Here is a 115,343-nt window from a genome sequence, read left to right as displayed (position 1 = left end):
AGTTACGCAGGCCGTGAGTTTTAATGGACTCGCGCAGGCCTTCCCAGTCGAGGTGCAGCGGCTCGCTGACGATCGCATCCAGGTCTTTTTTGTAGGTGTCGATCGGCAGAATGCCTTTCGCGTAGGTGGTTTCATTGAACCACGGGCACGCGCCTTGCTCTTTCGCCAGCTCGTTGGAGGCTTTCATCAGGTAGTACTGAATGGCTTCGAACGTCTGGTGCGTCAGATTGTTGGCGCTGCCGTCGGAGTAACGCTTGCCGTTTTTCGCCAGCCAGTAGGCGAAGTTGATCACGCCGATACCTAAAGTGCGACGGCCCATTGCGCCGCGTTTTGCCGCCGGGATTGGGTAATCCTGGTAGTCCAGCAGGGCGTCGAGCGCACGAACCGCCAGCACGGCCAGCTCTTCCAGCTCGTCCAGGCTCTTAATCGCACCCAGGTTGAACGCAGAGAGCGTACACAGGGCGATTTCACCATTTTCATCGTTCACATCGTCCAGCGGTTTGGTGGGCAGGGCGATCTCCAGGCACAGGTTGGACTGGCGCACTGGCGCAACCACCGGATCGAACGGGCTGTGGGTGTTGCAGTGGTCAACGTTCTGGATGTAGATACGGCCGGTAGAGGCACGTTCCTGCATCATCAGGGAGAACAGATCGACCGCCTTCACGCGCTGCTTGCGGATGCTGTCGTCTTTTTCGTATTTGGTGTACAGACGCTCGAATTCGTCCTGATCGGCGAAGAACGCGTCGTACAGACCCGGGACGTCGGATGGGCTGAACAGGGTGATATCTTCACCTTTCAGCAGGCGGGTGTACATCAGCTTGTTGATCTGCACGCCGTAGTCCATGTGACGCACGCGGTTGCCTTCCACGCCGCGGTTGTTCTTCAGAACCAGCAGGCTTTCCACTTCCAGGTGCCACATTGGGTAGAACAGGGTCGCAGCGCCACCGCGCACGCCGCCCTGAGAGCAGGATTTTACTGCCGTCTGGAAGTGCTTGTAGAACGGGATACAGCCGGTGTGGAACGCTTCACCGCCGCGGATCGGGCTGCCCAGCGCACGGATACGACCAGCGTTGATGCCGATACCAGCACGCTGGGAGACGTATTTTACGATGGCGCTGGAGGTCGCGTTGATGGAATCCAGGCTGTCACCACACTCGATCAGTACGCAGGAGCTGAACTGACGGGTAGGGGTACGCACGCCAGACATGATTGGCGTAGGCAGAGAAATCTTGAACGTAGAGACCGCATCGTAGAAACGCTTCACGTAGCCCAGACGGGTTTCACGTGGATAATTAGAGAACAGGCAGGCGGCCACCAGAATATAGAGGAACTGAGCGCTCTCGTAGATTTCGCCCGTCACACGGTTCTGAACCAGGTATTTGCCTTCGAGCTGCTTCACCGCCGCGTAGGAGAAGTTCATGTCGCGCCAGTGATCGATAAACCCGTTCATCTGCTCGAACTCTTCTTCCGTATAGTCTTCCAGCAGATGCGTGTCGTATTTGCCCAGCTCAACCATTTTCACTACGTGATCGTAAAGCTTCGGCGGCTCGAACTGGCCGTAGGCTTTCTTACGCAGGTGGAAAATCGCCAGACGCGCAGCGAGGTACTGATAATCCGGTGCGTCGCGGGAGATCAGATCTGCCGCTGCTTTGATAATGGTTTCGTGGATATCAGACGTTTTGATGCCGTCGTAGAACTGAATGTGAGAACGCAGTTCGACCTGGGATATAGATACGTTGTTCAGTCCTTCTGCTGCCCAGTCGAGAACTCGATGGATTTTGTCCAGATTGATACGCTCGGTAGTACCGTCGCGCTTTGTCACCAGCAGACTCTGATTCATGTGGGTTTTTACCTGTCCGTGAAATAAAAAAATATCCCCCGCTTATCCACAGAACCGTCTTGTGACTAACTCTGTGGATAAATACTACATATAGGGGTTTTGCGATAAGAAGAACGCTATATGGTGAGTATTCTAGTATCGAATCTTTTCAGCACAAGGGTTGATTTTGACGTTAAATTGAGGTTGTGAAAGGGTAAAAAAGGCTAAGTCCTCGTACCGTAAGGCCTGGAAGAGATGTCAATATTCCAGAAAAAAAATTCAAAATTTGATCGAGTGCTGATTTCTTCAACGGGAGGTCAGAATTGCGCAACATGATGTCGCGCAATCTTTATAAGAATAACGAATGACGTTAGTCGTTTTTGGCGGTTGTGTGCAACATATAGTTAACATCCACGCCCGGGGCAAGTTTGAATTTATCCGTCAGAGGATTGTAGTGCAGACCCGTCATGTGCTGCTCCTTAAGCCATGTCTGGTCAACCCAGCCCAGCAGTTCGGCAGGCTTGATGAACTTCTTCACGTCGTGCGTCCCTTTCGGCACCATGCGCAGCACATATTCCGCGCCTACCACGGCCATCAGCCAGGCTTTGCCGTTGCGGTTGATGGTCGAGAAGAAGACCTGTCCACCCGGTTTCACCAGTTTTGCACAGGCGCTGACGACCGACTGCGGATCGGGAACGTGCTCCAGCATCTCCATGCAGGTCACCACGTCATACTGGTGCGCATGTTTAGCCGCGTGCTCTTCCACGGTTTCCTGGACATATTCTACCTGTACGCCGGACTCCAGCGCATGAAGACGCGCAACCTGTAGAGGTTCGAAGCCCATGTCCAGACCGGTGACGGTGGCCCCTTCGCGCGCCATGCTTTCCGCCAGGATGCCGCCACCGCAGCCGACGTCGAGCACTTTCTTACCGAACAGACCGCCGGAACGCTCCGCGATATAGCCCAGACGTAGCGGGTTAATACGATGCAGAGGTTTGAACTCACCTTCGAGATCCCACCAGCGGGACGCCACCGCTTCAAATTTGGCAATCTCTTCGTGGTCAACGTTGTGAGCCACCGGGGATTTTTCGGCATTCATGGGCGCTTTTACTCCTTATTTAGCAAGACAAATGAGTATATCAGGCAATCCCTGTGAATAAAGCGTATAGGTTTACCTGTATCACCGCGGCTGTGTTATAATTTGCGACCTTTGAATCCGGGATACAGTAGAGGGATAGCGGTTAGATGAGCGACCTTGCGAGAGAAATTACACCGGTTAACATCGAGGAAGAGCTGAAAAGCTCCTATCTGGACTATGCGATGTCGGTCATTGTTGGCCGTGCGCTGCCGGACGTCCGCGATGGCCTTAAGCCGGTACACCGTCGCGTACTATACGCCATGAACGTATTGGGCAATGACTGGAATAAAGCCTACAAAAAATCTGCCCGTGTCGTTGGTGACGTAATCGGTAAATACCATCCCCATGGTGATTCCGCGGTGTACGACACCATTGTCCGTATGGCGCAGCCTTTCTCGCTGCGTTACATGCTGGTAGATGGTCAGGGTAACTTTGGTTCTATCGACGGCGACTCCGCCGCGGCAATGCGTTATACGGAAATCCGTCTGGCGAAGATTGCCCATGAGCTGATGGCTGACCTGGAAAAAGAGACGGTTGATTTCGTTGATAACTACGACGGCACGGAAAAAATTCCTGACGTTATGCCAACGAAGATCCCAAACCTGCTGGTGAACGGTTCGTCCGGTATCGCAGTGGGTATGGCGACCAATATTCCGCCGCACAACATCACGGAAGTGATTAACGGCTGCCTGGCCTACATCGACGATGAAGACATCAGCATTGAAGGGCTGATGGAACACATCCCGGGCCCGGACTTCCCGACGGCGGCAATCATCAACGGCCGTCGCGGTATTGAAGAAGCGTACCGTACCGGTCGCGGCAAGATTTACATCCGTGCCCGCGCCGAAGTGGAAGCGGACGCCAAAACCGGCCGTGAAACCATTATTGTTCACGAGATCCCGTATCAGGTGAACAAGGCGCGTCTGATTGAAAAAATCGCCGAGCTGGTAAAAGAAAAACGCGTTGAAGGCATCAGCGCGCTGCGCGACGAGTCTGACAAAGACGGTATGCGCATCGTGATTGAAATCAAGCGCGACGCGGTGGGTGAAGTTGTGCTGAACAACCTTTACTCCCAGACTCAGCTTCAGGTCTCCTTCGGTATCAACATGGTTGCGCTGCACCATGGCCAGCCGAAGATCATGAACCTGAAAGAGATCCTGAGCGCGTTTGTGCGTCACCGCCGTGAAGTGGTGACTCGACGTACCATCTTTGAACTGCGCAAAGCGCGCGATCGTGCCCATATCCTTGAAGCACTGGCCGTTGCGCTGGCGAACATCGACCCGATCATCGAACTGATCCGCCGTGCGCCGACGCCAGCAGAAGCGAAGGCGTCGCTGGTTGCGCGTCCATGGGATCTGGGCAACGTGGCGGCGATGCTGGAACGTGCCGGCGATGATGCCGCGCGTCCTGAGTGGCTGGAGCCGGAATTCGGCGTGCGTGACGGTCAGTACTACCTGACTGAACAGCAGGCCCAGGCGATTCTGGATCTGCGTTTGCAGAAACTGACCGGCCTTGAGCATGAAAAACTGCTCGACGAGTACAAAGAGCTGCTGGAGCAGATTGCCGAGCTGCTGCATATCCTGGGTAGCGCAGAGCGCCTGATGGAAGTGATCCGTGAAGAGCTGGAGCTGGTTCGCGATCAGTTCGGCGACGAGCGTCGCACCGAAATCACGGCCAACAGCTCTGATATCAACATTGAAGATCTGATCAACCGCGAAGACGTGGTCGTGACGCTGTCTCACCAGGGTTACGTGAAGTATCAGCCGCTGACCGACTACGAAGCACAGCGTCGTGGTGGTAAAGGCAAATCTGCGGCGCGTATTAAAGAAGAAGACTTCATTGACCGTCTGCTGGTGGCCAATACCCACGACACGATCCTCTGCTTCTCCAGCCGGGGCCGTCTGTACTGGATGAAAGTCTATCAGCTGCCGGAAGCGAGCCGTGGCGCGCGGGGTCGACCTATCGTTAACCTGCTGCCGCTGGAAGCGAACGAACGTATCACCGCCATTCTGCCGGTACGCGAGTACGAAGAGGGCGTGAACGTCTTTATGGCAACCGCGAGCGGTACCGTGAAGAAAACCGCGTTGACCGAATTCAGCCGTCCACGTTCCGCCGGGATCATCGCGGTGAACCTGAACGAAGGCGACGAGCTGATCGGCGTGGATCTGACCTCCGGTTCTGATGAAGTGATGCTGTTCTCTGCGGCCGGTAAAGTGGTGCGCTTTAAAGAGAACGCCGTGCGCGCAATGGGTCGTACGGCGACCGGCGTGCGTGGTATCAAGCTGGCGGGTGAAGACAGCGTGGTTTCCCTGATCGTTCCGCGTGGCGAAGGCGCAATCCTGACCGTCACCCAGAACGGCTACGGTAAACGTACGGCGGAAAGCGAATACCCGACCAAGTCTCGCGGCACGCAGGGCGTTATCTCCATCAAAGTAACCGAGCGCAACGGTTCCGTTGTTGGCGCGGTACAGGTGGACGACGCGGACCAGATCATGATGATCACCGATGCCGGTACGCTGGTGCGTACCCGCGTGTCAGAGATCAGCGTGGTGGGTCGTAACACCCAGGGCGTTATCCTCATCCGTACTGCGGAAGATGAAAACGTCGTCGGTCTGCAACGCGTTGCTGAGCCGGTGGATGACGAAGAGCTCGACTCTATCGACGGCAGCGTCGCGGAAGGGGATGATGAAATCGTCCCGGAAGCGGACACCGATGATGAAGCAGCGGATGACGCTGACGAGTAACGTCTCCTGACGCATAAAGGGCCGGTTTCCGGCCCTTTTGTTTTGCGCAAGCAGACAAGTGAACGTTGCGACAAGCCGCGTTTACCGCTACCTTAACCACATTCTTTTTTCCCCGATGGCGGAGCCTCGCCCCTTTGAAATACCTCGTCTCCTTTCGTACCACGTTAAAAGTCTCTCGCTATCTGTTTCGGGCGCTTGCGCTACTGCTATGGTTGCTGGTGGCACTGCTCTCGGTGTTTTACATCGTTAACGCGTTACACCAGAAAGAAGCGGAGATCCGCCAGGAGTTTAACTTAAGCTCGGATCAGGCCCAGCGCTATATCCAGCGCACGTCTGACGTGATGAAAGAGCTTAAGTATATCGCTGAGAATCGACTGACGGCGGAGAACGGCATTCTTGCCCTCCGCGGTCGGGATGAAAAAACCGAAGTACCTGATTTCGAACCGCTCTTCCCGGACTCCGATTGTTCCGCGATGGGCAAAGCCTGGCGTGGCTCACTGGAGTCCCTGTCATGGTTTATGCGCTACTGGCGCGATAATTTTTCGGCCGCTTACGATCTAAACCGCGTCTACCTGATTGGCAACGAAAATCTTTGCATGGCGGACTTCGGTCTGCGAGATATGCCCGTCGAACGCGAAGACGCGCTGAAAAGCCTGCATGAGCGGATAGTGAAATACCGCAATGCGCCTCAGGAAGAGCGCGGGAACAACATCTTCTGGATAAGCCAGGGGCCGCGCATGGGCGTCGGCTATTTCTATGCCCTGACTCCGGTTTACCTCGGAAACCGCCTGCAAGCGCTGCTGGGGATTGAACAAACCATCCGCATGGAAAACTTCTTCACGCCGGGCAGTCTGCCGATGGGCGTGACCATTCTGGATGAGAACGGCCACCCACTCATCTCCCTTACCGGGCCTGAAAACCGCCTGAAGGTGGAGCCCAGCTGGATGCAGGAGCGGTCATGGTTTGGCTATACCTCCGGGTTCCGCGAGCTGGTGCTGAAGAAAAGTTTACCGCCATCGTCGCTGAGCATTGTCTATTCGCTGCCGGTGGACAAGGTGCTGGAGCGCATTCGCATCCTGATCCTTAACGCCATTTTGTTGAACATCGCGGTAGGCGTCGCGCTGTTTATGCTGGCGAGAATGTATGAGCGGCGGATCTTTATTCCGGCGGAAGCGGATGCTCAGCGTCTGGAGGAGCACGAGCAGTTTAACCGTAAGATTGTCGCCTCGGCGCCGGTGGGGATCTGTATCCTGCGTACTCAGGACGGGACAAATATCCTCAGTAACGAGCTTGCCCATAACTACCTGAACATGCTCACGCATGAAGACCGCCAGCGGTTAACGCAGATCATCTGTGGGCAACAGGTTAACTTTGTGGATGTGCTGACCAGCACGCACACCAATCTGCAAATCAGCTTCGTCCATTCGCGCTACCGCAATGAAAACGTGGCGATTTGCGTGCTGGTGGACGTCTCCGCGCGCGTTAAGATGGAAGAGTCATTGCAGGATATGGCGCAGGCGGCGGAGCAGGCCAGCCAGTCGAAATCGATGTTCCTCGCGACCGTCAGCCATGAGCTGCGTACGCCGCTTTACGGCATTATCGGTAACCTCGATCTTCTCCAGACCAAAGAGCTGCCGAAAGGGGTCGACCGCCTGGTGACGGCGATGAACAACTCGTCCAGCCTGCTGCTGAAAATTATCAGCGATATTCTCGACTTCTCTAAAATTGAATCCGAGCAGTTGAAAATAGAACCGCGTGAGTTCTCCCCGCGCGAGGTGATGAACCATATCAGCGCCAACTATCTGCCGCTGGTGGTGCGCAAACAGCTGGGGCTGTACTGCTTTATCGAGCCGGATGTGCCGCTGACGCTGCATGGCGATCCGATGCGTCTGCAACAGGTCATCTCGAACCTGCTAAGCAATGCCATCAAATTCACCGATATCGGCTGTATTGTGCTGCATGTCTGCCGGGCAGGGGAGTACCTGACTATTCGCGTACGCGACACCGGTGTTGGCATTCCGGCGAAAGAGGTCGTTCGCCTGTTCGATCCGTTCTTCCAGGTGGGGACGGGCGTCCAGCGTAATTTCCAGGGGACCGGGCTGGGTCTGGCGATTTGCGAGAAGCTTATCAGCATGATGGACGGGGATATCTCCGTCGATACCGAGCCGGGTATGGGCAGCCAGTTCACCATCCGTATCCCGCTCTACTCGGCACACTATCCGGTGAAAACCACGGTCGACGGGCTGAGCGAAAAGCACTGCTGGCTGGCGGTGCACAACGCCTCCTTACATGATTTCCTGACCTCGATGCTGACCAGCAGCGGTGTGCGGGTCTCACGCTATGAAGGCCAGACGCCGGACGCAGATGACATGCTGATTACTGACGTTGAGCCAGACAAGGCGTGGGCGGGGCGGGGCGTGGTGATGTTCTGCCGCCGTCATATCGGTATTCCGATTGAGCGTTCGCCCGGGGTATGGGTGCACAGTGTGGCGACACCGCACGAAATGTTGGGCTTGCTGGCGCGTATTTACAGCGTACAGCTTGAGGACAGCGATGGCGCTACCGTGCTGGCTTCCCCTGATGAGCTGGCATCGGTGAATGACGATATGATGATTCTGGTCGTCGACGATCATCCGATTAACCGTCGTCTGCTCGCAGACCAGCTTGGCTCTCTGGGCTATCAGTGTAAAACGGCCAATGATGGCGTGGATGCCCTGAATGTCTTAAGTAAGAATCATATTGATATTGTGCTCAGCGATGTGAACATGCCTAACATGGACGGCTATCGTCTGACGCAGCGTATCCGACAGCTGGGGCTGACGCTGCCGGTGGTGGGGGTGACAGCCAACGCACTGGCGGAGGAGAAGCAGCGCTGTCTGGAGTCGGGAATGGACAGCTGCCTGTCGAAGCCGGTCACGCTGGATGTACTGAAGCAGACGCTATCCGTGTATGCGGAGCGGGTGCGAAAAGCAAGACAATAAAAAAGGCCCGAAAGGGCCTTTTTTATGTGTCCGACGGCACTGCGCTTGCGCGGGCCTACGGGGTCTTTAGACCGGGTAACCGCGAGGGTCACCCGGCGTAGACAGCGACGATCAATCTTTGTCCGTTGCGCTCAGCGTCACGGAAGAGAGATAGTTCAGCAGGGCGATATCGTTATCCACACCCAGCTTCATCATCGCGGATTTTTTCTGGCTACTGATGGTTTTGATACTGCGGTTCAGTTTCTTGGCGATTTCAGTAACCAGGAAACCTTCAGCGAACAGACGCAGAACTTCACTCTCTTTAGGCGAGAGACGCTTGTCGCCATAGCCACCTGCGCTGATTTTTTCAAGCAGGCGTGAGACGCTCTCAGGCGTGAATTTCTTCCCTTTCTGTAGCGCCGCCAGCGCTTTAGGCAGATCGGTAGGTGCGCCTTGTTTCAGCACAATCCCTTCAATATCAAGATCCAGAACGGCGCTCAGGATCGCCGGGTTATTGTTCATGGTCAGAACAATGATCGAAATGTCCGGGAAGTGGCGTTTAATGTATTTGATGAGCGTAATCCCATCACCGTATTTATCCCCAGGCATGGAGAGATCGGTAATGAGCACGTGCGCATCAAGTTTAGGCAGGTTGTTAATAAGGGCTGTGGAATCTTCAAATTCACCGACTACATTCACCCACTCGATCTGTTCAAGTGATTTGCGAATACCGAACAGTACAATCGGATGGTCATCGGCAATAATTACGTTCATATTGTTCATGTATAAGGCTACCTTGCTACAGCAAGCTCTTGACGTAAGCGTCAATGTCGCTGATGTATTTTTCAATGCCAGAGGCATCTTTCTCACGAATTAGATGTTCCAGCGTTTCACATAACTGCTTGCCGGGAACCAGATTAAGCATGGCAAACACCCCTTTAAGCCGGTGTGCTGTCTGTGCCAGCGCTGCAAAATCCTGCGCAGCGGACTCAGTATACAACCGCTTAACATCATCTGGTACTGTATCAACGAAGAGCGAATAATATCCGCTGGCATGGAGTTCGGCATTTTCATCGCCGCCTAACGGTGACTCCAGGATCTCTTCCTGCGCCAGATTCTCTTCAATCAGTTGTAATACAGCTTCCTGCATTGCATTGCTCATATTAAAGTTGACGCGCAGCTGCCCAGGGCCGATTTTCCGCACGCCTGGCTCATCATCGCTTAAAAGCAAGCCGGAGGCAGTAAGATTAGACGGATTATCAGTTAAAAATAGATCAAATTCTTGACTCGCGAGCCTTTCGTCCGGGGTAATGCAGGACGCGCCCCAGTTTTCCAGCTGACGAACGACGATATTACGGATCTCACTTGAGGTCACGTCCACCATCACCACCACATCATCCAGCAGACGCTCTTCATCCTCTTCCTGAGGATTCGCCGCCATTTTAACATGCAAGGAGTAGCGGGTGCCGAGGGATTCGCGCGCCTTAATGTTCAGATGACCGCCCAGCTTACGCGCCAGCTGATCGCAGAGCCAGAAGGTGAGGGCATTCGCCTTACCGTAGTGGTCGCGCTGGGTATCGTTCAGGAACGGGAAGTGCAGGTTATCGATTTCGCTCACGGTGACGCCTTCGCCCGTATCCAGAATACGGAACGTCAGACGATCGTCGGTGGACTCATCGGTGCTGACTTCAAGGGTGATCTTGCCGATCTGTGTCGTGGTGACGGCATACTGAATCAACATCATCAGGATGCGACGCAGCGCATCGCGATCGCCGTGACGCTCGTCGTTGGCCGGTAAATGGTTGTTGATCAGCAGCTGGAGCCCTTTGCGCTTGATCACCGGCAGGACTTCCGGAACCACCTCATCAATCAGATCCTGGATGGAGAAGAGCGTAGGGGTGCCCTTCCAGATGTCATTCTCCAGCATGTTCGCAAGCTGGATTTCGTCCACCAGACGAACCAGCGAGTCGGCCTGACTGCTAAGCTGTCGGCTTTCCGGCGTGCTTAAATCAGCAATCTGCGTGGCGAGTGACTTCAGCGGCTGTTTAAAGGCATCGCCAATGTTTTGCATAAACGCCGCGCGGCCATGCTGGTTTTTCTCATACAGCCTTTGCGCCTGCTTGAGCTTTTTATTCACCAGCACTTCGCGATCCTGATCGCGGATGATGAAGATTTGCGTGCGCGAGGCGACCTGACTGCGGAACTGACGGATCTCATACAGTTCATTATTAATGGTGGCCTGAATGACGCCCTGATGCTGGTCCGCCATGGCCGTAATATTTTGCAGGTTAAGATGCGGCAGAAGGTGATCGGCAATTTTGTTGCTCATCACCGTCCGGTTTGCCTCCTGATCGTGAACAAGCACCCCAAGCGGCAGCACGGAAATAATCTCTTCATTCAGGGCACGAAGAACACGCAACTCGTTGCTGGTCCCGGCTGATACCGACGTCGAGTCGCTCTGGCGGCCCGACTGGAAACGGAAGGTGCTGTAGCCAAACAGCGCCAGCGCCAGCAGGCCGATATTCAACAGCAGCGGCAGCATAATGTTTTGCAGGGTATCAAGCATCAGGGTGCCAAAAGGCACCTGCCACACCAGCCGCATACCGGTTGAGTTGAGCGATGAGGCAATCTCAATCTTCGAGCCATTAAATGAGATCGCTACGCTGTCCGGGCCTTCTTTATCCGACGGCGTGCGCATATTTTGGGTGCTGTTGTCTGGCTCCAGTCGGAAACTGTCCAGCGGCATATCCGGCGGGATAAGATCGTTAATTGGCAGATCGAAGGCAACCACGGTCGCCAGATGGCCCGGCTGGTTAAAGGTGGTTCGCAGCGTAAAGTAGTGGCCATTCTGCCAGGCAAGACGGCGTAATGACGAGAAACTTTCGCGCTCGTCCAGCGCGTTGGCCTGTTGCAGCATTTCTGCCCGACGGGAATCGACAATGCTGCCAACGGTGGTCTCTTTAAAGCCCGACGAGAGATCCTTAAGCGGCAGGGTCGAGATCAGGATCATGCTGTTGTCCTGACCGTTCAGGTAATACATGGACCACGGTACGGTCTCGGCGCCCCACAGGGTGTCCAGATAGGAGGAGATCCGCTGCGTCATCTCAAGCGTTGCGCTGTCGTGCGAGCCGAAAATCAGGGCTTCCGTCTTGCGCTGCGGTTTTTCAAGGTAATACACATCCTGCTTAAGGCGCGTTTCCTGCAACCCTTCGCCTGATGAGGTGGCAGGTGCGGCGGCGATATTGTCGTAGATTTGCCAGGTCGCGTAGCGCCACGTATCAATGCGCTTATGCACCGCATGGGTGATATCGACAATTTGATAGCTTTTATCTTTAAGCCAGGTATTCACGGCGCTCTGAACCATCACTCCCATTGTGACTAACAGCACAACGATCAACAGAAGAAAGAAACGGGTGATGCTGCCCGGTAGAAGGGAGAATTTGCTCGGGGCGGTAGTTTCAGTCTGACTCATCGATGTGTTTAACCCGTAATGGCCGCGCGGTAATGGGATAGGGCAGTATAAAGGGTAATAACTGAATTTCCAGCGTCGTTATCGGTATGACCTTGACTTTTTATCTGTCGCAACCCGCTTCAACGTCATCCGTGTGAAAGATGTACAAAACCCAGTGAAATGTACAAATATGCTGTTACAACGGCAGTAAAATAGCACGAATTAACAAGAAATTAATTTTGAAAGTGAAAAGGAAAATCTGTAATCGCCGGGCGATGGATTTAGTTAATAGTCGTTATCATTACAGACGGGTAGCACATAAAATGTCTGTTGACGTAAAGAAAGGTAAAAAAAAACCGAATGCGGAGCATCCGGTTCAATTAGGGATAAACAGACATTCAGAACTGAATGACGGTAATAAATAAAGTTAATGATGATAGCGAGGGTTATTTTAGTGGTGTTGACGGGAATTTTTTTGTCATTCAGTGCTGTACTCTTTTTTAAGTTAGTCTTTTGAATTTTATAGGATATATTTTTGTTTTGATTATCCGTGCTATATTTTTAAACTTTTGATGCTTTGTGAAAGTTCCTTGAAATTTACATATTGAAACATCTTGATGGTAAAGTGAAACATCTTCAAAGTTTTCGTATCATATTCCTGTTGGATTATTCTGCATTTTTGAGGAGAATGAACTTGCCGACTGGTTAAGAGGGTTGACCAGTAAGCAGTGGTAAATAATAAGGCATATAACAGAGGGTTAATAAAATGAAAGTTAAAGTACTGTCCCTCCTGGTACCAGCTCTGCTGGTGGCAGGCGCAGCAAATGCGGCTGAAATTTATAACAAAGACGGCAACAAATTAGATCTGTACGGTAAAGTGGATGGCCTGCACTATTTCTCTGATGACGACAGTGCAGACGGCGACCAGACCTACATGCGTCTGGGCTTCAAAGGCGAAACTCAGGTTAACGACCAGCTGACCGGTTACGGCCAGTGGGAATACCAGATCCAGGGTAACTCTGGTGAGAACGAAAACAACTCATGGACGCGTGTGGCGTTCGCAGGTCTGAAATTCGCTGATGCGGGTTCATTCGACTACGGTCGTAACTACGGCGTTGTTTACGATGTGACTTCCTGGACCGACGTTCTGCCGGAATTCGGCGGCGATACCTACGGTTCTGACAACTTCATGCAGCAGCGTGGTAACGGCTTCGCGACCTACCGTAACCAGGACTTCTTCGGTCTGGTTGATGGTCTGAACTTCGCGTTGCAGTACCAGGGTAAAAACGGCAGCCCAAGCGGCGAAGGCCAGACCAACAACGGTCGTGACGCGCTGCGTCAGAACGGTGACGGCTACGGCGGCTCTCTGACTTACGATCTGGGCGAAGGCTTCGCACTCGGTACGGCAGTCACCAGTTCTAAACGTACTGCTGACCAGAACGCTGCGGGCTACTACGGTGAAGGCGATCGCGCAGAGACCTACACCGGTGGTCTGAAATACGACGCGAACAACATCTACCTGGCTGCACAGTATACTCAGACTTACAACGCGACCCGCGTTGGCGATCAGGGCTGGGCTAACAAAGCACAGAACTTCGAAGTGGTTGCTCAGTATCAGTTCGACTTCGGCCTGCGTCCATCCGTGGCTTACCTGCAGTCTAAAGGTAAAGACATCGAAAACTATGGCGATCAGGATATCCTGAAGTATGTTGACGTGGGTGCGACTTACTACTTCAACAAAAACATGTCCACCTATGTTGATTACAAAATCAATCTGCTGGATGAAAATGACTTCACCCGTCAGACAGGTATCGGTACTGACGATATCGTCGCGCTGGGTCTGGTTTACCAGTTCTAATTGCTCATACTGCAACAAAGGGGCCATCAGGCCCCTTTTTTCGTGCTTTTTTAGGGTCTTCAAATACGCTGTTTTAGTGTACTCTTGCCGCCCTGGCATGAGGATAATAACCAATGGATATGACTTTTTTACGCGCCAGCGTTCTGGCGACTTTTTTACTCCTGACCGCGTGTGACTCTTCTACACAGCCCGCAAAAATCGACGCACCCGCCGCGACGGTGCTGGAAGGGAAAACCATGGGGACCTTCTGGCGCGTCAGCGTGATGGATATTGATAAGTCCCGCGCTGAAGAACTACGCGGTAAAATTCAGGCGCAGCTGGATGCCGACGATCAGCTACTCTCTACCTATAAAAATGACTCAGCGCTGATGCGTTTCAATCGCTCCAGCAGCACCTCGCTGTGGCCGGTGAGCGAAGCAATGGCCGATATCGTCACGGAAGCCATGCGCGTGGGCTACAAAACCAACGGCGCAATGGATGTGACCGTGGGGCCGCTGGTGAACCTGTGGGGATTTGGCCCCAACAAGCAGCCGGTGACCACACCCGATCAAGCCGCCATCGACGACGCCCGCGCGCGTACAGGGTTACAGCATCTGGCGGTGATCTCCCAGTACGGTCAGCAATACCTGCAAAAAGACATTCCCGACCTGTTTGTGGATCTCTCCACGGTAGGCGAGGGGTATGCTGCGGATCATCTCGCGGCCCTGATGGCGCAGGAAGGTATTCCCCGTTATCTGGTTTCCGTCGGGGGCGCGCTCGTCAGCCGGGGCATGAACGCCAGCGGCAGGCCGTGGCGAGTGGCCATCCAAAAACCAACCGATCAGCAGAACGCGGTGCAGGCGATTGTCGACATCAACGGGCACGGTATCAGCACCTCCGGAAGCTACCGCAACTATTACGAGCTGGATGGCAAACGTATCTCGCATGTGATTGATCCGCAAACCGGACGCCCGATTACCCACAACCTGGTGTCCGTGACGGTGATAGCGCCAACTGCGCTGGAAGCCGACGCCTGGGATACCGGATTGATGGTGCTCGGCACGGAGAAGGCCAAAGAGGTGGTGCGTCAGGAAGGGCTGGCCGTTTATATGATCACCAAAGAGGCTGACGGGTTTAAAACCTGGAGTTCACCGCAGTTCAACAGCTTCCTGGTGAGCGAAAAAAATTAAAAAGCAAGGTTGCGGGTTTTTGTTCGGTGGCGTTCAGGCAAGCTGAGCGTATGCTTGTAAGAGGAGCCGATGATGAAAAACACAACCTATCTTACCGATGAGGATCGCTGGCAGGCTGTTCTGGCCCGCGATCCGCGTGCGGATAACCAGTTTGTCTTTGCCGTGCAGACGACCGGCATTTATTGTCGTCCGTCCTGCCGTGCCCGCCACGCGCTGCGTAAAAATGTCTGCTTTTATCCTGATGCTCACCAGGCCGCGCAGGCGGGTTTCCGCCCCTGTAAGCGCTGTAGGCCGGACCAGGTCGACCCTATGGCGCAGAAAAAGGCCAACGTTGCGCTGGCCTGCCGACTGCTTGAGCAGGATGCCGCGCTGAACCTGGAGGCCCTGGCGCAGCAGGTTGGCATGAGTCCGTTCCATCTCCACCGCTTGTTTAAATCCGTCACCGGCATGACGCCGAAAGCATGGCAGCAGGCTGCGCGTGAACAACGCCTGCGTAGCCTGCTTGCACAGGGCGGTAAAATCACCGACGCCGTACTGGCCGCTGGCTTCCCGGACGGCAGCAGCTACTACCGTAAAGCCAACGGCGCGCTGGGCATGACGGCGAAACAGTACCGTAACGGAGAGGCTGCGGTCCGCTATGCCATCAGCGACTGCTCGCTGGGCCACTGTCTGGTGGCGGAAAGCGAGCGCGGGATCTGCGCAATACTGCTGGGTGATGACGACGCCGGGCTGACGGCTGAGCTGCTGTCACTGTTTCCGCTTGCCGTCCGTGAACCGATGGAAGGCGCATTTGCCGGGCGTGTTCGTCAGGTGATTGCCTCTGTCGACAGCCGCGCGATGCCGTTGACGTTACCGCTGGATATCCGGGGTACCGCTTTCCAGCAGCAGGTCTGGCAGGCGCTGCGGGCTATCCCCTGCGGTGAAACGGCAAGCTATCAGCAGGTGGCGAAGGCCATTGGTAAACCCAATGCCGTACGTGCCGTGGCGGGGGCCTGCGGAGCCAATAAACTGGCGATAGTTATCCCCTGTCACCGCGTGGTGCGTAACGACGGTGCGCTGTCGGGTTATCGCTGGGGTGCAACGCGTAAGGTGCTATTGTTGAAACGTGAGGCGAACAACCCGGAGGGATAATGCTCGATCTTTTTGCTGATGCTGAACCCTGGCAGGAGCCGCTCGCGCCGGGGGCGACGATCCTGAGACGTTTTGCGCTTTCCCGCGCGGCGGCGCTGTTCGACGGTATTGATACCGTCACCGCCCGTTCGCCGTTTCGCCATATGGTCACGCCGGGCGGGTATACCATGTCCGTGGCGATGACCAACTGCGGCGAACTGGGATGGGCGACGAATGAGCGGGGCTATGTATATGCCGCGAACGACCCGCTGACGTATCGGCCGTGGCCACCGATGCCGGAGGCGTTTCAGGCGCTGTGTCACGATGCCGCCGTGGCGGCCGGCTATCCTGATTTTCGTCCCGATGCCTGTCTGATCAACCGCTATGCCGTCGGCGCAAAACTCTCCCTGCATCAGGATAAGGACGAGCCTGACCTGCGCGCGCCGATTGTCTCGGTATCCCTTGGGTTGCCCGCTGTCTTTCAGTTTGGCGGCCTGCGGCGCAACGACCCGCTCAAACGGCTGATGCTGGAGCATGGCGATGTGGTGGTCTGGGGCGGTGAATCACGGCTTTTTTATCACGGTATTCAGCCGCTTAAAAATGGCGATCACCCGGTGGCGGGGGCGTTTCGCTACAACCTCACGTTCCGCCAGGCAGCGTACAGAGAATAAAAATAAGAATTATTCTTGATGTGTGTGAAAGGCAGTTTACACTGCTGGCTGATTTTTCTTGTCCGGATTGCTCTGCATGCAACTACTTCTTCTTGTCTGGCGGCAGTATCGCTGGCCTTTTATCGCGGTGATGGCGCTAAGCCTTGCCAGCGCGGCGCTGGGGATCGGCCTGATTGCCTTCATTAACGTGCGTTTGATCGAAATGGTCGACACGTCACTCTCCGTCCTGCCGGAATTTCTGGGTTTACTGCTGCTGCTGATGGCAGTCACGCTCGGGTCACAGCTGGCGCTGACCGCGCTCGGCCACCACTTCGTTTTCCGTCTGCGCAGCGAGTTCATCAAACGGATCCTTGATACTCAAGTGGAACGCATCGAACAGCTGGGAAGTGCTTCTCTGCTGGCGGGGCTGACCAGCGATGTGCGCGCCATTACCATCGCCTTTGTGCGCCTGCCGGAGCTGGTGCAGGGGATCATCCTGACCTTTGGCTCGGCAGCCTATCTCGCCTGGCTCTCCAGCAAAATGCTGGCGGTAACGGCGCTGTGGATTGTTATTACCATCTGGGGCGGGTTCCTGCTGGTATCACGCGTCTATAAGCACATGGCGGTGCTGCGCGAAACGGAAGACAAGCTCTATAACGATTATCAGACAGTGCTGGAAGGGCGCAAAGAGCTGACGCTGAACCGCGAGCGCGCCGAACATATCTTCAATCATCTCTATATCCCGGATGCGCACGAATATCGTCATCACATTATTCGCGCCGATACGTTCCACCTGAGCGCCGTGAACTGGTCCAACATCATGATGCTGGGTGCCATTGGCCTGGTGTTCTGGATGGCGAACAGCCTGGGGTGGGCGGATACCAACGTGGCGGCAACGTACTCCCTGACGCTGCTGTTTTTACGCACGCCGCTGCTGTCGGCCGTTGGCGCACTGCCGACGCTGCTGAGTGCACAGGTGGCCTTCAACAAGCTGAAGAAGTTCGACCTTGCGCCGTTTAAGGCTGAGTTCCCGCGCCCGCAGGCCTTCCCGAACTGGCAAACGCTTGAGCTGCGTAACGTGACCTTCCGCTATCAGGATAACGCCTTCTCCGTGGGGCCGATAAATCTGACCATTCACCGCGGCGAACTGCTGTTCCTGATCGGCGGTAATGGCAGCGGCAAATCCACGCTGGCGATGCTGCTGACGGGCCTCTACCAGCCGCAGTCAGGCGAAATTTTGCTGGATGGCAAAGCGCTGAGCGCGGAGAAACCGGAGGACTACCGCAAGCTCTTTTCGGCGGTATTTACCGACGTCTGGCTGTTCGACCGGCTGCTGGGCCCGGAAGGGCAGCAGGCGGATCCGGCGCTGGTGGAGAAGTGGCTTGCGCATCTGCAAATGTCACACAAGCTGGAGCTACAGGATGGCAAAATCCTGAATCTCAAGCTGTCGAAAGGGCAGAAGAAGCGCGTGGCGCTGCTGCTGGCGCTGGCCGAAGAGCGCGACATCATCCTGCTGGATGAATGGGCCGCCGATCAGGACCCGCACTTCCGTCGCGAGTTCTATCAGGTCCTGCTGCCGCTGATGCAGGCGATGGGGAAAACCATTTTTGCCATCAGCCATGACGATCACTACTTCATTCACGCCGACCGTCTTTTGGAGATGCGCGACGGCAAACTGAGCGAGCTGACCGGCGATGAGCGCGATGCGGCGTCACGGGACGCGGTGGCGCGCACGGCCTGATTGCAATTGTGCCGGGTGGCCCCCGGCACACTCATTTTTCATATATGCCGTTTTTTTCTCCATCCCGACCCGCCGTTTATTCTTATTTACATATCCCCGCGCTATGCTTAACGCCAACTCATTTAATGGATTTATGATTGATGTCGGTATTAAAGAAAAACAGCGCCAGGCAGCGTGACCAGGAGCGTGCGCGGCTCATCTGGCTCCTGACGACCGATAAAGCGGTCACGTCAACGTTATTGGGTAAGCTAACCCTGGCTGAGCAATATGATGTCGGCACGCTGGCCGACGATATTGCTGAGGTAGGTGCGCTGGTTGCACATTTACCACCTCCGGATCTGGCGGACACCCTGGAGGCATTGCCTTCCGAGGAGCGCCACGCCCTGTGGCGGCTGGTGCAGGATCATGAGCGCGGTCAGGTGCTGCTTGAAGCCTCGGAAAACGTCTGGGATGACCTTATCGATGAGATGAGCGATCGGGACATTCTTGACGCCCTGCAAACGCTGGATATCGATGAGCAGATTTACCTCGTTCAGCATCTTCCGCGCAACCTGACCGGACGCCTGCTGGCTTCCCTGCCTGCCGAGGAGCGGGCGCGCGTGCGTCAGGTGATGCACTACGAGAAAAACAGCGTCGGCGCGATCATGGAGTTTGGCGTCATCACCGTGCGTCCGGACGTCACCCTGGGTACGGTGCAGCGCTATCTTCGTCGCCTGGGCAGTATGCCGGACAACACCGATAAACTGTTCGTCACCTCGCGGGATAAAACCCTGCTCGGGGAGCTGGAGCTGAAAACGATCCTGCTGAACAGCACCCAGCAGCGGGTAAGTGAGGTCATGGAAACCGAGCCGATGGTCTTCTCGCCGGAAGACGATGCCGAAAAAGCCGCGCGTACCTTCGAACGTGATGACCTGGTGAGCGCGGCGGTGGTGGATTCGGTGGGCAAGCTGATGGGGCGTCTGACCATTGATGAGATCGTTGACGTGGTCTATGAAGAGACCGATAACGACCTGCGTGCCCTTGGCGGTATCAGTGCCGAAGACGATGTTCATGCCTCCGTCGGCAAGGCCGTCAAAACCCGCTGGGCGTGGCTCGCCATCAATTTATGCACCGCGTTCGTGGCGTCCCGCGTTATTGACGGCTTCGAACATACCATTTCCCAGCTGGTGGCCCTGGCGTCGTTGATGCCGATTGTGGCGGGGATCGGCGGGAACACCGGCAACCAGACTATCACCATGATCGTTCGCGCCCTGGCGCTGGAAAACATTCAGCCGGGTAATTTTTCGTGGCTGATTTTCAGGGAGATGGGCGTCGCGCTGATTAACGGCCTGGTCTGGGGCGGCATCATGGGCGGCATTACCTGGTGGCTGTACGATGATATGGCGCTGGGCGGGGTCATGATGCTGGCGATGGTGCTGAACCTGCTGGTGGCGGCGATGATGGGCGTGATTATCCCATTGACGATGACCCGGCTGGGGCGCGACCCCGCGGTGGGGTCGAGCGTGATGATCACCGCCATTACCGATACTGGCGGTTTCTTTATTTTTCTTGGACTGGCGACGATTTTTCTTCTGTAGCCAGTGCTTTTTGCTTAAGTCGGGCAGGGAGGATGAACATCATCACAATCCCGCCCAGCACGCCAATCGCCAGGTTGCCGGTGGAAACCGTTGCCACAACCGTCACCAGCATCACGACGGTTTCAGCCACCGGCGCGTTTTTCAGCGTTCCGGGCTGAACGCTATGCCAGCTAAAGGTCTTGACGGCCACAATGGCCATAATACCCGCCAGTACCGCCATCGGGATTTTGGCCATCACCTCGCTGAGCGCCGTAACCAGCACAAGCAGTACGATACCCGCCGCAAGGGTGGAGATACGGCTTCTGCCTTTCCCCATCTCCACGTTAACGATGGTCTGCCCAATCATCGCGCAGCCCGCAATGCCGCCGTAGAACCCGGCCATAATATTCCCCACGCCCAGACCGATGCTCTCGCGGCGCTTGCTTGAAGGGGTAACGGTCAGTTCATCCACCAGCTTAGCCGTCAGTAGCGATTCCAGCAGGCCAACAAAAGCGATACTTAGCGCGCACGGCCAGATAATGCTCAGGGTTTCCAGATTGAGCGGCACCAGCAGTTGCGTAAAGCCCGGCAAACCGCCGCTCATGGAGCCTTCATCCCCTACCGTCGGCAGGATTTGCCCGCTGGTGACGGTGAACAAAGTCAGCAGCACAATGGCAATCAGTGGGGAGGGTACGCTTTTAATATAGCGTGGCACCCACAGCACAATCAGCAGCGTCAGCACGAACAGGCCTACTATCAGCGGGCTTCGGCTCCAGAAATGGGGCACCTGGGCAAAGAAAATCAAAATGCCAAGGGCGTTAACAAACCCGGTCATCACCGACTGGGGAATAAAGCGCATCAGCCGCGCCATTCCCAGCGCGCCGAACAGGATCTGAATCACGCCAGCCATCACCACCGCGGGCAGAATGTACTGTACGCCGTGTTGATGGACCATCGGGCCAATCACCAGCGCGACGGAACCGGCCGCCGCCGTCACCATGGCCGGACGCCCGCCGAGCAGGGAAAGGGCGAAACAGAGCACCACGGAGGCGATAAGGCTCACTTTCGGATCCACGCCCGCGACCACGGAAAACGAAATCACTTCCGGGATCAGCGCCAGCGCGGTAATCACGCCGGCCAGGGTTTCGCGCATCAGACGTTGAGGCGAACGTAAAACGGTGGCGACATGGCCTTCTTGGGGTACAGACGAGTGAGGTAATGACATAACAATTCGCTGGTAGGGGCAGGCTTCCGTGCGCGCGATCACAAAGTGCAGCATCATAGCCAGGAAAATCGTCGGGTGCCAGCCTGTATGCCAAAACCCTACAAACAATCCATCATTAAATTTCACAATTACAATAATTTCGTAACCTTTAAACAATATTTAAAAGTTGCTACCGTGCCACCGCAGCGTGTTTCACCTGTAATTTCTACGCATCAAGCACTATTCAACTAAGGCATAAATGATGAAAAAAATGACTGCCGTGCTCTTTTCTCTGGCCGTGGGGCTGAACGCCGTCTCGCTGGCGGCGAAGGCTGACGCACCAAAAGAGCAGGAAACGGATGTCCTTTTAATTGGTGGCGGCATCATGAGCGCCACGCTGGGCACATATCTTCAGGAATTAGAGCCGAACTGGTCCATGACCATGGTCGAGCGCCTTGATGGCGTGGCGCAGGAAAGCTCTAACGGCTGGAATAACGCCGGGACGGGGCACTCGGCACTTATGGAACTGAACTATACGCCGCAGAAAAAGGACGGTTCCATTAGTATCGAGAAGGCGGTAGAGATCAACGAAGCGTTCCAGATCTCACGTCAGTTCTGGTCTCACCAGGTGAACAGCGGTGTGTTGCACAATCCGCACTCCTTCATCAACACCGTTCCGCACATGAGCTTTGTCTGGGGCGATCAAAACGTCAACTTCCTGCGCGCGCGCTACGCAGCCCTGCAACAGAGCACGCTGTTCCGCGGGATGAAATACTCTGAAGATCACGCTCAAATCAAAGAGTGGGCGCCGCTGGTTATGGAAGGCCGCGATCCGAACCAGAAAGTGGCGGCGACCCGCACTGAAATTGGTACTGACGTTAACTACGGTGAAATCACCCGTCAGCTGGTGGCCTCTCTGAAGAAAAAAGAGAACTTTAACCTGCAACTCAGCTCCGAAGTGCGTGGTTTCAAGCGCAACGCGGATAACAGCTGGAGCGTGACCGTTGCCGATCTGAAAAACAACGAAGCCGAGCATGTGATTAAGGCGAAGTTCGTGTTTATCGGTGCTGGCGGCGCGGCGCTGAAACTGTTGCAGGAGTCCGGTATTCCGGAAGCGGACGACTACGCCGGCTTCCCGGTTGGCGGCCAGTTCCTGGTGTCGGAAAACCCTGAAGTGGTTAACCGTCATCTGGCTAAAGTGTACGGTCAGGCTTCTGTTGGTGCGCCACCGATGTCCGTTCCCCATATCGACACCCGTATGCTGGACGGTAAGCGCGTAGTGCTGTTCGGGCCGTTCGCTACATTCTCTACCAAGTTCCTGAAAAACGGTTCCCTGTGGGATCTGCTGAGCGCGACCACGACGTCAAACGTCAAGCCAATGATGGACGTGGGACTGGATAACTTCGATCTGGTGAAATACCTTATTAGCCAGGTGATGCTCTCTGATGAAGAACGCTTCGAGGCGCTGAAAGAGTACTATCCGCAGGCGAAGAAAGAAGACTGGCGCCTGTGGCAGGCGGGTCAGCGCGTGCAGATCATCAAACGCGATCCGAAAGAGGGCGGCGTGCTGCGTCTGGGTACCGAAGTAGTAAGCGATAAGGATGGCACTATTGCCGCGCTGCTGGGAGCATCCCCGGGGGCGTCTACCGCTGCGCCAATCATGCTACACCTGATGGAAAAAGTGTTTAAGGACAAAGTATCCAGCCCGGAATGGCAGGCGAAGCTGAAAACCATTATTCCATCCTACGGTACGAAGCTGAACGGTAACGTTGACGCCACGGAACAAGAGCTGGAATACACCAGCCGCGTTCTGCAACTGCAATACGTCAAACCGCAGGCTGCGGATGCTGCGCCGAAGGCAGAGCTGAAGCCGCAGGCGGAAAGCAAGCCGGTTGCGGATATCGCGCTGTAAGCTAAACGCAAAACGGTAACATCCGTTACCGTTTTTAGTGTTTTCTCCCTCTCCCGGTGGGAGAGGGTTGGGGTGAGGGCACCAGAACGCACCCTTTCCAGGTCGGGTAAGCGTGAGCGCCACCCGACTTATTTTTAACGAACTACTGCTTGTCCTACCGTCTCATCCGCCTTCCATACGCGATATTTCACATCCACGTTTTCCGGCGTATAAACGACAATCGGCAGCTTGCTGTTATAGCGCAGCAGACTGTTATCACCCAGATAGGCGGTGATAAATTTCTTCTCTTTCTTGCCGTCCGGGCACGCCATCATGGTGGAGACTGGCGAGGTTACTTTGTCGAAGACATAGTAGTCATAACCCCAGCCTTCCAGTGTTTTGCTTTCCAGTTGGCCGCCCAGACGATGCTGGTTGCAGTCCACTTCCAGCGTCTGGCCGATTAACAGCTCGACTTTGAAATTCCCTTCATTCTGCTGAGCCGGGAGCTGAATAACCTGGCGCTTCATCCCTTTGTCCGCTTGCGGATACGGGGCAACTTTTTCCAGCGGCTGCTCTTTTGGGGTTTCGCTGGCAAAAGCGCTGGTGCTGGCGCACGCAGCGGCGATAAGGGCGATGGCAAATTTAGGTGCGTTTTTCACTGTCATTCCTTTTTGTTAAAACGATCCCGGAAAGACTAACATAATGCATGTGAATGGTTGGCGTAATTTACTCACATTTTCATTTTAAACGGAGTAAAGCACTGCTTTTATGCTCTTTTATTGGTGTTTAATGCTGTGGTGGAGTCGGTGCAGAGATCGTGTTATTTTACGCGTTAATTATTGTTATTCATCTGTAAAGGGAGAAGAGATGGTACGGGAAAAACTGAAGACACCTGAAGGCCGCAAGTTCCTGCTGGCGTTACTGGTTGTGTTTATGATTGCTGCTGCATGCGTGGGGCGAGCAACCATTGTCGGCGTGATCGAGCAGTACAACATCCCGCTCTCTGCGTGGACAACCAGCATGTTTGTCCTGCAATCAGCGATGATCTTTGTTTACAGTCTGGTGTTCACCGTTCTGCTGGCGATTCCGCTGGGGATTTTCTTTCTCGGTGGGCGTGAGAAGCACTAAGCATTGTGCATGCGAAGACAGGCAATAAAAAACCAGCCATAAGCGGCTGGTTTTTTTGTGTAGTTTTGGTCGGCACGAGAGGATTTGAACCTCCGACCCCCGACACCCCATGACGGTGCGCTACCAGGCTGCGCTACGTGCCGACGCATAAAAGGAATACTACTCGATTCCTTTTTGATTGCAAGGGGGAAGCAACGCTAACTGATTCATAAATAATCAGTTAGCGATAAAGCGCTTCTCGTCTGTCAGCACCTGCAACAGCAAGCTGAGCTGCGGTTTCTGGTCTTTCAGCTTCTCACCTTCGAGGCTGTACGTCTGGTAATTGCCGTTGCTGTTCAGCACAAGGGACAGCGTCGGCGTGGTCACCACCAGCGTGTTTTCGCCAGCAGCCGTGACCCAATTATGACGCCGCGTGGCGCTAAAGAGGTCTTGTCCCTGCGAGTATTCAATTGCCGGCGTGCTAACGTGCAGCAGCCGCTGCATTAACGTGGTCATGACGTCTTTATGGTCGGTCAGCATATTGATGCGTTGCGCGGGAGTGCCCGGCCAGTGGATCACCAGCGGGACATGCAGGTTCGGACGCGACCAGTCCATGCCCTTCGCTTCGTCGCCGAGCGGCACGCCATGCCCCGCCGTGATAATGACGACCGTATTATCCAGCTTGCCCGCGTCGCGAAGGGCGGTCAGCACGCGAGCGATCTGCGCATCGACATCACCCGCCGCACGGCTATAGCGGCGCGCGAAGCCTTTCTGATTGCTGTCATCAAAATTTGTGCCGTTAAACGCAACCCAGGAGAACCAGCGGTTATCTTCCTGTGCATAGCGCTTCAGCCAGTCTATCCACTGGTCAGCAGTCCGATCGTCAGACTGTCTCTGCGCGGCTGGCAGTGAGAAATCAGACAGCAGCGCCTGGCGGTACAGCGAGCTGTTGAAACCATCAGAGGCGAACAGCCCCAGCTGGTAGCCCTGCTGATTAAGCCCGGTAATCAATGCAGCCGGAATACGGGCCGACAGCACGCCGTCCATATAACTCGGTGAAATGCCGTAGAACAGACCGAAAATACCCGCGTCGGTCGAATTACCGGAACTCATGTGCTGAGTGAATACGATGTTGTTCTCAGCGAATTCAGCCAGGGCAGGCATCTGCTTCTCATAGCGAGAATAGTTCAGGCCATCGACGGTAATCAGCAGCACGTTCTGACCGCGCCCCATGTCGCGATATTTCAGATCGCTCAGGGGATACTGCACGCTGACCGCTTCCGGATTACCCTGTTCGACCAGACGACGCTGATATTCCTGCGCGTCCAGCAGACCGTGTTTTTCAAGGAAACGACGCGCCGTCATCGGATAGGAGAGCGGCAGATTCGCACGCTGCATGGTAATAGGGCGGTAGAAGTTCGCATCTGCCCAGATATACATCAGGTGCGAACCGATAAATGAGGCGAAAAAGAGCGCCGCGACGGGCTTCGCATAATGTCGGCGTCGGGTCAGGCTGCGGAGCTTTTGCCAGCTCCACGTCGCGAACAACATTTCGATCAGCAGGATAATCGGCACGCTGATAAACATCAGCTGCCAGTCGCGGGCGGTCTCGTTCTGATCCGGGTTAATCACCAGCTCCCAGACGACAGGATTCAGGTGCAGGTGGAACCGGGTAAAAACTTCGCTGTCGATAAGCAACAGCGTCATGCCCGCCGTCGCAAGAATGGCGGACAGGAAGCGCATCAGCCGCTGCGACATGACGATAAACGTCAGTGGGAACAGGATCAGCAGATAGGTGGCGAAGACCAGAAAGCTAAAGTGACCAACAAGGCTCATCCACGAGTAGATACGCCCGGTTAACGTGGTTGGCCAGTCCGCCACAAACAGATAACGGCAGCCGAGCACCATCGCCAACAGAATGTTGAACAGTGCAAACCAGTGCCCCCAGCTGACCATCTGGGAGACTTTTTCACGGTAGCGCTGACGATTCGTCACCATAAACTGTTGTTCGTTTCCCTTAGTGTGCCTGGTCGTCGCTAACGGATGACTGCAAAGCCTGGGCGAAAGATTTGGCGATCGCCTGACGCTGAGCCGGAGCAACGCTGGTATTGATCAGGTTGGTAACCATATTTCCCAAAACCATCAGGGAGAGATCGGTTGGCGTTTTATGTTTTTCCAGTACGTTGACCAGCTCACTGAGCAGTTGTTCAACGTGTTCGTCACTGTAGCGGGAATGTTGTGGCATAAATCAAAATCAGTTTGTTGAGAGAAGGGCGACATATTACCGTAGCAACAGCTTTTTTTCCCCTTTTTTATCTTCTGTTGCACACATGCGTTGGTGGTGGTTGAATACCGCCCGGTCTAAAAGGAGAGTTTATCATGAGTCTGGAAATCAACCAGATTGCCTTGCACCAGCTTATCAAGCGTGATGAGCAAACCCTTGAAGTGGTGCTACGCGATTCGTTACTGGAACCAACGCCTACCGTTGTCGAGATGATGGCGGAGTTGCATCGCGTCTACAGCGCGAAAAATAAAGCCTATGGCTTGTTCAGCGAAGAGAGCGAACTGGCGGATAGCCTGCGCCTGCAACGTCAGGGCGAAGAGGATTTCCTGGCATTCAGCCGCGCTGCAACCGGCCGTCTTCGTGACGAACTGGCGAAATATCCCTTCGCCGATGGCGGTATCGTCCTGTTCTGCCACTACCGCTATCTGGCGGTAGAGTATCTGCTGGTCACCGTGCTGAATAATTTAAGCAGCATGCGTGTGAACGAGCAGTTGGATATCAGCTCAACGCACTATCTGGATATCAACCATGCGGATATTGTGGCGCGTATTGATTTAACCGAATGGGAAACCAATCCGGAATCGACGCGCTACCTGACCTTCCTTAAAGGCCGCGTGGGCCGCAAAGTGGCCGATTTCTTTATGGACTTCCTCGGTGCCAGTGAAGGGCTGAACGCCAAAGCGCAGAACAAAGGTCTGCTCCAGGCGGTGGATGACTTTACCGCTGAGGCGCAGCTGGATAAATCTGAGCGTCAGACCGTGCGTCAGCAGGTTTACAGCTACTGTAACGAGCAGTTACAGGCCGGGGAAGAGATTGAGCTGGAGTCGCTGTCCAAAGAGCTGGCGGGCGTCAGCGAAGTCAGCTTCCAGGAATTTACCGCGGAAAAAGGCTATGAGCTGGAAGAGAGCTTCCCGGCGGATCGCAGTACGCTCCGTCAGCTGACGAAATTTGCCGGTAGCGGCGGTGGGTTAACCATTAACTTTGATGCCATGCTGCTCGGGGAACGTATCTTCTGGGATCCGGCGACCGACACGCTGACCATTAAAGGCACGCCGCCGAATCTGCGCGATCAGCTCCAGCGTCGCACCTCAGGCGGTAAGTAGCGGCCATAAAAAAACCCCGCAGAAGCGGGGTTTTTCTCGACAGGTTTGCGATTACGCGCGAACGAAGTCGATGTGAGACAGTTTTGGCTTGAACGGGTGACGCTGAACAGCCTGAACTTTCACTTTTTCTTCTTTACCGCCAACAACGATGGTCAGAACTTCGCTGTAGAATTCAGCTTTGTTCTGCATGTTCCACACTTTGTCGTGATCCAGTTCGATTGCAACTGGAGCAGCTTCGCCACCGTAAACGATAGCCGGGAACTTGTTAGCGTTACGCAGGCGGCGGCTCGCACCCTTACCCTGCACGTTACGTACTTCTGCTTCGATAGTGAACATTGATTTCTCTCTGTATTTAAAACCCTGCTACAGGCGACCCAGCAGCAGGTGAGTGTTCTGCCTCACGGATGTGAAGCGGGCGGCATTTTATACTCAAATGGCTCGCGCATCAACGAAAAGTCCCGTTAACCGCGCAATTCGTTTGCCCGGCGAAAGCGTCCTTCATAGTCAAAGACCTTCTCACGCACCTGCCAGAACTGCCCTTTTTTACGGGCGACAACAAAATCAGGATGGCGCAGCAGCGCCTGCTGGCGCACGATATCGGCAACGGTTATCCAGCGCAGCGGCACGCCGGGCGTGCGGGTATGCGGGCGGATAAAGAGCTGTTCGAACGCGGTGCGCTGGGCGGGCGTCTGGACCCTGAACCGCTCGCTGACGTCTGCGCCGTCCTCGTCGTAATAGGTAATCTTTAGCCACTCGCCTTTTTCATCCGCACCGGGCTGTAAGACCATGCCGGAACAGCGCAGCACCAGCGCATCTTTCAGTTTCAGCGCCGCTTTCAGCATGTCATCCGGGTCGACCAACACCGTGTCACACTCCCGACAGCGGCGGGCAGCGATATCGTTCTCGGCGTTGCACTGCGGGCAGTTTTTGAAGCGGAAGCGGAAATCACACTGTTCGCGATGGCCTTCATCGTCTTCAAACCAGCCCTGACAGCGGCGGCCAAAATGTTCGATCAGCGTGCCGTCGGCGGTAGTTTTGCCCCAGAAAGTGTTGGCAAACCCGCAGGCCGGACAAAACACCTGTACCGGCACGTTGTCGCTCTTGCCTTTTGGCGTGCCCACTTCCGGGGAGTAGAGATCGTGCGGATTACCGGCATAATCGAGGATCAGACAGTCGGTTTTGCCCGGTGCCAGGCGCAGGCCACGGCCGACAATCTGCTGGTACAGGCTGACGGATTCGGTTGGGCGAAGAATCGCAATCAGGTCAACGTGCGGTGCGTCAAACCCGGTGGTTAATACGGAGACATTCACCAGGTAGCGGAACTGCTGGGCTTTGAAAGCCTCAATCAGGCTGTCGCGCTCCGGCCCGGGGGTTTCACCGGTAATTAACGCCGCGTCGTTGGTGGGCAGAAGCCCCGTGATTTCACGCGCGTGTTCGACGGTAGCAGCAAAAATCATCACCCCTTTGCGCGTTTGCGCAAATTCTTCAATCTGGCTGATGATATGCGGCGTGATCCGCTTCTGTTTTTTCAGCTCATGGTTAAGATCCGCCTCGCTGAACAGCCCGTTGCTCTGCGCCTGTAAGCGGCTGAAATCGTACTGCACGACCGGCATATCCAGCCGCTCCGGTGGCGTCAGATAGCCATGCTTGATCATGTAGCGCAGCGGAAGCTCATAGATACAGTCGCGGAACAGGGCCTTTTCATCGCCACGCACCATGCCGTGATAATGAAACTGATAAATCCAGCCCTTGCCCAGACGAAATGGCGTGGCGGTCAGGCCAAGCAGGCGTAAGTGAGGGTTCACCTCTCTCAGATGAGTGAGGATTTGCTGATACTGGCTGTCGTCGTCATCGCTGATGCGGTGACACTCATCGACAATCAGCAGGGAAAACTCGCTGCGAAACAGGTCCAGGTTGCGCGCAACGGACTGTACGCTGCCAAACACCACTTTCCCGTGGCTCTCTTTGCGCTTCAGCCCGGCGGCAAAAATATCGGCCTCCAGGCCGAGCGCGCAATATTTGGCGTGGTTTTGCGCCACCAGCTCTTTTACGTGCGCCAGCACCAGCACGCGCCCGCGAGCCAGGCGCGCCAGTTCGGCAATCACCAGGCTTTTACCGGCTCCGGTCGGGAGCACGATGGCGGCGGGTTCCCGGTGCTTGCGAAACCAGGCGAGGGTGGCATCAACGGCTTCTTGCTGATAGGGGCGTAGTGTGAACGTCATGGCTTCTCTATTCAGTTAACTCGCATATAGTATGCCACGAAACTTTTTCCCTTGAGTGGCGCAACCAGACCATTATACTGAACTGTTTCTGACTGCTTCTTTTTCGGACGCGTAGTCCGACTTCCAGCACCATTAAGGCTAAAAAGATTTCATGCGACTTGATAAGTTTATCGCTCAGCAACTCGGCGTAAGCCGCGCTATTGCCGGGCGTGAAATTCGCGCCAGCCGCGTAACCGTGGACGGCGACATTGTGAAAGACAGCGCTTTTAAACTCCAGCCTGACCACCAGGTGGAGTATGACGGCAACCCGCTGACCCAGCAGAATGGCCCGCGCTACTTCATGCTCAACAAACCGGAAGGTTACGTCTGTTCAACGGACGATCCGGATCACCCGACGGTGCTCTACTTCCTCGACGAACCTGTGGCGCACAAGCTGCATGCGGCAGGGCGTCTGGATATTGATACCACCGGCCTGGTGCTGATGACCGATGACGGTCAGTGGTCGCACCGCATCACCTCCCCGCGCCATCACTGTGAGAAAACCTATCGGGTGACACTTGAGTCGCCGGTCTCGGATGACACGGCAGAGCAATTCGCGAAAGGCGTTCAGCTACATAATGAAAAAGATCTGACCAAACCGGCGGTGCTGGAAGTCATTACCCCAACGGACGTCCGTCTGACCATCAGTGAAGGCCGTTACCACCAGGTGAAACGGATGTTTGCCGCCGTGGGCAACCACGTTGTGGGGCTGCATCGTGAACGTATCGGCGCGATTGAACTCGATCCAGACCTGGCGCCAGGGGAATATCGCCCGCTGACGGAAGAAGAGATTGCCAGCGTCGGGCTGCTTTCACGCTAAATTCAGGAGAACCCTGTGACCACCAGGCCACACTCGTCGTTTAAAATCGTATTTATCCTTGGCCTGTTGGCCATGCTGATGCCGCTGTCTATCGATATGTATCTGCCCGCGCTGCCGGTGATTTCCGCGCAGTTTGGCGTACCGGCAGGCAGCGCACAGATGACGCTCAGCACCTACATTCTTGGTTTTGCGCTCGGCCAGCTCTTTTATGGCCCAATGGCAGACAGCCTGGGGCGCAAACCCGTTATTCTGGGCGGGACGTTGATATTTGCCGCGGCGGCGGTGGCCTGCGCGCTGGCGCAGAGTATCGATCAGCTGATCGTGATGCGTTTCTTCCATGGCCTGGCTGCGGCTGCGGCAAGCGTGGTGATTAACGCGCTGATGCGCGACATCTACCCGAAGGAAGAGTTCTCACGCATGATGTCGTTCGTCATGCTGGTCACAACCATTGCGCCGCTGGTCGCCCCCATGGTGGGCGGGGCGGTGCTGGTGTGGTTCAGCTGGCATGCGATTTTCTGGATCCTGGCGATTGCCGCGCTGCTGGCCTCGGTGATGATCTTCGTCTTTATCGATGAAACGCTGCCGGTCGAGCGCCGTCAGAAGTTTCACGTCCGCACCACGCTTGGCAACTTTGCCTCGCTGTTTCGCCATAAGCGCGTGCTGAGCTATATGCTGGCCAGCGGCTTTAGCTTTGCCGGGATGTTTTCGTTCCTGAGCGCGGGGCCGTTTGTGTACATCGAACTGAACCATGTGTCACCCCAGCACTTTGGTTACTACTTCGCGCTGAATATCGTGTTCCTGTTTGTGATGACCATTATCAACAGCCGCTTTGTCCGGCGGGTCGGGGCGCTGAATATGTTCCGCGCCGGGCTGTGGATCCAGTTCGTGATGGCTATCTGGCTGGTATTGAGCGCATTGTTGGGCGTCGGTTTCTGGGCGCTGGTGGTGGGCGTGGCGGCGTTTGTTGGCTGCGTCTCGATGGTCTCATCCAACGCGATGGCGGTGATCCTTGACGAATTCCCGCATATGGCGGGCACCGCCTCGTCGCTGGCAGGGACGTTCCGTTTCGGGATTGGCGCGATTGTCGGGGCGCTGCTCTCAATGGCGACGTTTAATACTGCCTGGCCGATGCTGTGGGCGATTGCCCTCTGCGCGACTTGCTCCATCCTCTTCTATCTTTACGCCAGCCGGCCCCGTAGGACGGCGCATAAATGAGCACTTAAGGCCCGAAACGGGCCTTTTTGTTGACCCATATCAACCAACCCTCGGTTCGTTTACCCGGTGTTTGTTTCTTTTATGTAAAATCTATTTATGTAAAAAGTCACATCATTGTATTTAAAAAGGTTGAGTTAGATCGCAGAAACGGGTACATATAGCGCCGACGCGAGCCTGCAACGCCTATAAAATCCGCTAAACAGTGCAGGTTGGCGATGATGTGTTACTATAAATGTAAATAAATTGTGAAGTAAATTTGCTTCCGGGGATCTGAACGTGAATACATTACAACTCTCCATTGTCCATCGCTTGCCCCAGAGCTATCGCTGGTCGACGGGTTTTGCAGGTTCGAAAGTTGAACCGATTCCGCAAAGCGTTGCCGGGGAGGATAATTGTCTGGTGGCGCTCAAGCTGCTTAGCCCGAGCGATGAAAATGCGTGGCCGGTTATGGAACGTCTCAGCCAGGCGCTGACGGACATCGAAGTAGACAGCTCCGTGCTGGAATGCGAAGGTGAGCCGTGCCTGTTTGTTAACAGCCAGGATGAATTTGCTGCGACCTGCCGTCTGAAAAACTTCGGCGTGGCGATTGCCGAACCGTTCTCCGGTCAATATCCTTTCTGAGTGCTAGTCAGCGGACAATAGCTGGCGCGTGTAATCCTGCGCAGGCGCAGTGAATACGCGCTGGCACTCTCCCTGCTCAACGACTTCTCCCTGCCGCAATACCACCACCTGATGGCAAAGCGCACGCACCACCTGTAAATCGTGGCTGATAAAAATATAGGCCAGCCGATGCTTTTCCTGTAGCCCCTTCAGCAGCGCCAGAATTTGCGCCTGCACGGTGCGGTCCAGTGAAGAGGTAGGCTCGTCCAGCACGATCAGCTCCGGTTTCAGGATCAACGCGCGGGCAATCGCTATACGCTGGCGCTGTCCGCCGGAAAACTCAGCCGGATACCGGTGCCGGGTCTCGGGATCTAAACCCACTTCCGCCATCACCCGCTTCACGTCGATTTCACGCTGTTGTGCCGTCAGCGCGGGCTGATGAACGCGCAGGCCCTCTTCAATAATCTGCAATACGCTCAGCCGCGGGTTCAGCGAAGAGTTCGGATCCTGAAAGACCACCTGCATCCGCGGGCGGACGGGCAGCATTTGGCGGCGGCTCAGGTTTTGCAGCGGCATGCCGTCAAAGAGAATGCTTCCCTGCGAGGCGATCAGGCGCAGCAGCGCCAGGCCGGTGGTGCTTTTGCCCGAACCGGATTCGCCCACAAGCCCGAGCGACTCGCCCGGACGCAGAGAGAAGCTCATGTTTTTCAGAACATGATTGTGATCGACCACGCGACGCAAAATGCCTTTGCGGATCGGGAATGACACCGACAGGTCCTCAACCTTCAGCAACGGTGCGCTGTCAGCGTTAAGCGGAACCGGGTCGCCAGAGGGTTCGCTATCGAGCAGGCGCTGTGTATACGGGTGCTGAGGCGCGCTCAGCAGGGCAGTTGCCCTGTTCTGTTCGACGCAGCGGCCATTTTGCATCACGGCCACCGCGTCAGCGAGCTTTTTCACGATGCCCAGGTTATGCGTAATAAACAGCAGGCTCATGTTCAGCTCGTCCCGCAGTTCACTCAGCAGTTGCAGAATTTGCGCCTGCACCGTGACGTCCAGCGCGGTGGTGGGTTCATCCGCAATCAACAGTTCGGGGCGCGTCAGCAGCGCCATCGCGATCATCACGCGCTGGCGCTCGCCGCCGGAAAGCTGATGCGGAAAATCGTTCAGCCGTTTCGCCGCATTACGAATGCCGGTGCGTTCAAGGCAGTCCAGAATTTCCCCCCGCGCTGCCTCTTTACGCATTCCCCGATGAAGTGACAGCACTTCATAGAGCTGTTTTTCCAGCGTATGCAATGGATTGAGCGACACCATCGGCTCCTGAAAAATCATGGCAATCTTATTGCCACGAATGCCGCGCAGGGTTTGCTCATCAGCGTTCAGCAGGGATTGTCCATGGAACAGAATATCCCCCTGCGGATAGCTAACCGGCGGGGAAGGGAGCAGGCGCAGCACCGACAGTGCCGAAACGCTCTTACCAGAGCCGGATTCCCCGACCAGCGCCAGCGTCTCTCCGCGCTGGATCTGCAACGATAAATCCGTCACCACCGGGCGAGATTCGCCCTGCTTTGAAAACGCAATCGACAGATTTTCTATGCTCAGAAGAGGCCGGGTCATGTCATACCGCCTTGTTGGGATCGAAGGCATCGCGCACGGCTTCGCCAATAAAAATCAGCAGGGAAAGCAGCACAGCCACGGAGAGGAATGCGGCGATGCCCAGCCAGGGGGCCTGGAGGTTGTTTTTGCCCTGCAACAGCAGTTCGCCAAGAGACGGTGAGCCCAGCGGCAAACCGAAACCAAGAAAATCGAGCGACGTCAGGGTGGTAATGGAGCTACACAAAATAAACGGCAGGAAGGTGAGGGTCGCCACCACCGCATTGGGAAGCATGTGACGGAAGATAATTGCGCGATCGCTCACGCCTAATGCCTGCGCGGCGCGAATATAATCGTAATTTCGCGTGCGCAGAAACTCCGCGCGCACCACGCCGACCAGTGCCATCCAGCCGAACAGGACGGTGATGCCTAACAGCCACCAGAAGCCAGGCTGTACTACGCTGGACAGCAGGATAATCAGAAACAGCGTCGGCATACCGGACCAGACTTCAATTACGCGCTGCCCCCACAAATCGATTTTTCCACCGTAATAGCCCTGCATGGCGCCCGCCACGACGCCCATCACGCTGCTAAAGAGCGTCAGAAGCAGCCCAAACAGGAGCGAGATGCGGGTGCCATAGAGGATGCGCGCCAGCACATCGCCGCCGTTGGCGTCCGTTCCCAGCCAGTTTTGCGAGGAAGGCGGGGAAGGGAAGGGGGTGGACGTGGCGTAGTTAATACTGTTCGCGCCAAAGCGAATCGGTGCCCAAAGCGCCCAGCCGTGCTGCGCGATCTGTTCACGTAACCAGGGATCCTGATACTCGGCTGGCGTCGCAAACGGACCGCCAAAATCGCTTTCGCTATAGGTAGTAAGCACCGGCACGTACCAGCGATCTTTGAAATGCACCAGCAGGGGTTTATCGTTGGCAATCAGTTCGGAACACAGACTTAAGGCGAACAGGACGGCGAAGATCCACAGCGACCAGTAGCCGCGACGGTTGTGGCGAAATCGCGCCCAGCGGGCCTGATTGACGGGGCTTAAACGCGACATTAGCGGCCCTCAAAATCGATACGGGGATCGACCAGCGTATAGCTGATATCGCTGATGATATTCAGCAGCAGGCCGATCAGGGTGAAAATGTACAGTGTGCCAAACATCACCGGGTAATCACGGGAGACGGTGGCCTCATAGCCAAGCAGCCCTAAACCGTTGAGAGAGAACATCACTTCTATCAGCAGAGAGCCGGTAAAAAACATACTGATGAACGTGGCGGGAAAACCGGCAATCACCAGCAGCATGGCGTTACGAAAAACGTGCTTCCACATAATCTGCTTTTCACCGACGCCTTTGGCGCGCGCGGTGACGACGTACTGTTTGCGGATCTCATCAAGAAAGGCATTTTTGGTCAGCATCGTAAGCGCCGCAAAACCGCCGATAACCGTCGCCAGCACCGGAAGCGTGATGTGCCAGAAGTAATCGGTGATTTTCTGATACCACGGCAACGTGCTGAAATCCGCAGAGACCAGCCCGCGCAGCGGGAAGAGGTCGAAATAACTGCCGCCAGCGAAAAAGACAATCAGCAGCACGGCAAACAGAAATGCCGGGATAGCGTAGCCGATGATAATGAACGTGCTGCTCCAGATATCAAAACGGCTACCGTTGTAGACCGCTTTGCGGATCCCCAGCGGAATGGAGACCAGATAAATAATCAGCGTCCCCCACAGTCCGAGCGTGATGGAAACCGGAAGGCTTTGCTTGATCAGGGTTAGCACCGAGGCGCTGCGAAACAGGCTGTCGCCAAAATCGAAACGGACATAATCCCAGAGCATCCTGAAATAACGCTCGTGCAGCGGCTTGTCAAAACCATAGCGATGGGTGATCTCGGCGATCACCTCCGGATCCAGTCCCCGTCCGCCCCGGTAGTGGCTTTCGCTGATATTGCCCACGCCCGTCCGGGCATGGCTGGCCCCCATTCCTTCACCGCCGCCGCCCGGCATGCCGCCAGCGTGACCAAATTCTATGGCCGCAATCGCCTGGTCCACCGGGCCGCCGGGGGCAATCTGCACGATAAAAAAGTTAATGGTAATGATGGCCCATAGCGTCGGGATAACCAGCAGCAGCCTGCGGATAAGATAAGCGCCCATCGTCACTCCTCAACGCCGCGCTGCGGGCAGTTTTGCGGCTTTATTCACGTCATACCACCACGTATCAAAACCAAGCGTATAAACCGGGCGAACGGCGGGCAGGGAGAATTTGTCCCAGCGGGCCACGCGATCTTCACCTATGTACCACATCGGCAGCATGTAATAGTTCCAGGTTAACACCCGGTCAAGCGCACGCCCGAGCGGCAGAAGTTTCTCTTTATCGCCCTGAGCGGCAACGATTTTCGCGATCAGCGCATCAATCACCGGACTCTTTACCCCCGGAGCGTTGTAGGAGGAGTCGATATAGCCCGATGCCCAGGAGATTTGCAGGTCTGAACTCGGCCACGGCTGGGCAGCCCACAGGGTTTGCATCATGTCGTAATCGCGACTGCGCTTGCGGTTGGTCAGCTGGGCAATATCGACCTGGCGGATATTCATGGTCACCCCAAGACGGGCAAGGTTCTTCTTAAACGGCAGCACCCACTGATCGTTTGCGCCGGAGGCAATCAGCAGTTCGAAGCTGAGCGGCTTACCAGTTTTAACATTTACTCGTAGCCGATTTTTCAACACCCAGCCAGCGTCATCCAGCAGTTTGCTGGCTTTCAGCAGGTTGTCCCGGTCGAACCCGTTTCCGTCGGATTTTGGCGGTTCAAATAGGCGGGTGAACACTTCCGGCGGGAGCTCCGCTTTCATTGGCGCCAGCAAAACCAGCTCGTCCGCGTGGGGATAATCACGGGCGGCATATTCAGTATTCTGGAAATAGCTGTTCGCCCGGCTGTAGGCTCCGTAAAACAGCGCTTTGTTCATCCATTCGAAATCAAACGCCAGGGTAATAGCTTCACGCACCCGACGATCGGAAAAAACCGGGCGCTGAATATTAAACGCCAGCCAGCGCGTGTCCTGCGCGGATTCGTTTTTATGTTCGTCTTTAACGATATAGCCTTTCGCGAAATTTTTTCCGATATACCGGGTCGCCCAGTTTTTGGCGCTGTTCTCGACACGTAAATCAAATGCGCCTGCCTTAAACGCCTCGAAGGCCACGTTATCATCCAGGTAGTAGTCGTAGCGGATTGTATCGAAGTTCCAGCGGCCCCGGTTTACCGGCAGCGTGGCTGCCCAGTAATCTTTCACGCGGGAATAGATCACGTACTGGCCCATTCGCCAGTCGGTAATGCGATACGGTCCTCCGGCCAGCGGCGGGGAAGAGAGGGGATCGCTCAGCTTATGGTTTTTCCAGAATGATTCGGGCATGACGGGCAGGGAGAACAGGCTCAGCATATTCTCTTTGTTTGGCTCAGGGAGTTCGATTCGCACGGTCAGCGGGGCGATGGCTTTCACCGTGGTGCCCTTGTACACCAGACGAAACTGCGGCACGCCTTCGGTCATAAATTTATGAAAGGTGAACGCCACATCGCGGGCGCTAACCGGCGTACCGTCGTGAAAACGCGCCCGCGGATTAATCGCGATTTCTGCCCAGCTAAAATCATCGGCGTAACGCACGTTCTCAGCGACCAGGGGATAATAGCTGCCGGGCTCGTCGTCGGAGGTGACGAACAGCGTGTCATAAAGGGATTCGGTACGCGCTGCCGCCACGCCGCGCAGGGCGAAGCGGTTAAAGTTGTCAAACGTTCCGGTCGCGGAAAGCGTCACGTTCCCGCCTTTCGGGGCGGCGGGGTTCACATAATCGTAGTGAGTAAAGTTGACCGCATACTTCGGCTCGCCAATGACGGCAAAGGCCGTGCTCTCTTTGATGGTCTGCGCCTGGCTCGACAGGCTCACCAGCGCCAACAGCATCAATACAACGCGCATAATCATAGTGCGGCGGATCCCTTTGTTCACAGGCAGGCTCGGTTGAGGAGAATAATAAGGGACAGCGCCGTGATTGTGAAATTATTCCCCGAGCGTGATGTCGGGTTGCCACGTCCTGAACTGCTCCAGCGGCATTGGTCGGCCGATCCAGTAGCCCTGAAGATAGTTCACGCCATGCTCGCGCAGCCACGCCGCCTGCTCGGGCGTTTCAACACCCTCGGCGACGGTTAACATATTCAGGCGTTCTGCCAGCGTCAGCACCGCGTCCAGCACTGGCGAGGTAACGGTTTCAGTCCCGATGGCATTCACGAAGCCACGGTCAATTTTCAGGTAATCCATCGTGAAGCGTTCCAGATAGATCAGCGCGCTGTGGCCGGTGCCAAAATCATCGATGGCGATTTCAAAACCTTCATTGTGCAGCCATTCAAACAGCTGATTTGCCTCGCGGTGGTTGATCATGTCGCGCTCGGTTATTTCCAGCACAATCTGGAAGTGATCGGGCGGAAGGGCAGCGGCAAACGCGCGCATATCCTCCTTAAAGCTTTCCGCATGCAGATGACCGGGTGCGATGTTGATCCCAAACTTGGCCCCAGGCGGGAGCACCGTTTGCAGGACAGGGGCATCGCGGATAATCAGGTCAAAAAGATGCAGCGTCAGCGGGACAATCAGCTTCTGCGCTTCAGCAAAATTAATAAAGGCATCCGGTGGAATTTCGCCCATCACCGGGTGCTTCCAGCGCATCAGGACTTCCAGCCCGGTCATTCTGAGCGACTGCGCATCCACGACGGGCTGATAGACCACGTAGAACTGGTCGTGCTTGATGGCCGTAAGGATCTCTTTCCCGGGATTAAGACGGATAGTGAGAATATAGAAATTCAGCAGACCTGCCGCAATACCGCAGACCAGGCCGAAGAACACGGCGTAGAGCAGTTCATCGGTCTTCCAGGCTTGCGCATAGACGTTAACGGTCAGAGGAATATTTTTCAGCGTGGCGGTGCGAGCGGGGACCTCAGGCAAATCCCGCGCCTGAACCAGCATTCCGGACTGGGTGGATAACGCGGAGTCGCCAATGACGATCGATATTCCGGAAAATTCATCCTGACGTGACGTATAAAGAAGGTAAGGCGTCAGGTTGATGTTCACGGAGGTAAATACGCCGCCGTCTTTTACCAGCGGATTGCGATACCAGATAGCGATCGCGGGTTTATCCGGCAGCATGGGCGTGCCCGGCAGGAGCGCGATATCAACAGGTTTGCTGATGTGTAGCTGAGGGATAAGCGTTTCCATTGGGGTATTCATCGGACCTGTTGCCGAAGAGCAGAAGGCCTGTTTATCCCGGACCAGCAAAAAGGCGCGCACGTTAATACTGAAGGCCGCGCGTGAGGTGAGCGCCGCACTGACCTCTTCACAGCTGTTCAGCGTGAGCGGCTGGAGCGTATCAATAGAGGTTTTAAGCTCGTCGAAAAAGTTCTCCATGTAGACGCTTAAATCCGTAATGAGGGTATCGTACCTGACTTCTCGCTTGTGATAACTCCAGTAAAACTGTAATGCACTCAGAAGCAGGGCGGTAAACAACCCCGTCAGAATACTGAGAAACAGTATCTTGCGGTTGCTGGAGAAGTAGCGGGTAAACATTGATGTCGTGATTCCTGAAATGACGCTGGATGTCTATCAGTGTAACGGGCAAAAAAAAACACTGCCGGAGCAGTGCTTTTTTAATCGTATCGCCAGCCAAGGGATAACCAACGATACGACAGCAATATTAACTACGGCTCAGAACGCGGCGAGCTTCGTTGTAGCGCTTCTTCCAGTAAGGTTCGTTCATGCTGGAAATCGTCACACCACTGCTGGTGGAAGCATGGACAAACTGATCGTTACCGATATAGATGCCAACGTGTCGACCGGTTGAACCTGCTCTGAACAGGACTAAATCGCCCGTACGCAGTTTAGTGCGCGAAATGGACTTGCCCATTTCCTGCTGTTCATAAGTAGAACGCGGAAGGTCTAACCCAAACTGCTCACGGAAAGTACGCTGTACGAATGCGGAGCAATCGATGCCTTTCTTGGTGCTGCCGCCCAGGCGGTAACGCACGCCTTTCCAGTCAGCATACTGATCCATAATACGCGACTTAACGTCGAGATTACGTACCATATTTTCAAATTCATCCTGAGAGGCTTGCAGTGAAGAGGAATCTTCCATTCCCACAACACGCGTCTCAGGATGCATATTCTTCGCGGTGTTCGTCGTACTACATGCCGAAAGCAGAACCGCCACTGCAATCGCCGGGATCCCCCGCAAGATATATCTCAAAATTGGTTGAGATTTGACCATTTTGTTTGTTTTCCCTTGAAGTCCTTAACGAAAATATCGTTATAAAAATGCCAACCGTGACGAGACTAATTATCTGTTCACAATGAGACAATTCTTTATGGTGAAATCTGTGGCACAACGCACAAAATTATTCACCACGATAATAATTATCTCAATGGGGCAAAACGAGTTCGAGGTTAACCGATTGCAAAGGGCATTGCGAGCAAAAAAGACCGTTTTTTTATAAGAAAATGTGATACACAACGTTACAGCGCGGAATTGCTCAAAATGCCGCCATTCATACCGGTAATCCCTGCAATTGCTTCATTTTTATCACGAATTGTATGACGGAATGATGACAGCGCTGAATGATGCCGGAAAGAAGTGACTCAGGGATCGAAAACGATCCCTGATGAATGGTGTTAATTAGCGTTATTTATTTGTTTCAGACTTGTTTAAATTTGCCGGGAAGATAGCGATCAAAAATACCTATTACGCGATCGCTCAGGGGAGTCATCAGCACCCAGGGTAAACCAATTAACACCGCCGTGAGGGAGCCTACGGCGATATCTGTCAGCCAGTGAGCGCCAATCATCACCCGCGGGAATGCAAATACCACCACAATAACCAGGGCGATGGCGAAGGCTTTTTTACCGAAATAGCGCAGCATGAAGCCAGCAAAAATCAGCAGCATCATACCGTGGTCGCCCGGGAAGCTGTCCTTCGACGCGTCTTTGGTTGGAATATGAAGCAGCTCGCTGACGCGGTTAATATTCGGGAAAGAGAGCGACGGACTGGCGCGTTTAACCGGCATCAGATGCTGCGCCAGCTGGTTGATAATCACGGCTGCCAGCAGCATGACCAGGCCGATAATCAGAATACGGCGACGACCCGTTTTGTCTTCCTTCAGCCAGAAGGAGAGCATCAGACAGCCCATTGCCAGCAGCGAACAGCCGTCAAACGCGCGGTTGTTGGTGATCGCCACCAGCCACAGGAAGGCTTCACTCTTCGCCAGCGCCTGGTTAAAGAAGTGGAACAGCCCGGAATCCAGCGGGAACCAGAAACCGTGATCCGCCGGGATATACCAGGAGAAAAAGATCGCCAGACCGGCAGCGTTGAGCAATAAAATAGCAGGAAGTCGAGTCGTCATAGTCTTCAGCAATGTGTGAAATCAGGGGCAACGTTAGCCGCCCAAACTTAAACGAAGCTTCAACAGGCTTGACTGGAGGGCATTCCAGTCGGTATTAACCGCACTAATTAACTCTATCCGGCTGTCGGGTGGCGCGACGTTCTGGGTTTCTATAAAGAAATCCTCGCCCTGACGATTAATGCGCACCAGACCATCCGGGGTGCGCATGATCCCTTTTACCCGCTCAACCGGCGCCAGTCTCGCCCATTCCAGTATACCAATGGTGTCGAAAACCGTATCGGCATCGAAGATCCAGCCGCAGGCCTGGTGTCCCTGGCCGCTGTTCAGATTTCGACGCCAGCGCTGATGTTCCGGCAGGCTCAGCGCAGCCAGACCTTGCTTCGCGCCGTGGCTATGCGAATGCTCTGCGCTGGCAGGCAGTTGCGTCTGGTTGAGGCGGGGAAGATCGAGCAGGGCGCCATCAATGTTGCCCTGGGTGGTCTGCACATACTGACGTCCACCGCCAGCCTGCTGCCACCAGGCATTGAACGCGGCCTGACTTTCAGGCGTCGCGCGATCGGATTTATTCGCCACGATGATATCTGCCGAGGCGAGCTGGTCGCGGAAATTGTCGTTATTGATCGCTTTTTCATCCAGCAGCTGGCGGGGGTCGAGCAGGCAAAGCGTCGCACGCAGCTCAAGCCACGGCTCGTAGACCGGGGCGGTCAGTAAATCAAGAATTTGCTTCGGATGACCCAGCCCAGTGGGTTCAATCAGCAGACGGTCAGGCTTGCCCTGACGCAGCAGCGTATTCAGCCCGACCTGCATCGGCAGACCATTCACGCAGCACATACACCCGCCCGGGATCTCTTTCACCATCGCGCCGCTGTCGGCGAGCAACGCGCCGTCGATCCCCACTTCGCCAAATTCGTTGACCAGCACGGCCCACTTTTCCGCCGGATCTTTATTGGCCAGCAAATGCAGAATGGACGTAGTTTTACCGCTGCCGAGAAAACCGGTGATCAGGTTGGTTTTGGTCACGTGCGCTCCGATAAATAATTGTGATGTAGTAACAACTATCTATCATCCTGACGAAAAAATCGGGCATTGAGAAGAGGGAGGGCGAACGGAGCGTAAAACCGTTCGCCTTAAACGCAATAATCGCTAAATTTTTAACGTTTCGATAACGGCCTGACGCGCGCCGAGCCGGACGAGGCGTTGGTACGCGCCGGTGATTGCCTCGACAAAAACAGGGTTTTGCGGCAGGTTGTCGCCAAAGATTTCTTTTAGCGTCAGCAGGGCGCTAACGCGTTCTGCGTCACTGCTGGAAGCGACAATGGCCTGAAACTTGTCGTTCAGCGGATCGCGCACGTCAATGGCGTTGCCCTGGTCGTCCGTCCCGCTGACGTAGCGCATCCAGCCTGCGACGCCCAGCGCCAGTAATGGCCAGGCGGTGTTACGCTCAAGATGCATGCGGATCCCATCCAGCATGCGCTGAGGCAGCTTCTGACTGCCGTCCATAGCGATTTGCCAGGTGCGGTGCTGTAGCGCCGGGTTGGCGAAGCGGTCAAGCAGGCTGTCAGCATAGGCTGTCAGATCGACGTTGGTGATGCGCAGCGTAGGGGCCTGCTCATTCAGCATCAGCCTGCGGGCAGCCTCGCGGAAGCTGTCGTCCTGCATACATTCATTTATGTGCGCGTAGCCGGCAAGGTAGCCCAGATACGCCAGGAAGGAGTGGCTGCCGTTCAGCATCCGCAGCTTCATCTGCTCCCAGGGCAGGACATCCTCAACCATCTGTACGCCTGCAACCTCCCATTCCGGACGCCCGGCGACAAAGTTATCTTCCACTACCCACTGAATGAACGGTTCACAGCTGATGGCGCAGGGATCTTCAACGCCAAGTTCCTGGGTGATTTCCGCGAGTGAGGCGTCAGTGGCGGCGGGCACGATTCGGTCGACCATGGTGCCAGGGAAGCTCACGTGCGCCTCGATCCATCCGGCCAGCTCTGCGGATCGCTTTCCGGCCATGCCGAGAACGGCATTTTTCACCACGTGGCCGTTGTCGGGAATATTGTCGCAGGAGAGCACGGTAAACGCCGGCAGGCTGCGCTCGCGGCGGCGATGAAGCGCTTCGACCAGAATACCCGGCGCGGAATGCGGCTCAGACGGATGCTCAAGATCGTGCAGAATGCGGCTGTTGTGCATATCCAGTTTCCCCGTCGCCGGATCGATGCAGTAGCCTTTTTCGGTAATGGTGAGGGAGACAATGGCCACCTGCGGTTCGCAGAACTTCTCAATAATGGCTGCCAGCGAGTCGAGTTTTGCGTTCAGGCACTCTTTTACCGCACCGATAATAATGGGCTGATTGCCTTCGGCACCTTTCTCCAGCACGGTAAACAGATGATCCTGCGCGCGGAGCTGGCGCATGAGAACATCGCCGCTAAAGAGGCTAATCTCACAAATACCCCAGTCGCCTCCTTTGGCGTTCAGCACCCGGTTTGTTAACAACGCCTGATGCGCCCGGTGGAACGCGCCAAAGCCGAAATGGACGATGCGGGAGCGTAACTGCTCGCGATCGTAGCGGGGCTGCTGGACATGAGCAGGAAGCGCGGTGGAGGCAATAGTCTTCATGTAGTACACACCTGATTAACCATTAATTAACAATGCCAGTGTAAAGTTATATGACAACAAATTAAATTGGTAAGCCGTAAATATCCCGGTTATGTGAGTTTGATCAATCAATGTCGCGCGCTGTGTTGACCACTTCGATTAAACATGTATGGTAGTCGTCATTGAGGTAATCCATATTGGTATAACAACTTGAGAGGGTGGGGCAATGGAACAAACCTGGCGTTGGTACGGGCCGAACGATCCGGTTTCTCTTGATGATGTGCGTCAGGCTGGCGCAACGGGTGTGGTCACGGCGCTGCATCATATTCCGAACGGTCAGGTGTGGCCGGTGGAGGAAATCCAAAAGCGTCAGGCACAGCTGGCAGAGAAGGGTCTAACCTGGTCTGTCGTGGAAAGTATTCCGGTTCACGAAGATATCAAAACCCACTCCGGTGAGTGTGAAACCTGGATTGCGAATTATCAGCAGAGCATTCGTAACCTGGCGGCCTGCGGTATTGATACCGTCTGCTATAACTTTATGCCAATTCTGGACTGGACGCGTACCGACCTGGAATATGAAATGGCCGATGGTTCGAAGGCGCTGCGTTTCGATCAAATCGCTTTTGCGGCTTTCGAGCTGCACATTCTGAAGCGTCCGGGGGCGGAAGCAGACTACACCGCCGAAAAGCAGCAGCAGGCGCTGGCGTGGTTCAATGCCGCCAGTGAAGCGGACATTGAGAAGCTGGTTCGCAATATAATCGCGGGCCTGCCGGGGGCGGAAGAGGGCTATACCCTCGATCAGTTCCGCGCGCGCCTGGCGGAATATGGCGATATCGATAAAAACCAGCTGCGTGAAAACATGGCGCACTTCCTGCGCGCTATCGTGCCGGTGGCAGAAGAAGCGGGCGTGCGGCTGGCGGTTCATCCGGACGATCCTCCGCGCCCAATCCTTGGCCTGCCGCGTATCGTGTCGACCATTGAGGATATGCAGTGGCTAAAAGAGACGGTGGACAGCATCTACAACGGCTTTACCATGTGTACGGGCTCTTACGGCGTGCGTGCGGATAACGATCTGGTGCGGATGATCGAAACCTTTGGGGATCGCATTCATTTCACTCACCTGCGTGCAACCTGCCGTGAAGAGAATCCAAAAACCTTCCATGAAGCAGCCCACCTTGGCGGCGACGTGAACATGGTTGCGGTGGTGGATGCCATTCTCTCTGAAGAAGTACGTCGTAAGCAGGCGGGGGATGTACGTCCTATCCCGTTCCGTCCGGATCACGGGCATCAGATGCTGGACGATCTGCGCAAGAAAACGAATCCAGGGTATTCGGCGATTGGCCGTCTGAAAGGGATGGCGGAAGTGCGCGGTATCGAGCTGGCGCTGAAAATGACGAAGTATCCAGAGCTTCTGTAAGCCTGATTGCCCGGTGGCGCTACGCTTACCGGGCCTACGAAAAACCGGCTCTGAGGCCGGTTTTTGTGTTTTTGTAGGCCGGGTAAGGCGCAGCCGCCACCCGGCAAACGCCACAATCAGTCAGCGCGACCCATATAGCGTTTTTCTTCGATATGGATACGGATTTTCTCGCCCGCTGACAGGTATTCTGGCACCTGTACGACCAGACCGGTAGTCAGGGTAGCCGGTTTGTTACGCGCGCTTGCAGACGCGCCTTTGATGCCCGGTGCCGTTTCAACGATTTCCAGATCAACGGTCTGCGGCAGCTCCAGCGCCAGCAGCACGCCATCCCAGGTCAGCACCTGCATGTCCGGCATTCCACCTTCAGGAATAAACAGCAGCTCTTCTTCGATCTGATCTTTGGTGAAGATATACGGGGTGTAATCTTCTTTATCCATGAACACGTATTCGTTGCCGTCGATATAAGAAAAATCAACGTAGCGACGGGTCAGGGTCACGGTATCCACGATATCGTCGCCTTTAAAACGTTCTTCCACTTTCAGGCCGGTACGGACATCGGAGAAACGCATTTTATACAGCGTTGCTGCGCCACGGGCGCTGGGTGCCTGAATGTCGATATCTTTCACAATCAGCAGTTTGCCGTTGTAATTCAGTACCATACCTTTCTTGATTTCGTTCGCTCTTGGCATTGCAGTAATCCTGTTTACGGGAGGTAAAAAATATCGCGCCAAATTACTCGCGCGCGGCCTTTCAGGCAAGCGGAATTCGTGGGTTTTGCTATCAATACATAAAAGGTGTTACTGTGCGCGCAATGCCCGACTGCGCGGGCATCTGCCACCAACAGAGAGCATGTATGGATTGTCGTTCCGACTGTGGCGCGTGCTGTACCGCACCGTCCATCTCAAGCCCCATTCCAGGCATGCCACAAGGCAAGCCTGCCAATACCCGCTGCGTTCAGCTCTCTGAATCTAACCTGTGCATGATCTTTGGCTCGCCTTTACGCCCGAAGGTGTGCTCCGGGCTCCAGCCTGACGCCGAAATGTGCGGCAGTACGCGCCAGCAGGCCATCACTTACCTGCTTGAGCTGGAAGCGCTCACCGCGCCTTAAACGTCCTTAATCCGCGTCAGGCAGCTCAGCGTCAGGACGCACATCACCAGCGCAATCCAGAACACCGTATGATAGTTCCAGATTTCAGCCACAACGCCCGCCAGTGAGCCTGCAATAATCCAGCCCACGCGGGTGGTATTAGTATAAAGGGTGGTGGCAGCGCCTGCCTGACCCGGCATCAGATCCTGGAAGTAGAGCATGCCGATACCGGCCAGAATGCCGATGTAAATGGCGTTCAGCAGCTGTAAAGCAAGAAGCAGGGCTGGCGTATGAACCGTCAGCATACCGACATAAAACAGCAGCCCGGCAACGGCGGCGATGCGCATCAAAAAGCGCTTGCCGAAGCGCTTCGCGTAATAGCCCGCAATCAGCATGGTGGGGATCTCAAGCCCCGCGGCGGTTCCCATCATGATCCCGGCCAGCTTCTCCGGCAGATGCAGCTCATCAATAATAAACAACGGCATATTAATGATATAGAGGCTGTTCGTTCCCCACATCAGCGTACAGATAATGAATAACAGTAGTGCGTCGCGCCGGTTACGCCGCGGTGCTTCCAGCGTACCGGTCGCCACTTTCGGCTCTTTACGCATGGAAGGCAGGAAGAACCATACCATTGCGCCACACACCACGAAGGCTACCGCCGCGCTGAGGTACATTACCGTAAAGCCAAAACCCATTGCCAGTGCGTAGGCGAGCGGGGGGCCAATCACCCACGCAAGCGACACCTGCGCGCGCAGTATTGAGCTGAACATCACCGCTTCCCGCCCGGTGCGGTCGGCATGCTCGCGGGCAAGGGCGAACATCTGCGGGTTGGCGGTCGAGCCGAAGCTGCTCAGGAACACCCCAACAAACAGCAGAATGAAATAGTTGCGGTTCCAGGCAAACAACACGCAGGCGAAAACGCCCAGCAGACAGCAAAAGACGATCAGGCTTTTACGATCGCCTTTTCTGTCGGAACGCCCGGCCAGAAACTGGCTGACCAGGATGCCAATGATGGCGCTCCCGGTGAAGAAGAAGCCAACCATCGCCGGGCGGGCGTGGACTTCGTTGGTCAGAAACAGGCTCAGCGTAGGCGTTTGTAACGCACCGGCAATACCGGTGAGGAAAGCAACAATCAAAAACGCCGTTGACGTCAAATCAAAGGGCTTTGGTGAGGCGGCAGCGGGGGTGTTATGCATGTTCAGTCTTTGCGAGTAACAGAGAGAGGCGGAGTTTACGCCGCCTGTCATTAAATAAACAGAGGGCAAAATCAAGATTGCCACAATAAATCAAAATAGCATTTCAGTTTAACGCTGTTTCGCTGAAGCGTGCTGAACCTGTTTGCTGAACATCAGCAAAAACCTCCCTATTGAAGAAGAAATGTGCTGCACTTCTAAATTCTGCAACAAGAAATGTAACTTTTCTTGCAACCTTTTGTAGAAAAGACAAGACTTCTTGAAACGTTTCAGCGCTATCTTGCATGTCCTGTAGAAGCAGGTTAGCGCATATTTTCTCAGTTAAGCTGAAACGATTCAATTTCAGCAGGAGAGGAGAATCATGTTCCAGTTATCTGTTCAGGATATCCACCCGGGCGAACAGGCCGGGAATAAAGAAGAGGCTATTCGCCAGGTCGCCGCTGCGCTCGTGCAGGCTGGCAACGTGGCGGACGGCTACGTCAACGGCATGCTGGCGCGTGAACAGCAGACCTCCACCTTCCTCGGTAACGGTATTGCAATTCCGCACGGCACCACGGACACCCGCGATCAGGTGCTGAAAACCGGCGTGCAGGTTTACCAGTTCCCGCAGGGCGTGCTCTGGGGCGAGGGGCAGGTGGCTTACGTGGCGATCGGTATCGCGGCCAGCGGTGACGAACACCTGGGCCTGCTGCGTCAGCTGACGCACGTGCTGAGCGATGATGCCGTCGCGGAACAGCTTAAATCCGCCACCACTGCTGAAGAGCTGCGTGCCCTGCTGATGGGCGAAAAACAGAGCGAAGCGCTGAAGCTGGATAATGAAACCCTGATGCTGGACGTCGTCGCGTCCGATCTGGTGACGCTCCAGGCGCTGAACGCGGCTCGCCTGAAAGAGGTGGGGGCGGCTGATACCGCCTTTGTGACCCGCACCATCAATGATAAGCCTTTAAACCTGGGTCAGGGCATCTGGCTGAACGACAGTGCTGAAGGCAACCTGCGCAGTGCTATCGCGGTCAGCCGTGCTGCGGTTGCCTTTGAGACAGACGGCGAACGCGCCGCGATGCTGGTAACGGTTGCCATGGCTGACGATCAGCCGGTTTCCGTGCTGAAGCGCCTTGGCGATCTGCTGCTGAACAATAAAGCTGAAAAACTGCTGAACGCAGACGCGGCGACGGTGCTGGCCCTGCTGACCAGCGACGATGCGCTGACGGACGACCTGCTGAGCGCGGAGTACGTGGTGCGTAACGAACATGGCCTGCATGCCCGTCCGGGCACCATGCTGGTGAATACCATTAAACAATTTGAAAGTGAGATCACCGTGACCAATCTGGACGGTTCGGGTAAACCAGCCAACGGGCGCAGCCTGATGAAAGTTGTCGCGCTGGGTGTGAAGAAAGGCCATCGTCTGCGTTTTACCGCGCAGGGTGCTGATGCTGAACAGGCGCTGAAAGCGATTGGCGACGCCATCGCGGCCGGTCTGGGGGAGGGCGCATAATGAGCAGACGTGTTGCGACCATTACGCTGAACCCGGCTTACGATCTGGTGGGCTTCTGCCCGGAAATTGAGCGTGGCGAAGTTAACCTGGTGCGAACCACCGGCCTGCATGCTGCAGGGAAAGGGATTAACGTGGCGAAGGTGCTGAAAGATCTCGGCATCGATGTCACCGTTGGCGGCTTCCTTGGCAAAGACAACCAGGACGGTTTTCAGCAGTTGTTCAGTGAACTGGGCATCGCCAACCGTTTTCAGGTTGTGCAGGGCCGTACCCGTATTAACGTTAAGCTGACCGAGAAAGACGGTGAAGTGACCGATCTGAACTTCTCCGGCTTCGAAGTGACCCCGGCTGACTGGGAGCGCTTCGTTGCCGATTCCCTGAGCTGGCTGGGCCAGTTTGACATGGTGTGCGTCAGCGGCAGCTTGCCGTCCGGCGTCAGCCCGGAAGCGTTCACCGACTGGATGACGCGCCTGCGCAGCCAGTGCCCGTGCATTATTTTTGACAGCAGCCGCGACGCGCTGGTCGCCGGTCTGAAAGCCTCGCCATGGCTGGTTAAGCCTAACCGCCGTGAACTGGAAATCTGGGCGGGCCGTAAGCTGCCAGAATTAAAGGATGTGATTGACGCTGCCCATGCGCTGCGCGAGCAGGGTATCGCTCATGTGGTGATTTCGCTGGGTGCAGAAGGTGCCCTGTGGGTTAACGCCTCCGGGGAATGGATTGCCAAACCGCCTTCTATGGAAGTGGTCAGCACCGTGGGTGCCGGGGATTCGATGGTTGGCGGCCTGATCTACGGTCTGCTGATGCGCGAATCCAGTGAACATACCCTACGCCTTGCTACCGCCGTTGCGGCCCTGGCCGTGAGCCAGAGCAATGTCGGTATTACCGATCGTACCCAGTTAGCCGCGATGATGGCGCGCGTTGACTTAAAACCTTTTAACTAACAGCAGGAGAGGAATAATGAAAACGCTGCTGATCATTGACTCCGGTCTCGGACAGGCTCGTGCCTATATGGCGAAGACCCTGCTGGGCGCGGCGGCACAAAAAGCGCACCTGGATATCATTGATAACCCGGGTGATGCTGAAATGGCGATTGTTCTGGGCGACAAAATCCCCGCGGACAGCGCCCTGAACGGCAAAAAAGTATGGCTGGGCGATATTAACCGCGCGGTGGCACACCCTGAACTGTTTCTGAGCGAAGCAAAAGGTCATGCGACGGTTTACAGCGCACCCGTTGAGGCCGCGCCGGCCGCAACCGCTGGGCCGAAACGCATTGTTGCGGTAACGGCCTGCCCGACAGGTGTGGCTCACACCTTTATGGCGGCTGAAGCCATTGAAACCGAAGCGAAAAAACGCGGCTGGTGGGTGAAGGTTGAAACTCGCGGCTCTGTTGGCGCGGGTAATGCCATCACGCCGGAAGAGGTGGCCGAAGCCGATCTGGTGATCGTGGCGGCCGATATCGAAGTGGATCTGGCGAAGTTTGCCGGTAAGCCGATGTACCGCACCTCAACCGGCCTGGCGCTGAAGAAAACTGCGCAGGAGTTTGATAAAGCGCTGGCGGAAGCCAAACCTTATCAGGCGACCGGTGCGGCTAAGACGCCTGGCGAAGGTAAGAAAGAGTCTGCGGGTGCCTATCGTCACCTGTTAACCGGGGTTTCCTACATGCTGCCGATGGTGGTGGCGGGCGGCCTGTGTATTGCGCTCTCCTTTGCCTTTGGTATCGAAGCCTTTAAAGAGCAGGGCACGCTGGCGGCAGCGTTGATGCAGATTGGTGGCGGCTCCGCGTTTGCGCTGATGGTGCCGGTGCTGGCGGGCTTTATCGCCTTCTCCATCGCTGACCGTCCGGGTCTGACGCCGGGTCTTATCGGCGGTATGCTGGCCGTGAGCACTGGTTCTGGCTTTATCGGCGGTATTATTGCCGGTTTCCTTGCCGGTTACGTGGCGAAGCTCATCAGCTCTAAGCTGAAGCTGCCGCAGAGTATGGAGGCGCTGAAACCTATCCTGATCATCCCGCTGATTTCCAGCCTGGTGGTCGGTCTGGCGATGATTTACCTGATTGGTAAGCCGGTCGCGGGCATTCTGGAAGGTCTGACCCACTGGCTGCAAACCATGGGGACGGCGAACGCGGTGCTGTTGGGCGCAATCCTCGGCGGTATGATGTGTACCGACATGGGCGGTCCGGTAAACAAAGCGGCATACGCGTTCGGCGTTGGCCTGCTGAGTACCCAGACCTATGCGCCTATGGCGGCGATCATGGCGGCAGGTATGGTGCCTCCGCTGGCACTTGGCCTGGCGACAATCATTGCCCGTCGTAAGTTCGATAAAGCGCAGCAGGAAGGCGGCAAAGCGGCACTGGTGCTGGGTCTGTGCTTCATTACCGAAGGCGCAATCCCGTTTGCGGCGCGCGATCCAATGCGTGTTCTGCCATGCTGTATCGTCGGCGGTGCGGTAACGGGAGCTATCTCCATGGCGGTAGGTGCGAAACTGATGGCACCGCACGGCGGTCTGTTCGTCCTGCTGATCCCTGGCGCCATCACGCCGGTGCTGGGCTACCTGCTGGCGATTGTTGCCGGTACGCTGGTGGCGGGTCTGTCTTACGCGGTGCTGAAGCGTCCGGAAGCGGAAGTGGTCGCAAAAGCAGCCTAAAAGAGGTGTCGGGTGGCGGCTTCGCCTTACCCGACCTACAAAAAAGCCGGGTCGCGTTAAGCGCCCGGCTTTTTTTATGCCGCCTGTTCAGCGGTCTGCTGTGCCTTCAGCCAGGCAATCTCTTCTGCCCAGATATCCGGATTGATGGTTTCCAGCACCATTGGAATGCCGTCGAAGCGGGCATCCTGCATGATAAAGCGGAACGCATCGTGGCCGATATTACCTTCGCCCAGGCTGTGGTGACGGTCTACGCGGCTGCCGAACGCGCTTTTCGCATCGTTTAAGTGCATACCGCGAAGATACTTAAAGCCAACAATACGTTCGAACTCCTCGAAGGTATTTTTTGTGGCCTCGGTTGTGCGCAGGTCATACCCGGCGGCAAACGCGTGGCAGGTATCAATGCACACGCCCACGCGGGATTTGTCTTCCACGCCGTCGATGATCGCCGCCAGATGCTCAAACTTAAAGCCGAGGTTGCTGCCCTGACCGGCGGTATTCTCAATCACCGCCGTCACGCCCTGGGTTTTATCCAGCGTCATGTTGATGGACTCGGCGATGCGCGCCAGACAGGCGTCTTCGTCGATTTGCATCAGATGGCTACCGGGATGGAAGTTCAGCAGCGTCAGCCCCAGCTGTTCGCAGCGCTGAACCTCATCCAGGAATGCTTCGCGGGATTTTTCCAGCGCCTCAGCAACCGGGTGGCCGAGGTTAATCAGGTAGCTGTCGTGCGGGAGGATCTGCCCAGGCCCATAGCGGTATTTCTCGCAGGCGGCTTTGAAGTCATCAATCACTTCCGCGGTGAGGGGAGCTGCGCGCCACTGGCGCTGGTTTTTGGTGAACAGGGCGAAAGCGGTCGCCTCGATTTCGGCGGCGCGAATGGCGGCATTCGCAAGGCCACCGGCAGCGCTGACGTGCGCTCCAACATATTTCATAAAAAGACTCCTGTTAACCCGAAATGCCTATGATAGCGGGTTAACAGGAGAAGGACGAGATGGTTTATGCCAACAGGCTGTGTACTGCAAGGTTAATCGCACCGCCGCCAACAATCAGCCAGATGAACAGCACCAGCGCCATCAGCAGCGGTTTCGCCCCGGCTTTTTTCAGCGCGCTGACGTGCGTGGTGACGCCCAGCGCCGCCATCGCCATCGCCAGCAGGACCGTATCCAGCGTGACCAGCATATCCACCATCGCTTTTGGCAGCAGGTGGAAAGAGTTGAAGATAGCGACCACGATGAACAGGATCGCAAACCACGGAATGGTGATTTTGCTTTTCTCGCTGCCGCCTGCAGGAGCCAGCTGTTTAACCCGCGCCGCAAGGAAAATCAGGAACGGGGCCAGCATCATCACGCGCAGCATTTTGGCAATGACCGCCGCGTTTTCCGCTTCCGGGTTAATGGCGTGACCTGCCGCCACCACCTGCGCCACTTCGTGCATGGTTGAGCCGATATAAATGCCGTAGGTTTCCGGGCTAAACCAGTGCGCCACCAGCGGATACATGGCTGGATACAGGAAGATCGCCAGCGTACCGAAGATAACTACCGTCGCGACGGCAACCGTGACTTTACTGGCTTCGGCTTTGACTACCGGCTCTGTTGCCAGTACAGCCGCTGCGCCGCAGATGCTGCTACCCGCACCGATCAGCCAGCTGGTCTGTTTGTCCAGTCCAAAGATCTTCTGGCCGATAAAGCACGCCAGTAAAAAGGTGCTCGAAAGGGTCAGGACGTCGATGGCAATCCCGCTGACACCCACATCCGCAATCTGCGAAAAGGTGAGACGGAAGCCATAAAGGATGATCCCGAGACGTAATAAATGCTGCTTGGCGAAAATCACGCCGCCGTCGCAGGATTTCCAGATGTGCGGGTAAACGGTGTTCCCGACCACCATGCCGAGCAGAATGGCCAGCGTCAGGGCGCTGAACCCTGCACTGGCAACAGCCGGTATACTGCCACCCCATAAGGCCACGCCGGTAACCACGGCGCTGAGCGCGAGACCCGGCACGAAGTGCCACACTGTACGATGATGTTGTAAGGTGATTTCTGACATAACCTTCTCCTTTGTCTGGCTAAAGGTTACGGCGCTCTGGCTTAAAAATAAAATTGATTATATATTTATAATCAATCTTTATAAGTGGTAAGCAACCATGCACATTACATTGCGTCAGCTGGAAGTTTTTGCCGAGGTGCTGAAAAGCGGCTCGACAACCCAGGCGTCACAAATGCTGGCGCTCTCGCAGTCCGCCGTTAGCGCGGCCTTGACCGATCTTGAAGGGCAACTGGGCGTCCAGCTTTTCGACAGGGTAGGAAAGCGACTGGTGGTGAACGAACATGGCCGCCTGCTGTATCCGCGTGCCCTGGCCTTGCTTGAGCAGGCAACGGAGATCGAACAGCTGTTCCGCGAGGACAACGGCGCTATTCGCGTCTACGCCAGCAGCACGATCGGTAACTACATCCTGCCGGAAGTGATCGCCCGCTACCGCCGGGATTTTCCGACCCTGCCGCTGGAGATGAGCGTCGGCAACAGCCAGGACGTGATTAACGCGGTGATTGATTTCCGCGTGGACATCGGTCTTATCGAAGGGCCGTGCCACAACGTCGATATCATTGCGGAGCCCTGGCTTGAGGATGAGCTGGTGGTGTTTGCTTCCCCGGCCTCTTCTTTACTCAAGGGCGAGGTTACGCTGGAGCGTCTGGCGCAGGCGCAGTGGATCCTGCGAGAGCAGGGCTCCGGCACGCGTGAGATTGTCGATTATCTACTGCTGTCCCATCTGCCGCAGTTCCAGCTAGGGATGGAGTTAGGTAACTCCGAGGCCATTAAGCATGCCGTACGTCATGGCCTGGGCATTAGCTGTCTTTCCCGACGGGTGATCGCCGAACAGCTGGAAACCGGCTCTCTGGTTGAGATCCCCGTTCCGCTGCCGAAGCTGGTGCGCACGCTGTGGTGCATCCACCATCGTCAGAAACACCTTTCCAGCTCGCTCCAGCGTTTTCTGCGCTATTGCGAGATGTAAAAGCGCCCCTCACCCTGGCCCTCTCCCCAAAGGGGAGAGGGAAAAATTATGCTTTACTTATAATCCTGGCCGAGTCATGAAGCTCTCTTATAACTGAGCATTTCTGCCGGAAGCAACGCAGATCGTCTGCTACAATCGCGCCTCATTTATTGAATGGACAGCATTTTCACATGGTTTCAGAAACTAAAACCACAGAAGCGCCCGCGCTACGTCGCGCACTTAAGGCGCGTCACCTGACGATGATCGCCATTGGCGGCTCCATCGGTACGGGTCTTTTCGTTGCCTCTGGCGCAACAATTTCGGCAGCCGGCCCGGGTGGGGCATTATTCTCTTATATCCTGATTGGCCTGATGGTCTACTTCCTGATGACCAGCCTGGGCGAACTGGCGGCATACATGCCGGTGTCTGGTTCGTTTTCGACCTACGGACAAAAATACGTTGAGGAAGGCTTCGGCTTCGCGCTGGGCTGGAACTACTGGTACAACTGGGCGGTGACCATCGCCGTTGACCTGGTCGCGGCACAGCTGGTGATGACCTGGTGGTTCCCGGACACGCCAGGCTGGATCTGGAGCGCCCTGTTCCTGGCGGTCATCTTCCTGCTGAACTACATCTCCGTGCGCGGTTTCGGCGAAGCGGAATACTGGTTCTCTTTGATTAAAGTGGCAACCGTCATCATCTTTATCGTCGTCGGTGTGGCGATGATCGTTGGTATTTTCAAAGGGGCCGAACCGGCGGGCTGGAGTAACTGGACAATAGGCGATGCGCCGTTTGCCGGGGGCTTCTCGGCGATGATTGGCGTGGCGATGATTGTCGGCTTCTCCTTCCAGGGCACCGAACTGATTGGCATTGCGGCCGGTGAATCCGAAAACCCGGAGAAGACCATCCCGCGCGCGGTGCGTCAGGTGTTCTGGCGTATCCTGCTGTTCTATGTGTTCGCGATCCTGATTATCAGCCTGATCATTCCGTATACCGACCCAAGCCTGCTGCGTAACGATGTGAAAGACATCAGCGTCAGCCCGTTCACCCTGGTCTTCCAGCACGCGGGTCTGCTCTCTGCGGCGGCGGTGATGAACGCGGTTATCCTGACGGCGGTACTGTCTGCGGGTAACTCCGGGATGTACGCCTCTACCCGCATGCTCTACACCCTGGCCTGCGACGGTAAAGCGCCGCGTATTTTCTCGAAACTGTCTCGCGGTGGCGTGCCACGCAATGCGCTGTATGCGACCACGGTGATTGCGGGTCTCTGTTTCCTGACCTCCATGTTCGGCAACCAGACGGTCTACCTGTGGCTGCTTAACACCTCTGGTATGACGGGCTTCATTGCCTGGCTGGGCATTGCCATCAGCCACTACCGTTTCCGTCGCGGATACGTCAAGCAGGGTCATGATCTGAATAACCTGCCGTACCGGTCAGGGTTCTTCCCGCTGGGGCCGATCTTCGCCTTTGTTCTGTGCCTGATCATTACCCTGGGCCAGAACTATGAGGCCTTCCTTGCGGACACCATTGACTGGGGCGCCGTCACGGCCACCTATATTGGCATTCCGCTGTTCCTGATCATCTGGTTTGGCTACAAACTGACGAAAGGAACGCGCTTCGTTCGCTACAGTGAAATGGATTTCCCGGAACGATTCAAACAATAACCGCACTTCCTCTCTTTTAGCCCGCTCAATCGAGCGGGCTTTTTTATGGGCAGATCAGAAGCTGTAGGTCATGCCAACGGTATAGCGACGGCCATCCAGCACGGTGTCATACGTATCGTAGTCAATCTGCTTATCGAGCACGTTATACACACCGGCAGTAACCAGCAGGTTTTTGTTGGCGTTGTAGCGCATACCGACATCAACCTGAGTGTAGGACGGTGTACCCTGGGACATTGACGTGCGGCTCAGGTACTCAGACGTTTTACCGCGCAGGTTCAGACGGCTCCAGAAGCCGACGTCGGGCGTCGCCTGCCAGTCCAGGGTGGTGTTGAACATGTGTTTTGGCATTTTGTTCAGTGGCTTGCCGGAGAACTGGCCGCTCTTCTGCTCGGATTCCGTATAGGTGTAGTTTGCAGTCCAGCTCACATCGCGCGTGATTTTCCAGCCGAAGGAGGACTCCACACCGCGCATATTGGCTTTGTCCACGTTGACGCGATCGCTGACGAAATCATAGCTATGATCGCCAATCGTACAGGCGGGATCGGCGCTGCTGTTACAGCGGCGAACTTCCGTAATTTTATCCTTGAAGTCGGTATTAAACAGCGTCACACCGGCATTAAGGTTATCGTTGTTATCCCAGAGCAGGGCGAGCTCTTCGCTCAGGCTCTTCTCGGGTTTCAGATCCGGGTTGCCGACGATGATACCGTCAAGACGGCCGCCACCTGTCACCTGGCCCCAGCTGGCAGACGACTGACGCAGATCCGGCGCACGATAGCCAGCAGAAACCCCGCCTTTCAACGTCCACTGATCGGCCAGGTGCCATACGCCGTAACCGCGCGGCGTCCAGTTCGTCCCGTAGTTTTGGTCTTTATCCATACGCAGGCCGCCGGTCAACGTAAAGCTTTCCGTCATTGACCATTCATCTTCGGCAAACAGGGCCCAGCTCCAGCGCGTCAGTTTGTTCAGGCCGTCAGCAGCTTCCAGCTGATTGCCGTTGTCGCGCAATTTCTCATAACGGTACTGTCCGCCGAGGGTCAACGTATGATCGCCGAGGAAGATCTGGTTCTGGTTGTTAAAGGTGGTGTTGTAGGAACGCATTTTGCGACCTGGATTATTGGTCTCTTCCTGCTGGATATAGCTGGTGGTATTGAAGTCGTCGTAATAACCACTGTGGGTTAACGAGTAGGTCGTGTGCTCATAGCGCGAGTCGCTTTTGGTATTTGGCGTACAGGTTGTTCCCCGGCAGGTTTCAGCCGCTTTCGACATCCCCGGGGTGCTGTTTCTGTCCTGAAGCTCGCGAGCAAAGTCGAGATCGAAATCGTTCTTCTCGTCCGGCGTGAAGTTCAGCGTAATGCCACCGTTACGCATTTTCTGCTCGTTATAGCCGTTCACGATTTTATCTTCTGCGCGGCGTGACAACAGCCCCGTCACTTTTGCACCCAGCAGCCCGTCAATCAGGGGACCAGAGGCGTAGGCGTTGGTCTGGAAGATATCGCCGGAGTCATGATTTTCCTGGAAGGTTGCATCGCCATGCAACGAACCGGTCCAGGCTTTGGTGTTCGAGACTTTTTTGGTAATGACGTTAATGACGCCCCCCATAGCATCGGAGCCGTAAAGCGAGGACATCGGGCCGCGGATGACCTCGATGCGCTCAATGGACTCCAGCGGCGGCAGCCAGCCTTGTTCAATACCCGAGTTGTCGCTGTTTGGGCGGGTGCTTCGCGTACTGACGCGTTTGCCGTTCACCAGGAACAGGGTGTACTGAGAGGCCATGCCGCGAATACTGATATCACTGCTACTTCCACCGCCGGTGACGACGACGCCCGGGACATCTCTCAGGGCATCGGTAACATCACGGTAGGCTTTATCTTCAATCTGCTGTTTTGAAATCACAGAGATGGAGGCGGGGGCATTCTGGATCTTTTGTTCAAAACCCGTCGCGGTAACGACAACGGTATCCTGATCGGCTGCGTGAACGAAGGGGGAACATGTGGCAGCGCCAATGGCGACGGCCAGGAGCTTAATGCGTGGTATTGTCATTTGTACATTCCGTATAAAAATGAAAAAAACTCCATCGGGATAACCCTGAGAACTGTATGTTTTTGTCTTGTAAGAACTCTTTGAGATGGAGAAGAGCCTGGAATTGTACAAAAGAATGTAGAATTGTAAACACAAATGATAATTGAAATCATTTGTGTTTGAGTGAGGGCGACGGAAAACAGGCTGGATTCAAGCGGATAGGATTATGTAAATGAGGGGAAAGGCCCGACAGGCGAGAGGCTATCGGGCAAACAGCTGTATTTACGCGAACAAATGTGTCGCATGGAAGCGAAGATGATCTTCAATAAAGGACGCCATAAAGTAATAGCTGTGATCGTATCCCGGCTGTATGCGCAGAGTCAGCGGCCAGTCCTTCTGGCGCGCGGCTTCCGCCAGCACCGCAGGCTGTAACTGCCCGGCGAGGAACTGATCGGCATCACCCTGATCCACCAGCATCGGGATAGCGTCTTCTGGCTGGCTTGCCAGCAACAGCGCACAGCTGTCCCATTCCTGCCATTTCTCTGCATCCTCACCCAGATAGTGCGTGAAGGCTTTTTGCCCCCACGGCACCTGCGTTGGGTTCACAATCGGCGCAAATGCGGACACGCTGGTGTATTTCCCCGGATTTTTCAGCGCCATTATCAGCGCCCCGTGGCCACCCATCGAATGTCCGCTTATCGCGCAGCGCTCGCTGACCGCGAACTGAGAGTGCACCAGGGCAGGGAGTTCATCGCGAATGTAGTCATACATGCGGTAATGGCTCGCCCAGGGTTGTTCCGTGGCGTTGAGATAGAACCCGGCGCCTTTACCCAAATCGTATCCGGCATCGTCGGCCACGTCATCGCCACGCGGGCTGGTATCTGGCATCACCAGCGCAATGCCCAGTTCGGCGGCAATACGCTGGGCGCCCGCTTTGGTGGTGAAATTTTCGTCGTTGCAGGTCAGGCCTGAAAGCCAGTACAGCACCGGTGGATTGTCCGCAGGGGGCAGGAAAATGCTGAACGTCATAGCACAGTTCAGCGTGGTGGAGTCGTGCCGCCAGCGCTGCTGTCGACCTTCAAAACAACGATGCTCTTCGAGCAGTTCCATGCAGGGCTCCTTATCCGAAAGACTATTCATAAAATGCATAATACAGAGTTTTCATTGACCTGTGAGCAACTTTCACTTTCGCAGGACGGCGAGATGTTGCATCATAAATTTACTTTTCTTTAACAATTGGAGCGATCATGGCGCTGCGTATCGCGCTCAGCGGATTTGTGGTTCTGGTCGTGGCGATGGGGATAGGGCGCTTCGCCTTCACGCCTCAGGTGCCGATGATGATTGCCGCCGGGCAACTCACGCTCACCAGCGCGGGGCTGGTGGCGGCAATGAACTACCTGGGCTATCTGGTGGGGGCATGGGATGCTATGCGCGCTCATCGCTTCGTTGAAACGCGTCTCTGGCTTGGCATCACTGGCGCGGTGGCGCTGACGCTGCTCTCTGCGGCGGCAGATAATGCTGTCGTTCACGGTCTGCTGCGCTTTGTGATCGGCTGCATGAGCGGCTGGTCGATGGTGCTGATTGCCGCCTGGACCAACGAGCGGCTGGGGCAGCTGGGCAAGCCGGGGCTTAGTGCAGCCGTCTTTGCCGGACCCGGGGCCGGCATCGCCCTGAGTGGCCTGCTGGCGGTCTATATTCAGGCGAGATCCCTGTCTGCCGGCGCGGCATGGCAAATCTACGGCGTACTGGCGTTGGTGCTGATTGCGCTGGTGGCGCGCTACCTGCCGCGCGCGGGCCAGCTTCATCGCCCCGGTACCGCGCCTGAGCCGTTGCTGCTGACTGCAGATCTCAGGCGTCTGGTCTGGAGCTACAGCCTGGCAGGGTTCGGCTATATCCTCCCTGCGACCTTCCTGTCGCAAATGGCGGCGGTGCGTTTCCCCGGCAGCCTGTTTGCCCAGTTTGTCTGGCCAATATTTGGCGCCGCCTCGGTGGTGGGGATTGCGATCAGTATTGCCCTGCGGCATACATCAAGCGCTAACCGCAGGCTGGCGATTGTTCTCTGGTTACAGGGGATAGGCGTGCTGGCGGCCTGGCTGCTGCCGGGCATTGGCGGCTTGCTAACGGGTGGGCTGCTGGTGGGCGGCGGGTTCCTCTGCGCCGTGCAGCTCTCTCTTCTGTACGGTCGCGAGCTGGCGCCAGATCATACGCGTTATATGGCGGGACTGCTCACCACCGGGTATGCCATTGGTCAGCTGATTGGTCCGGTCACGTCGGCACTCTCGACCTGGCTCACGCACCGGCTGGAACCTGCGCTGGGGCTGGCGGGGATCGCGCTGTTCGCTGGCGGAGCGTTAGTCTGGAACCGTCAGGCTGAAAGGCAACAGCAATTGCAATAATTATCGACGTGAATACTGGATTATGTGCGTCGCCTCACGCACAATGAGCGCACACTTTTGCCACAACGAGGGCAAAAGACGCCACACCTGCAGGAGAAAAGAATGTCATCACTCAGTAAAGAAGCAGCCCTTGTCCATGAAGCGCTGGTTGCGCGCGGTCTTGAAACGCCACTGCGCCCGCCCGTGCAGGAGCTGGACAATGTTACCCGCAAGAGTCTGATCGCCGGCCATATGACGGAGATCATGCAACTGCTGAATCTCGATCTGAGCGACGACAGCCTGATGGAGACGCCGCACCGCATCGCGAAAATGTACGTCGACGAAATTTTCTCCGGCCTGGATTACGCGAACTTCCCGAAAATCACCGTCATTGAAAACAAGATGAAGGTCGATGAGATGGTGACGGTACGCGATATCACGCTGACCAGCACCTGCGAGCATCACTTTGTGACCATCGATGGTAAAGCGACGGTGGCCTATATTCCAAAAGATACGGTCATTGGCCTGTCCAAGATCAACCGCATCGTACAGTTCTTTGCCCAGCGTCCTCAGGTGCAGGAGCGTCTGACGCAGCAGATCCTGACCGCACTGCAAACCCTGTTGGGGACTAACAACGTGGCGGTGTCTATCGACGCGGTTCACTACTGCGTGAAAGCGCGTGGCGTGCGTGATGCAACCAGCGCGACTACCACCACCTCGCTGGGCGGCCTGTTCAAATCGAGCCAGAACACCCGCCAGGAGTTTCTGCGCGCCGTGCGCCACCACAACTAATCAGACAGGGCAGGGACCATGGAGCGAAACGTCACGCTCGATTTTGTTCGCGGCGTCGCCATTCTCGGTATCCTGCTGCTGAATATCAGCGCCTTCGGTCTGCCGAAGGCCGCCTATCTGAACCCTGCATGGTATGGCGACATCACGCGCAGCGACGCCTGGACGTGGGCAATCCTTGATCTCTTCGCACAGGTTAAATTTCTGACCCTCTTTGCGCTTCTGTTTGGCGCGGGACTTCAGCTTCTCCTCAAACGCGGTACGCGCTGGATCCAGTCGCGTTTAACGCTGCTGGTTATCCTCGGTTTTATTCACGGGCTGCTTTTCTGGGACGGCGATATTCTGCTCGCGTATGGTCTGGTGGGCCTGATTTGCTGGCGGCTGATCCGCGACGCGCCCGGTGTAAAAAGCCTCTTTAACACTGGCGTGATGCTCTATGTCATGGGACTGACCGTGTTATTGCTGCTTGGCATGATTGCCGATGCTTCCACCAGTCGTTCGTGGATCCCGGATGCGGCCAATCTGCAATATGAGCAGTTCTGGAAGCTGAAAGGCGGCATGGAAGCGATCGGCAACCGGGCCGATATGCTCGGCGATAACCTGCTGGCGCTGGGGGCGCAATACGGCTGGCAGCTGGCGGGGATGATGCTGATGGGCGCAGCCCTGATGCGCACCGGCTGGCTGAAAGGAGAATTTAGCCTGCGACACTATCGTCTCACAGGCGCTGGCCTGGTACTGCTCGGCGTGATGATTAACCTTCCGGCGGTGATCGTACAGTGGCATCTTCAGTGGGATTATCGCTGGTGCGCCTTCCTGTTGCAGGTGCCGCGCGAACTGAGCGCGCCGTTCCAGACCATTGGCTATGCGGCGCTGATCTATGGCTTCTGGCCCCGGCTTTCTCGCCTGTGGATCGTCAGTGCGGTGGCCTGCGTTGGACGGATGGCGTTAAGCAATTACATCCTGCAAACGCTGATGTGCACCACGCTTTTCTACCGATTCGGCCTGTTTATGAAATTCGACCGCCTGACGCTGCTGGCGTTTGTTATTCCGGTCTGGATTGTTAACGTGGTGTTTTCAGTTATCTGGCTGCGTTTTTTCCGCCAGGGCCCGCTGGAGTGGGTATGGCGACGGTTAACCGCCCTTGCGTCGGGCGTGTCATTGCGTAATACATCCAGATAACGATCTGGATCACAATCATTAACAAAACGGATGTAAGCGTTTTCATCTGTGTGAGCTTCTTCACGTAGTCTCTTCTCTCTCGCTGCCAGAATAGCCACCTTGCTAAACACAGGGGGTGTCTGTGAGTTGCTGCAATCCTTTTAAGGGTGGTGAATATGATCACCATTCGTGACGTCGCCCGCCAGGCGGGTGTTTCTGTTGCTACTGTCTCCCGCGTGCTGAACAACAGTGCGCTGGTCAGCCCTGAAACGCGTGAAACCGTAATGAAAGCCGTGACCCAGCTGGGGTACCGGCCAAACGCCAATGCTCAGGCGCTGGCGACGCAGGTCAGCGATACCATTGGCGTCGTGGTGATGGACGTGTCGGACGCCTTCTTCGGCGCGCTGGTCAAAGCGGTGGACGTCGTTGCTCAGCAGCACCAGAAATATGTGCTGATTGGCAACAGCTATCACGAGGCTGAAAAAGAGCGTTATGCCATTGAGGTACTGATCCGCCAGCGCTGTAACGCCCTGATTGTGCACTCAAAAGCCCTGAGCGATGAAGAGCTGGCCGGGTTTATGGAGCAGATCCCCGGTATGGTGCTGATCAACCGTATCGTCCCCGGTTATGCGCACCGCTGTGTCGGTCTGGATAACATCAGCGGCGCGATGATGGCGACGCGGATGCTCATCAGCAACGGCCATCAACGCATTGGTTATCTGGCTTCCAGCCACGGTATTGAAGACGACATGATGCGCCGCGAGGGCTGGCAAAACGCCCTGAAAGAGCAGGGCATTGCGCCGCTGGAGAGCTGGGTAGGTACCGGTTCGCCGGACATGCAGGGCGGTGAAGCGGCAATGGTTGAACTGCTGGGGCGTAACCTTCAGCTGACCGCCGTGTTTGCCTATAACGACAGCATGGCGGCAGGTGCGCTTACCGCGCTGAAAGATAATGGCATTGCGGTGCCGCAGCATTTATCGCTGATCGGTTTTGATGATATCCCAATTGCCCGTTACACCGATCCGCAGCTGACAACGGTGCGTTACCCCATTGCGTCGATGGCGAAACTGGCAACAGAGCTGGCGTTACAGGGGGCGGCAGGGCTGTTAGATCCTGACGCAACGCATTGTTTTATGCCGACTTTAGTACGCCGCCATTCGGTCGCTATTCGACAAACTGTGGCTCCGATCACTAACTGATAACATCACGTGATGTAACCGTTTTCAATCTGTGAGTAAATTCACAGTATCTTAACAAGCCGCTGTCTATGATGTCAGCGTTTTAGGGGCTGAAACACAATGTAACGGTGATTATTCACTTTTACCGTTACCAGAATGCCTCAAACAACGAATAAAACGCATTTCTGGAGCGTTACCGAACACGGAAGCTGGACATTTTATAAGTGAACTTCGGCGATCAGTAACGTTTTATTAACATCTGCCCGCCGACCGTTTTTCACAAGAACTACCCTGCATAAAAAAAACCGGAGATACCATGAATAAGAAGGTGTTGACTCTGTCTGCTGTCATGGCAAGCATGCTTTTTGGCGCAGCAGCACACGCAGCGGATACCCGTATTGGCGTGACTATCTATAAATACGACGACAACTTCATGTCCGTTGTGCGTAAAGCAATTGAAAAAGATGCTAAATCAGCGCCAGACGTGCAGCTGCTGATGAATGACTCCCAGAATGACCAGTCTAAACAGAACGATCAGATTGACGTTCTTCTGGCAAAAGGCGTGAAAGCGCTGGCTATTAACCTGGTTGACCCGGCTGCGGCAGGTACGGTGATCGAGAAAGCACGCGGCCAGAACGTGCCGATTGTCTTCTTCAACAAAGAGCCTTCCCGTAAAGCGCTGGACAGCTACGATAAAGCGTATTACGTGGGTACTGACTCCAAAGAGTCCGGGATTATCCAGGGCGATCTTATTGCGAAACACTGGGCGGCGAACCCAAACTGGGATATGAACAAAGATGGTCAGATTCAGTTCGTTCTGCTGAAAGGCGAACCGGGCCATCCGGATGCTGAAGCACGTACCACCTACGTTATTAAAGAGCTGAACGACAAGGGCCTGAAAACCCAGCAGCTGGCGTTAGACACCGCAATGTGGGACACCGCTCAGGCGAAAGATAAGATGGATGCGTGGCTCTCTGGCCCGAACGCCAACAAAATTGAAGTGGTCATCGCCAACAACGATGCAATGGCAATGGGTGCAGTTGAAGCGCTGAAAGCACACAACAAATCCGCCATTCCTGTATTCGGTGTGGATGCCCTGCCAGAAGCGCTGGCGCTGGTGAAATCTGGCGCAATGGCCGGTACCGTGCTGAACGATGCTAACAACCAGGCGAAAGCCACCTTCGATCTGGCGAAAAACCTCGCTGATGGTAAAGGCGCTGCTGACGGCACCAGCTGGAAAATTGAAAACAAAATCGTTCGCGTTCCTTACGTGGGCGTAGACCAGTCCAACCTGGCTGAGTTTATCGGTAAATAAGTTATCTGAATTGTCTTCACTGGGCGCAATTCGTTGCGCCCTTTTATAACGCGATATGCGAGGCCAACAAGGTATAATTATGGTCAGCACAACTACTCAGTCGTCCGGTGAATACTTGTTGGAAATGACCGGTGTTAACAAGTCATTCCCCGGTGTTAAGGCGCTCGATAATGTTAATTTAAAAGTTCGTCCTCACTCTATTCATGCGTTAATGGGTGAAAACGGTGCGGGTAAATCAACATTATTAAAATGCCTTTTTGGGATCTATCAAAAAGATTCTGGCAGCATTCTTTTTCAGGGAAAAGAGATCGACTTCCATTCAGCGAAAGAAGCGCTGGAGAACGGTATCTCGATGGTACACCAGGAATTAAACCTGGTTCTGCAACGTTCAGTTATGGATAATATGTGGTTGGGCCGCTATCCAACCAAAGGTGTCTTTGTCGATCAGGATAAAATGTATCGCGACACCAAAGCCATTTTCGATGAGCTGGATATTGATATTGACCCGCGCGCACGCGTCGGGACATTATCCGTTTCCCAGATGCAGATGATCGAAATTGCCAAAGCGTTCTCCTATGATGCGAAAATCGTGATCATGGATGAACCGACATCGTCATTAACGGAAAAAGAGGTTAACCACCTTTTTACCATCATCCGTAAGCTGAAAGATCGCGGCTGCGGCATTGTCTATATCTCACATAAAATGGAAGAGATCTTCCAGCTGTGCGATGAAATTACCATCCTGCGCGATGGCCAGTGGATTGCCACCCAGCCGCTGGAAGGGCTGGACATGGACAAGATCATCGCCATGATGGTTGGCCGTTCATTGAACCAGCGCTTCCCGGATAAAGAAAACAAGCCGGGCGAAGTGATTCTGGAGGTGCGTAACCTGACCTCACTGCGTCAGCCGTCCATCCGCGATGTCTCTTTCGATTTGCACAAGGGCGAGATCCTTGGTATCGCAGGGCTGGTGGGCGCTAAGCGCACCGATATCGTGGAAACCCTGTTTGGTATCCGTGAGAAAGCAGAAGGCACCATTACCCTGCACGGTAAGAAAATCAACAACCATAATGCCAACGAAGCCATTAATAATGGTTTTGCGCTGGTGACGGAAGAGCGGCGTTCCACCGGTATTTACGCTTATCTTGATATTAACTTTAACTCGTTAATTTCTAATATTCGCAATTACAAAAACAAGGTCGGGTTGCTGGATAATTCCCGCATGAAGAGCGATACCCAGTGGGTGATTGACTCCATGCGCGTGAAAACGCCGGGCCACCGCACGCAAATTGGCTCACTCTCGGGAGGGAACCAGCAGAAAGTCATTATTGGTCGCTGGCTGTTAACCCAGCCTGAAATACTGATGCTGGATGAACCTACGCGTGGTATCGACGTGGGTGCAAAATTCGAGATTTACCAGCTGATCGCAGAGCTGGCGAAAAAAGATAAAGGGATCATTATTATTTCTTCCGAAATGCCGGAATTGTTAGGGATCACAGACCGTATTCTGGTTATGAGCAATGGTCTCGTTGCCGGTATTGTTGAAACCAAAACGACAACGCAAAACGAAATTTTGCGTCTTGCGTCTTTGCACCTTTAAGATCAGGGGCTCCTCATGAGTGCGTTAAATAAAAAAAGTTTTCTCACTTATCTGAAAGAAGGCGGTATTTACGTTGTTCTTTTAGTCTTGCTGGCGATAATTATTTTCCAGGACCCAACGTTCTTAAGTCTGCTGAACTTAAGTAATATTCTGACCCAGTCTTCCGTACGTATTATCATCGCACTGGGCGTGGCAGGGCTCATCGTTACCCAGGGGACAGACCTTTCGGCAGGGCGCCAGGTGGGTCTGGCGGCGGTTATTGCGGCAACCCTGTTGCAGTCGATGGAAAACGCCAACAAGGTGTTCCCGGAGATGGCGACCATGCCGATTTTCGTGGTGATCCTGATCGTATGCGCCATCGGCGCGGTAATTGGCCTGATTAACGGCATCATCATTGCTTACCTGAACGTGACGCCATTCATCACCACGCTTGGCACGATGATCATCGTTTATGGTATCAACTCCCTGTACTACGATTTCGTCGGCGCGTCTCCAATCTCTGGCTTCGAAAGCGGCTTCTCGACCTTCACGCAGGGGTTTGTTGCGCTGGGCAGCTTCCGTCTCTCCTATATCACCTTCTATGCGCTGATTGCGGTGGCGTTCGTCTGGATCCTGTGGAACAAAACCCGCTTCGGTAAAAACATCTTTGCTATCGGCGGCAACCCGGAAGCGGCGAAAGTCTCCGGCGTCAACGTGGCTCTGAACCTGCTGATGATTTATGCCCTGTCCGGTGTGTTCTACGCCTTCGGCGGGATGCTGGAAGCAGGCCGTATCGGCTCTGCCACCAACAACCTCGGTTTTATGTACGAGCTGGATGCGATTGCGGCCTGCGTGGTCGGCGGCGTCTCCTTCAGCGGCGGCGTGGGTACCGTGCTGGGCGTGGTGACCGGTGTGATCATCTTCACCGTGATCAACTACGGCCTGACCTACATCGGCGTGAACCCGTACTGGCAGTACATCATCAAGGGCGCGATCATTATCTTCGCGGTTGCCCTGGATTCACTGAAGTACGCGCGTAAGAAATAAGTTCTTCAGAATGGAAAGGCCCGCTCACGTCGCGGGCCTTTTTTTGCCCGGTGGCGCGACTGTATGACCGGATACATAGGTAACAGATCAGACCGGGAACATAGGTAACACTTTTCAGTCTATCCGGAGCACACTCTGGGTTTTTCGGTCGTAGTACGCAAGCGTTATTCCATTAAAGATGATGGCCTCCAGGCCATCATCTTGTTCTTCCAGCATGATGTACTCATCAGTCAGCGCTTCACTCAGGAACACCGTCCCCTTTTTCCCCATATAGAGTGTCCCCCTTGATTTCACCCTGTAGACCGTACCTCCTTCCGGATAAGCATATTCAGGAACCCTGCCATCCCAGTGCCGGCCTGAGGGTTGCCATACCGTTCCGGGCGTTGCACCCGCCAGGGCTTCATGCGGCCTTTCGTAGTTAAACTCTTCCCGGTAGCCACTGAACCACCGCTGTTGTTCTTCCATCGTCATAAATATGTTGCCCTGTTTTACTGCACTTTTCAGCGAACGATGCATTCGCTCATGACGGCCGTTTTCTTCCGGATGCCCCTTTCTGATGCGTTCCGGTCTGATGCCCAGCTTTATCAGCCAGACTGCAAGGCGACTTAACCCGGCGATACCTGTTCCTGCGAAAGGCTGACCATTATCCGTTCTCAGGACTTCCGGCAGACCGTACTCCAGGAACGCATCCGTCAGGCACTGCCTGACGAAGGGCTCGCTCTCCCGGTCTGCTCCCCGGCAGCTCAGAAGATACCGGCTGTGATTGTCGGTGAGGGTGAAGGGATGACAGTATTTCCGGCTCAGCAGCCTGAACTTGCCTTTAAAATCAGCGCTCCAGACCTGATTGTTCTCACTGATGATGGTCAGGGGCTGGCGATTGCCCGGGGTTCTGCGTTTTCGCTTTTTATCCGGAACCAGGCCTTCACGCTTGAGGATATCGCCGATAGTACTGGCAGCGGGGACGGTAAAATCGACGTGATGATTGAGCAGCCACATCCGCAGTTTTTTGGGGCCCCAGTCAGGGTGTTTTTGCCTCAGGGCCGTAAGCTGCCCGGCGATATCATCAGGAACTGTCCGGGAGTGGGAGTGCGGAGCACGCGACCGGTCAGAGAGAGATGACAGGTCAGAGGGGTCAAAACGCTGAAGCCATTTGTAACCGGTTTTTCGACTGATGCCGAAGAGACGGCAGAGGGCAGAAAAAGAATCCGTACCTGCATGGCAGGCACGGATAAAATCAAGGCGTTGCATAGGTCGGGTCTCAGTCCAGGGCATAGCGAGTCTCCTCTTCTATGCCAGTTATAACTGTTACCCATGTATCCGGTCTAAAGTGTTACCCATGTTTCCGGTTCATACCCGACGCTTACCGGGCCTACAAAATCGCGATCGTAGGTCGGGTAAGGCGAAGCCGCCACCCGACATCAGTTATTACTTCTTCTGCATTTCCAGCAGCTGCTCCGGCGTCACCGCCGGATAACCTTGCGCATTTTCAGGCACTTCGTGCATCGTTGGGATCGGCACCAGCGGGCCTAAAAAGCGCGGTTCACGTTTGAACAGATACAGGTCAGCCAGCGCGCCAAAACGGGCGCCAAACTCGCGTACGCGCACGCTCAACATATCCTTTGGCGACGGCACGGCGTAGCACTGGGCCTGGATCCCCATATGAAGGGCGATAAACAGCGCCCGCTCGCAGTGGAAACGCTGGGTGATGATGATGAAATCGTTGGTGTCGAACACCTTGCGGGTACGCACGATGGAATCAAGCGTGCGGAACCCGGCGTAGTCGAGCACGATATCGGCCGGGTCGACGCCTGCGGCAATCAAATCTTTGCGCATCGTCACCGGCTCGTTATAGCTTTGCAGGGCGTTATCGCCGCTTAACAGCAGATAGTTCACCTTGCCGCTGTTATAGGCGTTCAGTGCGCCCTGAATACGATACCGGTAATACTGATTGATGACGCCGGTGCGGTAATACTTGGCGGTGCCAAGCACTACGCCAACCTGGCGGTAGGGGAGGTCCTGTAGGTCATCAAAAATGTAGGGAGCTGTTTTCCAGCTCATCCAGCGGTCGAGACCCAGCACGATCAACAGCAGTATGCCGACCAGGACAGACAGGCTGTAAAACACGCGCTTTAACATGCAGATGGCTCGTACCGATGATGAAATTTCCCTCAGGCTACTGTACCCGCCTGGTTAGCGCAAGAAACAGCGATTCAACTGAGGGGTTTTTCGTCAGACTGGCGGGCAAATCTGCCCGCCGAACAGATTATGCCAGCAGCACGCGGTCGATGGTTGAACAGCCCAGCGCTTTCAGCGTGGCTGCGGTCGCGTCCCACTGGATCAGCGGTGCATCGGCCTTTTCAGCGAGGATCGCGCGCTGAATATCCGGGTAGTCAAACCCGTTCAGGCTGAGCAGGTTCAGGGCGCCCTGGAGCGGAGGCAGCGTCGGGTTAAACGCGGCGTTCTCTGCATAGCTGCCGGTGAAGATGCGGCCGTCGCGGCACTGAAGGGCGACGCCGCTTGGTGATTTGCTGTATGGCGTGTGGCTTTTATTGGCGGCGGCAATGGCCGCTTCGCTGAGCGCATCCCCTGAGAGCGCGTAACCGTGGTCCTGCTCGTCCATCAGCAGGGTTTTGATCTCAAGATCTTTAGGGCCAAAAGCATCCGGCAGGTAATCACCCAGCGTATGCGGCGCGCGTCCCGGCAGGTTGATACGCAGTTCAAGACCGCTGTTCAGCTCATTCATAAACTGGCGGCAGTGGCCGCAAGGGGTATAGTTGACGGTGATGGCGCGCAGGGCCTTTTCGCCGCGCAGCCAGGCGTGACTGATGGCACTCTGCTCCGCATGAACGGTTTGCTGCATGGTCGCACCGAGAAACTCCATGTTCCCGCCGAAGTACCAGGTCCCGCTCACGCCGCGCGCAATTGCGCCTACGTTAAAATGGGAAAGGTCAGCGCGGGCGCAAGCAGCCGCCAGCGGCAGCAGGGCGAAAGCCAGCGCGTCTTCGTCCAGCCCCGTTGCCTGTTTAAGCGTCGTGACCTGATCTGCCGTCAGCAGGGCGGGGAAATGCGCATCCGCCAGAACCGGAGCCAGGGCTGATTGCAAATTCTCTGCAAGCTGAGAGAAAGCAGCTTGAAAACGTGGATGCATGACGTTGCCTCATCAAGGTTAATGGATCGGTAGTGTACGGAGCCGTACGGCCTTTATATGTGATCCAAATCTCATTATGTATGCAACTTATGAAATGAAAATGAAATTTGCGCGACGCATCGCAAATTTTAGCCCATTACTGCCAGAATAATCGGGAAGATAAACGGCGCGAGCAGGGAGGTTATAATCCCGCAGATCACCAGTGCCAGCGAGCTGAATGCCCCTTCCTGATAATCCAGCTCCGCGCAGCGTGCGGTGCCCAGCGCGTGCGAGGCGGTACCCATCGCCAGACCGCGCGCCGCTTTGGTCCGGATTTTCATGATATTCAGCAGCGTATGACCAAACACCGCGCCCAGGATACCGACGAAGATCACGCACACGGCGCTGATGGCCGGAATGCCGCCGATGCTGCCGCCCACGGCCATGGCAATCGGCGTAGTAACGGATTTAGGCAGGATAGAGGCGGCGATCTGCGGCGATGCGCCCATCAGTAAGGCCACCGAGGTACCGGTGATCATCGCAACAAGGCTACCCACAAAGCAGATGGTTATGATGGATTTCCAGCGCGCGCGGATCTGATGCAGTTGCTCATATAAAGGAAACGCCAGCGCCACCACGGCAGGCTGCAACAAATCGTTGAGGATCTTGCTCCCGGCGAAGTAACGTTCATAAGAAATGCCGGTGAGCAGCAGAAAAGGAATAATCACCACCATGGCGACCAGCAGCGGGTTGAGCAACGGCATTTTGAAACGAACCGCAAGCTTACGCGCAGCAAAGAACACCACCAGGGTTAACGGCAGGGACCACCAGATATTCGCCATCATTTTTTTGTTTTCTCCCCAATGACCTTACGTTCGCCATGCACAATGTGTGAGCTCCAGCTGACGACCAGGAAAACCACCAGCGTACTGATGGCGCAGGAGACCACTATCGGGCCAAACTGCGCCTTAAGCACATCGTAATACTGCATAACCCCAACGCCGATAGGCACAAAAAGCAGGGCCATATAGCGAATGAGAACGAAGCACCCCGGGTTGACCCATTTCGCGGGCAGCACCTGTAATGCCAGCAGCACAAACAGGATCAACATGCCGATAATGCTACCGGGGATGGTAATAGGCAGCAGCGACGCGATAAAAATGCCGGCGTACAGGCAGGCATAAATCAGGACGAAGGCGCGAAGGTATTGCCAGATAGTATTCAGTGATTTGCTCATGGTGAAAGTCCTTGCTGAGACGTATTCATCATACAATTAAACCTGAAAATGTGCCACGGATCACATCATGAATTTTGGGCATACCAGACATTCCAGAATGGAACGCCGGGCTTTCAACATACATAGAGAGCAGCTACTATAGCGCGTCTTTTTTCACAGGTACTCAGAATGCGTGTTTTACTGGCCCCGATGGAAGGCGTGCTCGACTCTCTTGTGCGCGAGCTGCTTACCGAGGTGAACGATTACGATCTCTGCGTGACGGAGTTTTTGCGCGTGGTCGATATGTTGCTGCCAGAAAAATCATTTTATCGTCTCTGTCCGGAACTGCATCGTCAGAGCCGCACCCCCTCCGGTACGCTGGTGCGCGTCCAGCTGCTCGGCCAGTATCCTGAGTGGCTGGCGGAAAACGCCGCCCGCGCGGTAGCGCTTGGCTCGTACGGTGTCGATCTTAACTGCGGCTGTCCGTCAAAGCTGGTCAACGGCAGCGGCGGCGGGGCGACGTTACTCAAAGATCCGGAATTGATTTATCGCGGCGCAAAGGCCATGCGTGAGGCGGTGCCATCGCATCTACCGGTGACGGTCAAAGTGCGTCTGGGATGGGACAGCGGCGACAGGCAGTTTGAAATTGCCGACGCGGTGCAGCAGGCGGGCGCCACCGAGCTGGTGGTGCACGGGCGAACCAAAGAGGATGGTTATAAAGCCGAGCGCATTAACTGGCAGGCGATTGGCGAGATCCGCAAACGGCTTACTATTCCGGTGATTGCTAACGGCGAAATCTGGGATTATGAGAGCGCGCAGGCCTGCCTCAAAGAGACCGGCTGTAATGCCGTGATGATTGGCCGCGGTGCGCTGAACGTGCCGAACCTCAGCCGGGTGGTGAAATACAATGAGCCGCGGATGCCGTGGGCGGACGTGGTGAAACTCCTGCAAAAATATACGCGGCTGGAAAAGCAGGGCGATACCGGGTTGTATCACGTCGCGCGCATTAAGCAGTGGCTGAGTTATTTACGGAAAGAGTACGACGACGCGCTGGGATTATTTCAGGAGATCCGTACGCTACAGACGTCGGCGGATATTGCCCGTGTGATCCAGTCGAAGCACTGAGTGAAGTGTGAATACGTTTGCCCGGCGCGGAGCCGGGCAAACGTATCAGAAAATCATTTTGAATACGCCGGTTACCACCAGCAGCCCTATCAGAAATATAATCAAAATAGCCCACAATAATATTTTCATTCGCCTCTCCTGCGTATGTCTGTCGTCAGTAAGTGTAGCAGTCAATTCATAATTGGTATGAATAGGTGAAATTAAATCATTCGCTTGGGGAATAAATTTCCGGATATGAAAATGTATAACAATATGCGGATTGCCACGCGTTACTAAAAAACGGAACGTCAGTAAGCGTAAGTTGCGCCTTTATTTTTTTTGAGTTTATGGCGTAATGAAACGTTCTCTTACTTTATCTCTGAGTGCTCCCCTTATTTTTATGCTGTCCGCCTGCGCGCCGGAACATGCCACGGTGTCTCCAGTGAAAACGCAAGCCGCCGCCGCTGCTGTAAATACCCAACTAAGTCATACCGACTGGCCTAAAAACGAATGGTGGAAAGATTTTAATGACCCTCAGCTTAACGCGCTGATTGCTAAAGCGCTGGCGGATGCACCGGATATGCAAATTGCCCGGCAGCGCATCACCCTGGCAGAAGCACAGGCGAAAGCCGCTGTCGCTGCTGATGGTCCACAAATGGATTTTTCCGCAGATGTGGAACGGCAAAAGATGTCGGCAGAGGGGCTGATGGGGCCATTCGCCCTGACTGACCCGGCGGCGGGGACAACCGGACCCTGGTACACCAACGGCACCTTTGGTCTGACGGCCGGATGGGATCTGGATTTATGGGGTAAAAACCGCGCCCAAATTGAGGCCCGCATCGGTAAAGTGAATGCGCAAAAAGCGGAGCTGGAGCAGACCCGCCAGCTGCTCGCCAGCAGCGTCGCGCGGCTGTACTGGGACTGGCAGACCGAGGCCGCGGTGGGTGACGTGCTCGCGCAGATCAAACGGGAGCAGGAAAATATCATCGGTGCCGATCGTGAGCTTTATCAGCACGGCATTACCTCCTCGGTGGAAGGCGTTGAAACAGATATCAATGCCAGCAAAACCGATGAACAGCTCGCTGACGTGCACGGCAAAATGAAGGCCATTGAGGCGCGTCTGAATGCATTGACCAATACCCCTTCAGTCACGCTCGCCCGGCAGGCCTTACCTGACGCAGAGGCGTCGCTGCCGTCAACGCTCGGTTATGAGCTGCTGGCTCGCCGCCCGGATTTGCAGGAGGCGCACTGGTATATCGAAGCGTCCATGAGCGAAGTGGATGCCGCCAGAGCCGCGTTCTACCCTGACATCAATTTGATGGCGTTCTTACAGCAGGATGCGTTGCACCTTAGCGACCTGTTCCGCTCATCTGCTCAGCAAATGGGCGTAACCGCGGGGCTGACGCTGCCAATTTTTGACAGTGGTCGGTTGAATGCGAACCTGGATATCGCCCAGGCGCAAAACAACCTCTCCGTGGCGAACTACAACAAGGCCGTAGTGGACGCCGTAAACCAGGTTGCCCGGACGGCCAGCGAAGTGGAAACCCTGACCGCCAAAAATCAGCACCAGCAGCAGATCGAAAAAGATGCGGCGCGCGTCGTTGCGCTGGCACAGGCGCGCTTCAGCGCGGGGATCATTGCCGGCTCGCGGGTGAGTGAAGCAAAAATTCCGGCGCTCAAAGAGCGTATTGCCGGGTTGATGCTGAAAGGTCAGTACGTGGATGCTACGCTCCAGCTCACCTCCGCGCTGGGTGGCGGATATCATCACAGCTAAAATCGCGCATTATCTATACTTACCTCTTTGCAGATTTTCAGGAGGTGAGTATGACGCGAGTCGCAATTGTTACCGCATCGGATTCAGGAATTGGCAAAACGACGGCCCTGATGCTGGCCGAACGCGGGTTTGATATCGGGGTGACCTGGCATTCAGATGAGGAAGGGGCGCTGGCAACCTGCCGTGAAATTGAAGCGCGCGGGCAGCGTGCCGAGGCCATCCAGCTCGACTTAAGCAATTTGCCGGAAGGCGCAAAGGCCATTGAAACCCTGATTACGCGTTTCGGGCGGCTGGATGTGCTGGTTAACAATGCCGGGGCGATGAACAAAGCGCCATTTCTGGACCTGTCGTTTGACGACTGGCGGCACATATTCACCGTTGACGTGGACGGCGCGTTTCTCTGCTCGCAAATCGCGGCGCGTCAGATGGTGAAGCAGGGAGAAGGGGGGCGGATCGTGAACATCACCTCGGTGCATGAACATACACCATTGCCGGACGCCAGCGCCTATACGGCGGCCAAACATGCCCTGGGCGGGTTAACAAAATCGATGGCGCTGGAGCTGGTTAAACATAAGATTCTGGTGAACGCCGTTGCGCCTGGTGCGATCGCCACGCCGATGAATGATATGGACGACAGCGAAGTGAAAGAAGGTTCAATGCCGGAAATCCCGCTGGCACGGCCAGGGCATACCAAAGAAATAGCCAGCCTGGTGGCGTGGCTGTGTGACAGCGACGCCAGCTACACCACCGGGCAGTCGTTTATCGTCGACGGCGGTTTTATGCTGGCGAATCCGCAGTTTAAGCCAGCAGAATAAACATTCCCCTCACCCCAGCCCTCTCCCCAAAGGGGAGAGGGTGTATAGAGTTCCCTCTCCCCTTTGGGGAGAGGGGTAGGGTGAGGGGCAGCAGGCCGCACTCACTCTTCATCCCGCCGCTTTTCACGATGCTTGAGCCACAGCCGTACCCCAATCATCACCGCAACAACCAGGATCAACCAGGCCCAGTGTTTAAGATGCTGATCGAGATTATGCAGCCACGGGCCTATCACTTCGCCACCCACGTAGCCAAGCGTGGTAAAAATCAGCGCCCAGGCAATCGCCCCGATAATGTTCAGCGGCAGGAAAATTTTCGGCGGTAAGCGGCTCGCGCCAATCAGTATTGGCCCAATGATGCGAAAGCCATACATAAAGCGGGTGCCAATCACAAACATATAGGGATGCCGCTGGATAAGCCGCTGAGCACGACGAATTTTCTTTTGATGCTTAGCAAAACGTTGTAAAAGCGTCGGACCAAAGCGCAGACCCAGAAAGTAGAGCAGCTGGTCGCCAATCATACCACCCAGTGCGACGGCGGCGACCACCAGCGGGAATTTCAGCAATCCCTGATGTGCGGCCACTCCGCCCAGCAGCGTGATGGTTTCACCCTCTGCCACGCTGCCGATGACCAGCGCGGCGTATCCATATTGTTCAATAAGACCGTTGATATCCATTAAGTAAATGTTGTCTCCCTTACTGTGCCTGCGTTAATCATATACCCCATCCATCAACCACGCGGTAATCAACGGAAATTTCCCACTGTACATAAAATAATCTAAAGCCTGCATTATACTTTAGCTATCGCTGACGGGCCGACAACAAGGGGGCGTTATGAACCATGTCTGGGGACTTTTCTCCCATCCCGATCGTGAAATGCAGGTCATCCGTAACGAGAACGAAACGGTCGCGCATCACTACACCCACCACGTCCTGCTGATGGCAGCGGTGCCGGTGGTCTGCGCGTTTATTGGTACTACGCAAATAGGCTGGAACTTTGGTGACGGCACCGTGGTTCAGCTTTCCTGGTTTACCGGACTGTACCTGGCCATTCTGTTTTATGGCCTGATGCTGGCCGGGGTGGCGGTAATGGGGCGGGTCATCCACTGGATGGCGCGCAACTATCCGCAACGCCCGTCGCTGGCACACTGTATGGTCTTCGCCGGATACGTCGCGACCCCGCTGTTCTTAAGCGGTATTGTTGCGCTCTATCCACTGGTCTGGCTGTGCGCGCTGATCGGTACGGTTGCCCTCTTTTACACCGGTTATCTGCTGTATGTAGGAGTGCCAACCTTCCTCAACATCAATAAAGAAGAGGGCCTGAGCTTCTCCAGCTCTACGCTTGCCATCGGCGTGCTGGTCCTTGAGGCGCTACTGGCCCTGACAGTTATTCTTTGGGGTTATGGATACCGTCTCTTTTAAGTCCCCTGCATTGCTGGCGTAAATGCCAGCAATGCAGCATCTGGTTATGATTCTCCGCTGGCGACAACGCACGGTGACCGCTATGATGCCGAAGCCAGCCTGTGTTTATCCGTCGACACAGGCGGTGTACGTCATAACGTGCGTGAATCATTATCAGAAGTCTCATCATGCTGAAATTTCGAGTGTCACTCCTTAGTCTTGCGCTACTGTTGGGCGTCTCCGCTACCGCGCCAGCCATCGCCAAAACGCCCGCAGTTGCCACCGCTGCTGCGCAACCCCAGATTGCGTCCGGCAGCGCGATGATCGTTGACCTGAATACCAACAAGGTGATCTACGCCAGTCACCCGGATCTGGTGCGCCCGATCGCTTCCATAACCAAAGTCATGACCGCGATGGTGGTGCTTGATGCACGACTGCCGCTGGACGAAAAGCTAAAAGTGGATATCAGCCACACGCCAGAGATGAAAGGGATCTACTCTCGCGTGCGTCTGAACAGTGAAATCAGCCGTAAAAATATGCTGCTGTTGGCGCTGATGTCCTCAGAGAACCGCGCGGCGGCGAGCCTTGCCCACCATTATCCTGGCGGTTACGACGCGTTTATCCGCGCGATGAATGCCAAAGCCAAAGCGCTGGGGATGAAAAATACCCATTTCGTGGAGCCAACCGGTCTGTCGATCCATAACGTTTCGACGGCGCGTGATTTAACCAAGCTGCTGATCGCCAGTAAGCAATACCCGCTGATTGGTCAGCTCAGCACCACGCGTGAGGAGATGGCGACATTCTCGAACCCGGCGTATACGCTGCCGTTCCGCAACACTAACCATCTGGTGTATCGCGATAACTGGAATATTCAGTTAACCAAGACCGGATTCACCAATGCGGCAGGGCACTGCCTGGTGATGCGCACCGTGTTTAACGGTAAACCAGTGGCGCTGGTGGTGATGGATGCCTTCGGCAAATATACCCACTTTGCGGATGCCAGCCGCCTGCGCACCTGGATTGAAACCGGGAAAGTGCAGCCGGTGCCGGCTTCAGCGCTGGCGTATAAAAAGCAGAAAGCGGAACAGATGGCGACGGCGCAGAACGACTGAGTCGCCTGTCTGTGCCGGGTGGCGGCTTCGCCTTACCCGGCCTACGGCCCTAAAGCGGCCCCGATACGTAGGCCCGGTAAGCGGAGCGCCACCGGGCGAAAGCGCCTACTCCGGCAGCGTCCAGTCACCATCGTTGAGTGGACGCTGCATGATCAACGTATCCCGCCAGTCGCCCTTCTTATACCCTACGCTGCGCAGTTGACCGACAACCTCGAAGCCATGTTTTTTATGCAGCCGTAGCGATCCCGCATTATTGTTTCCGTCACCGACCACAGCAATCATCTGCCGCCAGGGACCTTGCTCACACCGTGCAATCAGGGCATCCATCAGCGCCGAGCCAAACCCGCGCCCGGTGGTGCTGGCATCCACATAGATGGATTCCTCAAGGGTGTACCGGTAGGCCTGACGTGGACGATAAAACGTGGCGTAGCAGTAGCCGACGACAATGCCGCGATACAGCGCAACCAGCCACGGTAAACCGCTGTCGGTCACACTCTTCATCCGCTGACGCATCTCATCGACGGTGGGGGGAACTTCCTCGAAGGACGCACGGCCATGAAGCACATGCCAGGCGTATATCGCCGAGATGGCATGTGCATCGTCAGGAAGGGCGTCGCGCACCTCGATTTCAGTTTCGGGTAAAATCTCTACAGCCGACATGTTCTGCCCGCTCCTCTGTTTCGGCACTCTCTTTCCAGTATTTCTTCCGCGTTGTCTTACCAATGCCGGGGTTCATACTGTTTGTAGGGTCATTTTTGCGATAAAACTGTTTAAGCGTCTCCGGCGCTTTGTACAAATGCCCCACGTTATGCTCGGCAGGATATTGCGCGCCACGCTCGTGCAGCAACGCCAGCATTTGCTCTTTCAACGCATGCGCATCCACCCCTTTTTTGACGATGTAATCCTGGTGGAAGACATAGCACATGAAGTGGCCGTAATAGAGCTTGTGCACCAGCTTGCTGTCAATCTCCGGCGGCAGATGTTCAAACCACTCGGTATCGTTGCGACGCAGGGCAATATCCAGCGCCAGAATATCCTCTACCTCTTCGGAATGCACAGCCTGATAACGGATAGCCGCACCCGCCGCGGCGAAGCGGTGCAGGAAGGCTTTGCTGCCTTCTTCCGGCGTGCAGGCGAAGAAATCCCCGTCGGCAGTTTTGAAGAACTCGGTGAGCCAGCTCTGCGCTTCGGCAATTCCGTCCCTGGCCATTTTCAGCAGCAGGTGGTGCTCATACTTATCGCGCCAGGTCTTCATCCGCTCCGGTAAATGCGCCGGGAAGGCGTTGCCCAGTTTCTGCATAAAGCGGTCGGTGAAGTGCGGTTTGAACAGCGACACTTTCTCCAGCATCGCGTCGGTGCGGCCCTTCATGGTGAAGAAGAACGGCATTTTGTCGGTGCCGAGCTTGTCGATCATCAGGAAGGTATCTTTGCCGTAGCGCTCAGCGATGTCATAAATGTCCCGGTGCATATACTCGCCCGCCACCGGCAGGTGAGTGAACTCGGCCAGAATATGACGGCGGATCTCCGTCAGCACCTCCGGCTGATTGGTGCCAATGTAAAACACCTGCTGCTTTTTCTCTGCCGGGAAGGTATCGAGGCGCACCGCAAAAACGGCCAGCTTGCCCGCGCAGCCGGAGGATTCAAACAGGCGATCCGGATCGGCGTTATAGCGCGCTGGCGTATCGGCATTGATATCGCGCACGCGGGTGATGTAATCGTGGTCATGCGCGTGACGGCCATCGTGCTGAACGTCTTCGTCCTTCACGCGGTCATCGTCAAGTTTGCTGAGGATCTGCTCTGGCGTTACACCCAGATCGATCCCCAAATGGTTAACCAGCGTCAGCTTGCCGTTTTCATCGATACGGGCAAACAGCGACATCTCCGTGTAAGCCGGGCCGCGCTGCACCAGCGAGCCGCCGGAGTTATTGCAGATCCCGCCGATCACCGAGGCACCAATGCACGAAGAGCCGATCACCGAGTGCGGTTCGCGACCCAGCGGCTTAAGCGCCTTTTCCAGCGAGTAGAGCGTGGTGCCGGGGAAGGCGAGTACCTGTTCACCCTTGTCCAGCAGGTGCAGTTTGTCGAGGCGCAGGGTGCTGATAATCACGATGTCACGATCGTAATCGTTGCCGTTCGGCGTGGAGCCTTCAGTCAGGCCGGTGTTAGCAGCCTGCATTAAAATAATCTTGTCTGCCGCAACGCAGGCGCTGAGCACGCGCCACAGTTCGAGCAACGTACCGGGGAAGACCACCGCCAGCGCGTCGCCCTGGCCGGAGCGAAAGCCCTTACGGTAGCGGGCGGTTTTGGCCGGGTCGGTAAGCAGGTGAGAGTGACCAACCAGGCGCGACAGTTCGTTAATAAAAGTAGTGTTATCGTTAGTTCGAACAGAAGACATCTTCCACTCCTTGTGGTGGGGCAAATTTCTCGCTGTAAAGCATAGCGCGATTAGCCGTTGAGCGGTCGGGTATTCATGAGAAAAATCAGAGAATAACCCTGCAAGGTTTTCAGGCTTTGTGGCACACTGCGCTTTTCGCACGGTCTGGCCGGGTGCTTCCCGCGGTTATTGATGAGAGAGAATAACAACATGAAATGGCTATGTTATGTAGGTGTCGCCGTCAGCCTGGCGCTGCAACCTGCGCTGGCAGAGGATTTGTTTGGTAATCACCCGCTCACGCCTGAAGCCCGCGACGCCTTTGTCACGGATTTACTCAAAAAGATGACGGTCGATGAGAAAATCGGCCAGCTGCGCCTGATCAGCGTCGGCCCGGATAACCCGAAAGAAGCCATTCGCGAGATGATCAAAGACGGGCAGGTAGGAGCCATTTTTAACACCGTTACCCGCCAGGATATCCGCAAAATGCAGGATCAGGTGATGGAACTGAGCCGCCTGAAAATTCCCCTGTTCTTCGCCTACGACGTGGTGCACGGCCAGCGTACCGTCTTCCCGATTAGCCTCGGCTTAGCCTCCTCCTTTAACCTCGATGCGGTGAAAACTGTCGGGCGCGTATCGGCATATGAAGCCGCAGACGACGGCCTGAACATGACCTGGGCGCCGATGGTAGACGTCTCCCGCGATCCGCGCTGGGGCCGTGCTTCGGAGGGCTTTGGGGAAGATACTTATTTAACCGCCACGATGGGCAAAACCATGGTGGAAGCGATGCAGGGCAAAAGTCCGGCAGATCGTTACTCGGTGATGACCAGCGTCAAGCACTTCGCCGCCTATGGCGCGGTGGAAGGCGGCAAAGAGTACAACACCGTGGACATGAGCCCGCAGCGCCTGTTTAACGACTATATGCCGCCGTACAAAGCGGGGCTGGACGCGGGCAGCGGCGCGGTGATGGTGGCGTTGAACTCTCTCAACGGCACGCCTGCCACCTCCGATTCGTGGCTGCTGAAAGATGTGCTGCGCGACCAGTGGGGCTTCAAGGGCATCACCGTTTCGGATCACGGGGCGATTAAAGAGCTGATCAAGCACGGCACAGCGTCTGACCCGGAAGATGCGGTACGCGTGGCACTCAAGTCCGGCATCAACATGAGCATGAGCGACGAATACTACAGCAAATACCTGCCGGGGCTGGTGAAGAGCGGCAAGGTGACGATGGCGGAGCTGGACGATGCCGCTCGCCACGTGCTGAACGTGAAATATGACATGGGGCTGTTTAACGATCCTTACAGCCATCTGGGGCCGAAGGAGTCTGATCCGGCGGACACCAATGTTGAAAGCCGCCTGCACCGCAAAGAAGCCCGCGAAGTGGCGCGCGAAAGCCTGGTGCTGCTGAAAAACCGTCTCGACACGCTGCCGCTGAAAAAATCCGGCACCATTGCCGTGGTCGGTCCGCTGGCCGACAGCAAGCGTGACGTCATGGGCAGCTGGTCCGCCGCAGGCGTGGCGGATCAGTCCGTTACCGTGCTGACAGGCATTAAGAGCGCTGTGGGTGATAATGCAAAAGTGGTTTACGCCAAAGGCGCAAACGTCACCGACGATAAAGACATCGTGACCTTCCTCAACCAGTATGAGGAAGCGGTGAAGGTGGATCCACGCACGCCGAAAGAGATGATCGACGAAGCGGTTAACGGCGCGAAGCAGTCCGACGTGGTGGTCGCCGTGGTAGGTGAAGCGCAGGGGATGGCGCACGAAGCCTCCAGCCGGACCGACATCACTATCCCGCAAAGCCAGCGTGACCTGATCGCGGCCCTGAAAGCCACCGGCAAGCCGCTGGTGCTGGTGCTGATGAACGGGCGTCCGCTGGCGCTGGTGAAAGAAGACCAGCAGGCTGACGCCATTCTGGAAACCTGGTTCGCCGGTACCGAAGGCGGTAACGCCATTGCCGACGTGCTGTTTGGCGATTACAACCCGTCCGGCAAGCTGCCGATGTCCTTCCCGCGCTCCGTCGGGCAGATCCCGGTTTACTACAGCCACCTGAATACCGGTCGTCCGTACAACGCCGACAAGCCGAACAAGTACACGTCCCGTTACTTCGACGAGGCTAACGGCCCGCTCTATCCGTTTGGCTATGGCCTGAGCTACACCACGTTTAAGGTCTCTGACGTGAAAATGTCGGCGCCGACCCTGAAGCGTGACGGCACAGTGACCGCCAGCGTGGAAGTGACCAACAGCGGCAAACGCGAAGGCGCGACGGTGATCCAGATGTACGTTCAGGATGTCACGGCCTCCATGAGCCGTCCGGTGAAACAGCTGCGCGGATTCGAGAAGGTCAACCTGAAACCGGGCGAAACCAAAACGGTCAGCTTCCCGATTGACGTAAATGCGCTGAAGTTCTGGAATCAGCAGATGAAATACGATGCCGAGCCTGGCAAATTCAACGTCTTCATCGGCGTGGATTCCGCCCGCGTGAACAAAGCCGAGTTCGAACTGCAATAATCTTACCTTCCTCCCCATCCCCCGCCTGGCGGGGGATGCCTCTCATCTGGTACGAAAAACGGTTAAATTCACTGTTTTAAGCTACGCTTTTCTCTCAAGCCTATGAAAAAGGCCACAAAATAATGAGGAAAGCAGAATGACGATTATTAAGGGGATTACAGGGCCGGCGGTGCTTCTGGCGGCGCTGAGCCTGCCGTTACAGGCCGCAGAGCCGGTTAAGGTGGGTTCCAAAATTGATACCGAGGGCGCGTTGCTCGGCAATATCATTTTGCAGGTGCTCGAAAGCCACGGCGTGAAAACGGTCAATAAAGTGCAGCTTGGCACCACGCCTGTCGTGCGCGGTGCTATCACTTCCGGCGAGCTGGATATCTACCCGGAATACACCGGCAACGGGGCATTCTTCTTCAAGGATGAAAACGATCCGGCCTGGAAAAATGCCAAAGCCGGGTACGAAAAAGTCAAAAAGCTGGACGCGGAAAAAAATAAGCTGGTCTGGCTTACACCGGCACCGGCCAACAACACCTGGACCATCGCGGTGCGCAAAGATATCGCCGAGAAAGGCAAGCTCACCTCGCTTGACGATCTCAGCCGCTACCTGAAAGAGAAGGGCGAGTTTAAGCTCGCGGCCTCGGCAGAGTTTATCGAGCGCGCTGATGCCCTGCCAGCGTTTGAAAAAGCTTATGATTTCAAGCTCGATCAGGCACAGCTACTCTCTCTGGCGGGCGGCGACACGGCGGTGACCATTAAGGCGGCGGCGCAGAAAACCTCCGGCGTCAACGCGGCGATGGCTTACGGCACCGACGGCCCGGTCGCGGCGCTTGGTCTGCAAACCCTGACCGACCCGAAAGGCGTTCAGCCAATTTACGCCCCAACCCCGGTCGTGCGCGAGGCGGTGCTGAAAGCCTACCCGGATATCGACGATTGGCTCAAACCGGTGTTTGAAAAACTGGATGCGAAAACGCTGCAACAGCTGAATGCCAGCATTGCCGTAGAGGGGCTGGATGCCAAAAAAGTGGCTGCCGACTTCCTGAAACAACAAGGGCTTGTGAAGTAACGGGATAAGGCTGTGCCAATAAAATGTCATAACCGCATCCTGCTGCTGTTGGTCTGTATGGCCATCGTGGCGGTCGCGTTACCTTTTGTGAATGTCGCGCCAAACCGTCTGGTGTCGGGCGAACCGCGCGCGCTGTGGCAGATCTGGGCATTTACGCCGCTGCTGCTGGGCGCGGCGCTGGCGAGTACCGTAGTCTTAGCCTTCTGGCCGGGGCGAACCGCGCTGTGGCTGACGCTTCTGCTCAGCGAAGCGCTGTTTATCGTACTGTTCTGGAGCGCGGGACAGGCGGCGACGCAGATGGCCTCGGTTGAAAGCCCGCTGGCGCGCACGTCGATTGGCAGCGGCCTGTGGCTGTGGCTGGCACTCTGCCTGCTGGCCTGTAGCGATGCCATTCGCCGCCTGACGCCGATACCTGTGTGGCGCTGGCTGCTGAACGCGCAATTCTGGGTTATCCCCCTGCTGATCCTCTTCAGCGGCGATCTGAATCAACTCTCGCTGTTAAAAGAGTACGTCAACCGCCAGGAGGTGTTTGACAACGCGCTGGCGCAACATCTGACGATCCTGTTCGGGACGCTGGTCCCGGCGCTGCTGCTGGGCGTGCCGCTGGGCATGTGGTGCTACCGACATCCCAGCCGCCAGGGTGCCGTCTTTACCGTGCTCAACGTTATTCAGACCATCCCCTCCGTTGCCCTGTTTGGCCTGCTGATTGCCCCCCTCGCCGGTCTGGTTAAATCCTTCCCTGCGTTGGCCGCGGCAGGCATTGCCGGAACCGGGCTGACCCCGGCGCTGATTGCCCTTGTGTTGTATGCGCTGCTGCCACTGGTGCGCGGCGTGGTGGCGGGGTTAAGCCAGGTTCCGCCCGACGTGCTGGAAAGCGCCCATGCGATGGGGATGAGTGCGCGCCAGTGTTTCTGGAAAATACAGCTGCCGCTTGCGCTTCCGCTGCTGGTTCGCAGCCTGCGGGTGGTGACGGTGCAAACCGTGGGGATGGCGGTGATTGCCGCGCTGATCGGGGCGGGCGGCTTTGGGGCGCTGGTGTTCCAGGGGCTGCTCAGCAGCGCGCTGGATCTGGTGTTGCTGGGCGTTGTGCCCACGATTGCGCTGGCGGTCGTTCTGGATGCCCTGTTTGCCCTGTGGCTCGCGCTGCTCAGGAGAAGAGCCAATGATTGAATTTCATGATGTGAGTAAAACCTTTGCGGGCCGTCCGGCGGCAAGCCATCTCAATCTGCATTTTGCCGAGGGGGCGTTCTCGGTATTGATCGGGACGTCGGGGTCGGGAAAATCGACGACGCTGAAGATGATCAATCGGCTGGTGGAGCACGACAGCGGGACGATTCGCTTTGCCGGAGAGGAGATCCGCAGCCTGCCGGTGCTGGAGCTGCGGCGGCGTATGGGCTACGCCATTCAGTCCATCGGCCTGTTTCCCCACTGGACGGTGGCGCAGAACATTGCCACCGTGCCACAGCTGGAAAAATGGTCCCGGGGGAAGATCAATGAGCGTGTCGACGAGTTGATGGCGCTGCTGGGCCTGGACGCGTCGCTTCGCGACCGCTACCCGCACCAGCTTTCCGGCGGACAACAGCAGCGGGTCGGGGTGGCGCGCGCGCTGGCCGCTAACCCGCAGGTACTGCTGATGGATGAGCCCTTCGGCGCGCTGGATCCGGTCACCCGCGGCGCACTTCAGGCCGAGATGAGCCGCATCCACCGTATTCTCGGGCGCACTATCGTGCTGGTGACGCATGATATCGACGAAGCACTGCGGCTGGCCGATCGTCTGGTACTGATGGATCACGGCGAAGTCGTCCAGCAGGGTACGCCGCTTGAGCTGTTAACGTCGCCGGCAAACGATTTTGTGCGTGAGTTCTTTGGCCGCAGCGAGCTGGGTGTCAGGCTGCTCTCGCTGCGCACCGTCAGGGACTATCTGCGTCCGCAGGATGCGCAAATCGGTGGTGAACCGCTGCATGACGGGATGAGCCTGCGCGATGCCCTTTCGGCGTTTGTCGCCCGGCAGTGTGAGGTGTTACCCGTTGCGGACGGGCAGGGGACACCATGCGGGACGATCCATTTTCGCGATCTGCTGGCGGGGGAGGTGACGCGTGAAGTGGGTCCGTGATCCGTTACTCTGGCTGACAGGGCTGTTTATCGCCTTACTCTACCTGATGCCGCACAGCGCGGCGCTGTTTAATGCGCTTATTCCCGGGCTGCCGCGCCCGGTGTACCAGCAGGAGAGCTTTGTTAATCTCACCCTGGCGCACTTCTGGCTGGTAGCGGCGTCAAGCGTGATTGCCATCGTGCTGGGCACAGGTGCCGGTATTGCGGTGACGCGGCCTGCGGGCAGGGAGTTCCGTCCGCTGGTGGAGACCATCGCCGCAACGGGGCAGACCTTCCCGCCGGTGGCCGTGCTGGCGATTGCCGTGCCGGCGATCGGTTTTGGGCAGGAGCCTGCCATCATTGCGCTGATCTTGTACGGCGTGTTGCCCATTCTGCAAGGGACGCTGGCGGGCATTGCGGCGGTGCCTGCATCGGTGCTGAGCGTAGCGGAAGGGATGGGAATGAGCGCCTGGCAGCGGCTACTGAAGGTTGAACTGCCGCTGGCCGCACCGGTGATTATTGCCGGTGTGCGGACGTCCGTGATCATCAACATTGGTACGGCAACCATCGCATCGACGGTCGGGGTCAATACGCTGGGGACGCCGATCATTATCGGGTTAAGCGGGTTTAACACGGCCTATATTATTCAGGGGGCGGTTCTGGTTGCGCTGGCGGCGATTGTGGTGGATCGCCTGTTTGAACGCCTGGCCGGATACCTCAGCCAACACCGCCGCGAACAATAAACGAGTAACCTGCAAGCATAACGCCACCGATACCGCTGACGGCCATCAGTGCAAAAAGGGTAATTACGGCCAGTTTCGTTGCCTTCATCATGTGCTCCTGTTGTTAACGGAACAATTATACGGTGAAGCGCAGCTGTTAATGAACCATTAAATGCCGTTACAACGCATTTGGCCCCAGCGAGTAAACGGGATAACCATGTTCGCGCCATTCCGTCAGGAGCTGCTGCTGGGAAGCGGAGGGGACTTCGCCGCACCAGACCAGCAGCGTCTGCCCCTCAAACAGTTCCGGCCTGAGCTGTGCCAGGGAGTGTGCAAGCACGTCAACGCGCCAGCCCTGCTGGGTGGCAATCCAGGCTTCGAGCCACAGCCGGGTGGTATCGTGGACGTTCCAGCCGATCACCAGCGCATCTTTGCTGTTTTTATTCCGCGCTGAGGCAAGACAGACGGAAATATAGTTAATCAGCACGCCATCAAGCATACTGAGCAGTGCCTGTAAGGTGGTTTGCTGACACTGAAGCCGACGCCGTAGGGGAATAAAAAGATGGGTGATCAGGGTTTGCGCGGGGTAGTCTCGACCCTGTTCTTTGATCCAGCCGCGCAGACGCTGCAAATTGCCGGTCTGCAACAGCCTCAGCAGCGTTTCCTGCTGCTCGCGCCAGAGATGCTGCGTATCAGGATCGTCCTGGCTCAGAAGCGACTTCACCTTGCCTACCTGTACGCCATTGTCGATCCAGCTTTTGATCTCGCGTATCCGGTCAATATCCGCATCGTTAAACAGGCGGTGCCCGCCGTCCGTTCTTTGCGGCTTAAGCAATCCATACCGTCGCTGCCACGCCCGTAGCGTAACGGGATTGATATCACACAGGAGTGCCACTTCACCTATCGTGTAAAGCGCCATTTTCGCCCCCAGGCTTGCGCGTCCCCAGCTTAACTGTAGACCCACTTTGCGGAACCAGGAAGATTTGATTCTTTTTTGTACAAATTATACGAAAGACAGGTTATCTCCGGCAAAAGGTGTGATGACGGACACGATTTATCGCTTTTTTGGCACGTTTCAAAGAAAGTTAACCGCCATCAGTGTATGTTACGCGTTTTTAGAATGTGCGGTTTGTGAGTATGTACGAGTTTAATCTGGTGCTGCTGTTGCTTCAGCAGATGTGCGTGTTTCTTGTCATCGCCTGGTTGATGAGCAAAACGCGCCTGTTCATTCCGCTGATGCAGGTCACCGTCCGTCTGCCGCACAAATTCCTCTGCTACGTCGTATTTTCCATATTCTGCATTATGGGGACCTGGTTTGGTCTCCATATTGAAGATTCCATCGCCAATACGCGCGCCATTGGCGCGGTAATGGGCGGGCTGCTCGGAGGCCCGGTCGTGGGCGGTCTGGTGGGGTTAACCGGCGGCCTGCACCGCTATTCGATGGGCGGTATGACGGCACTAAGCTGCATGATCTCCACCATTGTCGAAGGGCTGCTCGGTGGTCTCGTCCACAGCTATATGATTAAGCGCGGACGGCCGGATAAAGTGTTCAGTCCCCTTACCGCCGGGGCGATCACCTTCGTGGCGGAAATGGCGCAGATGGCGATCATCCTGCTGATCGCGCGCCCGTTTGACGATGCGTTACATCTGGTCAGCAGCATTGCCGCACCGATGATGGTCACCAATACCGTTGGTGCGGCGCTGTTTATGCGCATTCTGCTCGACAAACGCGCCATGTTCGAAAAATACACCTCGGCATTTTCTGCCACCGCATTAAAAGTTGCGGCGTCGACGGAAGGGATCCTGCGGCAGGGATTCAACGAGGAGAACAGCATGAAGGTGGCGCAGGTGCTGTATAAAGAACTGGATATCGGGGCCGTGGCGATTACCGATCGCGAAAAGTTGCTGGCGTTTACCGGTACCGGGGACGACCACCATCTTCCAGGTAAGCCGATCTCCTCGGCCTACACTTTGCGCGCTATTGAAACGGGTGAAGTGGTGTATGCCGACGGGAATGAAGTGCCGTACCGCTGTTCCCTGCATCCGCAGTGCAAACTTGGCTCTACGCTGGTTATTCCCCTGCGGGGCGAAAACCAGCGCGTCATGGGCACCATTAAGCTTTACGAAGCCAAAAATCGCCTGTTCAGCTCCATCAACCGCACGCTGGGGGAGGGTATCGCCCAGCTGCTTTCGGCGCAAATCCTGGCGGGGCAGTATGAACGGCAAAAAGCGCTGCTGACGCAGTCAGAAATTAAGCTCCTGCACGCTCAGGTGAATCCGCATTTCCTGTTTAACGCGCTCAACACGCTGAAGGCGGTGATCCGCCGCGACAGCGATCAGGCCGCGCAGCTGGTGCAATTTCTGTCGACATTTTTTCGCAAAAACCTGAAGCGTCCCTCGGAGATCGTCACCCTCGCGGACGAGATTGAGCATGTAAACGCCTATCTGCAAATTGAAAAAGCGCGCTTCCAGTCACGTTTACAGGTGTCGTTATCCGTCCCGGATGAGCTGGCGTATCAGCATCTTCCGGCCTTTACCCTGCAACCGATTGTGGAGAACGCCATTAAGCATGGGACGTCGCAGCTGCTGGGAACCGGAGAAATCATGATTTCCGCTTCCCGTTTTAACCACCATCTTGTACTGGATATTGAAGATAACGCGGGGCTGTATGAAGCCTCCGCGTCAGGCGGTCTGGGCATGAGCCTGGTGGATAAGCGCCTGCGCGCACATTTTGGTGATGACTGCGGTATCACCGTCGCCTGTGAGCCAGACCGCTATACCCGAATTACCTTACGATTGCCGCTGGAGGAGACCGCATGTTAAGAGTGCTGATTGTTGATGATGAGCCGTTAGCACGGGAAAACCTGCGTGTCCTGTTGCAGGAGCAGAGTGATATTGAGGTCGTGGGGGAATGCGCCAATGCCATTGAAGGCATCGGTGCGGTGCATAAACTGCGCCCGGACGTGCTGTTCCTCGATATTCAGATGCCGCGCATCAGCGGTCTGGAGATGGTCGGCATGCTCGACCCGGAGCACCGTCCCTATATCGTCTTTCTGACGGCCTTTGATGAGTACGCGGTAAAGGCGTTTGAAGAGCACGCGTTTGATTATCTGCTGAAACCGATTGAAGAGAAACGCCTTGAAAAGACCCTGACCCGTCTGCGCCAGGAGCGTACCGCGCAGGACGTGACGCTGCTGCCGGAGCATCAGCAGCCCCTGAAGTTTATCCCCTGTACCGGGCACAGCCGGATTTACCTCCTGCAAATGGACGACGTTGCCTTTGTCAGCAGTCGTCTGAGCGGGGTATACGTCACCAGCGCTGAAGGCAACGAAGGCTTTACCGAGCTTACGTTACGCACGCTGGAGAGCCGCACGCCGCTGATCCGCTGTCATCGACAGTATCTGGTGAACATGGCGCACCTGAAGGAGATCCGCCTGGAAGATAACGGCCAGGCCGAACTGGTGCTACGTGCAGGGCAAACCGTGCCCGTCAGTCGTCGCTATCTGAAAAGTTTGAAAGAGGCGATAGGGCTGTAAAACTGGTACACTGCGCGCCATTGCATCATCGACATTCGAAGGCTCTATGCTAAGTAACGATATTCTTCGTAGCCTGCGCTACACCCTGAAAGCGAACAATAATGACATGGTGCGCATTCTTGCGCTCTCCGACATGGAATCCACGTCCGCCGGGTTCGACACCTGGATGACTAAAGAAGATGAAGAGGGTTTTGTGCGCTGCCCGGACATCATTCTGTCGGGCTTCCTGAACGGCCTGATCTACGACAAGCGCGGCAAAGATGAATCTGCGCCTGAGCTGGCGCTGGAGCGTCGGGTTAATAACAACACGGTGCTGAAAAAGCTGCGTATTGCGTTCTCCCTGAAAACTGACGACATTCTGGCGATCATGACCGAGCAGAAATTTCGCGTGTCGATGCCGGAAATCACCGCCATGATGCGCGCGCCGGATCATAAAAATTACCGCGAGTGTGGGGATCAGTTTCTGCGTTATTTCCTGCGTGGGTTGACGCAGCGGGTGCATAACCAGAAGGGGTGATTTTTAGCCGGGTGGCGGCTTCGCCTGACCCGTCCTACAAAACTCGTAGGCCCGTGCAAGCGTAGCGCCGCCGGGCAAAAAAAAGCCGGATTCTCATCCGGCTTTTTTATTACTTCACCTGCTGACCCGGCTTCGCGCCTTCGTCAGGGCTTAACAGGAAGATGTCTTTTCCGCCCGGGCCTGCGGCCATCACCATCCCTTCAGAGATGCCGAAGCGCATTTTACGCGGCGCCAGGTTTGCCACCATCACGGTCTGACGACCGATCAGCACCTGCGGATCAGGGTACGCGGAACGAATGCCGGAGAAGACGTTACGTTTCTCGCCGCCCAGATCCAGCGTCAGACGCAGCAGTTTGTCAGAACCTTCCACGAACTCCGCGTTTTCGATCAGCGCCACGCGCAGGTCGACTTTGGCGAAATCATCAAAGGTGATGGTCTCCTGAATCGGATCGTCCGCCAGCGGGCCGGTCACCGGCGCGGCAGCCGCTTTCACCTCTTCTTTTGATGCTTCCACCAGCGCGTCAACCTGTTTCATCTCGATGCGGTTATACAGTGCCTTGAAGGTGTTCACCTTGTGGCCGAGCAGCGGCTGCTGGATGGCATCCCAGGTCAGTTCGGTGTTCAGGAATGCTTCCGCGCGGGCTGCCAGCTGCGGCAGAACCGGCTTCAGCCAGGTCATCAGCACGCGGAACATGTTCAGACCCATGGTGCAGATCGCCTGCAAGTCGGCGTCGCGGCCTTCCTGTTTCGCCACCACCCATGGTGCCTGCTCGTCGACATAGCGGTTGGCCACGTCTGCCAGCGCCATGATTTCGCGAATGGCTTTACCAAATTCACGGCTTTCCCAGGCTTCGCCAACCGCAGCGGCGGCGTCGGTGAAGGTTTTATACAGCTCAGGATCGGCCAGTTCGGCAGAGAGCACGCCGTCAAAGCGTTTAGCGATAAAACCTGCGTTACGGGACGCCAGGTTCACCACCTTGTTGACGATGTCCGCGTTCACGCGCTGCACGAAATCTTCCAGATTCAGGTCGATATCGTCGATGCGGGAAGAGAGCTTCGCGGTGTAGTAGTAGCGCAGGCTATCCGCATCGAAGTGGTTCAGCCAGGTGCTGGCCTTAATAAACGTCCCGCGAGATTTGGACATCTTCGCACCGTTGACCGTTACGTAGCCGTGTACGAACAGGTTAGTCGGCTTGCGGAAATTGCTGCCTTCAAGCATCGCTGGCCAGAACAGGCTGTGGAAGTAAACGATGTCTTTGCCGATGAAGTGGTACAGCTCGGCGGTGGAATCTTTCTTCCAGTACTCGTCGAAGCTTAGGGTATCGCCGCGCTTGTCACACAGGTTCTTGAAGGAGCCCATGTAGCCGATTGGCGCATCCAGCCAGACGTAGAAATATTTGCCCGGCGCGTTCGGGATTTCGAAGCCGAAGTATGGCGCATCGCGGGAGATATCCCACTGCTGCAGACCGGATTCAAACCACTCCTGCATCTTGTTCGCCACCTGCTCCTGCAGCGCGCCACTGCGGGTCCATGCCTGCAGCATTTCGCTGAATGACGGCAGGTCGAAGAAGAAGTGCTCGGAGTCACGCATCACCGGCGTGGCGCCGGAAACCACGGATTTCGGCTCGATAAGCTCGGTCGGGCTGTAGGTCGCGCCACACACTTCGCAGTTATCGCCGTACTGGTCCGGGGATTTACATTTCGGACAGGTGCCTTTGACGAAACGGTCCGGCAGGAACATGCCTTTTTCCGGATCGTACAGCTGAGAGATGGTGCGGTTTTTAATGAAACCGTTCTCTTTCAGACGGGTGTAGATCAGCTCTGACAGCTCGCGGTTCTCGTCGCTGTGCGTGGAGTGATAGTTGTCATAGCTGATGTCAAAGCCAGCAAAATCGGTCTGATGCTCCTGACTCATTTCGGCGATCATCTGTTCCGGGGAAATTCCCAGCTGCTGCGCTTTCAGCATGATTGGGGTGCCGTGGGCATCGTCCGCACAGATGAAGTTCACCTCGTGGCCGCGCATTCGCTGGTAACGGACCCAGACATCAGCCTGGATATGCTCCAGCATGTGGCCGAGGTGGATTGAGCCGTTGGCGTACGGCAGGGCGCACGTTACCAGAATTTTTTTCGCGACTTGAGTCATAGTAGGCATTACTTCTTTTAACTGTGAAAAGGGTTTTCGATATTACCAAAAGGGGCATTATTAAGTAAGCACAAACCACGGCCTTTCAGGTAAACTTGTTCATCTAAGGTCTTATTCACAAGAACAAAGGAGTCGGGATGAGTTCTCAATCCCAGGCCAAATCACCGGAAGCCTTACGAGCAATGGTCGCCGGGACGCTGGCTAATTTTCAGCATCCAACCCTGAAGCACAATCTCACGACGCTGAAAGCGCTTCATCATGTCGCATGGCTGGACGATACGCTGCACATTGAGCTGCAGATGCCGTTCGTCTGGACCAGCGCCTTTGATGCCCTGAAAGAGCAAACCAGCTCTGAGCTGCTGCGCATTACTGGCGCAAAAGCAATTGACTGGAAGCTAAGCCACAGCATCGCCACGCTCAAGCGCGTGAAAAATCAGCCGGGCGTTAACGGCGTGAAGAACATCATCGCCGTCAGTTCTGGCAAGGGTGGGGTGGGTAAATCGTCGACCGCCGTGAACCTGGCGCTTGCGCTGGCGGCAGAAGGGGCGAAAGTCGGCATTCTGGATGCTGATATTTATGGCCCGTCCATTCCGAACATGCTGGGTGCTGAAAACCAGCGTCCAACTTCGCCGGACGGTACCCACATGGCGCCGATCGTGGCGCACGGTCTGGCGACCAACTCCATTGGTTACCTGGTCACGGACGATAACGCAATGGTCTGGCGCGGCCCGATGGCCAGCAAAGCTTTGCTGCAAATGTTGCAGGAGACAATGTGGCCTGACCTCGATTATCTGGTGCTGGACATGCCGCCGGGCACCGGTGATATCCAGCTGACGCTGGCGCAGAACATTCCGGTCACCGGCGCCGTCGTGGTCACCACGCCGCAGGATATCGCGCTGATCGACGCCAAAAAAGGCATCGTGATGTTCGAGAAGGTGGAGGTGCCGGTACTCGGCATCGTCGAAAACATGAGCATGCACATTTGCAGCAATTGTGGACACCATGAGCCGATCTTCGGTACCGGCGGTGCGGAGAAGCTGGCGGCGCAATATCACACCCAACTGCTGGGGCAACTGCCGCTGCATATCACACTGCGTGAAGATCTGGATAGCGGTAAGCCGACGGTGGTCAGCCGTCCTGATAGCGAATTCACGGAAATCTATCGTCAGCTGGCGGGGCGCGTTGCGGCGCAACTGTACTGGCAGGGGGAAGTGATCCCGAGCGAGATCGCCTTCCGCGCGGTGTAACGCCTCTGCGCGTCAGTGCCGGGTGGCGGCTTCGCCTTACCCGGCCTACCTCGATTTTGTAGGTCAGGTAAGCGTAGCGCCACCTGACTTTACCCAAGCCGATAGTGCATCAAATAATACTCTCCTTCCGGAGAATCCCCCGTCGCCTCAATGTGCCAGCCGTGGCGCTGGTAAAACGCAACCGCCCGCTCATTCTTCACCAGACACTTCAGCGCGCCTGTACTGGTAAACGTCCTCTGTACTTGTTCCAGTAACAAACGGCCAACTCCCAGACGCTGATACAGCGGGTCGACAAACAGATTGTGCAAAAAGTTATCATTTTCCCTGACGGAGGCAAACCCTACCCGGTGACCGTCGTGAATCGCAACCCAGATCTGCTCGTCACGCGTTGCGGCGTCAAAATCCTCAAGCTGCCATTCAGAATTGTCCAGCCATGGCCAGGCCACGCGTCGTGCATGCAGGTACAGCGTGCGCAGAAATGGCCGGTCGTCCTCCTGCCAGGGCCGGATCATCGTATCAGCGGTGATAGAAAATATCTCCGTTATAGGCTTTGTAGATTTTGCCATCAGCATCGCCAATCAGAACGTAATTTTCACCCATGTAGGTCCAGTGCGTACCGGCATCGGGCGCGGGAAGGTTACGTAACTGGTACTGTTTGATGGTGTACTCTGGCGTCTGATACTGCGCGGGCGCGGTATCGCCAATCTTAAATTTGGTGAAGTCGGCGATGAACTCCTGTTCTTCATAAGCCTTAATGCCGGAAGGCGCGGCGGCCGTTTGCGGGGCTGCGAATGCGGAGCCCGCCAGAGACAGTAATACACCCAGAAGCACCAATTTACGCTTAGCCATTTTTTCTCCAGTGATATCGTTACGGATACGCTTGTCTGCGGGGGACAGTGCGGCAGACAGCCCATTTTAAGTATCAAAACAGGGTGTGTTTGAAAAAAAATGTAACAAAAGTGAACGGTTTTGTGTAGTGCCAGCGGTTGTGAGTATTTTTGATATGAATGCGTGCTGACGGGAATAATTCATTGTAACTATCGTTTTGCTGAATTAATTCTGAAAATACATTGTTGCCGTAATTTTATAAACTGTAGATCGTGCTTTTTTTTGCCACAGGCTTTAAGATTTTCAGGAAGATTATATTTTAATTAATTGCCCGTCACAGATCGGGCAATTCGTGTCTTCACTTTTAGATTACGTTTTAGTATTCCCTTGAAAAGAAACTTATTTCAAGCGTGGGTTAGCGCAGGGCTGCGCCCCGTCGGGCGTTCGCTACGAGCAGGGATGATAAGTATATATAAATGAAAAACACAACAGCATTATCTGTAATATTCTTAGCAATAAGTCAGTTGGCGGGGTGCGTAATTTCTCCTGGCCAAACGTTAAGTACCGCAGGCAAAAAAATAATTGCGCCGGCTGATCTCAATAATAGCTTAGATAAACAAATCGAAATTTATCCACTTACGCCCGGATTAATTGAGAAACTACGTCCCGCAGCAGCTAAATCTCAGGCAAATCCTAATCTTGATGAGCAGGTCAAAAAGTGGGAATACCGTATTGGAATCGGTGACATCCTGACGGTCACCGTCTGGGATCACCCGGAGCTGACTACGCCCGCGGGACAGTATCGCAGCGCAAGCGATACGGGAAACTGGGTCAATGCCGATGGCACGCTCTTTTATCCTTACGTAGGTAAACTGCACGTGGCGGGAAAAACGGTTTCCAGAGTTCGCGAGGAGATCACCGCGCGGCTGGATAACGTCATTGAAAGCCCTCAGGTCGACGTCAGCGTTGCCGCTTTCCGTTCGCAAAAAGCCTACGTTACGGGAGAAGTGGCGAAATCTGGCCAGCAGGCCATCACCAACATTCCGTTGACGGTTATGGATGCCGTTAATGCCGCAGGTGGGCTTACTGCTGATGCGGACTGGCGGAACGTAGTGCTGACTCACAACGGTCAGGATTCCCGAATTTCCCTTTATGCCCTGATGCAGCATGGCGATTTAACCCAGAATAAGCTGCTCAACCCTGGCGACATCTTGTTTATTCCCCGCAACGATGCGCTGAAAGTATTCGTGATGGGCGAAGTTGTTAAACAGAGCACGCTGAAGATGGATCGCAGCGGCATGACGTTGGCCGAAGCGCTCGGCAATGCCGGTGGCCTGGACCAGAATATGGCTGATGCGACGGGTATTTTTGTTATCCGCTCGGTACGCGAGTCCGGGAAAATTGCGAATATCTATCAACTGAATGCAAAAGACGCTTCGGCCATGGTGCTGGGCACCGAGTTTCAGCTTGAGCCTTACGACATTGTCTATGTCACCACTGCTCCACTCTCCCGCTGGAATCGCGTAATAACACAGCTTGTTCCGACAATCAGCGGGGTGCATGACCTCACCGAAACGGTTCGTTATATCAGATCGTGGCCGCAATAATGTTCGAATCAATACTCGTGGTATGTACCGGAAATGTCTGCCGTTCTCCGATTGGAGAACGGCTTTTGCGCCAGCACTTGCCCGACAGACACATCACCTCGGCGGGAATACTTGGCCTTGAGGGGTATCCGGCGGATGAGTGCGCCCAGGACGTGGCCTGGCGGCATGGGATCTCCCTCGACGGTCATGTGGCGCGCAGGCTGACACGCAGCCTGATGCAGGGATCCGATCTCATCCTGGTTATGGAGCCGGAACATCTTCGCTTCATTGCAGCCATGGCGCCGGAAAACAGGGGGAAGTCGCTGCTTTTTGGGCAGTGGCTGGAGCCGCAGGATATCCCAGACCCCTATCGTAAAAGCCGTGAAGCGTTTGAATATGTGTTCGGGCTATTGGGTAAAGCCAGCCAGGAATGGGCACGTCGTTTAGGACAGAAAGGAATAAAGCATTAATGTCGTCTTACACAACAGACAATTATGGTGCAGGGGCACCCGAACAAAATGAAATCGATCTCGTTCGTTTGCTCGGCGAAATGATCGACCACCGCACGATGATATTGTGCGTGACTTTCCTTTTCACTTTATGCGCGGGCCTCTATGCCTGGGTTACGCCACCTGTTTATCAGGCGGATGCTATGGTGCAAATAGAAAGCAAACAGGATAACGGCCTGCTCAAAGGCTTGAGCCAGCTGGGCACCGATATTTCGCCGGATGTTGCCCCTGAAATTTTACTGTTGAAATCTCGCATGATCCTCGGCGAGACCGTCGACAAATTAGATCTGACGTATCAGGCAAAGCAGCGCGTTTTGCCTGTGGTGGGGCGTCTCTGGCAGCGTCTGCAAGGGCGTGGCCAGGGCAACATAACGTTAGGCGAACTCCAGATCCCGCAGGTGGAGGGCAAAGCGCAAGAACTCACGCTGACCGTACAGGAAGCGGGAAGGTATCACCTGACGGGCGAAAACATTGAGGCAGACGGCCAGGTTGGTAAAACGCTGGTTACGCAAGGGATCGTGCTGCGGGTGACCTCGATTGAGGCGACGCCAGGCACACAGTTTTCGCTTAAGTCGTTGACGCGCCTGGAGACGATCAATGCACTGAAGAAGCGTCTGACGGTCGTGGAATCGGAGAAACAGAGCGGTATTGTGACCTTAACCCTGACGGGTGAAGATCCTGACAAAATCGCCCGGGTGCTGAATGCGATTGCTGAAAATTATCTTCAGCAAAATATCGCGCGCCAGGAGGCTCAGGATTCGCGTAGTCTGGATTTTTTACAGGAGCAGTTACCGAAAATCAGAGCGGACCTGGATCAGGCTGAAGCGCGGCTGAATGCCTACCGGGCGCAGCGCGACTCTGTGGATCTGTCTTTAGAGGCAAAATCCGTCCTGGATCAGGTTGTGAACGTTGAGAATCAGCTAAATGAGCTGACGTTCCGGGAGGCAGAAATTTCCCAGCTCTTTAAAAAGAGTCACCCTACCTACCGTGCATTGCATGAAAAAAGACAAACCCTTGTGCGGGAACGGGATCGTCTTAATAACCGTGTGTCCTCGATGCCCTCCACGCAGCAGGAGATTTTACGCCTGAGCCGCGATGTTGAGTCGGGCCGCACGATTTATTTACAGCTTTTGACGCGTCAGCAGGAGCTGAATATTTCCCGCTCCAGCGCTGTCGGGAACGTGAGGATCATTGATGAGGCGGTTACACTCCCGGATCCGATAAAACCGCGAAAAGCGCTAATCATTGCGCTTGGCGCGCTGTTCGGGCTCATCCTTTCAATGGGGACCGTACTGGTACGTCAAGCGTTCAAACGTGGGATCACGCTTTCCGAACAGCTGGAAGCGCAGGGGATGCCGGTTCTGGCGACGTTACCACGTTCACAGTGGCTGTGGAGTAAAACGCATTTGCGCAGAAAAAATCCGTTTTCTCGTCGCTGGACACACAAAACCTCGGATGTACCTTTCCTGCCAGTCGATCGACCTGCTGATATGTTTGTTGAAGCGGTACGCGGGCTGCGAACCAGTCTGCATTTCACCATGATGGAGGCTGAGAATCGCATTGTGATGATTTCTGGCCCCACGCAGGACTGCGGAAAAACGCTGGTGGCGACGAACCTGGCGGCCATTGCCGGGCAGAGCGGTCAGCGTGCGCTGTTTATTGATGCGGATATGCGCCAGGGTTATGTGCATAATATTTTTGGCCTGGAGAACCGCCACGGATTATCCTGCCTGCTGGAAGGGAAGCGCGACTTTGGGGAGGTCATTCAGCATGCTGAAAAAGGGGGAATTGACGTCATCACCTGCGGCCCGGAACCCCTGCGTCCGTTAGAAATGCTGTTAAGCGAACGGTTCATTGACATCATGTCCTGGGTTAACGAGCACTATGACATTGTCATCATCGATACACCCCCAGTTCTTGCCGTCAATGATGCTGCGCTGGTTGCCAGAGCAGCCGGAACAACGCTAATGGTTGCCCGTTACGATAAAACCAGCGTGAAAGAGATGGAGAATACCGTTAAACGTCTACAGCACGTTGGCGTGAAGGTCAGCGGCACAATCCTCAACGATATTGTTAAATCCGCAGCGCTGTTTTACAGCTCGGGGTACAGCCAGTATGACTACGGTTATGCTTCGAGGAAAAAAGGATAGGGGCGTCAGGACGGGGATAATAAACCCTCTCCCGGATGGGAGAGGGAAAAGCATTACTTCGCCATCACTTCCTGCGCGGTACGCTCAACCAGAGACAGCAGGACTTTAACGTCCTCCAGCGTCACGGTTGGGTTCAGCAGGGTCAGCTTCAGGCAGGTGACGCCGTTATGCTCGGTCACCCCGACGTTTGCGCGGCCGGATTCCAGCAGCGCATCGCCAATTTTCTGGTTCAGCAGGGCGATACCGGCGTCAGCCATCTGGGTCTGCGGACGGAAGCGGAACAGCACGCTTGCCAGCTGGGGTTGCATAACCAGTTCCAGAGCAGACTGCTCTTTTACGTAAGCCGCAACCTGCTGTGCCAGCGTCACGCCGTGATCGATAATTGCCGCATATTGCTCCTGACCCAGCGCTTCCAGGCTCATCCACAGTTTCAGCGCGTCGAAACGACGGGTGGTTTGCAGAGATTTGGAAACCAGGTTAGGCACGCCCGCTTCTTCATCGAACTCAGAGTTCAGGTAAGCCGCCTGATAGCGCATCAGCTCATAATGACGTGCTTCTTTCAGCAAGAAGGCACCGCAGCTGATGGTCTGGAAGAACTGCTTGTGGAAGTCCAGCGTCACGGAATCCACCAGCTCGATGCCGTCCAGGTAGTGACGATACTGCTCGGACATCAGCAGCGCGCCGCCCCAGGCCGCATCAACATGTACCCAGATATTCTGTTTCGCAGCCAGCTCGGCAATGGCACGCAGCGGATCGATAGCACCCGCATCCGTCGTGCCGGCCGTGGCCACAATCGCCAGAATCTGTTCGCCGTTCGCGTTGCACTGTTCGATTTTCGCCGCCAGATCGGTGAGATCCATGCGGGAGAATTCATCAGTTTTCACCTGCACCACGGACTGGTAGCCCAGGCCCATCAGCGCCATGTTTTTCTGCACGGAGAAGTGGGCGTTTTCAGAGCACAGCACGCGAATTTTGCGCAGATCGCCCACCAGACCGTCCTGCTGTACCGAGTGGCCTTGACGCGCGAAGAACGCATCACGCGCCAGCATCAGGCCCATCAGGTTACTCTGGGTGCCGCCGCTGGTGAAGACGCCTGCGTCGCCAGCCTGATAACCCACGCGGGTACGCAGCCATTCGATCAGCTTGATCTCAATAATGGTTGCGGACGGGCTTTGATCCCAGGAGTCCATACTCTGGTTGGTGGCGTTAATTAGCACTTCCGCCGCCTGGCTTACGACCAGGCTTGGGCAGTGCAGGTGCGCCACGCACTGCGGGTGATGAACGGACAAACTGTCTTTCAGGAAGAACTCCACGGCGCGTTCAATCGCCGCTTCGTTGCCCAGCCCTTTCGGGTTGAAATCCAGCTTAATACGGTCGCGCAGCTCCGCGACCGTTTTGCCCTGGTACATCTCAGGCTGTTTCAGCCACTGCATCACAGCCTGAGTGCTTTGTTCAATCGCCTGCTGGTAAGCTTCAATGCTCTGGGCAGAGGAGAACAAAATTGGGTTTGAATCAGACATCGTAATCAACAACTCCGGTTACGCCGGGCGAACGCCCGCAGCAAGCAGTGCCTGCTCGAATTTATCCAGGAAGACTTTCAGCTCGTCATCGCTGATCAGCAGTGACGGCAGCAGACGCAGAACGATACCGTTACGGCCGCCACGCTCCAGAATCAGGCCTGCTTCGAAGCACTTCTTCTGGATCAGTGCAGACAGCTCGCCATCGCCCGGGAAGCAACCCATGTGGTCGGCGGCTTCATGTGGCTTAACGATTTCAATACCGATCATCATGCCCAGACCGCGAACGTGGCCGATAACCGGATAGCGTTTCGCCATCTCTTTCAGCTGGCCTTTCAGCCATTCGCCCTGTGCGGCAACTTTGCCCGCGATATTCTGGTCTTTCAGGATCTTCAGCGTCGTCAGACCGGTTGCCATCGCCAGCTGGTTGCCGCGGAAGGTACCGGTGTGGTGACCAGGCGCCCACGCATCGAACTGCTTCTTGATACCGAGCACAGCCAGTGGCAGACCGCCGCCAACTGCTTTGGACATCACGATGATGTCAGGCTCAATGCCTGCGTGTTCGAAGGCAAAGAATTTACCGGTACGGGCAAAGCCAGCCTGAACTTCGTCGAGGATCAGCAGAATGCCGTGTTCCTGAGTCACTTTACGGATGCGCTGCAACCACTCAGCCGGAGCCGGGTTCACGCCGCCTTCGCCCTGAACAGCTTCCAGGATCACCGCGGCAGGTTTACGCACGCCGCTTTCAACGTCGTTGATCAGGTTATCGAAGTAGTAGGTCAGCGCCTTCACGCCCGCTTCACCACCGATACCCAGTGGGCAGCGGTACTCGTGTGGGTAAGGCATGAACTGGACTTCTGGCATCATACCGTCAACCGCTTCTTTCGGAGACAGGTTACCGGTGACGGACAGTGCACCGTGGGTCATACCGTGGTAACCACCAGAGAAACTGATGATACCGCTGCGACCGGTTACTTTTTTCGCCAGCTTCAGCGCCGCTTCAACGGCGTCAGCCCCGGACGGGCCAGTGAATTGCAGGCAGTACTCTTTGCCCTGACCAGGCAACAGAGAGAGGAGGTATTCTGAAAACGCGTCCTTCAACGGCGTAGTCAGATCCAGGGTATGTAACGGCAAGCCGCTGGTAATGACATTTTGGATGCTTTGCAGCACATCAGGATGATTGTGGCCAAGCGCGAGGGTGCCTGCGCCTGCTAAACAGTCAAGGTATTCTTTATTATCTGCATCGGTGATCCACACGCCTTCTGCTTTCGTGATCGCTAAAGGCAGTTTGCGCGGATAACTCCTGACGTTAGATTCAAACTCGGCCTGACGGGCCAGATAGGTTTCGTTGCTTTTGTGGGCATCTACGGTGTCAATACGGACTTTATCCGTCATCATATCACTCCTACAACCGCCGCTTCGTTATGAGCAACGATTGAATAAAAAGTTAAAAAACAGATGGGGCCTGAAAAAAACGCCGCCAATATAGAGCCTTTTGTCACCGGGCTCAATGGTTAATTTGTTTACTGTTTTGTGACACAGGGCACAGGGGAGGGGATAACCTCATTTTCCGGCAAAAATATGCAGTTTATTCTCAATAAAAACAGTCGTTTATATATGGATTGTCAGCATTGTAAAATCAGATGAAAGAGTGTGGCAAATTGTGCGCCTGGCAGGCTAAAAGGAGGCGGAGAGCCTCCTTAGACTGTTTATTTTTGGGTAACGCGTAAAACGCCGTGTTCACGTCCCTTTGTTTTATTCCATGACGCGTCCGTAATACCGTTTTCATCCAGGCTTATCGATATCACAAAACCGTTACCATGGATCTCATAGAAATTCGCATTCAGACGTTTAACGCTGGCTTTTTTGCCGTTCACGGTAGCGCTAAAAAAGCCGTTAGAAAGGGTAGCGTTAACCGTATCCGACGAGAACGAGGCTTCGCGAAGGGGATCGTGAACGGATGCCGTTGGTTCGTGTTGTGCCGCGTTTTCCGCTTTGGTTTTGCTGATATCGCAAGATCCATCGCCAGCGCTAATTTGCGTGCATCCCGAGCGCTCTAACTGAGCACGATAGTGTGCGCTAATGGCGTGTGCAGGCGAAATACACCCAGCAAGTACGGCAGCGCTTAACACTAGCATCATTGATTTTTTCATTTTATCACCTTAAAAACGACACAAATAATAAGAAACGTACATAATGCCGATCCAGACCCCGACCGAAATAAGCAATAGATACAGGGCAGCTGAAATAAAAATGTGTTTGAGCATGTTATTGGCCATCATCATACTTTCCATCAGCGAAGTACTGTCGCCCTGAAAAGCTTCCTCTATTATGAATGTAGTCGAGTTACGTGTTTTTCTTAAAAGCCAATCCCGATGCCTGCGCCCATAGCAAGATCATTATTTGTAGAATCGCTTACGCCAGCTTTAACGATGGTGTTGCTACCAACGTGGAAGGATGCACCCACACTAACAGCTTGCTCGTCTTTAAAGCTACCTACACCAGCAGAGAACATGACAGCCTGTTCTTTCTCTACTTGAGGCATAGAGGCGATAGCTACAGCGCTAGCAGCACCTGAACGGGCTTCTTTCTTATTGCTATCAACTTCATCTTTCAGGCTCTTGAATTGAGAGTTAGTGTTAGCTTGCGCTTGTGCGAACACTTGTTGAGCAGCTTTCAGATCTTTAGCTTGTGCTGTAGTTTGGGTATTGAGTGACTTAACCAGATTGATAGTTTTAGTATCAACTTCTTTCTTAGTGATGGTAGTTGTGATTCCGTTAGAGCCAGCTTTACCTGCATCCCCTTTATCCCCTTTATCCCCTTTATCACCTTTAGCGCCAGTGTCGCCCTTATCACCTTTGATGGAATCTCCTTTATCTCCTTTCTCACCCTTAACACCTGGAGCACCATCTTTCCCAGCTATACCTTGTGCGCCTGTATCACCTTTTAAACCTTGCGCACCTGTAGCACCTGCAGCGCCTGTAGCACCCGTTGCCCCGTCTTTACCGTCAACACCATCTTTACCATTAACACCGTCTTTAGGTGGTGTTTGGTTCTCTAAAGCGGTGATCCGTTGATCATGGTTAATCAATACAGAACCTTGTAACGCGCTTTCATCTTGCAATGATTTAATATCGGAACCATTGTTAACAACACCTTGTAAAGCAGTGTCTGCTTTGTTTTTAATGTCATTAATCAAAATATTTTGTTTGTTGTCGGTGGAGGTCTGATCAGCTTTGTTGTCATCTACTTTCTGATTCAAAGTAGAGTTAAATTGTGCATTAGCATTAACACCAGCTTGAGCAGCATCAGCTTTATTTACAGCAGTGTTAGCAGTATCTTGCGCATTATTGATAGCAATGTTTGCCTTCTCAACATCCCCTTGCAGATTATAGATTTGTCCGTCTTGTTGAGTGTTGCTAGCCTTGATGTTATCAAGGTTATATGCGGTGTTGTTAGTCCCTTGAACCTGAATAAAAGTACCTGAATTGGTAACATTATCGTTAAGAGTTACATTTACATCAGCAGCTTTAGCTACGTTCATTGTACCAGCAAAAAGAGCACCGATAATAGCGACAGCGATGACGGTTTGTCTAACAGGTTTCATTTGAAATGACTCACAGTGTTTGGCAGATAAAATATACGCTAGCGATATTGCTAACGTTTGTTTAAGCAGAGCTGAATGGGTAAGTTTAAGTGTGTCGAATTTTATAGTTGTATTTAATATTTATGTTGGTAACGGAGCGAAACTATAGATATTTCGCGGCGAGAAATATTGATTTTGATCATGTTTCTTATTAATGATAAGAATGATGAGAAATAATGCTCTTGCATTGTTTCTTCTTTAAAATCAATTTGTTGTGATGCGCTTGCGAACTGTCTTAATTTAACCTTATGATTTTTATGAGATTTTATTTTAACACTTATGCGGTTTTTATTTAAGTGATGGAAATTAAGGTTTACACGGGGGTTTTCAAATGAAAATCACAACCTTTAAAGCTGAAAGTAAACATTATCGAGTGGGTGTATTTAAATAAAGGGCAAGATATTCTTCCGTAAGATTTCCAATGTAGACATTAAATAAAGATATTTGTAATGTGAATTCAATGTTAGTTATTTATTCAGTACAAATAATACCGGAAAACGAACAATAGAATTTCTCATTTTTATGTAACCTGAACCCGTCTGTACCTTCTGAGGCAGTGAGATAAAGGGAAAATGGTTGTCAGCAGGCTCAACCACGGGTACACTAAATAAAAAAGTATTGTTTAAGCTTTTGTTTTATAGATGATTTGACTCGGGGTGCCCTTCCTTGTGAAGGCTGAGAAATACCCGTATTACCTGATCTGGATAATGCCAGCGTAGGGAAGTCAGATGCCTACCCGGTCATCGCTTCTTTCCGCACGGCAGGAGCGAAACCATGCAGCCTGACCTGCTCGACTCACACGTTTTACATCAATTCCGAACCCGTTCCCCGCTCACGCACTGTATGACCAACGATGTCGTGCAGACCTTCACCGCCAACGTTCTGCTCGCGCTCGGTGCTTCCCCGGCAATGGTGATCGAAGCCGAGGAAGCGGAACAGTTTGCCGCGCTTGCCGATGCCCTGCTCGTCAACGTTGGCACGCTCACCGCGCCGCGCGCCCAGTCGATGCGTCGGGCTATTGAGAGCGCGGTAGCCGCGGGCACACCCTGGGTTCTGGACCCCGTCGCGGTTGGCGCGCTGGCGTTCCGCACCCGTTTTTGCCAGCAAATATTATCCCTTAAACCTGCGGCCATTCGTGGCAACGCCTCCGAAATCCTCGCCCTTGCCGGAATGAGTGCGGGCGGACGTGGGGTCGATTCCACCGATACGGCAGCGAGCGCGTTGACCGCTGCGCAGGCGCTTGCCCGCCAGGCCCACGCCGTTGTAGTCGTCACAGGGGAAGTGGATCACATCACCGACGGCCAGCGAACCCGTACGGTCGCGGGGGGCGACCCGCTGATGACCCGCGTGGTAGGAACTGGCTGTGCGCTCTCGGCGGTCGTCGCCGCCTGCTGCTCGCTGCCTGGCGACAGGCTTGATAACGCGGCGGCAGCCTGCGGCTTTATGAAGCGCGCAGGGTCAGTTGCCCTGACTCAAAGCCGGGGGCCCGGCAGCTTTGTCTCCGCGTTTCTGGACGCGCTTTACGCGCTGAAGGAACAGGTATGACACGCATTAATGCCCTGACTATTGCGGGAACCGATCCAAGCGGCGGAGCGGGGATCCAGGCAGACCTGAAAACCTTCTCTGCGCTCGGCGCATACGGGTGCTCGGTTATCACCGCGCTGGTTGCGCAAAACACGCGCGGCGTACAGTCGGTGTATCGCATTGACCCGGATTTTGTCGCCGCGCAGCTGGATTCGGTATTCAGCGACGTACGTATCGACACCACCAAGATCGGCATGCTGGCAGAGGCGGACATTGTTGAAGCGGTCGCTGAACGTCTCAAACACTACCAGATAAAAAACGTGGTGCTTGATACCGTGATGCTGGCCAAAAGCGGCGATCCGCTGCTCTCCGCCTCGGCTGTCGATACCCTGCGTAAAAAGCTGCTGCCGCAGGTTGCGCTGATCACGCCAAACCTGCCTGAAGCCGCCGCGCTGCTGGATGCGCCACACGCGCAAAACGAACGTGAGATGAAAGAGCAGGGGAATGCGCTGCTGGCGATGGGGTGTCGCGCGGTGCTGATGAAAGGCGGCCATCTTGATGATGCAGAAAGCCCGGACTGGCTTTTCACCCACGATGGCACGCAACGTTTCACCGCGCCACGCGTCCAGACCAAAAACACCCACGGCACGGGCTGTACGCTCTCGGCGGCGCTGGCGGCGCTGCGTCCTCGTCACGCCACATGGGCGGATACGGTGCAGGAGGCAAAGGTCTGGCTCTCGGGCGCGCTGGCAAAAGCCGATTCTCTGGAAGTGGGTCACGGTATTGGTCCGGTTCACCATTTTCATGCATGGTGGTAAGCCGTATACTGGCATGAAACTCATGCCAGAGAAAAACAGAGATGGAACAAGCGCATACCCGGTTAATTGCTCAACTCAAGGAACGAATTGCCGCACCGGACAACACGCCGCTGTATCTGAAATTTGCCGAAACGGTCAAGAACGCGGTGCGCAGCGGTGTGCTCGCGCACGGTAATATTTTGCCCGGCGAGCGCGATCTGAGCCAGCTGGCCGGAGTGTCGCGTATTACGGTGCGTAAAGCCATGCAGGCGCTGGAAGAGGCTGGCGTCGTTACCCGCGCGCGTGGATACGGGACGCAAATCAACAATATCTTTGAATATTCGCTGAAAGAGGCGCGCGGCTTTTCTCAGCAGGTGGTGCTGCGTGGCAAAACGCCCAACACCCTGTGGGTCAATAAACGCATCGTGAAGTGCCCGGAAGAGATCGCCCGCCATCTTTCCCTTGCGCCGGAAAGCGATGTGTTTTTGCTTAAGCGCATCCGTTACGTGGATGACGATGCGGTATCAATAGAGGAGTCCTGGGTACCGGTAGGATTAATTCCCAACCCGGACGACATTGGCGTCTCGCTTTATGATTACTTCCGCAGCCAGAATATCTTTCCGCAGCGCACCCGTTCCCGCGTCAGCGCCCGGATGCCGGACAACGAGTTTCAGGCGCATATCAAGATGGACGATAAGATACCGGTGCTGGTGATCAAGCAAGTCGCGCTCGATCAACAGCAGCGGCCAATTGAGTACAGCATCAGCTACTGCCGCAGCGACCTATACGTCTTTGTGTGCGAGGAGTAGGGCCTCGCGCGTGGGGGCGCAGTCTCCACCGCGATGGCTGACTACCCAGGCGGCCACGGCATTGCCAAGCTGCACCGACTCTGGCAGTGACCATCCCGCAGCCAGCCCGGCAAGGGTACCTCCCGCATGGCTGTCACCGGCGCCGATGGTATCGACCACGGTAGCAGGAAACGCCGGAACGTGTCCGGAAGCGTCACCGTCGTACCAGACCGCCCCGTCTTTATCATGGCGTACGATTAGCGCAGCGCCAAACCGTTGCTGCCACTGAGTGCCGAGCTGTTCCACGTTCACGCCAAGCCATTCGGCGGCAAGTTCCGCCTCCTGCCGATTGAGCGAGACAACCGGTTTACGGGCCATAATCCGCGCCATCAGCGGGTCGGGAATATCCGCGATGCGCGGACCGAAATCGATAAAGAGCGTCACATCCTGAAGACGTTCCACCCAGGCCGTCAGCAGCTCGCCGCTGGGCGACGCCAGCTGGTAGCCGGACAAATAGATCAGGCTTTTCTCTGGCACGCTTAACCCGTCCAGCCAGCGCTGCTGCCACTGGTTCTCCACGCCGCTAAACGACATAAAGGTCCGTTCACCGTCAGGCTCCACCAGCGCCAGGCACCAGCCGTTATCGCCCGTTTCCGCTTCCACGGCGCTGTGCAGATCCTGCTTCGCCATGGCATTACGGATAATATCGGCCCACACGCCGTGGCCAACGGGAAGCGCGTTTTGCGCTGCAATGCCGAGCCGCTTGAGGGCGATGGCGATATTCAGCGCGCAGCCGCCAATATTCACTCCCTGTTGTTTCAGCTCGATATCACACCCGCGCCAGGGCAGGGCGTAGGCGTCGGCAATCACGTCGATGACCGCCGCGCCGAGCACCGTTACGGGGCGCGTAGCGTGAAGGGTTTCGAGACGGCGGGCAAAAGCACTCATACACCCTCCCTTTGCTCCCGGAAGTGCAGCAGTTTTTCGCAGTAGCGTCCGAAATCAAGCTGGTTTACGGCATCAAGTTCGCTTTTAAGCGCCGGATCAATGGCCTGTACACCGTGCAGCGCGCCACAGATGGCCGTTGCCATCGCGCCGATAGTGTCAGTATCACCGCCCAGGTTGGCGCATAACACCGCGCAGCGGTTCGGATCGGTGCCCGCAAGTTCGACCATCGCAATCGCCGCCGGTACGGACTCCAGTGTGCTCGTGCCCGCGCCAATAAGCTGATAGATCTGCTCGCTGGCGGTCTCCGTACCGTTGGCTTCGCGCACGGTTTTCAGGGCCAGCTCAATACGAGCGGAAAGCGATGCGCTGAAGTTGGTGGTGTTCGCCTCCTGCGCCGCACGGGCAATACCCGGCAGGGCATCGGCGATGTTCTGCCAGCGCTCGCCGTCGATAGCGCGTGAAACCGCCCACGCGATCACCACCGCACCGGCGATGGCGAGATCCGATTTATGGGTCGGGCTGGAGGCTAACGCAACCTGTTCAACAAAATGTGCCAGACGCGTGGCCGGTAGCAGGCATCCCAGCGGGGAGGCGCGCATCGCCGCCCCGTTGGTGACGCCGTTATTTTCCAGCTCGCTCACCGGCTTGCCGTCACGGATGGCGTTCAGGGCAATTTTGGAGGTCGGGCCGAGCACATTCTTATTGAACGCGTCAAAATCCAGCGCCCAGTCCAGAATATGCTTACCGATAACGTCAGGATTAATTTCCCCGTCGCATTCGATAATCGCGTCGGCCAGGCACAGCGCCATCGACGTATCATCCGTAAATTCGGCCTGATTAAAGTAGCAGGCGGCATTATTCTCAGCCGGGCCGGGTAAGAAACGGTCGATCCAGCCGAAGTGCGCTTTCACCCGCTTGCGCGGCCACAGTTCAGACGGCATCCCCATCGCATCCCCTAACGCCTGCCCGTAAAGAGCACCGAGAATACGGTCTTGTTTCATTTAACTTCCCCTCGTGTCAGCGCGGTATCGCCATCAACCACCTCAATTGCGGTGATCTCTTTATCCGATTCGCGGAAAAACAGCATAAACAGCACGGCAATCACTACAATCATGATTGCACCAAACGTCCACATTCCGGCCCAGTTGAAGGTCAGCCCATTCACCGGCTCTTTATAGGCGAACATTTTTTCCATCATCACGCCGCCGAGACGGTAACCCAGCAGGCTACCAAAGCCCTGACAGCACAGCGTGATCAAGCCCTGCGCCGCGTTGCGCATATGCACGGGCGCTTTTTTATCCACGTAGATGTACGCGGTGACGTAATAGAAGTCATAGCTTACGCCGTGCAGCAGAATGCCGAGGAACAGCAGGGCGTAGGTGAAGTATTGTTCGGCGCCGCCGTAAACAAAGAAGCCGTAGCGAATGGCGGCGGTGATCAGGCCCAGCAGCAAGACCTTCTTAATACCAAAGCGTTTGGTAAAGAACGGCAGAGCGAGCATGAAGAAGATTTCAGAGAACTGGCCGAGGGTCATCCAGCCGGTGGCGTTTTTCATCCCCACTTCGGTGAGATAGCCGTTGGCAAAGATGTAGTAGAAAGCCAGCGGCATGGCGAACAGGAATGAGCAGAAGAAGAACACCAGGAAGTTTTTATCGCGCAGCAGGATCAGCGCATCCAGCCCCAGCATCACTTTGATATCCAGCTTGCCGGTGCTCTTCGGCGGGGTATTCGGCAGGAAAAGTGCGAAGACGCCGAGCAGAAGGGAGCTGGCAGCGGTCATCAGCAGCGGGATATTGGTGTCAGAGATGTCGCTATAGCCCATCATCTGCGGCAGGAAGCCGCACGCCAGGCCGGATGCAATCCAGCCGATGGTGCCCATCACGCGGATGCGCGGGAAATCAGCCTCCACGTCATCGACGTTCGCAAAAGCGATGCTGTTCGTCAGCGCGATGGTCGGCATATAGGTCAGGGAGTAGGCCAGTAACAGCGGGAAGAAGGTGCTGAACTGGGTTTGCTGTGCTGCGAAATACATCAGAATCGCGCCAGCGAACATCAGCACGGCCAGCACTTTCTGGGCGGCGAAGAAACGGTCGGTCAGCGAGCCGACCAGGATAGGAGAGAGGATCGCGGCAATAGCGGTACAGGCATAGGACCAGCCAATTTCCCCGGCGGTAAACCCGCTCTTGCTCAGCCACAGCCACAGCGGCACAAACCACGCGCCCCAGATAAACCATTCAACAAACATCATGAATGACAGTTGGACTTTCGTTTTCATTTTTTAATCCTGCATGTCAGAGGTACGCATGTAACATACCATGTGATAATACCTTTTAAATACCTTTAAGGCGATTGTTTGATCAGTGTAACAAAAATGTTGTACATGAAACGAGCCAGCAGATTGTGCTTAAAAAAGTTGCAAATGGTGGAAAATAGGTTAAGTCAGTACCAGGCTTAGTCTGCCTGCAAAAACGTGGGCTTGGATCACACGCTCCGACATCATGTCGGACATACGGGAGCATCACTATGACTGATATTGCGCAGCTGCTTGGCAAAGACGCCGACAGCCTTTTACAGCATCGTTGTATGACCATTCCAGCCGACCAGCTTTATCTGCCTGGCCATGATTACGTAGACCGCGTCATGGTCGACAACAACCGTCCTCCTGCCGTACTGCGAAACATGCAGACGCTTTATAATACCGGCCGCCTGGGCGGAACCGGGTACCTCTCTATTCTGCCCGTTGACCAGGGCGTTGAACACTCTGCGGGGGCATCGTTTGCCGCGAACCCGCTCTATTTTGATCCGAAAAATATCGTCGAGCTGGCAATTGAGGCAGGCTGTAACTGCGTGGCCTCCACCTACGGCGTGCTGGCCTCCGTGTCGCGTCGCTATGCCCACCGCATTCCGTTCCTCGTTAAGCTGAACCACAACGAAACCCTGAGCTACCCAACCGAATACGACCAGACGCTCTACGCCAGCGTCGAGCAGGCGTTCAATATGGGTGCGGTGGCGGTCGGGGCAACCATCTATTTCGGTTCTGAACAGTCGCGTCGTCAGATAGAAGAGATCTCCGCGGCGTTCGAGCGCGCCCACGAGCTGGGCATGGTAACCGTGCTGTGGGCCTATCTGCGTAACGGCTCGTTCAAAAAAGACGGTGTGGATTACCACGTGTCTGCGGATCTGACCGGTCAGGCAAACCACCTTGCGGCGACCATCGGCGCGGACATCGTGAAGCAGAAAATGGCCGAGAATAACGGCGGCTATAAAGCGGTGAACTTTGGCTATACCGACGACCGCGTCTACAGCAAGCTGACCAGCGACAACCCGATCGATCTGGTGCGCTACCAGCTGGCGAACTGCTATATGGGCCGCGCCGGGCTGATTAACTCCGGCGGTGCGGCAGGCGGTGAAACCGATCTGACCGACGCGGTGCGCACGGCGGTGATTAACAAACGCGCGGGCGGCATGGGGCTGATCCTCGGCCGTAAGGCGTTCAAAAAATCTATGGCCGACGGCGTGAAGCTGATCAACGCGGTTCAGGACGTCTATCTGGACAGTAAGGTCACGATCGCTTAAGTCTTTTCCCCTCACCCTAGCCCTCTCCCCAACGGGGAGAGGGGACTGTTCAGTGCATACGGGAAGAGGGCCGCCACCCGGCAACACATCAGCGCAAAAGCTGACAGTCCGGCGGCAACCGGCACTGCAACGCCCCGGGCAACACCTCAATGCGGAATCGCTCGCCGCTGAGTGGCTCTCCATCGAGGTTAAAGGTCATGCCGTGTGGGGCGATCACTTCAAACCACGCGGATTTCCCGTCGATGATATTGGGGCTCTCCTCTGGCTGCGTCAGCGTCGTAAACAGCGCAGGCAGCAGCCCGTCGCCGGTAAAAATACGCAGCTGTAATTGACCGTCGTTGATCAATGCTTCCGGGCAAAGCTGCTGACCGCCCCCCGCCTGCCGCCCGTTGCCGATACCAATCACCAGCGCGTCGCCCTGCCAGTGGAAGTTTTCACCTTGGATCTCACAGCTGTCGGGCCTGAGCGTGTCCATACGCATCAGACCATGGATGAGATACGAAACGCCGCCCAGCGCGGCCTTCAGTTTTTCCGGCGTTTCGCTGGTAATGCGCGTGCCGAAACCGCCCGTCGCCATATTGATAAAGCAGGTTTTTTCATTCACCTGAGCAATATCGACGGCGGTAGCCTTACCGAGAATGGCCAGCTGTAGCGCTTTGCCTACATCCTCCGGAATACCGGCGCTGGTGGCAAAATCGTTGGCGGTACCGAGCGGTAAAATCCCCATCGCCGGGCGAGCTGCGTCGTTGAGGTCAATGAGCGCACCGGCGATCTCGTTGATCGTTCCGTCGCCGCCGCCGGAAATGATGGTCTGAACACCTAACCTGATGCCCTCGTCGATGTAGCGCGCCGCATCGCCTTTTTCATACGTTACCCGCACGTGTATGCATGCTCCGTCTTCACGCAATTCGGTAATCGCCTGGCGCAGCAGATCGTTGCCTGCACTCTTGCCGTTAAGAATTAATAAACTGTCTGGATAGGTTGCCATCCGGGTTGCTCCCTTTTTTAGCTATAGAAAGAGTGTATCCCAGAGAGGGAAAAAGCGGGTAAGAACAGGATGAAAGGCAAAAAATAAGCCCGCGTAAGGGCTTTGAAATCGACTAAAGAACCCCGTAGCGCTTACAGTGCATACTACTGCCGCTCAATTGACTATTGTGGTCAACGTTTGAGGTGTGACATTGGCCTTGCCTCGATTTTGAGCTGCTTACGCCAGACCCGATTATGTAGCGTTAGCGCAATGGAGCGGTAAAAAATCGATGAATTCATCCACATAATGTTCAAAAAGAAACATCCCAGCCCCAGCAAAGAGGTTATTTGCGGTGTGTAGTTCTCAACAGGGCCGAATAAAAGCGAAATCCCCGTCCAGATGAAATAAATGATGCTCATTATGCCTGTCAGCGTAATGACGAAAATATGCAGTTTATATCCAGGTAAAGAACCTCGTGTAGTCAGAAACATCGTGCTCATCACTACCAGACAATACACAATCGCTGCAATGAATACTCCCATCATAACCTTAAATTCGGGTAAGCCGAGCCAGCGAAACAGCAACAACCAGAGGGACACTTGTAGCATGGCGTAGCAAAAAATAGCCAGTAACGTGCTCACTGCCAAAGGAATTCCTGTCATATGGACGCCCACAGGAACGCCGAACCGATCTTTTAACTGTTCTTTTAATGTTTCAAGCTGGTTGGGATCATCGGTCGCCATTTTACTTTTAACCAAAGCACTTAATGCAAGGCTATCTTTAATGTATTTCATCATGGACGGGTCAATAACTTCCTGTAAATGAAAAAGACTGAATTAAACCAAAAATGTACTTACCCGTTTGTGCAACATTCTGTGGATTTCTGATATTTCCTGAGATGGCACTTCCAACGAAGGCAAAAGAATTTGAAATGGTATTCAGCAACTCACGCTGTAAGAGCAACTGCAACGCTTCTGACGGTTAACGTTTGGGATACACGCCTGCCTTCATTGCCGCTTTTACACCTGAATTCGAGATGCCGGGATTGCGGATACGAATAATCTCCTCTGTTAATCGCGTACGGTCGGCCCGGCTCATTTTTTGTAATAAGGAGAGCAAACTCTCAGACGATGAACGGTTAAGAAGGCGATATGTTAATGCAGCGCTTTTTAAACCCGCAGCAGCCCCGGCAAGAGAAATCGCATCCAGGGCTGTGTTGGTTGCTGTATACCACTCCTGGGAGTCCATCCACGCAACGTAGTCATCATGATTCATAGCAATCAACGATAGTCGGCCAAGCCCATTTGCATATTGAATTCCAGTTGCTACACCACCGGCTAAAATCACAGCGGCTATAGCACCGGAAGACCCTGCAGTGAGAGGTATAGCCATACCGGCCCCTGCCGCAAGTACAACAGTAAGAATTGCGGCTACGCATGAAATTGCCGTTGAACCAATTTCAGTCGCCAGGGAAGGGGACTGAATCGTAGCCGTTGTTGCGTGAACGGGGTTAACTTGTGAGGCATTTACTTTGGTTATGACTACATGACTAACC

At 55.3% G+C, this 115,343-nt stretch carries 98 protein-coding genes, 1 tRNA gene, 1 pseudogene and 1 riboswitch (2 of these 101 running past the window's edge); of the genes and pseudogenes, 49 read left to right on the top strand and 51 right to left on the bottom strand.

What is annotated here, in order from left to right; all coding sequences use genetic code 11:
- A protein-coding gene (gene nrdA / locus ACQG1K_RS15010) for a class 1a ribonucleoside-diphosphate reductase subunit alpha (RefSeq protein WP_367076131.1) crosses the window boundary here: on the bottom strand, positions 1-1,840 show its 5' portion. The gene continues 446 nt to the left of window position 1, outside the view; the window shows 1,840 of its 2,286 coding nt (coding positions 1-1,840); it begins with the start codon at positions 1,838-1,840; its stop codon lies beyond the left edge, outside the window.
- Positions 1,841-2,189: 349 nt separating this feature from the next.
- The gene (ubiG, locus tag ACQG1K_RS15005) at positions 2,190-2,918 is read right to left on the bottom strand and encodes a bifunctional 2-polyprenyl-6-hydroxyphenol methylase/3-demethylubiquinol 3-O-methyltransferase UbiG (RefSeq protein WP_006811346.1); all 729 of its coding nucleotides are present in this window, start codon (positions 2,916-2,918) and stop codon (positions 2,190-2,192) included.
- A gap of 146 nt (positions 2,919-3,064) precedes the next feature.
- Between ubiG and gyrA the strand changes: the two genes are divergently transcribed.
- Both gyrA and rcsC read left to right on the top strand, forming a co-directional pair.
- Entirely contained in the window at positions 3,065-5,701 is a 2,637-nt protein-coding gene (gene gyrA, locus ACQG1K_RS15000; protein ID WP_023300608.1) for a DNA topoisomerase (ATP-hydrolyzing) subunit A, read from the top strand.
- Positions 5,702-5,835: 134 nt separating this feature from the next.
- Positions 5,836-8,682, top strand: a complete 2,847-nt coding sequence (gene rcsC / locus ACQG1K_RS14995; RefSeq protein ID WP_023300607.1) for a two-component system sensor histidine kinase RcsC — start codon at positions 5,836-5,838, stop codon at positions 8,680-8,682.
- A 111-nt stretch (positions 8,683-8,793) separates the two neighbouring features.
- On the opposite strand, the gene rcsB is transcribed toward rcsC, so the two are convergent.
- Positions 8,794-9,444, bottom strand: a complete 651-nt coding sequence (gene rcsB, locus ACQG1K_RS14990; RefSeq protein WP_003859405.1) for a response regulator transcription factor RcsB — start codon at positions 9,442-9,444, stop codon at positions 8,794-8,796.
- Positions 9,445-9,460: 16 nt separating this feature from the next.
- A complete protein-coding gene (rcsD, locus tag ACQG1K_RS14985) occupies positions 9,461-12,133 on the bottom strand; it encodes a phosphotransferase RcsD (protein ID WP_023300606.1) in 2,673 nt (890 codons plus the stop codon).
- Positions 12,134-12,878: 745 nt separating this feature from the next.
- Between rcsD and ACQG1K_RS14980 the strand changes: the two genes are divergently transcribed.
- From ACQG1K_RS14980 to mgtE, 6 genes are all read left to right on the top strand, one after another.
- Complete coding sequence (locus ACQG1K_RS14980; RefSeq protein ID WP_023306624.1) at positions 12,879-13,970, top strand: porin OmpC; 1,092 nt, start codon at positions 12,879-12,881, stop codon at positions 13,968-13,970.
- 113 nt (positions 13,971-14,083) lie between these two features.
- Entirely contained in the window at positions 14,084-15,139 is a 1,056-nt protein-coding gene (apbE, locus tag ACQG1K_RS14975) for an FAD:protein FMN transferase ApbE (RefSeq protein ID WP_023300605.1), read from the top strand.
- A 72-nt stretch (positions 15,140-15,211) separates the two neighbouring features.
- Positions 15,212-16,270, top strand: coding sequence for a bifunctional DNA-binding transcriptional regulator/O6-methylguanine-DNA methyltransferase Ada (gene ada, locus ACQG1K_RS14970; protein WP_367076126.1), 1,059 nt, complete (start codon positions 15,212-15,214; stop codon positions 16,268-16,270).
- The gene (alkB, locus tag ACQG1K_RS14965) at positions 16,270-16,920 is read left to right on the top strand and encodes a DNA oxidative demethylase AlkB (protein ID WP_154849084.1); all 651 of its coding nucleotides are present in this window, start codon (positions 16,270-16,272) and stop codon (positions 16,918-16,920) included. Before ada ends, alkB begins: the two co-directional genes overlap by 1 nt.
- A gap of 76 nt (positions 16,921-16,996) precedes the next feature.
- The gene (locus ACQG1K_RS14960) at positions 16,997-18,640 is read left to right on the top strand and encodes a multidrug ABC transporter permease/ATP-binding protein (RefSeq protein WP_003859392.1); all 1,644 of its coding nucleotides are present in this window, start codon (positions 16,997-16,999) and stop codon (positions 18,638-18,640) included.
- Between the two features lie 140 nt (positions 18,641-18,780).
- Positions 18,781-20,217: a magnesium transporter gene (mgtE, locus tag ACQG1K_RS14955; RefSeq protein ID WP_006811337.1), complete on the top strand. Its 1,437-nt coding sequence runs from the start codon at positions 18,781-18,783 to the stop codon at positions 20,215-20,217.
- Here mgtE and ACQG1K_RS14950 read toward each other — a convergent pair.
- On the bottom strand, positions 20,180-21,475 hold the full coding sequence (locus tag ACQG1K_RS14950) for a SulP family inorganic anion transporter (RefSeq protein ID WP_045308675.1): 1,296 nt from the start codon (positions 21,473-21,475) through the stop codon (positions 20,180-20,182). The two genes, mgtE and ACQG1K_RS14950, sit on opposite strands and share 38 nt — an antisense overlap.
- 187 nt (positions 21,476-21,662) lie before the next feature.
- On the opposite strand from ACQG1K_RS14950, the gene mqo reads away from it, so the two are divergent.
- Complete coding sequence (mqo, locus tag ACQG1K_RS14945) at positions 21,663-23,312, top strand: malate dehydrogenase (quinone) (protein ID WP_032623890.1); 1,650 nt, start codon at positions 21,663-21,665, stop codon at positions 23,310-23,312.
- 134 nt (positions 23,313-23,446) lie between these two features.
- On the opposite strand, the gene eco is transcribed toward mqo, so the two are convergent.
- Positions 23,447-23,956 carry a serine protease inhibitor ecotin gene (gene eco, locus ACQG1K_RS14940; protein ID WP_032622478.1) on the bottom strand — a complete coding sequence of 170 codons (510 nt, stop codon included), beginning with the start codon at positions 23,954-23,956 and terminating at the stop codon, positions 23,447-23,449.
- A 202-nt stretch (positions 23,957-24,158) separates the two neighbouring features.
- Between eco and ACQG1K_RS14935 the strand changes: the two genes are divergently transcribed.
- Positions 24,159-24,419: a DUF2534 family protein gene (locus ACQG1K_RS14935; protein ID WP_006811332.1), complete on the top strand. Its 261-nt coding sequence runs from the start codon at positions 24,159-24,161 to the stop codon at positions 24,417-24,419.
- A gap of 66 nt (positions 24,420-24,485) precedes the next feature.
- On the opposite strand, the gene ACQG1K_RS14930 is transcribed toward ACQG1K_RS14935, so the two are convergent.
- The 3 genes from ACQG1K_RS14930 to ACQG1K_RS14920 all read right to left on the bottom strand — a co-directional run bounded on the left by ACQG1K_RS14930 (position 24,486) and on the right by ACQG1K_RS14920 (position 26,643).
- Positions 24,486-24,562 (bottom strand) — tRNA-Pro (locus ACQG1K_RS14930).
- 73 nt (positions 24,563-24,635) lie between these two features.
- Positions 24,636-26,396, bottom strand: coding sequence for an LPS biosynthesis-modulating metalloenzyme YejM (yejM, locus tag ACQG1K_RS14925; protein ID WP_163347137.1), 1,761 nt, complete (start codon positions 26,394-26,396; stop codon positions 24,636-24,638).
- Positions 26,397-26,415: 19 nt separating this feature from the next.
- Positions 26,416-26,643, bottom strand: a complete 228-nt coding sequence (locus tag ACQG1K_RS14920) for a YejL family protein (protein ID WP_001135586.1) — start codon at positions 26,641-26,643, stop codon at positions 26,416-26,418.
- A 134-nt stretch (positions 26,644-26,777) separates the two neighbouring features.
- On the opposite strand from ACQG1K_RS14920, the gene yejK reads away from it, so the two are divergent.
- On the top strand, positions 26,778-27,785 hold the full coding sequence (gene yejK, locus ACQG1K_RS14915; protein WP_017693031.1) for a nucleoid-associated protein YejK: 1,008 nt from the start codon (positions 26,778-26,780) through the stop codon (positions 27,783-27,785).
- Positions 27,786-27,836: 51 nt separating this feature from the next.
- Here yejK and rplY read toward each other — a convergent pair whose 3' ends face one another.
- Positions 27,837-28,121, bottom strand: a complete 285-nt coding sequence (gene rplY / locus ACQG1K_RS14910; protein WP_022648733.1) for a 50S ribosomal protein L25 — start codon at positions 28,119-28,121, stop codon at positions 27,837-27,839.
- Positions 28,122-28,246: 125 nt separating this feature from the next.
- A complete protein-coding gene (locus ACQG1K_RS14905) occupies positions 28,247-30,007 on the bottom strand; it encodes a DEAD/DEAH box helicase (protein WP_022648732.1) in 1,761 nt (586 codons plus the stop codon).
- Positions 30,008-30,158: 151 nt separating this feature from the next.
- Here ACQG1K_RS14905 and rsuA point away from each other — a divergent pair, with 151 nt between their 5' ends.
- From rsuA to ACQG1K_RS14890, 3 genes are all read left to right on the top strand, one after another.
- Complete coding sequence (rsuA, locus tag ACQG1K_RS14900) at positions 30,159-30,866, top strand: 16S rRNA pseudouridine(516) synthase RsuA (protein WP_022648731.1); 708 nt, start codon at positions 30,159-30,161, stop codon at positions 30,864-30,866.
- A 15-nt stretch (positions 30,867-30,881) separates the two neighbouring features.
- Positions 30,882-32,081, top strand: a complete 1,200-nt coding sequence (locus ACQG1K_RS14895; RefSeq protein WP_193131842.1) for a Bcr/CflA family multidrug efflux MFS transporter — start codon at positions 30,882-30,884, stop codon at positions 32,079-32,081.
- A gap of 276 nt (positions 32,082-32,357) precedes the next feature.
- Positions 32,358-32,702 carry a YejG family protein gene (locus ACQG1K_RS14890; protein WP_003859372.1) on the top strand — a complete coding sequence of 115 codons (345 nt, stop codon included), beginning with the start codon at positions 32,358-32,360 and terminating at the stop codon, positions 32,700-32,702.
- 3 nt (positions 32,703-32,705) lie between these two features.
- Here ACQG1K_RS14890 and yejF read toward each other — a convergent pair whose 3' ends face one another.
- From yejF to ACQG1K_RS14845, 9 genes are all read right to left on the bottom strand, one after another.
- Complete coding sequence (gene yejF, locus ACQG1K_RS14885) at positions 32,706-34,295, bottom strand: microcin C ABC transporter ATP-binding protein YejF (protein WP_367076122.1); 1,590 nt, start codon at positions 34,293-34,295, stop codon at positions 32,706-32,708.
- Between the two features lies 1 nt (position 34,296).
- Entirely contained in the window at positions 34,297-35,322 is a 1,026-nt protein-coding gene (locus ACQG1K_RS14880) for a microcin C ABC transporter permease (RefSeq protein ID WP_023330165.1), read from the bottom strand.
- The gene (locus ACQG1K_RS14875; RefSeq protein ID WP_003859369.1) at positions 35,322-36,416 is read right to left on the bottom strand and encodes a microcin C ABC transporter permease YejB; all 1,095 of its coding nucleotides are present in this window, start codon (positions 36,414-36,416) and stop codon (positions 35,322-35,324) included. Before ACQG1K_RS14875 ends, ACQG1K_RS14880 begins: the two co-directional genes overlap by 1 nt.
- A 9-nt stretch (positions 36,417-36,425) precedes the next feature.
- A complete protein-coding gene (locus tag ACQG1K_RS14870; protein WP_367076119.1) occupies positions 36,426-38,231 on the bottom strand; it encodes an extracellular solute-binding protein in 1,806 nt (601 codons plus the stop codon).
- A 75-nt stretch (positions 38,232-38,306) separates the two neighbouring features.
- The gene (locus tag ACQG1K_RS14865; protein WP_023306617.1) at positions 38,307-39,860 is read right to left on the bottom strand and encodes a cyclic di-GMP phosphodiesterase; all 1,554 of its coding nucleotides are present in this window, start codon (positions 39,858-39,860) and stop codon (positions 38,307-38,309) included.
- Positions 39,861-39,987: 127 nt separating this feature from the next.
- Complete coding sequence (mepS, locus tag ACQG1K_RS14860; RefSeq protein WP_003859364.1) at positions 39,988-40,557, bottom strand: bifunctional murein DD-endopeptidase/murein LD-carboxypeptidase; 570 nt, start codon at positions 40,555-40,557, stop codon at positions 39,988-39,990.
- Positions 40,558-40,981: 424 nt separating this feature from the next.
- On the bottom strand, positions 40,982-41,686 hold the full coding sequence (locus ACQG1K_RS14855) for a phosphatase PAP2 family protein (RefSeq protein WP_038416426.1): 705 nt from the start codon (positions 41,684-41,686) through the stop codon (positions 40,982-40,984).
- A gap of 33 nt (positions 41,687-41,719) precedes the next feature.
- A complete protein-coding gene (locus ACQG1K_RS14850) occupies positions 41,720-42,706 on the bottom strand; it encodes a CobW family GTP-binding protein (protein ID WP_022648724.1) in 987 nt (328 codons plus the stop codon).
- Positions 42,707-42,829: 123 nt separating this feature from the next.
- The gene (locus tag ACQG1K_RS14845) at positions 42,830-44,296 is read right to left on the bottom strand and encodes a mannitol dehydrogenase family protein (protein ID WP_367076116.1); all 1,467 of its coding nucleotides are present in this window, start codon (positions 44,294-44,296) and stop codon (positions 42,830-42,832) included.
- 205 nt (positions 44,297-44,501) lie between these two features.
- On the opposite strand from ACQG1K_RS14845, the gene uxuA reads away from it, so the two are divergent.
- Positions 44,502-45,692, top strand: a complete 1,191-nt coding sequence (gene uxuA / locus ACQG1K_RS14840; protein WP_367076114.1) for a mannonate dehydratase — start codon at positions 44,502-44,504, stop codon at positions 45,690-45,692.
- Between the two features lie 116 nt (positions 45,693-45,808).
- Here uxuA and yeiP read toward each other — a convergent pair whose 3' ends face one another.
- Positions 45,809-46,381 (bottom strand): elongation factor P-like protein YeiP, encoded by a 573-nt coding sequence (yeiP, locus tag ACQG1K_RS14835; RefSeq protein ID WP_003859355.1) that lies wholly within the window; start codon positions 46,379-46,381, stop codon positions 45,809-45,811.
- Positions 46,382-46,545: 164 nt separating this feature from the next.
- Here yeiP and ACQG1K_RS14830 point away from each other — a divergent pair, with 164 nt between their 5' ends.
- On the top strand, positions 46,546-46,800 hold the full coding sequence (locus ACQG1K_RS14830) for a YkgJ family cysteine cluster protein (protein WP_048966258.1): 255 nt from the start codon (positions 46,546-46,548) through the stop codon (positions 46,798-46,800).
- Here the strand turns inward: ACQG1K_RS14830 and setB are convergent.
- Together setB and ACQG1K_RS14820 are read right to left on the bottom strand one after the other, a co-directional pair.
- Positions 46,797-47,978 carry a sugar efflux transporter SetB gene (setB, locus tag ACQG1K_RS14825; RefSeq protein WP_032622475.1) on the bottom strand — a complete coding sequence of 394 codons (1,182 nt, stop codon included), beginning with the start codon at positions 47,976-47,978 and terminating at the stop codon, positions 46,797-46,799. The two genes, ACQG1K_RS14830 and setB, sit on opposite strands and share 4 nt — an antisense overlap.
- A 103-nt stretch (positions 47,979-48,081) precedes the next feature.
- Positions 48,082-48,261, bottom strand: coding sequence for a hypothetical protein (locus tag ACQG1K_RS14820; RefSeq protein WP_139152663.1), 180 nt, complete (start codon positions 48,259-48,261; stop codon positions 48,082-48,084).
- A 75-nt stretch (positions 48,262-48,336) separates the two neighbouring features.
- On the opposite strand from ACQG1K_RS14820, the gene fruB reads away from it, so the two are divergent.
- The 3 genes from fruB to fruA are packed head-to-tail and all read left to right on the top strand — an operon-like array spanning position 48,337 to position 52,107.
- Positions 48,337-49,467 carry a fused PTS fructose transporter subunit IIA/HPr protein gene (gene fruB, locus ACQG1K_RS14815; RefSeq protein ID WP_022648705.1) on the top strand — a complete coding sequence of 377 codons (1,131 nt, stop codon included), beginning with the start codon at positions 48,337-48,339 and terminating at the stop codon, positions 49,465-49,467.
- The gene (fruK, locus tag ACQG1K_RS14810) at positions 49,467-50,405 is read left to right on the top strand and encodes a 1-phosphofructokinase (RefSeq protein ID WP_006811313.1); all 939 of its coding nucleotides are present in this window, start codon (positions 49,467-49,469) and stop codon (positions 50,403-50,405) included. The genes fruB and fruK overlap by 1 nt, the downstream gene beginning before the upstream one ends.
- 16 nt (positions 50,406-50,421) lie before the next feature.
- Positions 50,422-52,107, top strand: a complete 1,686-nt coding sequence (fruA, locus tag ACQG1K_RS14805; protein ID WP_367076111.1) for a PTS fructose transporter subunit IIBC — start codon at positions 50,422-50,424, stop codon at positions 52,105-52,107.
- Between the two features lie 74 nt (positions 52,108-52,181).
- Here the strand turns inward: fruA and nfo are convergent, their stop codons facing one another.
- Together nfo and ACQG1K_RS14795 are read right to left on the bottom strand one after the other, a co-directional pair.
- Complete coding sequence (gene nfo, locus ACQG1K_RS14800) at positions 52,182-53,039, bottom strand: deoxyribonuclease IV (RefSeq protein WP_032623904.1); 858 nt, start codon at positions 53,037-53,039, stop codon at positions 52,182-52,184.
- 64 nt (positions 53,040-53,103) lie between these two features.
- A complete protein-coding gene (locus tag ACQG1K_RS14795; RefSeq protein WP_271074993.1) occupies positions 53,104-54,150 on the bottom strand; it encodes a YeiH family protein in 1,047 nt (348 codons plus the stop codon).
- A 97-nt stretch (positions 54,151-54,247) separates the two neighbouring features.
- Here ACQG1K_RS14795 and yieE point away from each other — a divergent pair, with 97 nt between their 5' ends.
- The gene (gene yieE, locus ACQG1K_RS14790; protein WP_045308655.1) at positions 54,248-55,114 is read left to right on the top strand and encodes a DNA-binding transcriptional regulator YeiE; all 867 of its coding nucleotides are present in this window, start codon (positions 54,248-54,250) and stop codon (positions 55,112-55,114) included.
- A gap of 170 nt (positions 55,115-55,284) precedes the next feature.
- On the top strand, positions 55,285-56,754 hold the full coding sequence (locus ACQG1K_RS14785) for an amino acid permease (protein WP_022648700.1): 1,470 nt from the start codon (positions 55,285-55,287) through the stop codon (positions 56,752-56,754).
- 54 nt (positions 56,755-56,808) lie between these two features.
- On the opposite strand, the gene ACQG1K_RS14780 is transcribed toward ACQG1K_RS14785, so the two are convergent.
- On the bottom strand, positions 56,809-58,794 hold the full coding sequence (locus ACQG1K_RS14780) for a ligand-gated channel protein (RefSeq protein WP_367076108.1): 1,986 nt from the start codon (positions 58,792-58,794) through the stop codon (positions 56,809-56,811).
- Positions 58,795-59,055: 261 nt separating this feature from the next.
- Positions 59,056-59,883 carry an S-formylglutathione hydrolase gene (gene fghA / locus ACQG1K_RS14775; protein ID WP_038416422.1) on the bottom strand — a complete coding sequence of 276 codons (828 nt, stop codon included), beginning with the start codon at positions 59,881-59,883 and terminating at the stop codon, positions 59,056-59,058.
- A 137-nt stretch (positions 59,884-60,020) separates the two neighbouring features.
- On the opposite strand from fghA, the gene ACQG1K_RS14770 reads away from it, so the two are divergent.
- The 7 genes from ACQG1K_RS14770 (at position 60,021) to mglC (ending at position 68,214) form a co-directional block, all read left to right on the top strand.
- Positions 60,021-61,169 (top strand): YbfB/YjiJ family MFS transporter, encoded by a 1,149-nt coding sequence (locus ACQG1K_RS14770; protein ID WP_367076107.1) that lies wholly within the window; start codon positions 60,021-60,023, stop codon positions 61,167-61,169.
- Positions 61,170-61,271: 102 nt separating this feature from the next.
- Positions 61,272-61,940, top strand: a complete 669-nt coding sequence (folE, locus tag ACQG1K_RS14765) for a GTP cyclohydrolase I FolE (protein WP_017383384.1) — start codon at positions 61,272-61,274, stop codon at positions 61,938-61,940.
- Positions 61,941-61,958: 18 nt separating this feature from the next.
- Positions 61,959-63,116, top strand: coding sequence for a DUF418 domain-containing protein YeiB (yeiB, locus tag ACQG1K_RS14760; RefSeq protein ID WP_199160162.1), 1,158 nt, complete (start codon positions 61,959-61,961; stop codon positions 63,114-63,116).
- A gap of 155 nt (positions 63,117-63,271) precedes the next feature.
- The gene (gene galS / locus ACQG1K_RS14755) at positions 63,272-64,294 is read left to right on the top strand and encodes an HTH-type transcriptional regulator GalS (RefSeq protein ID WP_003859324.1); all 1,023 of its coding nucleotides are present in this window, start codon (positions 63,272-63,274) and stop codon (positions 64,292-64,294) included.
- 295 nt (positions 64,295-64,589) lie between these two features.
- Entirely contained in the window at positions 64,590-65,588 is a 999-nt protein-coding gene (gene mglB, locus ACQG1K_RS14750; RefSeq protein ID WP_022648695.1) for a galactose/glucose ABC transporter substrate-binding protein MglB, read from the top strand.
- 79 nt (positions 65,589-65,667) lie between these two features.
- Positions 65,668-67,188 carry a galactose/methyl galactoside ABC transporter ATP-binding protein MglA gene (gene mglA, locus ACQG1K_RS14745; protein WP_003859320.1) on the top strand — a complete coding sequence of 507 codons (1,521 nt, stop codon included), beginning with the start codon at positions 65,668-65,670 and terminating at the stop codon, positions 67,186-67,188.
- A gap of 15 nt (positions 67,189-67,203) precedes the next feature.
- Entirely contained in the window at positions 67,204-68,214 is a 1,011-nt protein-coding gene (mglC, locus tag ACQG1K_RS14740; RefSeq protein WP_022648694.1) for a galactose/methyl galactoside ABC transporter permease MglC, read from the top strand.
- A gap of 114 nt (positions 68,215-68,328) precedes the next feature.
- On the opposite strand, the gene ACQG1K_RS14735 is transcribed toward mglC, so the two are convergent.
- The 5 genes from ACQG1K_RS14735 to ACQG1K_RS14715 form a co-directional block, all read right to left on the bottom strand.
- Complete coding sequence (locus tag ACQG1K_RS14735) at positions 68,329-69,486, bottom strand: DDE-type integrase/transposase/recombinase (RefSeq protein ID WP_023305267.1); 1,158 nt, start codon at positions 69,484-69,486, stop codon at positions 68,329-68,331.
- 153 nt (positions 69,487-69,639) lie between these two features.
- Entirely contained in the window at positions 69,640-70,350 is a 711-nt protein-coding gene (sanA, locus tag ACQG1K_RS14730; protein ID WP_022648693.1) for an outer membrane permeability protein SanA, read from the bottom strand.
- A 127-nt stretch (positions 70,351-70,477) separates the two neighbouring features.
- Positions 70,478-71,362, bottom strand: coding sequence for a cytidine deaminase (gene cdd / locus ACQG1K_RS14725; protein ID WP_367076036.1), 885 nt, complete (start codon positions 71,360-71,362; stop codon positions 70,478-70,480).
- Positions 71,363-71,490: 128 nt separating this feature from the next.
- Positions 71,491-72,186 (bottom strand): CidB/LrgB family autolysis modulator, encoded by a 696-nt coding sequence (locus tag ACQG1K_RS14720; RefSeq protein ID WP_022648691.1) that lies wholly within the window; start codon positions 72,184-72,186, stop codon positions 71,491-71,493.
- Positions 72,183-72,578 (bottom strand): CidA/LrgA family protein, encoded by a 396-nt coding sequence (locus tag ACQG1K_RS14715; RefSeq protein ID WP_022648690.1) that lies wholly within the window; start codon positions 72,576-72,578, stop codon positions 72,183-72,185. Before ACQG1K_RS14715 ends, ACQG1K_RS14720 begins: the two co-directional genes overlap by 4 nt.
- 168 nt (positions 72,579-72,746) lie before the next feature.
- Here ACQG1K_RS14715 and dusC point away from each other — a divergent pair, with 168 nt between their 5' ends.
- The gene (gene dusC, locus ACQG1K_RS14710) at positions 72,747-73,682 is read left to right on the top strand and encodes a tRNA dihydrouridine(16) synthase DusC (RefSeq protein WP_023306604.1); all 936 of its coding nucleotides are present in this window, start codon (positions 72,747-72,749) and stop codon (positions 73,680-73,682) included.
- Between the two features lie 45 nt (positions 73,683-73,727).
- Here dusC and yohP read toward each other — a convergent pair whose 3' ends face one another.
- Entirely contained in the window at positions 73,728-73,811 is an 84-nt protein-coding gene (gene yohP / locus ACQG1K_RS14705) for a small membrane protein YohP (RefSeq protein ID WP_000698460.1), read from the bottom strand.
- 205 nt (positions 73,812-74,016) lie between these two features.
- Between yohP and mdtQ the strand changes: the two genes are divergently transcribed.
- Positions 74,017-75,435 carry a multidrug resistance outer membrane protein MdtQ gene (gene mdtQ, locus ACQG1K_RS14700; RefSeq protein WP_336196141.1) on the top strand — a complete coding sequence of 473 codons (1,419 nt, stop codon included), beginning with the start codon at positions 74,017-74,019 and terminating at the stop codon, positions 75,433-75,435.
- Positions 75,436-75,485: 50 nt separating this feature from the next.
- Complete coding sequence (locus ACQG1K_RS14695; protein WP_022648687.1) at positions 75,486-76,250, top strand: SDR family oxidoreductase; 765 nt, start codon at positions 75,486-75,488, stop codon at positions 76,248-76,250.
- Positions 76,251-76,351: 101 nt separating this feature from the next.
- Here the strand turns inward: ACQG1K_RS14695 and ACQG1K_RS14690 are convergent, their stop codons facing one another.
- Complete coding sequence (locus ACQG1K_RS14690; protein ID WP_367076033.1) at positions 76,352-76,924, bottom strand: DedA family protein; 573 nt, start codon at positions 76,922-76,924, stop codon at positions 76,352-76,354.
- A 157-nt stretch (positions 76,925-77,081) separates the two neighbouring features.
- Here ACQG1K_RS14690 and ACQG1K_RS14685 point away from each other — a divergent pair, with 157 nt between their 5' ends.
- On the top strand, positions 77,082-77,669 hold the full coding sequence (locus tag ACQG1K_RS14685; RefSeq protein ID WP_003859296.1) for a Yip1 family protein: 588 nt from the start codon (positions 77,082-77,084) through the stop codon (positions 77,667-77,669).
- Positions 77,670-77,836: 167 nt separating this feature from the next.
- Positions 77,837-78,760 carry a D-alanyl-D-alanine endopeptidase gene (pbpG, locus tag ACQG1K_RS14680; RefSeq protein WP_006811291.1) on the top strand — a complete coding sequence of 308 codons (924 nt, stop codon included), beginning with the start codon at positions 77,837-77,839 and terminating at the stop codon, positions 78,758-78,760.
- Positions 78,761-78,865: 105 nt separating this feature from the next.
- Here the strand turns inward: pbpG and ACQG1K_RS14675 are convergent, their stop codons facing one another.
- Both ACQG1K_RS14675 and dld read right to left on the bottom strand, forming a co-directional pair.
- On the bottom strand, positions 78,866-79,420 hold the full coding sequence (locus ACQG1K_RS14675) for a GNAT family N-acetyltransferase (RefSeq protein WP_022648685.1): 555 nt from the start codon (positions 79,418-79,420) through the stop codon (positions 78,866-78,868).
- A complete protein-coding gene (gene dld, locus ACQG1K_RS14670; protein WP_426720821.1) occupies positions 79,389-81,155 on the bottom strand; it encodes a D-lactate dehydrogenase in 1,767 nt (588 codons plus the stop codon). The genes ACQG1K_RS14675 and dld overlap by 32 nt, the downstream gene beginning before the upstream one ends.
- A gap of 189 nt (positions 81,156-81,344) precedes the next feature.
- Here dld and bglX point away from each other — a divergent pair, with 189 nt between their 5' ends.
- From bglX to ACQG1K_RS14645, 5 genes are all read left to right on the top strand, one after another.
- Positions 81,345-83,642, top strand: coding sequence for a beta-glucosidase BglX (bglX, locus tag ACQG1K_RS14665; RefSeq protein ID WP_426720822.1), 2,298 nt, complete (start codon positions 81,345-81,347; stop codon positions 83,640-83,642).
- Positions 83,643-83,778: 136 nt separating this feature from the next.
- A complete protein-coding gene (gene osmF, locus ACQG1K_RS14660) occupies positions 83,779-84,696 on the top strand; it encodes a glycine betaine ABC transporter substrate-binding protein OsmF (RefSeq protein WP_367076028.1) in 918 nt (305 codons plus the stop codon).
- Between the two features lie 12 nt (positions 84,697-84,708).
- Positions 84,709-85,866 (top strand): ABC transporter permease, encoded by a 1,158-nt coding sequence (locus ACQG1K_RS14655; protein WP_063199054.1) that lies wholly within the window; start codon positions 84,709-84,711, stop codon positions 85,864-85,866.
- On the top strand, positions 85,859-86,809 hold the full coding sequence (locus ACQG1K_RS14650; protein WP_022648680.1) for an ABC transporter ATP-binding protein: 951 nt from the start codon (positions 85,859-85,861) through the stop codon (positions 86,807-86,809). Before ACQG1K_RS14655 ends, ACQG1K_RS14650 begins: the two co-directional genes overlap by 8 nt.
- The gene (locus ACQG1K_RS14645) at positions 86,793-87,530 is read left to right on the top strand and encodes an ABC transporter permease (RefSeq protein WP_022648679.1); all 738 of its coding nucleotides are present in this window, start codon (positions 86,793-86,795) and stop codon (positions 87,528-87,530) included. The genes ACQG1K_RS14650 and ACQG1K_RS14645 overlap by 17 nt, the downstream gene beginning before the upstream one ends.
- Here the strand turns inward: ACQG1K_RS14645 and ACQG1K_RS14640 are convergent.
- Both ACQG1K_RS14640 and mlrA read right to left on the bottom strand, forming a co-directional pair.
- Positions 87,505-87,618: a protein YohO gene (locus ACQG1K_RS14640; protein ID WP_022648678.1), complete on the bottom strand. Its 114-nt coding sequence runs from the start codon at positions 87,616-87,618 to the stop codon at positions 87,505-87,507. The genes ACQG1K_RS14645 and ACQG1K_RS14640 overlap by 26 nt on opposite strands.
- 69 nt (positions 87,619-87,687) lie before the next feature.
- A complete protein-coding gene (gene mlrA / locus ACQG1K_RS14635; protein ID WP_022648677.1) occupies positions 87,688-88,428 on the bottom strand; it encodes an HTH-type transcriptional regulator MlrA in 741 nt (246 codons plus the stop codon).
- A 218-nt stretch (positions 88,429-88,646) separates the two neighbouring features.
- On the opposite strand from mlrA, the gene ACQG1K_RS14630 reads away from it, so the two are divergent.
- The 3 genes from ACQG1K_RS14630 to ACQG1K_RS14620 are packed head-to-tail and all read left to right on the top strand — an operon-like array spanning position 88,647 to position 91,562.
- Complete coding sequence (locus ACQG1K_RS14630) at positions 88,647-90,332, top strand: sensor histidine kinase (RefSeq protein ID WP_367076025.1); 1,686 nt, start codon at positions 88,647-88,649, stop codon at positions 90,330-90,332.
- Positions 90,326-91,045: a two-component system response regulator BtsR gene (gene btsR / locus ACQG1K_RS14625; RefSeq protein ID WP_022648676.1), complete on the top strand. Its 720-nt coding sequence runs from the start codon at positions 90,326-90,328 to the stop codon at positions 91,043-91,045. Before ACQG1K_RS14630 ends, btsR begins: the two co-directional genes overlap by 7 nt.
- Positions 91,046-91,091: 46 nt before the next feature.
- Positions 91,092-91,562 carry a DUF1456 family protein gene (locus ACQG1K_RS14620; protein WP_015572337.1) on the top strand — a complete coding sequence of 157 codons (471 nt, stop codon included), beginning with the start codon at positions 91,092-91,094 and terminating at the stop codon, positions 91,560-91,562.
- Positions 91,563-91,671: 109 nt separating this feature from the next.
- Here the strand turns inward: ACQG1K_RS14620 and metG are convergent, their stop codons facing one another.
- Positions 91,672-93,705: a methionine--tRNA ligase gene (metG, locus tag ACQG1K_RS14615; RefSeq protein WP_023300575.1), complete on the bottom strand. Its 2,034-nt coding sequence runs from the start codon at positions 93,703-93,705 to the stop codon at positions 91,672-91,674.
- A 137-nt stretch (positions 93,706-93,842) separates the two neighbouring features.
- On the opposite strand from metG, the gene apbC reads away from it, so the two are divergent.
- Positions 93,843-94,952, top strand: a complete 1,110-nt coding sequence (gene apbC / locus ACQG1K_RS14610) for an iron-sulfur cluster carrier protein ApbC (RefSeq protein ID WP_022648674.1) — start codon at positions 93,843-93,845, stop codon at positions 94,950-94,952.
- 89 nt (positions 94,953-95,041) lie between these two features.
- On the opposite strand, the gene ACQG1K_RS14605 is transcribed toward apbC, so the two are convergent.
- On the bottom strand, positions 95,042-95,518 hold the full coding sequence (locus tag ACQG1K_RS14605; RefSeq protein ID WP_165715628.1) for a GNAT family N-acetyltransferase: 477 nt from the start codon (positions 95,516-95,518) through the stop codon (positions 95,042-95,044).
- On the bottom strand, positions 95,469-95,801 hold the full coding sequence (locus ACQG1K_RS14600) for an RcnB family protein (protein ID WP_022648672.1): 333 nt from the start codon (positions 95,799-95,801) through the stop codon (positions 95,469-95,471). Before ACQG1K_RS14600 ends, ACQG1K_RS14605 begins: the two co-directional genes overlap by 50 nt.
- Positions 95,802-96,256: 455 nt before the next feature.
- On the opposite strand from ACQG1K_RS14600, the gene ACQG1K_RS14595 reads away from it, so the two are divergent.
- Genes ACQG1K_RS14595 through ACQG1K_RS14585 form a run of 3 tightly spaced genes read left to right on the top strand, consistent with a single transcriptional unit; the run spans position 96,257 to position 100,025 of the window.
- Positions 96,257-97,387: a polysaccharide export protein gene (locus tag ACQG1K_RS14595; RefSeq protein ID WP_193543150.1), complete on the top strand. Its 1,131-nt coding sequence runs from the start codon at positions 96,257-96,259 to the stop codon at positions 97,385-97,387.
- A complete protein-coding gene (locus ACQG1K_RS14590; protein ID WP_058646975.1) occupies positions 97,387-97,836 on the top strand; it encodes a protein tyrosine phosphatase in 450 nt (149 codons plus the stop codon). Before ACQG1K_RS14595 ends, ACQG1K_RS14590 begins: the two co-directional genes overlap by 1 nt.
- Positions 97,836-100,025 (top strand): polysaccharide biosynthesis tyrosine autokinase, encoded by a 2,190-nt coding sequence (locus tag ACQG1K_RS14585; RefSeq protein WP_426720823.1) that lies wholly within the window; start codon positions 97,836-97,838, stop codon positions 100,023-100,025. The genes ACQG1K_RS14590 and ACQG1K_RS14585 overlap by 1 nt, the downstream gene beginning before the upstream one ends.
- 53 nt (positions 100,026-100,078) lie before the next feature.
- Here the strand turns inward: ACQG1K_RS14585 and ACQG1K_RS14580 are convergent, their stop codons facing one another.
- The 4 genes from ACQG1K_RS14580 to ACQG1K_RS14565 form a co-directional block, all read right to left on the bottom strand.
- Positions 100,079-101,545, bottom strand: coding sequence for a pyridoxal phosphate-dependent decarboxylase family protein (locus ACQG1K_RS14580; RefSeq protein WP_022648668.1), 1,467 nt, complete (start codon positions 101,543-101,545; stop codon positions 100,079-100,081).
- Positions 101,546-101,563: 18 nt separating this feature from the next.
- Positions 101,564-102,940, bottom strand: coding sequence for a diaminobutyrate--2-oxoglutarate transaminase (locus tag ACQG1K_RS14575; protein WP_032622473.1), 1,377 nt, complete (start codon positions 102,938-102,940; stop codon positions 101,564-101,566).
- A 311-nt stretch (positions 102,941-103,251) separates the two neighbouring features.
- Positions 103,252-103,695, bottom strand: a complete 444-nt coding sequence (locus ACQG1K_RS14570) for a hypothetical protein (protein WP_022648666.1) — start codon at positions 103,693-103,695, stop codon at positions 103,252-103,254.
- 206 nt (positions 103,696-103,901) lie between these two features.
- The gene (locus ACQG1K_RS14565) at positions 103,902-105,149 is read right to left on the bottom strand and encodes a YadA C-terminal domain-containing protein (RefSeq protein WP_367076019.1); all 1,248 of its coding nucleotides are present in this window, start codon (positions 105,147-105,149) and stop codon (positions 103,902-103,904) included.
- Between the two features lie 681 nt (positions 105,150-105,830).
- Positions 105,831-105,927: riboswitch (TPP riboswitch) on the top strand.
- A gap of 35 nt (positions 105,928-105,962) precedes the next feature.
- Here ACQG1K_RS14565 and thiM point away from each other — a divergent pair.
- The 3 genes from thiM to ACQG1K_RS14550 are packed head-to-tail and all read left to right on the top strand — an operon-like array spanning position 105,963 to position 108,318.
- Positions 105,963-106,733, top strand: a complete 771-nt coding sequence (gene thiM, locus ACQG1K_RS14560; protein ID WP_063147717.1) for a hydroxyethylthiazole kinase — start codon at positions 105,963-105,965, stop codon at positions 106,731-106,733.
- On the top strand, positions 106,730-107,530 hold the full coding sequence (thiD, locus tag ACQG1K_RS14555) for a bifunctional hydroxymethylpyrimidine kinase/phosphomethylpyrimidine kinase (RefSeq protein WP_023300565.1): 801 nt from the start codon (positions 106,730-106,732) through the stop codon (positions 107,528-107,530). The genes thiM and thiD overlap by 4 nt, the downstream gene beginning before the upstream one ends.
- A gap of 41 nt (positions 107,531-107,571) precedes the next feature.
- Positions 107,572-108,318, top strand: a complete 747-nt coding sequence (locus tag ACQG1K_RS14550; RefSeq protein ID WP_023300564.1) for a GntR family transcriptional regulator — start codon at positions 107,572-107,574, stop codon at positions 108,316-108,318.
- On the opposite strand, the gene ACQG1K_RS14545 is transcribed toward ACQG1K_RS14550, so the two are convergent.
- Genes ACQG1K_RS14545 through ACQG1K_RS14535 form a run of 3 tightly spaced genes read right to left on the bottom strand, consistent with a single transcriptional unit; the run spans position 108,292 to position 111,520 of the window.
- Complete coding sequence (locus ACQG1K_RS14545) at positions 108,292-109,245, bottom strand: PfkB family carbohydrate kinase (protein ID WP_023306586.1); 954 nt, start codon at positions 109,243-109,245, stop codon at positions 108,292-108,294. The two genes, ACQG1K_RS14550 and ACQG1K_RS14545, sit on opposite strands and share 27 nt — an antisense overlap.
- Complete coding sequence (locus ACQG1K_RS14540; RefSeq protein ID WP_367076016.1) at positions 109,242-110,246, bottom strand: ADP-ribosylglycohydrolase family protein; 1,005 nt, start codon at positions 110,244-110,246, stop codon at positions 109,242-109,244. Before ACQG1K_RS14540 ends, ACQG1K_RS14545 begins: the two co-directional genes overlap by 4 nt.
- Positions 110,243-111,520 (bottom strand): nucleoside permease, encoded by a 1,278-nt coding sequence (locus ACQG1K_RS14535; protein ID WP_022648655.1) that lies wholly within the window; start codon positions 111,518-111,520, stop codon positions 110,243-110,245. Before ACQG1K_RS14535 ends, ACQG1K_RS14540 begins: the two co-directional genes overlap by 4 nt.
- A 248-nt stretch (positions 111,521-111,768) precedes the next feature.
- On the opposite strand from ACQG1K_RS14535, the gene fbaB reads away from it, so the two are divergent.
- A complete protein-coding gene (gene fbaB / locus ACQG1K_RS14530) occupies positions 111,769-112,821 on the top strand; it encodes a class I fructose-bisphosphate aldolase (RefSeq protein WP_022648654.1) in 1,053 nt (350 codons plus the stop codon).
- Between the two features lie 88 nt (positions 112,822-112,909).
- Here the strand turns inward: fbaB and yegS are convergent, their stop codons facing one another.
- The 3 genes and pseudogenes from yegS to ACQG1K_RS14515 form a co-directional block, all read right to left on the bottom strand.
- Positions 112,910-113,809 carry a lipid kinase YegS gene (yegS, locus tag ACQG1K_RS14525; RefSeq protein ID WP_367076014.1) on the bottom strand — a complete coding sequence of 300 codons (900 nt, stop codon included), beginning with the start codon at positions 113,807-113,809 and terminating at the stop codon, positions 112,910-112,912.
- A 170-nt stretch (positions 113,810-113,979) separates the two neighbouring features.
- The gene (locus ACQG1K_RS14520; protein WP_023306583.1) at positions 113,980-114,585 is read right to left on the bottom strand and encodes a hypothetical protein; all 606 of its coding nucleotides are present in this window, start codon (positions 114,583-114,585) and stop codon (positions 113,980-113,982) included.
- Between the two features lie 7 nt (positions 114,586-114,592).
- Positions 114,593-115,343 (bottom strand): annotated as a pseudogene (locus tag ACQG1K_RS14515) (hypothetical protein); it runs 215 nt beyond the window's last position.

This window comes from Enterobacter cloacae complex sp. 402C9, from assembly GCF_050030745.1.
GTDB lineage: Bacteria > Pseudomonadota > Gammaproteobacteria > Enterobacterales > Enterobacteriaceae > Enterobacter > Enterobacter intestinihominis.
Note: the sequence above shows the minus strand (reverse complement) of the source record. Positions and strands in the feature narration are given on the sequence as shown.

Excerpts from the sequence above, each read along its gene's own strand:
- apbE (WP_023300605.1), top strand. The coding sequence starts at position 14,084 with ATGGATATGACTTTTTTACGCGCCAGCGTTCTGGCGACTTTTTTACTC.
- ACQG1K_RS14845 (WP_367076116.1), bottom strand. The coding sequence starts at position 44,296 with ATGAAGACTATTGCCTCCACCGCGCTTCCTGCTCATGTCCAGCAGCCC.
- ACQG1K_RS14820 (WP_139152663.1), bottom strand. The coding sequence starts at position 48,261 with ATGCAAGATAGCGCTGAAACGTTTCAAGAAGTCTTGTCTTTTCTACAA.
- mglC (WP_022648694.1), top strand. The coding sequence starts at position 67,204 with ATGAGTGCGTTAAATAAAAAAAGTTTTCTCACTTATCTGAAAGAAGGC.
- nfo (WP_032623904.1), bottom strand. The coding sequence starts at position 53,039 with ATGAAATATGTTGGAGCGCACGTCAGCGCTGCCGGTGGCCTTGCGAAT.
- pbpG (WP_006811291.1), top strand. The coding sequence starts at position 77,837 with ATGCTGAAATTTCGAGTGTCACTCCTTAGTCTTGCGCTACTGTTGGGC.
- ACQG1K_RS14830 (WP_048966258.1), top strand. The coding sequence starts at position 46,546 with ATGGATTGTCGTTCCGACTGTGGCGCGTGCTGTACCGCACCGTCCATC.
- ACQG1K_RS14795 (WP_271074993.1), bottom strand. The coding sequence starts at position 54,150 with ATGTCAGAAATCACCTTACAACATCATCGTACAGTGTGGCACTTCGTG.
- yeiB (WP_199160162.1), top strand. The coding sequence starts at position 61,959 with ATGGAGCGAAACGTCACGCTCGATTTTGTTCGCGGCGTCGCCATTCTC.
- ACQG1K_RS14950 (WP_045308675.1), bottom strand. The coding sequence starts at position 21,475 with ATGCTGCACTTTGTGATCGCGCGCACGGAAGCCTGCCCCTACCAGCGA.
- mdtQ (WP_336196141.1), top strand. The coding sequence starts at position 74,017 with ATGAAACGTTCTCTTACTTTATCTCTGAGTGCTCCCCTTATTTTTATG.
- osmF (WP_367076028.1), top strand. The coding sequence starts at position 83,779 with ATGACGATTATTAAGGGGATTACAGGGCCGGCGGTGCTTCTGGCGGCG.
- bglX (WP_426720822.1), top strand. The coding sequence starts at position 81,345 with ATGAAATGGCTATGTTATGTAGGTGTCGCCGTCAGCCTGGCGCTGCAA.
- mgtE (WP_006811337.1), top strand. The coding sequence starts at position 18,781 with ATGTCGGTATTAAAGAAAAACAGCGCCAGGCAGCGTGACCAGGAGCGT.
- alkB (WP_154849084.1), top strand. The coding sequence starts at position 16,270 with ATGCTCGATCTTTTTGCTGATGCTGAACCCTGGCAGGAGCCGCTCGCG.
- yieE (WP_045308655.1), top strand. The coding sequence starts at position 54,248 with ATGCACATTACATTGCGTCAGCTGGAAGTTTTTGCCGAGGTGCTGAAA.
- dusC (WP_023306604.1), top strand. The coding sequence starts at position 72,747 with ATGCGTGTTTTACTGGCCCCGATGGAAGGCGTGCTCGACTCTCTTGTG.
- ACQG1K_RS14595 (WP_193543150.1), top strand. The coding sequence starts at position 96,257 with ATGAAAAACACAACAGCATTATCTGTAATATTCTTAGCAATAAGTCAG.
- btsR (WP_022648676.1), top strand. The coding sequence starts at position 90,326 with ATGTTAAGAGTGCTGATTGTTGATGATGAGCCGTTAGCACGGGAAAAC.
- ACQG1K_RS14685 (WP_003859296.1), top strand. The coding sequence starts at position 77,082 with ATGAACCATGTCTGGGGACTTTTCTCCCATCCCGATCGTGAAATGCAG.
- ACQG1K_RS14630 (WP_367076025.1), top strand. The coding sequence starts at position 88,647 with ATGTACGAGTTTAATCTGGTGCTGCTGTTGCTTCAGCAGATGTGCGTG.
- fruA (WP_367076111.1), top strand. The coding sequence starts at position 50,422 with ATGAAAACGCTGCTGATCATTGACTCCGGTCTCGGACAGGCTCGTGCC.
- ACQG1K_RS14735 (WP_023305267.1), bottom strand. The coding sequence starts at position 69,486 with ATGCCCTGGACTGAGACCCGACCTATGCAACGCCTTGATTTTATCCGT.
- fghA (WP_038416422.1), bottom strand. The coding sequence starts at position 59,883 with ATGGAACTGCTCGAAGAGCATCGTTGTTTTGAAGGTCGACAGCAGCGC.
- ACQG1K_RS14980 (WP_023306624.1), top strand. The coding sequence starts at position 12,879 with ATGAAAGTTAAAGTACTGTCCCTCCTGGTACCAGCTCTGCTGGTGGCA.
- uxuA (WP_367076114.1), top strand. The coding sequence starts at position 44,502 with ATGGAACAAACCTGGCGTTGGTACGGGCCGAACGATCCGGTTTCTCTT.
- rsuA (WP_022648731.1), top strand. The coding sequence starts at position 30,159 with ATGCGACTTGATAAGTTTATCGCTCAGCAACTCGGCGTAAGCCGCGCT.
- ACQG1K_RS14880 (WP_023330165.1), bottom strand. The coding sequence starts at position 35,322 with ATGTCGCGTTTAAGCCCCGTCAATCAGGCCCGCTGGGCGCGATTTCGC.
- mglB (WP_022648695.1), top strand. The coding sequence starts at position 64,590 with ATGAATAAGAAGGTGTTGACTCTGTCTGCTGTCATGGCAAGCATGCTT.
- ACQG1K_RS14575 (WP_032622473.1), bottom strand. The coding sequence starts at position 102,940 with ATGATGACGGATAAAGTCCGTATTGACACCGTAGATGCCCACAAAAGC.
- ACQG1K_RS14935 (WP_006811332.1), top strand. The coding sequence starts at position 24,159 with ATGGTACGGGAAAAACTGAAGACACCTGAAGGCCGCAAGTTCCTGCTG.
- setB (WP_032622475.1), bottom strand. The coding sequence starts at position 47,978 with ATGCATAACACCCCCGCTGCCGCCTCACCAAAGCCCTTTGATTTGACG.
- rcsB (WP_003859405.1), bottom strand. The coding sequence starts at position 9,444 with ATGAACAATATGAACGTAATTATTGCCGATGACCATCCGATTGTACTG.
- fruB (WP_022648705.1), top strand. The coding sequence starts at position 48,337 with ATGTTCCAGTTATCTGTTCAGGATATCCACCCGGGCGAACAGGCCGGG.
- yeiP (WP_003859355.1), bottom strand. The coding sequence starts at position 46,381 with ATGCCAAGAGCGAACGAAATCAAGAAAGGTATGGTACTGAATTACAAC.
- dld (WP_426720821.1), bottom strand. The coding sequence starts at position 81,155 with ATGTCTTCTGTTCGAACTAACGATAACACTACTTTTATTAACGAACTG.
- ACQG1K_RS14590 (WP_058646975.1), top strand. The coding sequence starts at position 97,387 with ATGTTCGAATCAATACTCGTGGTATGTACCGGAAATGTCTGCCGTTCT.
- mqo (WP_032623890.1), top strand. The coding sequence starts at position 21,663 with ATGAAAAAAATGACTGCCGTGCTCTTTTCTCTGGCCGTGGGGCTGAAC.
- ACQG1K_RS14535 (WP_022648655.1), bottom strand. The coding sequence starts at position 111,520 with ATGAAAACGAAAGTCCAACTGTCATTCATGATGTTTGTTGAATGGTTT.
- ACQG1K_RS14550 (WP_023300564.1), top strand. The coding sequence starts at position 107,572 with ATGGAACAAGCGCATACCCGGTTAATTGCTCAACTCAAGGAACGAATT.
- ACQG1K_RS14540 (WP_367076016.1), bottom strand. The coding sequence starts at position 110,246 with ATGAAACAAGACCGTATTCTCGGTGCTCTTTACGGGCAGGCGTTAGGG.
- ubiG (WP_006811346.1), bottom strand. The coding sequence starts at position 2,918 with ATGAATGCCGAAAAATCCCCGGTGGCTCACAACGTTGACCACGAAGAG.
- ACQG1K_RS14570 (WP_022648666.1), bottom strand. The coding sequence starts at position 103,695 with ATGAAAAAATCAATGATGCTAGTGTTAAGCGCTGCCGTACTTGCTGGG.
- ACQG1K_RS14865 (WP_023306617.1), bottom strand. The coding sequence starts at position 39,860 with ATGTTTACCCGCTACTTCTCCAGCAACCGCAAGATACTGTTTCTCAGT.
- yejM (WP_163347137.1), bottom strand. The coding sequence starts at position 26,396 with ATGGTGACGAATCGTCAGCGCTACCGTGAAAAAGTCTCCCAGATGGTC.
- ACQG1K_RS14565 (WP_367076019.1), bottom strand. The coding sequence starts at position 105,149 with ATGAAACCTGTTAGACAAACCGTCATCGCTGTCGCTATTATCGGTGCT.
- rcsD (WP_023300606.1), bottom strand. The coding sequence starts at position 12,133 with ATGAGTCAGACTGAAACTACCGCCCCGAGCAAATTCTCCCTTCTACCG.
- ACQG1K_RS14855 (WP_038416426.1), bottom strand. The coding sequence starts at position 41,686 with ATGACGACTCGACTTCCTGCTATTTTATTGCTCAACGCTGCCGGTCTG.
- thiD (WP_023300565.1), top strand. The coding sequence starts at position 106,730 with ATGACACGCATTAATGCCCTGACTATTGCGGGAACCGATCCAAGCGGC.
- gyrA (WP_023300608.1), top strand. The coding sequence starts at position 3,065 with ATGAGCGACCTTGCGAGAGAAATTACACCGGTTAACATCGAGGAAGAG.
- ACQG1K_RS14780 (WP_367076108.1), bottom strand. The coding sequence starts at position 58,794 with ATGACAATACCACGCATTAAGCTCCTGGCCGTCGCCATTGGCGCTGCC.
- ACQG1K_RS14520 (WP_023306583.1), bottom strand. The coding sequence starts at position 114,585 with ATGATGAAATACATTAAAGATAGCCTTGCATTAAGTGCTTTGGTTAAA.
- ACQG1K_RS14585 (WP_426720823.1), top strand. The coding sequence starts at position 97,836 with ATGTCGTCTTACACAACAGACAATTATGGTGCAGGGGCACCCGAACAA.
- ACQG1K_RS14870 (WP_367076119.1), bottom strand. The coding sequence starts at position 38,231 with ATGATTATGCGCGTTGTATTGATGCTGTTGGCGCTGGTGAGCCTGTCG.
- ada (WP_367076126.1), top strand. The coding sequence starts at position 15,212 with ATGAAAAACACAACCTATCTTACCGATGAGGATCGCTGGCAGGCTGTT.
- mglA (WP_003859320.1), top strand. The coding sequence starts at position 65,668 with ATGGTCAGCACAACTACTCAGTCGTCCGGTGAATACTTGTTGGAAATG.
- ACQG1K_RS14600 (WP_022648672.1), bottom strand. The coding sequence starts at position 95,801 with ATGGCTAAGCGTAAATTGGTGCTTCTGGGTGTATTACTGTCTCTGGCG.
- ACQG1K_RS14690 (WP_367076033.1), bottom strand. The coding sequence starts at position 76,924 with ATGGATATCAACGGTCTTATTGAACAATATGGATACGCCGCGCTGGTC.
- fruK (WP_006811313.1), top strand. The coding sequence starts at position 49,467 with ATGAGCAGACGTGTTGCGACCATTACGCTGAACCCGGCTTACGATCTG.
- ACQG1K_RS14720 (WP_022648691.1), bottom strand. The coding sequence starts at position 72,186 with ATGATGGCGAATATCTGGTGGTCCCTGCCGTTAACCCTGGTGGTGTTC.
- sanA (WP_022648693.1), bottom strand. The coding sequence starts at position 70,350 with ATGTTAAAGCGCGTGTTTTACAGCCTGTCTGTCCTGGTCGGCATACTG.
- eco (WP_032622478.1), bottom strand. The coding sequence starts at position 23,956 with ATGACAGTGAAAAACGCACCTAAATTTGCCATCGCCCTTATCGCCGCT.
- apbC (WP_022648674.1), top strand. The coding sequence starts at position 93,843 with ATGAGTTCTCAATCCCAGGCCAAATCACCGGAAGCCTTACGAGCAATG.
- yegS (WP_367076014.1), bottom strand. The coding sequence starts at position 113,809 with ATGGCAACCTATCCAGACAGTTTATTAATTCTTAACGGCAAGAGTGCA.
- rplY (WP_022648733.1), bottom strand. The coding sequence starts at position 28,121 with ATGTTCACTATCGAAGCAGAAGTACGTAACGTGCAGGGTAAGGGTGCG.
- ACQG1K_RS14785 (WP_022648700.1), top strand. The coding sequence starts at position 55,285 with ATGGTTTCAGAAACTAAAACCACAGAAGCGCCCGCGCTACGTCGCGCA.
- ACQG1K_RS14640 (WP_022648678.1), bottom strand. The coding sequence starts at position 87,618 with ATGAAGGCAACGAAACTGGCCGTAATTACCCTTTTTGCACTGATGGCC.
- ACQG1K_RS14875 (WP_003859369.1), bottom strand. The coding sequence starts at position 36,416 with ATGGGCGCTTATCTTATCCGCAGGCTGCTGCTGGTTATCCCGACGCTA.
- ACQG1K_RS14695 (WP_022648687.1), top strand. The coding sequence starts at position 75,486 with ATGACGCGAGTCGCAATTGTTACCGCATCGGATTCAGGAATTGGCAAA.
- ACQG1K_RS14920 (WP_001135586.1), bottom strand. The coding sequence starts at position 26,643 with ATGCCACAACATTCCCGCTACAGTGACGAACACGTTGAACAACTGCTC.
- fbaB (WP_022648654.1), top strand. The coding sequence starts at position 111,769 with ATGACTGATATTGCGCAGCTGCTTGGCAAAGACGCCGACAGCCTTTTA.
- yohP (WP_000698460.1), bottom strand. The coding sequence starts at position 73,811 with ATGAAAATATTATTGTGGGCTATTTTGATTATATTTCTGATAGGGCTG.
- ACQG1K_RS14960 (WP_003859392.1), top strand. The coding sequence starts at position 16,997 with ATGCAACTACTTCTTCTTGTCTGGCGGCAGTATCGCTGGCCTTTTATC.
- mepS (WP_003859364.1), bottom strand. The coding sequence starts at position 40,557 with ATGGTCAAATCTCAACCAATTTTGAGATATATCTTGCGGGGGATCCCG.
- thiM (WP_063147717.1), top strand. The coding sequence starts at position 105,963 with ATGCAGCCTGACCTGCTCGACTCACACGTTTTACATCAATTCCGAACC.
- ACQG1K_RS14770 (WP_367076107.1), top strand. The coding sequence starts at position 60,021 with ATGGCGCTGCGTATCGCGCTCAGCGGATTTGTGGTTCTGGTCGTGGCG.
- yejF (WP_367076122.1), bottom strand. The coding sequence starts at position 34,295 with ATGACCCGGCCTCTTCTGAGCATAGAAAATCTGTCGATTGCGTTTTCA.
- ACQG1K_RS14620 (WP_015572337.1), top strand. The coding sequence starts at position 91,092 with ATGCTAAGTAACGATATTCTTCGTAGCCTGCGCTACACCCTGAAAGCG.
- ACQG1K_RS14905 (WP_022648732.1), bottom strand. The coding sequence starts at position 30,007 with ATGACGTTCACACTACGCCCCTATCAGCAAGAAGCCGTTGATGCCACC.
- ACQG1K_RS14545 (WP_023306586.1), bottom strand. The coding sequence starts at position 109,245 with ATGAGTGCTTTTGCCCGCCGTCTCGAAACCCTTCACGCTACGCGCCCC.
- metG (WP_023300575.1), bottom strand. The coding sequence starts at position 93,705 with ATGACTCAAGTCGCGAAAAAAATTCTGGTAACGTGCGCCCTGCCGTAC.
- yejK (WP_017693031.1), top strand. The coding sequence starts at position 26,778 with ATGAGTCTGGAAATCAACCAGATTGCCTTGCACCAGCTTATCAAGCGT.
- ACQG1K_RS14715 (WP_022648690.1), bottom strand. The coding sequence starts at position 72,578 with ATGAGCAAATCACTGAATACTATCTGGCAATACCTTCGCGCCTTCGTC.
- ACQG1K_RS14675 (WP_022648685.1), bottom strand. The coding sequence starts at position 79,420 with ATGTCGGCTGTAGAGATTTTACCCGAAACTGAAATCGAGGTGCGCGAC.
- ACQG1K_RS14650 (WP_022648680.1), top strand. The coding sequence starts at position 85,859 with ATGATTGAATTTCATGATGTGAGTAAAACCTTTGCGGGCCGTCCGGCG.
- folE (WP_017383384.1), top strand. The coding sequence starts at position 61,272 with ATGTCATCACTCAGTAAAGAAGCAGCCCTTGTCCATGAAGCGCTGGTT.
- ACQG1K_RS14580 (WP_022648668.1), bottom strand. The coding sequence starts at position 101,545 with ATGTCTGATTCAAACCCAATTTTGTTCTCCTCTGCCCAGAGCATTGAA.
- galS (WP_003859324.1), top strand. The coding sequence starts at position 63,272 with ATGATCACCATTCGTGACGTCGCCCGCCAGGCGGGTGTTTCTGTTGCT.
- cdd (WP_367076036.1), bottom strand. The coding sequence starts at position 71,362 with ATGCATCCACGTTTTCAAGCTGCTTTCTCTCAGCTTGCAGAGAATTTG.
- mlrA (WP_022648677.1), bottom strand. The coding sequence starts at position 88,428 with ATGGCGCTTTACACGATAGGTGAAGTGGCACTCCTGTGTGATATCAAT.
- ACQG1K_RS14605 (WP_165715628.1), bottom strand. The coding sequence starts at position 95,518 with ATGGCAAAATCTACAAAGCCTATAACGGAGATATTTTCTATCACCGCT.